Here is a 112,867-nt window from a genome sequence, read left to right as displayed (position 1 = left end):
CGGCGCCCCGGCAGACCGGATCGCCGCGTCCAACAGCATGGCAAGGCCGAGTGAGGCCCGTTGGTGCTTCGTGCCCGGTGCCGGCGACATGAAAAGCGTGTCCCCCATCAGTTCCCGCCGCTGTCCGCGATCTTCCTCCAGCGCCAGCACTTCCTCCACGGTCCATGGTCCGTAGTGGTCTTCGTGCGCGACACTCATATCGCCACCTCCTCCTCGGAAGTCGTCACGGACAGTGTGGCATGGCCCACTGACACGACGGGACAGCTCCGCTCACAGACCCCCGGCTCAGTCCTGGGGCTTCTGCCCGTAACCGAACCGGTGCCACCAGTGGGCGCGGCGGGGGTGGAGGGCGAGGCCGAGGCGGCGGCCGAGGAGGGCGTAGCCGATCAGGGCGCCGGTGGTGTTGAGGATGACGTCGTCGATGTCGAAGGCGCGGCCCTCGACGATGGCGCCCTGGGTGGCTTCGACCATCAGCATGACGACGGCGGTGATCACGATGACGCGGAAGAGGCCGCGGGCTCGCGGGAAGAGCATCGGGAGCAGGATGCCGAAGGGCACACCGAGCAGGACATTGCCGCCGATCTGCTTCACGGTGTCGCGCAGCGCCGGCTGGTCGAGGTAGGCGCGGATGGAGGCGCCGGGGCGGAAGTTGCTGTGGACGAGCTTGACGGAGGCCGGGGAGGGCACCAGCGTCACCTTGGCGAGGGCGACCGCGAAGGCGAGCATGAAGAGGATCGCCAGGGCCAGGACGGCGGCCCGGGCCAGCGAGGACCCGAAGGAGCGCCGCTGGAGCACCGGGCGGCGCGGCGCGGGGGGCGGCGGTGGGGCTGGCGCGGCGGGCGGCGGCTCGGGGGTGGTGCGGGGCTTGGTCGTACGGAATCTGGGTGTCCGCGTCTTGGCGGCGGGCCCCTTGGGGAGCGGAGCCTTCGCCGCGTCGTCCTTCGCCCCGCGCGGCTTCGGCTCCGGCTCCGGCCTTTTCGACGTCACGCGGAACAGCGTGTCTCGGACGGCCATGAACCGCATCCCCCTCGATAGGCACCCGATGTGCTGGGAGGGCGCTTACCCCCGACCCGCCGCCTTACGCCCGCCCGGCCACTCGGGTCATGCCCGCTTCAGTCCGGACGGGTCCGCGCGGTTCCCTCAGACGTCCTCGCCGGCGCCCGTGAGCAGATCGTCCGCGTCCACGATCCGGTACGCGTATCCCTGCTCGGCCAGGAACCGCTGCCGGTGCGCGGCGAAGTCCTGGTCGATGGTGTCGCGGGCGACCACCGAGTAGAAGCGGGCCTCGTGGCCGTCGGCCTTCGGGCGCAGCACGCGGCCGAGGCGCTGGGCCTCCTCCTGGCGGGAGCCGAAGGTGCCGGAGACCTGGATGGCCACGGTCGCCTCGGGCAGGTCGATGGAGAAGTTGGCCACCTTGGAGACGACCAGCACCGAGATCTCCCCCTGGCGGAAGGCCTCGAAGAGCTTCTCGCGCTGCGCGTTGGACGTCTCACCCTTGATCACCGGCACCCCGAGGTGCTCGCCCAGCTCGTCCAGCTGGTCGATGTACTGCCCGATGACCAGTGTCTGCTCCCCGGCGTGCTTGGCGACCAGCGCTTCGGTGACCTTCCGCTTGGTCGCGGTGGTGGCGCAGTAGCGGTACTTGTCCTCGGCCTCGGCGGTCGCGTACGCCAGCCGCTCGGACTCGGTCAGATTGACCCGGACCTCGACGCAGTCGGCGGGCGCGATGTAGCCCTGCGCCTCGATCTCCTTCCAGGGAGCGTCGAAGCGCTTGGGCCCGATCAGCGAGAAGACGTCCGACTCGCGGCCGTCCTCCCGGACCAGCGTCGCGGTCAGCCCGAGCCGGCGCCGGGCCTGAAGGTCGGCGGTGAATTTGAACACCGGGGCGGGCAGCAGGTGCACCTCGTCGTAGACGATCAGGCCCCAGTCCCGGGAGTCGAACAGCTCCAGGTGCGGATAGACGCCCTTCCGCTTGGTCGTCAGCACCTGGTAGGTGGCGATGGTGACCGGCCGGATCTCCTTGCGCGTGCCGCTGTACTCGCCGATCTCCTCCTCGGTCAGCGAGGTGCGCTTGACCAGCTCGTGCTTCCACTGCCGGGCCGAGACGGTGTTCGTCACCAGGATCAGCGTGGTCGCCTTCGCCTGGGCCATCGCGCCCGCGCCGACCAGCGTCTTGCCGGCGCCGCAGGGCAGCACCACCACGCCCGAGCCGCCGTGCCAGAAGTTCTCCACCGCCTGCTTCTGGTACGGCCGCAGGCTCCAGCCGTCCTCGGCCAGGTCGATCGCGTGCGCCTCGCCGTCCACATAGCCGGCGAAGTCCTCGGCTGGCCAGCCCAGCTTGAGCAGCGCCTGCTTGATCTGGCCGCGCTCGGAGGGGTGCACCAGCACGGTGTCCGGGTCGATCCGGGCGCCCACCAGCGGCTGGATCCGCTTGGACCGCAGGATCTCCTCCAGCACCGGCCGGTCGGTGGTGGTCAGCACCAGACCGTGCGCCGGGTCCTTGCTGAGCCGCAGCCGCCCGTAGCGGTCCATGGTCTCGGCGACGTCGACCAGCAGGGCGTGCGGCACCGGGTAGCGGGAGAACTCCACCAGCGCGTCCACCACCTGCTCGGCGTCGTGCCCGGCGGCGCGGGCGTTCCACAGGCCGAGCGGGGTGAGCCGGTAGGTGTGGATGTGCTCGGGGGCGCGCTCCAGCTCGGCGAAGGGGGCGATGGCCCGCCTGCAGGCGTCGGCCTGTTCGTGGTCGACCTCCAGCAGGAGGGTCTTGTCGCTCTGGACGATCAGACAGGACACGCAGGACCTCCGCGGTCGGGAAGCGCGTTGGACCCGGACGTTCCGGGGAGCGCGGTACGGGACCGGTCCGGGGAGTGCGTTCGGGGGGAACAGAAAATTGTACGTCGGATGCCGCACCCACCCGGGCGGCCGCGTTCCTCGCCCCGGCAGGGGCGCGAGGAACTGCGCGAGCAACCCACCACCGGCGGACGGTCTGGGCACGACCGCGGCCCACCCCCTGGAGCGGACTCCCCCGGGAGTCACCCCGCGCTCACCCGGTTGGCGGCCACGCCCGCCAGAAGGTGTGGCCATCCGTGCGAATCTGCCCGGCCGCCCTCCGTGGCATACAAGCTGATGAGTCATATGTGATGTTTTCTGCCCCCATGGATCACCAGCAGACGCATCCTCCCGCCCGGCCGCGCGAGCGGAGGACGCTCCGTGCTGTCGCGGCGTCCACGGCAGTCGTCGGCGCGGCGGTCATCGCCGCGGCCGGCCTGCTGCTCCCCGGCTCCGCGTTCGGCCTCACCCCGTCCGACGACGGCGGGCCGGACAGCGCGTACACACAGAGCGACTCGGACTCCGACGGCTACGGAATCGGCTACGGAATCGGGCACGGCCCCGGTGCCGGCCACGGGTACGGCTACGTCCGGCCGTCGCAGAGCTCCGGCTACGGCAGCCCGCAGCCCTCGGACCCCTCGCCGAGCCAGGAACCCTCCCGGCCCGCGTACGGCTACGGCTACGGCAGCCCCCAGCCCTCCGACTCCGGGCCCGGGCACGAGACCACTCAGCCCGGCTACGGGTACGGCTACGGCCACCCCCAGCCGTCCGACTCCTGGCCGGGGCACGAAACCACCCGGCCGGCCCCCGTGCACCACCCCCGGCCGACGCACACCCGGCCGGTGCCCGTGCACCACCCCCGGCCGACGCACTCCGTGCCGGGACACGAAACCACCAGTTGCCCGCCCCACAAGCCGCCGCACAAGCCACCCCACAAGCCCCCGCACAAGCCCCCGCACAAGCCGCCGCACACCCCACCGACCAAGCCGCCCCACACTCCGCCGACCCACCCGCCGCACACACCGCCGACGAAGCCTCCGCACACACCGCCGACCCACCCGCCGCACACACCGCCGACGAAGCCTCCGCACACACCGCCGACCCACCCGCCGCACACCCCACCCACGACGGCACCCCACACCCCGCCGACCCACCCCCCGCACACGCCTCCCACCAAGCCCCCGCACCTGCCGCACACCGGCACGGACGGCGTGGAGTGGATGGCGCTGGGCGCGGTGGGCGTACTCGGAACGGGCGCCGCGCTCGTGGTCTTCACCCGCCGCCGCGGACGGCACGGCTAGCAGCCCGTAGCCAATAGCAAGTAGCCAGTAGCAAGAAGCCGGCGACCACTTCGCCGCTACGACCGAAGCCGGCCGCTGTCCGGGACACCCCGGACGGCGGCCGGCTTCGGCATGCGCCCTCGGACCGCCACCGCACACCTCCGACCGGCCCCCACCGTCCGCACATTTACCCAAAGTGACATAAACATCACCCTTTGGAGTGGATCATCACGGTCATTCGGCATACGCGACGCGTGGCGGTGGGCATGATCGGCTCGTCTTGTCCCGGTGTCACACCACTTGGAGGATTTGTGACCACGAATACGACGCGTATGACGACGGCCGCGACGACGACGGCGCGCACGTCGCGTGTGAAGCGTCGGGCCGCCGGCGCGGGCGCGGCGGCGATCGGCGCCGGGCTGCTGCTGGGCGCGCTCGCGCTGGCGCCGACGGCGGACGCCGCCGCGCAGGTGAACACCCTGACCCTGCGACTGGCGAGCGACCCCGGCCAGGTGGCGAACGTCAGCGGTGCTTCCACGCACAATCTGGCGCATGTCATCCAATGGCCCTACTCCCGCGCGTCCAACGAACGATGGGAGCCCGAGGCCACCTCGGGCGGCTGGTTCCGGCTGAGGTCCGAGCACAGCGGCAAGTGCCTCAACGTCGAGGGCGGTGGGAATGAGGAGGCCGCCCAGGTCATCCAGTACACCTGTGGCACCGGGGCGAACGAGCAGTGGAAGTTCGTCCACAAGGGCATCGGCTACCAGATCGAGGTCAAGTCCAGCGGCAAGTGCCTCAACGTCAAGGGAGGCGTCGGACAGGGCCGCGACCTGATCCAGTACACCTGTACGACCCACGGCGTGGACAACGACGTCTGGCTGCCGGTCTGGGAGAACGCCTCCAACTGACCGGTCGGCGGCCCCGGGCGGGTAGCCCTGATCCGCTCAGTCGGGCCTGGCGAGACAGGCGAGGAGAAGGGCGATGTCGTCCTCCCTGCCCTGTCGTTTCTCGATGGTGGCGACGATGTGCTCCGCCAGCTCGTCGAGATCGCCGGGGCCCTCGTCCAGCAGCGCCCGGATCCGGCGTTCGCCCGCGTCGAGGTCCGAGCGGTGCGACTCCAGCAGTCCGTCGGTGCACAGCAGCAGGGTGTCATCGGCGGTCAGCCGGATCCGGGTGACGGGGTACGGCTCGTTGTTGTACTGCGGCAGCCCGAGCGGCACCCCGCCCGCGACCTCGATGGGGCCGCTGCGGCGATCGGCGCCCCGGAGCAGCGGATAGGGGTGCCCGGCCCGGACGAACTCGGCGTCGCCGGTCGCGGGGTCCAGATGGACACAGACGCAGGTGGCGATGAGTTCGGTGTCCATGTCCTGCAGAAAGGCGGAGGTGCGGGCCGCGATGACGGCCGGCGGGTGCCCTTCCGAGGAGAAGGCCCGGATCGCCGCCCGCACCTGTCCCATCACCGCCGTGGCGTCGACGTCGTGGCCCTGCACATCGCCCACCACCAGCCCGATGCTCCCGTCGGGGAGCGGCATGGCGTCGTACCAGTCGCCGCCCGCCTGATGACCGGCGGTGGCGGGCTGATAGCGGACCGCCAGGCACAGCCCCGGCAGCCGCGGAATGCTCCTCGGCAGCATGCCCTGCTGGAGGGCGACGGCCATGGAGTGCTCCCGGTCGTACGCCTGGGCGCGCTGGAGGGACTGCGAGAAGGTGCCCGCCAGGGCGAGCAGCAGATTGCGTTCCTCGGGGCTGAACTCCCGTTTGTCCTTGTACAGGATCGACAGTGCGCCGGTCGGCCGGGCTTCGGCGGCCAGCGGCAGGATGGCCGAGGAGGTCAGCTCCGTCAGCTCGATGTACGGCCACAGCAGCGGGTAGTTGTCCCGTACGTCCTCCCGGGTGACGAAGGAGGGCGTCTGGGTGCGGATGGACTCGGCGACGGGCAGCGCCGAGTCCATCCGGGTGACCCCGAGATCGCGCTGGAGGGCGGGCGGCAGCCCCCTGGTCGCGAGCAGCCGCCGGCGGTCCTGTTCGACCACGCTGAGGGCGACCCCTGACGCGCCGAGCAGTTCCAGGAACGGCCGGCCGGTGACAAACGCGAGGATGTCCTCGACGGTCAGGGCCCGGGCTAGCGCGGCCGTGGTCTCCTGGACCGCGTCCCGCTGCCGCAGTCGCTCGCGGGTCAGGGTGCTCTGGTGGGCCGCGTGCCCGATCTCCGCCTCGGCGCTGCGGACGACACCGACAGCGTGGAGTGCGGTTCCGTCGTCGTCGCGCTTGATGACAGCCCGCAGATGCGTCCAGGCCAGACTCCCGTCGCGGGCGCGGACCCGGAAGTAGGCGCCGTATTCGTCCGCGCCGGCCAGCGCGGTCTCCGCCAGTCCGGGTGTGTCCTCCAGGATCATGCGCTCGCGCAATGCGTCGGCCCGGCCGTCGAACTCGCCGGGCGCGAATCCGAAGGCCGCCAGGGCACCGTCCCGAAGGAATACCTGATCCGAGGGGAAGTCCCAGATGAGGCCGCCGACGCCATTCGTGACCAGATAGTCGGGGAGTTCCACCTCGAGGATCGACTCAAGGCTTTCCTGAGTGGCGTCCGGCCGCGGGGGCCGGGGTGCGCTTCCGTGTTCCATATGACCTCCGGACCGATCCGGCCTGCCGGATTCACCCTACAGGCCGAGGCGGAGTTCGTATTGAGCAACGTCCCTGATCAGCGGCACAGGCCCGCCCCTGTCGGCGGTCGGCGGCTGCCTCGCCAGGGCCTCAGGAGTTCGGATAGCGCGATGTGCCGAGCGCCTGGCCGTCATTGCCGAGGACGACCACCTCGACAATCGCCGAGACGTAGACCCGCACCGCTCGCAGCGCATTCCCGAGGCGGTGACCGGGGGGATCGGGGTGGGCGCCTATCGCGGTGCCACCGGTCGTGGTGGGAACGGGATAAAGTGTGCTCGAAGCCATATCTCAACGGTACGATTTCCGCATCCGGAGTGGATCGGACCGGGGGCTCGAATCTCACCTTCTGTCTCAGCCTCCGGGCTGACCCGGAACCCTGAGCCGTCCCCGGGCCCGCATCAGGCCCGCCCAGGGGCCGCCTCGGGGTCGACCCCCTTGGGCGCCGCCCCCGCAGGCCGCCCGCAGGCCATCGGCGACGCTCCGGAAAACCATTTCGTACCGGTCCACCCGGGCGCGTAGGATCGTCCGTCTTGCCGCCTCCCCTCGGGAGTGCCGCCGCCCGGACGGAAACCGGCCGGCTCTTCGTGACACCGCCTCGCGTGCGTCCGCGGACGCCTTCGCGCGCCGCACCGCGCGTACGCACCGGGCCCACCGTCGCGAGCCGTAGCGAACCGATCGAACCGCACCAGCCGGAGGCGAAGCCTTGCCCTCGCACGCCCACACCCAGGACCAGCCCCAGCCCCGACCGCGGCCGCGGTCGGAGGCCGATCACCCAGAGGCATCACCGCGGGACCCGCTGGGCCGCGAACGCGACCACCTCGCCGCCTCCCGGGCGGCGCTGCGCTCCATGCGCCAGGACGTCGAAGCGCTCGACATCGCCGATGTCGCCGCCAACTGGGTGAACGCCCAGGTGCTGACCGCCCAGATCGACACCCGGATCAAGGCGCTCGCCGACCTCGCCCACACCCCGCTGTTCTTCGGCCGTCTCGACTACCGGCACGCCCCCGGCGTGGAGCTGGCCGAGGGCGCCGAAGGAGAGAGCTTCTACATCGGGCGGCGGCACGTCCATGACGGCGACGGCGACCCGATGGTCATCGACTGGCGCGCACCTGTCTCGCAGCCGTTCTACCGCGCTTCCCGCACCGAGCCGATGGATGTCGCGCTGCGCCGCCGCTTCGGTTACACGGGCGGGGAGTTGACCGCCTACGAGGACGAGCATCTCTCCGATCCCGAGGAGTCGGACACCTCCAGCCGGCTGCTCCAGGCCGAGATCGAGCGGCCCCGTGTCGGTCCGATGCGGGACATCGTGGCCACCATCCAGCCCGAGCAGGACGAGATCGTCCGCGCGGGCGTCACCGGCACGGTCTGCGTCCAGGGCGCGCCCGGCACCGGCAAGACCGCAGTGGGCCTGCACCGGGTGGCGTACCTGCTGTACGCGCACCGGGACCGGCTGGCCCGTACCGGCACGCTCGTCATCGGGCCGAACGCCTCCTTCCTCCAGTACATCGAGCAGGTGCTGCCGGCGCTGGGCGAACTCCAGGTCAAGCAGGCGACGGTGGACGACCTGGTGGCCCATGTCGAGGTGCGCGGCGCGGACTCGCCGGCCGCGGCCCGGATCAAGGGCGACGCGCGGATGGCGGAAGTGCTGCGCCGGGCGGTACGGTCCGGCATCCGGATGCCCACCGAGCCGGTGATGGTGGTACGCGGGTCGCGGCGCTGGCGGGTACCCGCCTACGAACTGGAAGAGATCGTCCGGGAGTTGGCGGACCGCGACATCCGCTACGGCGCCGCGCACGACGCGTTGCCGCAGCGGATCGCGCACGCCGTCCTGGTCCAGATGGAACGCGCCGGGGAGGCCCCCGACGACCGCGTACAGGACGCGGTGGCGCGGACTCCCGCGGTGAAGGCGGCGGTCAAGGCGTGCTGGCCCTCGGTGGACCCGGCGAAGACGGTGCTGCGGCTGCTGTCGGACCCGGAGTTCCTGGCGTCCTGCGCCGACGGGCTGCTCGGCGAGGAGGAGCAGCGGGAGATCCGGTGGGCCCGCCCGGCGCGCGGGCTGAAGGCGGCGCGCTGGTCGGCGGCGGACGCGGTGCTGGTGGACGAGGCGTACGACCTGGTGCAGCGCACGTCCTCGCTGGGGCATGTGGTGCTGGACGAGGCGCAGGATCTGTCCCCCATGCAGTACCGGGCGGTGGGCCGCCGCTGCTCCACCGGCTCGGCGACCGTCCTCGGCGACCTGGCCCAGGGCACCACCCCGTGGGCCACCGCCTCCTGGGCCGAGGCCTTGTCGCACCTGGGCAAGCCGGAAGCCCGCGTCGAGGAGCTGACCCAGGGCTTCCGCGTGCCCCGCGAGGTGATCGCGTACGCGTCCCGGCTGCTGCCGTCGATCGCCCCGGGGCTGGCGCCGGCCACCTCGGTCCGGGAGGCGGCGGGGGCGCTGTCGATCCGCCCGGTGCCGGCCGAGGGGCTGGACGCGGCGGTGGTGGCCGCCTGCCGGGAGTCGCTCGGCCACGAGGGCTCGATCGGCCTGATCGCGGCCGACCCCCGGATCCCGGCGCTGTCCTCGGCGCTGGCGGCGGCCGGCCTGCCCCATCTCTCCCCGGGCGAGGAGACCTCGGCGTCCGCCCGCCTCACCCTCGTCCCGGCCTCGCTGGCGAAGGGCCTGGAGTACGACTACGTGGTCCTGGACGATCCCGCCGCCCTCGTGGCCGCCGAACCGGACGGCCGCACCGGGCTGCGCCGGCTGTACGTGGCGCTGACCCGTGCGGTGTCCGGTCTGACGGTGCTGCACAGCGATCCGCTGCCGGAGGCGCTGGTGGACTAGCCGCTCGGTCCGGGGAAGCCGGTCCGGGGAGGTCCTGCCGCCGGGCTACGGGCGGGCGGAGGCCGGTTCGGCTTCCGGCTCGGCCGCCGCGACCGGTGCGTCCAGGGCGGCGCGCCAGGTGCGTACCGCGGTGACGTCCACCGAGCCCGCCCAGCCGTCGCGCCGCACCGCGCCGCCCACATGGAAGGCATCGAGCCCGGCGGCCCGCAGCTCCGGCACATGGTCGAGCAGCAGGCCGCCACCGACCAGCAGCCGCGGCTCGTAACCCGGTTCGCCGACCCGGGCCGCCTCGGCGCACAGCACGTCGATGCCGGTGGCGACGCCGTGCGGCGAGCCCGCGGTGAGATACGTGTCCAGTCCGGGCAGTCCGGCCAGCTGCAATCTCAGCGCGTCCCGGTCGGCGGCCCGGTCGATGGCCCGGTGGAAGGTCCACCGGCACCCGTCGAGCACGTCCACCAGCGCGTGCACGGCCTCCAGATCGGCCCGCCCGCGGTCGTCGAGAAACCCGAGCACGAATTCGTCCGCGCCCTCCGCCCGCAGCCCCTGCGCCGCCTCGCACAGCGCGTCCAGCCCGCGCTCGTCGCCCGCGCTGAAGCCGTCGGACAGCCGCAGCATGACGCGCAGCGGAAGGTCGACGGCGGCCCGGATCGCGCCAAAAGTGGCCCGACTGGGTGTCAGCCCGTCCGCTGCCATGTCGGTGACCAGTTCGAGGCGGTCGGCCCCGCCGTCCTGGGCCGCTACGGCATCGTCTGCGCCGAGCGCGATCACCTCGAAGATTGGTCTAGACATATGAGAAGGGTGCCACACCCGTAACTCCCGCGCGAGAGGCGGCCCCACCTCCGCGCGGCGGTCAGTCGGCACCCATAGCCCTCCGTACCCGGGCGGCGGGCCGCCCAAGGGGGCCGACCAGGCCGCGGCCCGCGCGCAAATCCGCTGGCGACGGCCGCGCGGGCCCGCCCGACACATGCGCGGCGAACCGCTGACCGATGAATCGGGGCCGGCATGGCCCGACGGGTACGCAGCCGGAACCGTGCACCACCTTCGGAGGCCCGCCCCTCCAGGGCACCCGCGCCCGGGTCGTCCCGCAGGGCGCCGTAACCCCAGTGGCAACAGTGCCGCACAATAGCCCGCATGCCCACCTCGACCGCTGCCGCGCACCCCCGCTACGCCGCTCTGCTCGCCGAGTGGTGCGAGCTGGTGCGCCGCTGCCGGAAAGACCCGGACTCCGCGCCCGATCCCGCGCCGTACGGGCGGGAGCTGCTGGAACGGTGGGCCGAGCCGCAGCGGCGCTATCACACGCTGGACCACCTGCTCGCGGTGCTGACCCGGGCCACCGAGCTGACCGCGCACGCGGACGACCCGGACGCGGTGGCGCTGGCCGCCTGGTTCCATGACGTCGTCTACCGGCCCGACCGCAGCGAGAACGAGGAGAGCAGCGCCCGGCTGGCCGAGCGCGCCCTGCCCGAGATCGGCCTGGACCCGGGCCGTACGCGGGAGGTCGCCCGGCTGGTGCGCCTCACCGTGACCCACGACCCCGCCGAGGGCGACCGCAATGGCGAGGTGCTCTGCGACGCCGACCTCGCCGTGCTGGCCGGCGACCCCGCCGACTACGCCGCGTACGCCGCCGCCGTCCGCGAGGAGTACGCCTTCGTCCCCGACGACGCCTTCCGCACCGGCCGCGCCGACATCCTGCGCCGTCTGCTCGACCTCCCCCACCTCTTCCGCACCGGCTACGGCCAGGCCCAGTGGGAACCGGTCGCCCGCCGCAACATCGGCACCGAGCTGGAACTTCTCGGCTGAGCGGTGACGGTCCGAAGAGGCGGACGAGGCGGCTGCGGCAGCCGCCACCCGCCGGACCCGGGGCGCCGCGCCCTCACGGCTCCGGGTCGATGTCGAAATCGGGGAGGGGGACGTCGTGGACCAGGCGGAGGCCCTTGGGGGGCTTGCGGCGGCGGAGGCCGGCGGCGGTGAGGCGGCGGAGGAGGTCCTTGCTGGTGACCTCGATCGCGCCGAGGCGGACGGCGTCGGCGTAACGGGGGGAGGGGACGTCGTAGTGGTCGCGGTCGAAGGCGCGGGGCGGGGCGCCGAGCAGGTCGGCGAAGGCGTGCAGCTCGGCGTAGGAGGTGTCGCTGATCAGGTGGGACCAGAGGCGGCCGTGCCCGGGCCAGCTGGGGGGATCGATGTAGACGGCCATGGAGGCGTCACCTGCCCAGGGCGCCGACGGGGGCGATCGGGAGGCCGCGGGACTCGCAGACCCACTGCGGGTCCGGGCCGAGTTCCGGTTCGACCGCCAGGGCGTGCGGCTCCTCGCAGTCCGGGCACAGCGGCCAGCGGCCCTGCGTCTCCAACAGGGCGTCCTGGATGTCCTGAGCGAGCAGCCCGGCGACGTACGCGGCGCCGTCCGGCCACTGCTGGACCCACCACCGGCGCTTGCTGAGCGCCTCCTCCAGCAGGGACACGACCTCGGCCTCCGCCACCGCGCGGGCGGTGAGATCGGCGAGGACGCGCGCGCGGGCGTCATGCAGCGCCACTTCGATCGTACGGTTGTCAGCTTGGCCTTCCATGCTTCCATTGTCGCAAGCCCGCGCGGTTACGGACCGGGACGGGAGCGGACGGCCGGATCCGGCCGGTCCCGGGGCGGCCCGGACCGCCGTGAGGCCGCCCGGGCGCCGGCGAGAGCGCCCGCCCCATGGCTTCATGGGCGCGGCCCCGCCCCCTCTCCCCCGAGCGGACCCTTGACGCCGCCACGCCCTGAAAATACCTTTCAGAGCGTGACCTACAGCGTGAAGGAAACTTTCTCCCCGAGCGTCCGCGCCCCCTCCGGCGCGCCCGGCACACCCGGCGCCCCCGTCACGACCCCCGACCCGGGGGCCCTCGCCGCCAAGGTCCGCACCGTCGCGCCGTCCATGACCCGCTCCATGCAGCGGGTGGCCGACGCGGTCGCGGGCGACCCGGCCGGCTGCGCCCGGCTGACCGTCACCGCGCTCGCCGTCCGCACCGGGACGAGCGAGGCCACCGTGGTCCGTACCGCCCGGCTGCTCGGCTATCCCGGCTACCGGGACCTGCGGCTCGCCCTGGCCGCGCTCGCCGCCCAGCAGGCCACCGGCGCGGCGCCGGCCGTCACCGCCGACATCGCCGTGGACGACCCACTCGCCGATGTGGTCACCAAGCTCGCGATGGAGGAGCAGCACACCCTCGCCGACACCGCCGCCCAGCTGGACATGACGCAACTGGAGGCCGCGGTGGCCGCGTTGGCGGCGGCCCGGCGGATCGATGTCTACGGCGTGGGCGCCTCCAGCCTGGTCGGCCAGGACCTGGCGCAGAAGCTGCTGCGGATCGGGCTGATAGCGCACGCCCACGCGGACCCGCACCTGGCGGTCACCAACGCCGTACAACTGCGTCCCGGCGACGTGGCGTTGGCGATCACCCACTCCGGCAGCACACACGACGTGGTGGACCCGCTGCGGGCCGCCTTCGACGTCGGCGCCACCACCGTCGCCATCACCGGACGGGCCGACGGCACGGTCACCCAGTACGCGGACGTGGTGCTCACCACCGCGACCTCCCGGGAGAGCGAACTGCGGCCCGCCGCGATGTCCAGCCGGACCGGGCAACTCCTCGTGGTGGACTGCCTGTTCATCGGTGTCGCCCAGCGCACCTACGAGGCGGCCGCACCGGCGCTGTCGGCGTCGTACGAGGCGCTGGCGCACCGGCACACCCCGCGGGCCGGCCGCGCGTAACGCCGTAACTCCGTAACGCCCCACCGCACGAAGGATGAACGAACCGCTGATGACCCAGTACACCGAGCTGCGCCGCGAGTTGGAGACGCTGACCACCGAGGCGTTCCGGCCCGAGCTCGCCGAGATCGACCGGCTCTCCACCCTGGAGATCGCCCGGACCATGAACGCGGAGGACGCCACCGTGCCGGCGGCGGTGGCCGGCCGGCTCCCCGAGATCGCCGCGGCCATCGACGCGATCGCCGACCGGATGGCGCGCGGCGGCCGGCTGATCTACGCGGGCGCCGGCACCGCCGGGCGGCTCGGCGTGCTCGACGCGAGCGAGTGCCCGCCGACCTTCAACACCACACCGGGGCGCGAGGTGGTGGGGCTGATCGCGGGCGGTCCCGAGGCGATGGTCATCTCGGTCGAAGGGGCCGAGGACAGCAGGGAGTTCGCCGCAGCCGACCTCAAGGCGCTGGATCTCACGCCGGAGGACTCCGTGGTGGGCGTCTCGGCCTCCGGCCGCACCCCGTACGCGCTGGGCGCGGTGGAGTACGCGCGGTCCGTGGGCGCGCTGACGGTCGGGCTGTCCTGCAACGCGGACTCCCCGCTGGCCGCCGCCGCCGACCACGGCATCGAGGTCGTGGTGGGGCCCGAACTGGTCGTCGGCTCGACCCGGTTGAAGTCCGGCACCGCGCAGAAGCTCGTGCTCAACATGCTGTCGACCATCACCATGATCCGGCTCGGCAAGACCTACGGCAGTCTGATGGTCGACGTCCGCGCCTCCAACGAGAAGCTGCGGGCCCGCTCGCGCCGGATCGTGGCCCTCGCGACGGGAGCGGGGGACGCCGCGATCGAAGCGGCGCTCACCGCCACCGACGGCGAGGTCAAACCGGCGATTCTGACCTTGCTCGCCCACGTCGACGCCGCCACCGCCAGCCGCCTGCTGACCGCCTCGGCCGGCCACCTCCGCCAGGCGCTGGAGTCGGCCGCCCGGCCGTAGGGCAGACTCGGCGGGACCACACGTGACCGGAGCGGACGGTTTTCCCTCCGAGTTCGATCGAGCTCGACCGGACACGAACGGACTCGACGGGGTTCGACCGGACACGACCTGCGGCGACCGGACCGGGGCCGTCCCGAAGCGACCGGCGCCGTCCGGGCCGGCCCCGACCCGCCCCCGCTGACCGAAAGGCCGCCGTCATGCCCGAGCTTCTGGATGCCGCGCGGCTGGACGACCTCTGCGTCGAGGCGCTGGCCGCCCACCGCTGCCCTTCCGTCTCGGTCGCCCTCGCCGCCGACGGCGAGGTCGTCTTCGCCCGCGCCTGGGGGCAGGCCGACCTCGCGACCGGGCGGGCGGCGACACCCGCCACCGCTTACGCCCTCGGCTCCATCACCAAGCCGATCACCGCGACCGCCGTCTGCCGGGCCGCCGACGAGGGCCTGCTGGATCTGGACATCCCGGTCCCCGGCGAGCTGCTGCCCTCCTTCGGATCGCGTCACCGCCGCCCCACCCCCCGCCAACTCCTCCAGCACCAGGGCGGATTGGGCGCCTTCTACACCTTCGACTACGGTGACGGCGCCCCGCTCGTCGACGCCGACCGTTACGCCGTGGCCCACCGCGAGCCCGGCTCCGGCTTCGAGTACGCCAATCTCGGTTACCGGGTGCTCGGACGGCTGCTGGCGGACGCCACCGGGCAGCCGCTGGGCGAGGCCGTACGGGACCGGGTGTTCGGCCCGCTCGGGCTCGACGGCTGCCATCTCGGTCCGCACTACCCCGGCCCGGCGCCCACGGCGGTCCGGCACACGATCGACGGCCGCCCGTACCCGGACTACGACTGCCCGCATCCCGGCGCCACCCTCGGCTGGGCCACCGCCGCCGAACTCGCCCTCTTCGCCCAGCACTTCGAGCGGCTGCTGAAGCCGGGCACGGCCGCCGCCGTCCGCGACGCGCTGCCGGTGAACGAACACCTGGGCTACGGTCTCGGCTGGAGCGTGACCGGCCCCGCTGGCGGCCCGCGGCTGCTCCATCACAGCGGCGGCGGTGGCGGGGTCGCCGTCATGGTGGTCGCGGTACCCGAACAGCGGTTGTCGGTGGCCGTATTGACCAACTCGACCAGCAAGGCGGCCCGGGACGCGATCCTGCGCGGGCTGCTCGGCGAGCTGGTCCCGGGCTTCCGGGAGGAGTGGATCGTGTCGGTGGTCACGGACCCGGCCCGCCCGCTGGAGCTGCCGGCCGGCAGTTGGACGGGCCGGATCGGCGCGCCCGAGCGGGAGTTGGCGGTCGAGCTGCGGATCGGGGAGGCCGGCCGGATCGAACTGCGGGTGGACGGCGACCAGGCGGAGGGCACGGCCACGGCCTCCCGCGCCTGGGACCTGCGGGCCGACCTGCCGCTCCAGCTCCCCACCGCCGACGCCCGGATCAGCAGCCCGCTGCTGACACTGGCCCTGCGCCTCGCCCCCGCCTCGGCCGGCCCGACGCTGACCGGAGTGGCCCACGCGTACAAATCCGGTGACGCCGAGGGCTTCCTCGGCAACTACCTCGCCCACCGCTGCGCGCTGCGCCCGCGCTGAGCGCCGGGGCGCGCCGAGGCCGACGCGCCCGGGACAACGCGGAGGCGGCGCCTCCTCCCCGCGAAGGGAGAAGGCGCCGCCTTCCGTGCGCGTGCTGGACGGTGATCCCGGAGGATCAGAAGTCCATGTCACCGCCGGGCATGCCACCCGGAGCGGCCGGAGCGGCCTTCTCCGGCTTGTCCGCGATGACGGCCTCGGTGGTGAGGAAGAGCGCGGCGATGGAGGCCGCGTTCTGCAGGGCGGAGCGGGTGACCTTGGCCGGGTCGATGATGCCCTCGGCGATCAGGTCGACGTACTCGCCGGTGGCGGCGTTCAGGCCGTGGCCCGGGGTCAGGTTGCGCACCTTCTCGACCACGACACCGCCTTCGAGGCCGGCGTTGATGGCGATCTGCTTCAGCGGGGCTTCGAGCGCCAGCTTGACGATGGAGGCGCCAGTGGCCTCGTCGCCTTCCAGCTCCAGCTTGTCGAAGACGGCGGTCGCCTGGAGCAGCGCGACGCCACCACCGGCGACGATGCCCTCCTCGACGGCGGCCTTGGCGTTGCGCACCGCGTCCTCGATGCGGTGCTTGCGCTCCTTCAGCTCGACCTCGGTCGCCGCGCCGGCCTTGATGACGGCCACGCCGCCGGCCAGCTTGGCGAGACGCTCCTGGAGCTTCTCGCGGTCGTAGTCGGAGTCGCTGTTGTCGATCTCGGCGCGGATCTGGTTGACCCGGCCGGCGACCTGGTCGGTGTCACCGGAGCCGTCCACGATCGTGGTCTCGTCCTTGGTGATGACGACCTTGCGGGCGCGGCCGAGCAGGTCCAGGCCCGCGTTCTCCAGCTTGAGGCCGACCTCTTCGGAGATGACCGTGCCGCCGGTGAGGATCGCGATGTCGCCCAGCATCGCCTTGCGGCGGTCGCCGAAGCCCGGGGCCTTGACGGCGACGGACTTGAAGGTGCCACGGATCTTGTTGACCACCAGGGTGGACAGGGCCTCGCCCTCGACGTCCTCGGCGATGATCAGCAGCGGCTTGCCGGACTGCATGACCTTCTCCAGCAGCGGGAGCAGGTCCTTCACCGCGGAGATCTTGGAGTTGACGATCAGGATGTACGGGTCGTCGAGCGACGCCTCCATACGCTCCAGGTCGGTGGCGAAGTAGGCGGAGATGAAGCCCTTGTCGAAGCGCATGCCTTCGGTGAGCTCGAGCTCCAGGCCGAAGGTCTGCGACTCCTCGACCGTGATGACGCCTTCCTTGCCGACCTTGTCCATCGCCTCGGCGATCAGCTCGCCGATCTGGGTGTCAGCGGCGGAGATGGAGGCGGTCGAAGCGATCTGCTCCTTGGTCTCCACGTCCTTGGCCTGCTCCAGCAGGGCGGCGGAGACGGCCTCGACGGCCTTCTCGATGCCGCGCTTGAGGGCCATCGGGTTGGCGCCGGCGGCTACGTTGCGCAGCCCTTCCTTGACCAGGGCCTGGGCCAGTACGGTCGCGGTCGTCGTGCCGTCTCCGGCGACGTCGTCGGTCTTCTTCGCGACTTCCTTGACCAGCTCGGCGCCGATCTTCTCGTACGGGTCCTCGAGCTCGATCTCCTTGGCGATGGAAACACCATCGTTGGTGATCGTGGGGGCGCCCCACTTCTTCTCGAGGACGACGTTGCGGCCCTTCGGGCCGAGGGTGACCTTGACGGCGTCGGCGAGCTGGTTCATCCCGCGCTCGAGTCCGCGCCGCGCCTCCTCGTCGAACGCGATGATCTTAGCCATGGTGAAGTGTCCTCCGCGGACTGGGGGTTCCCCCACCGAGGCGGGGGGCGGTGGATCGGACCGTGTGGCGCCCGCGACGGACGGCCAGCCGGCCGCCGGTTCCTTCCCGACGCCCGGGCGGGCCTCACCGACCCGGTCCAAGTTGTCACTCTCACAAGGAGAGTGCCAATGCCAATGATTAGCACTCTACCCCTGCGAGTGCAAGCGCCGAGGGCGGCGCCGCGCGTTGAACCCCGCGCGGCGCCCAGGATCCGCTCCGGGAGCCGCCCGGCCCGGCCCGGCCCCGCGGGCCCGGACAGCGGCACCGGCACCGGGCCGCCCCGCCCAGCCCCCCGTGGCCGTCCCGCGACCACCGGCCGGTGGTCCGCTGGCCGCGCAGTTCCCCGCGCCCCTTCGGCGCCCGGCGGGTGCCGAACCCTCGGCAGCCGTAAGTCCAGGCTCCGGTCGGCCTGGGCCTGGGCCCCGTAGGGGCGCGGGGAACTGCGCGGCCAGCCAAGTACCGGCCGGTGGTCGCGGGACGCCGGGAGGGGCTGGGCGGAGCGGCCCGGGAGCCGGGCCCGGAGGGCGGGACGCACGAAGAGCCCGCACCCCCCTTAGCCGGGTGCGAGCCCTTCGTGCGTGAGAAAACGTGAGAACGCCGCGTCGATGGTCGAACGCGCCGGGATGTCAGCCTGCCAGCCGGACCATGTCCGCCTGCGGCCCCTTCTGACCCTGCGAGATCTCGAACTCGACTCGCTGGCCTTCTTCGAGGGTGCGGTAACCGTCCATCTGGATCGCGCTGTAGTGGACGAAAACATCCGCACCACCGTCGACCGCGATGAAGCCGTAGCCCTTCTCCGCGTTGAACCACTTGACGGTGCCCTGAGCCATTCCTAACTCCCCTATTACTGGCCCTATCGCAGCCCCGCACTCCGCGGGCCCGGGTCAGACCTCACCCTCCGGAGCGACCCTTACCGTGGACGGGTGGGAGCCCTGGGAGGTGTGCGCCGGAACGCGTCGACCGCGGCTGAATGTATCTGCACGGATGCCCAGTGCAACAGGTCAATCGGACGAGAATTCTGGGGCTGACTCATCGGAAATAACCCAGGAAAAAACGATAAGACGGGGCATCTCGGGCCGGACAAACCCGACCAATCAGAAAATTCGCATGTGAATTTGGCGATAAATCGCCGCACCTGGCCGCGCCGGCCCCAACTCACTTGCCCCCGGCAACTGTACAACATTTCAACTATCTCCCCGCGCCACCCCGGCACGGCGACGCCCCGCCCACCACAGCGGGTGAGCGGGGCGCAAGATCGGACAACGTCCGCCAAAGATCCGCGTCAGAGCTTCATACAGAAACGCGGCGGTTCCGTTTCAGCCGCCCGCGACCGCGGGAATGATCGAGACACTGGCGCCGTCCGGCACCGCGGTGTCCAGCCCTTCGGAAAAACGCACATCGTCGTCGTTGACATAAACGTTCACGAAACGGCGGAGCTTTCCGCTGTCGTCGAGAACACGCGCCGAAATACCGGAGTGATTGCTCTCCAGCGAGGTGATGACCTCGGCCAGCGTCGCGCCCTCGGCCGGCACTTCCGCCTGGCCGCCGGTGTAGGTACGGAGAATGGTCGGGATTCGAACGGATGCGGTCATGCGAGGCCAGCCTCTCGGAACGCGGCAACGGTGGGGCGGATGACGGCGGTGGGTCCGGTGGTCGGAGCCACCGCGTCCAGGGTCTTCAGTCCGTCGCCGGTGTTCAGCACGACGGTCTCGGCGGCCGGGTCCAGCTGCCCGGTCTCGATCAGCTTCCTCAGCACGCCCACGGTCACCCCGCCGGCCGTCTCGCCGAAGATGCCCTCGGTCCGGGCCAGCAGCTTGATCGCGTCCACGATCTGCGCGTCGTCGACATCCTCGATCGCGCCGCCGGTGCGCCGGGTGATGTCCAGGACGTACGGCCCGTCGGCCGGGTTGCCGATCGCCAGCGACTTGGCGATGGTGTCCGGCTTCACCGGCCGGACCACGTCCCGGCCGGCCTTGAAGGCCGCCGACACCGGTGAGCAGCCCTCGGCCTGGGCGCCGTAGATCTTGTAGGGCTTGTCCTCGACCAGGCCGAGCTTGATCAGCTCCTGCAGGCCCTTGTCGATCTTGGTGAGCTGGGAGCCGGAGGCGATCGGGATGACCAGGTTGTCCGGCAGCCGCCAGCCGAGCTGCTCGGCGATCTCGTAGGCCAGGGTCTTGGAGCCCTCGCCGTAGTACGGGCGGAGGTTGACGTTGACGAAGCCCCAGCCCTCGCCGATCGGGTCGCCGATCAGCTCCGAGCAGAAGCGGTTCACATCGTCGTACGAGCCCTCGATGCCGACCAGTTGGCCGCCGTAGACCGCGGCCATGACGACCTTGCCGGCCTCCAGGTCGTGCGGGATGAACACGCACGAGCGCAGCCCCGCGCGGGCCGCCGCGGCGCCCACCGCGCCGGCCAGATTGCCGGTGGAGGAGCAGGACAGCGTGGTCAGGCCGAAGGTGCGGGCGGCCTCCAGGGCGATCGCGACGACCCGGTCCTTGAAGGAGTGCGTCGGGTTGCCGGAGTCGTCCTTGACGTACAGGCCGCCGGTGATGCCCAGTTCGCGGGCGAGATTGTCGGCCTTGACGAGTTTGGTCCAGCCCGGGTTGAGATTGGGCCGGTCGGCGAGGTCGGCGGGCACCGGGAGCAGTGGCGCGTACCGCCAGATGCTGGTAGGGCCGGCCTCGATCCGGCGGCGCAGGCCCTCGGGGTCGCCCAGCGGCAGGTCGTAGGCCACTTCGAGCGGGCCGAAACATTCCTGGCAGGCGAAGATCGGGCTGAGCGGGAAGCGGGTGCCGCATTCCCGGCAGGACAGCGCCGCGGCCGGCCCGAAGGGGCGCGGGGTGGAGGGGGTGTCGTAGGTGCTGGCGACGGTTTGCACAGCCATGTCGGCGAGGCCCTTTCTCCTCATCTTCCCCGTGGCGTACGTCGCCACGAGACGGAATTGGCACCTTCCCCACCGTGTGACCTCGCGGTCGGCGGGAGGGTTGCCGGGGCTTCAACGGGCCGTTCCCTCTGCCCCTCTGGATGAGCGGTATGGCACCGGACGCGGTGATCCGGGCATTTGTCGTTCTTGTACGGCGGCCCCGGGATGCGAGGACCGTACGTGTTGCTCAAGACTGTAACTGAGAAGTGTCGTGTCCGAGCGTCGCGTCCGTACCGCGAGATGGGTCGGACGGAGTCGCACCGGGCACCGCAACCGGGCATCACAACCGGGTTTCACTCCGGCAGGGAGAAGCGCACGTGCTCGATGAAGTGGAGCGCTGGCTGGCGCACCGGTCGTGGTCGGCGGACGACCGGCCTCTTGATCTGCTGCTGGCCGCCAAACGCGCGGCGGGTCAGTGGGGCACGATCAGCGTGGTGCTGCCCGCGCTGAACGAGGAGGCGACGGTCGGCGCGATCGTCGCCGCGATCCGGCGCGACCTGATGACGCCGGAGGTCCCGCTGGTGGACGAGCTGGTGGTGGTCGACTCCGCCTCCGACGACCGTACGGCCCAGGTGGCCGCGCAGGCCGGCGCGCGGGTGGTGCGGCGGGACGCGATCCTGCCGCGGCTGCCGGCCGTGGCCGGCAAGGGTGAGGTGCTGTGGCGGTCACTGCTGGTCACCAGCGGTGAGATCGTCTGCTTCATCGACGCGGACCTGCGGGAGTTCGACACCCGGTTCGTGTCGGGCATCGTCGGGCCGCTGCTCACCGATCCCGCGATCGGCCTGGTCAAGGCGATGTACGACCGGCCGCTGGAGACCGGCGGCGAGGTGGTGGCGGCCGGGGGCGGCCGGGTCACCGAGCTGGTCGCGCGCCCGCTGCTGAATCTGCACTGGCCGCGGCTGGCCGGCTTCGTCCAGCCGCTGGGCGGGGAGTACGCGGCCCGCCGCTCGCTGCTGGAGCAGCTGCCCTTCCCGGTCGGCTACGGCGTGGAGCTGGGCATGCTGGTGGACGCGCTGGATCTGGTCGGCCTGGACGCGATGGCCCAGGTCGACGTGGGAGAGCGGCACCACCGCCACCAGGACGGCCAGGCGCTGGGCCGGATGGCCGCGACGATCTACCACACCGCCCAGCACCGCCTCTCCCGCGGCCACCTGGTCCGCCCCCGGCTGACGCAGTTCGACCGGGTGAGCGAGGAGGGGTTCGTGCCGCGCACCCATTCGGTGGATACGCAGGAGCGGCCGCCGATGCTGGAGATCGGCGAGTACGTGGCACGGCGTGCGGCTTGACCGGGCCCGGCGCCGGCCCTTCCGGCCGTTCTACGGGTGCGGGCCCCTCGTGGCCGCTCGCGCAGTTCCCCGCGCCCCTGACGGGGCCGTTCCCCCGCCCGGGAGCAGCCCGCGCCCCCGCGCCGGGGCACTGACCGTCGTTGTGCCCGTGCCGGCACGTCGTGGCCGCTCGCGCAGTTCCCCGCGCCCCTGACGGGGCGCGTTGTCCCTCCCCCCTGCCCCCGAGGGCGACGAGGCCACCGCGGACCCGCGGCCGGGGCTCCGGGCCGGCCCCCGGTGCCAGGGGCTGGCCCGGGGGCCGGGTAGGGGGCGACCAGGCAGGACGGAAGCGCAGCCCCGGGGGAAGAAAGGCGCGGACATGCCAGGGGGGTTGGTTTGAGGCACGGCGTGCCTGGCTAGGCTCGCCGCATGGTCGGAACGCAGCACGCTGCCCGGATTCTGGTCGCCTCCAACCGCGGCCCGGTCTCGTACACCCTCCGTGAGGACGGCACGCTGAGCAGCCGGCGCGGTGGCGGGGGCCTGGTGTCGGGGCTGAGTGCCATCGGGCCGGACGCCGACGCAGTGTGGGTGTGCGCGGCGCTGTCCGACGGCGACCGGGAGGCCGTACGGGAGGGGGTCGGCGAGGACGGCTCGCGGATGATCGCGGTCGACCCGCTGACATTCGAGGCGGCGTACAACGGGATCGCGAACTCGGTGCTGTGGTTCGTCCACCACATGCTCTACCAGACCCCGGTGGAGCCGGTCTTCGATGAGGACTTCCGCGGCCAGTGGGCCTCCTTCGAGGCCTACAACGCGGCCTTCGCGGACGCGCTGGCGCAGGAGGCGGCCGAGGGCGCCGCCGTGCTGGTACAGGACTACCACCTGTCGCTGGTCCCGGCGATGCTCCGTGAGCGCCGCCCGGACCTGCGGATCGGGCACTTCAGCCACACCCCGTGGGCGCCGCCGGACTACTTCCGGCTGCTGCCGGACGACGTGGCGGAAGAGCTGCTGGCCGGCATCCTGGGCGCCGACCGGGCCGCCTTCCTGACCCGCCGGTGGGCGGACGCCTTCGCCGCGTGCTGCGTCTCGGTGCTGGGAGCCACTCTTTCGGCGGATGGGCTGGAGGTTTCCTGGCGGGGCCGCACCACCCGGCTGGGGGTGCACGGACTCGGCGCGGACGGCGACTTCCTGCGGGAGCGGGCCCACCGGCCGGACGTGGCCGACTGGATGGAGACGCTGCGCGCCGAGACCGGGCCGGGCCGCAAGCTGATCGTGCGGGTGGACCGTACCGAGCTGTCCAAGAACATCGTCCGGGGTCTGCTCGCCTACCGCCAGTTGCTGGACGACCACCCCGATTGGCGCGGCCGCGTCGTCCACATCGCCTTCGCCTACCCGTCCCGGCAGGATCTCGCGCTGTACCGCGAGTACACCGCCGAGGTCTCCCGCGTCGCCGAGGCCATCAACACCGACTACGGCACGCTCGACTGGACCCCGGTGCTGCTGCGGGTCGACGACGACTTCGCCCGCTCGCTGGCCGCCTACCGCCTCGCCGACGTGGCCCTGGTCAACCCGATCAGGGACGGGATGAATCTGGTGGCCAAGGAAGTCCCGGTGGTCTCGGACAACGGGGTGGCCCTGGTGCTGTCCCGCGAGGCCGGCGCCTACGAGGAGATGGGCCGGCACGCGATCACCGTCAATCCGTACGACATCCGGGCCACCGCCGCCGCGCTGCACACCGGTCTGACGCTGCCCGACGCGGACCGCGCAGACCGCACCAAGCGCCTCGCCGACGCGGCCACCGCCCTGCCGCCGTCCCGCTGGTTCCTGGACCAGCTGCACGCGCTCGGCGACTAGCCGGAACAGCCGGCGGGCTATTCCAGCGCGTCCGCCAGCGCGTCCAGCAGGGCGACCAGGCCCTCGGGGCCGGGGACGGTGAGGTCGGAGCGGTCGATCAGCTCCTGGGGGGACTCCGAGGTGGCCACGCTGGCGACCAGCAGGCCGGGCAGACCGTGGCCGCGCAGGCTGGTGACGGCGGCGAAGGCGGCCAGGTCGCCGAGGTCGTCGCCGGCGTAGAGGACGCTGGCCGCGTCGGTCTCGCCCAGGTAGGCCGCGAGCGCGACGCCCTTGTCCATGCCGGGCGGGCGCAGCTCCAGGACGTAGCGGCCGGGTTCGACCATGAGGCCGTGGGACGCGGCGAGTTCGGCCAGCGGCGCCCGCAGCGCCTCGAAGGCGGCGTCGGGGTCTTCGGTGCGGCGGGTGTGGACGGCGACCGCCCGGCCGCCCTTGTCCTCGATCCAGGTGCCGCGCCAGGCGCCGTTGCGGTCCAGGAAGCCCGGGAGTTCGGCCCGGACGGCGGTGACCGCCGGGTGGGCGCCGGGGGCTCGGACATCGCCGGTGTGGGCGTCCCAGCGCTCGGCGCCGTAGTGGCCGAGGACCACCAGGTGGTCCAGGCCGGGGACGCCGGCGAAACCGCCGTAGCGAACCGCGACACCCGCCGGGCGGCCGGTGACGACGGCGATCGCGGCCACCCGCGGGGCCAGCCGGACCAGCGCGGGGACCACGCCCGGGTGGGCCCTGGCCTGCTCGGGGTCGGGCACGATGGGCGCGAGGGTGCCGTCGAAGTCGAGGGCGATCACGGCTCGTTCGGGTCGCGCGAGCAGCGCGGCGAGCCCTTCCTTCCCCTCGGGCGTACGGGGCGTGGGGATGTCGGCGGAGGCCATGGATCCGACCCTACCCGCGCGGGGCGGGCGCACGCCCGGCGTACGGTCATATGCCCGCGCCAACCCGGAGAAAGCGCGGGCCGGCGCCGGGACAGGGCACCGGGAAGGGCTCAGCGCTCGTCCCGCAGCCGCTCCCGCTCCCTGCGCAGCCGGTTGACGAGCCCGGGGGCGTATTCCAGGGCCCGCGGGTCGTCCAGCAGCGCGTTCAGCAGCTGGAAGTAGGCGGTGGGCGACAGGCCGAGCCGCTCGCGCACCGCCCGCTCCCGGGGGCCGGGGCCGGTGAAGGCGCGGCCGGCGATGTCCAGCACCGCGCGGTCGCGTTCGGAGAGCTCCGCGCGTTCCACCGGCCCCACCCGCCCCGCCCGACGATCCATCACTTGCGCCGTCACTCCCGCCGTCGATCCCGCCGTCGATCCCGCCGTCGGTCGCGCCGTCCGTCCCGGTGCACCTGACGACGTGACAACGTCCTAGGAGGGCGTCTTGTTGCTGGCCGCGTCCAGCGATGTCGCGCTGTTCTGCAGCTTCGACAGCACCGTCTTCGGGTCCGCGTGCATCGCCTGGCCGATGCCCGTCTTGACCTCGGCGCTGAGCGGTCCCCACGAGGTCTTGTTGACCGGGTAGAAGATGGCGTCGGGCAGCAGGTCGAGGAACTTGACCAGCTGCTTGTCCTTGGGAGACACCCGCATGGCCTGCGAGGCGCTGGTGGTCACCGGCAGCAGACCGTACTCGTCCAGGAACTTGACCGAGTTCTGCTCCTGGAAGACGTACTGCAGGAACTTGCCGTCGGCCGCCTTCTTGCCGTTCTGCTTGAAGGCCATCATCCAGTCGGCGACGCCCAGCGTGTTGGTGCTGGGACCGGTCTCGCCGGGCAGCGGCACGACGCCGACGTCCATGTGGGCGGCCTGCGCCTGGGTGAGCAGCGTCGGGTGGCCCATGACCATGCCGGCCTTGCCGGCCAGGAAGTCGGTGAAGATGTCGGCGCGGTTGGTCTTGGCCGGGTCGCCGGACTGGACCAGGCCCTTGTCGACGAGGTGCTGCTTGACCCAGGTGAGCGCGGTGACGTTCTCCGGGGAGTCCAGGGTGTAGCCGCCGGCCTGGCTGGTGTAGCCGCCGTTGGCGCCGAGCATCCACATCAGCGCCTCGGCCTGGGCCTCTTCGGGCCCCAGCGGCAGTCCGTACGGGACCGGTACGCCGTTCGCCTTGAGCTTCTCGGCGTCCTTCTCGATGTCCGCCCAGTCCTTCGGGGCATTCTTGATGCCGGCGCTCTTGAAGAGCTTCTTGTTGTAGAAGAACATCCGTGAGTTGGACACCCACGGTATGCCGTACTGCACACGGTCCACCGAACCGGCGGTCACCAGCGAGGGGATGAAGTCCGCCTGCTCGCTGACGGTGAACAGTTCGTCGGCGGTGTAGAGCTGGTCCTGGGCGGCGTAGGCCGCGTACGAGCCGATCTGCGCGATGTCGGGCGCCTTGCCGGCCTTGACCATCTTGGCCACCGTGTCGTCCACGACGTCCCAACTCAGCACATCCACCTGCACCTTGATGTGCGGGTTCTTCTGTTCGAAGGCGCTCACCAGGTCGTTCCAGTAGGTCTGGGAGCTGTTGCCGGTCTTGGGGTCGCCGTAGTCGGCGGCCACGAGGTGCAAAGTGACGTCCCCGCTCAGCGGATTGCTGTTGCCGCACGCGCTGAGCGTGCTCATTGCCATGACGGACGTGACGCCGACCGCCGCCAGTCCGAGAAGTCGCCGCTGCACCGTTCTACCGCCTTTTGAAGTACTGGCGTACTGCGTTGTGTACCGCCTACTTGGAAGCGCCGAGTCTTCCCCACATCTTTAGCCAAGGTCTACACCATGCGTGATATCGCTTCGGCATCGGGTTCCGCCCTGGTGGGCCGCCAGTTCCGAATTCCACCGGATGATCGATCTTTGCGGCGGAGTGGACTAGACCTTTACCGGGGTTAACCGCGAGACTGTCCCCCGTGAGACATGTCATCGCCCTCGATGTGGGCGGCACCGGGATGAAGGCCGCCCTGGTCGCCGCGGACGGCACCCTGCTCCATGAGGCACGCCGCCCCACCGGCCGGGAACGCGGACCCGACGCGGTGGTCACCACCATCCTCGACTTCGCCGCCGAGTTGCGCGAGCACGGGATCGCCGCGTTCGGCGAGACCGCGGCGGCCGCCGGACTCGCCGTCCCCGGCATCGTCGACGAGGCGAACGGCATCGCCGTCTACGCCGCCAACCTGCACTGGAAGGACGTTCCGCTGCGGGCGCTGCTCTCCGAGCGGCTCGGCGGCGTACCGGTCGCCCTGGGGCACGACGTACGGGCCGGCGGGCTCGCCGAGGGCCGGATCGGCGCGGGGAACGGCGCCGACCGCTTCCTGTTCATGCCGCTGGGCACCGGCATCGCCGGCGCCATCGGCATCGACGGCCGGATCGAGGCGGGCGCGCACGGCTACGCGGGCGAGATCGGCCACATCGTGGTCCGGCCCGGCGGCCGGGAGTGCGGCTGCGGGCAGTCCGGCTGCCTGGAGGCCTACGCCTCCGCCGCGGCGGTCTCCCGCACCTGGGCGGCGGCCTGCGGCGACCCGGCGGCGGACGCGGCCGACTGCGCGCGGGCCGTCGAGGCCGGCGACCCGCGGGCGGCGGCGGTCTGGGGCGAGGCGGTCGACGCGCTCGCCGACGGACTGGTCACCGGTCTCACCCTGCTGGACCCCCGGGTGCTCATCATCGGCGGCGGTCTCGCCGAGGCGGGCGACACGCTCTTCGGCCCGCTGCGGGCGGCCGTGGAGGCCCGGATCACCTTTCAGAAGCTTCCTCTCCTCGTCCCCGCCGCGCTCGGGGACACCGCTGGATGCCTGGGCGCCGGCCTGCTCGCCTGGGATCTGATCTCCCTGGAGGTAACCGCCTGATGGCCCCGGTAACGACAACGCAGCGCACGGTGCTGGCGGGTGCCCGTGTGGTCCTGCCGTCAGGTGTGGCCGAGGACCGCCCGCTGACGGTCGAGGGCGCCTCGATCGCCGCCCACGAGCCGGCCGGACCGGCGCACACCACGCTCGACCTGTCCGGGCGGGGCTGGACGATCGTCCCCGGCTTCGTGGACCTGCACAACCACGGCGGCGGCGGCGCGTCTTTCACCTCCGGCACCGCCGAGGAGATCCTCACCGGGGTGCGCACCCACCGCGAGCACGGCACCACGACACTGGTGGCCTCCACGGTCACCAACGACCTGGGCGTCCTGGCCCGGCAGGCGGCCCTGCTGTCCGAACTCGTCGAGCAGGGCGACCTCGCCGGCATCCACTACGAGGGCCCCTTCATCTCGCCCTGCCGCAAGGGCGCGCACGACGAGGGCCTGCTGCGCCACCCCGACCCGGCGGAGGTCCGCGCGCTGGTCGAAGCGGGGCGCGGCGCCGTGAAGATGGTCACGCTGGCCACCGAACTGCCCGGCGGCATCGCGTCGGTGCGGCTGCTGGCCGACCTCGGCGTGATCGCCGCCGTCGGGCACACCGACGCCTCGTACGAGCAGACCCGCGAGGCGATCGACGCGGGGGCCACGGTGGCCACCCATCTGTTCAACGCGATGCCGCCGCTCCAGCACCGCCTGCCCGGACCGATCGTGGCGCTGCTGGAGGACGAGCGGGTCACCGTCGAGCTGATCAACGACGGCACGCATCTGCACCCCTCGGTGCTGCGGCTCGCCTTCGGCAGCGCGGGCGCCGGCCGGGTCGCCTTCATCACCGACGCGATGGACGCGGCCGGCTTCGGTGACGGCATGTACGACCTGGGACCGATGAAGGTCGAGGTGCTGCGCGGGGTGGCCCGGCTGGTCGAGGGCGGCTCGATCGCCGGCTCGACCCTCACCCTGGACACCGCGTTCAAGCGGGCGGTGACGCTGGACGGCCTGTCGCTGACCGACACCGTCCGGGCCATCTCCACCAACCCGGCCCGGCTGCTGGGCCTTTCGGACCGGGTCGGCACGCTGGAGCCGGGCAAGGACGCGGACCTGGTGGTGCTGGACGAGGCGTACGACCTGGTGGGCGTGATGCGCAAGGGCGAGTGGGTGATACGGCCGTCCTGACGGCCCTACGGGTGTCCTACGGCCGTCCCCGGGCGGTCCTGCGGCTCGTACGGCGGCGCGGTGTGCGGCGTTCGGCCCCTTTCCCGGTCCCCGGGGCTGGGCCGGGCGCCGCCGGTTTGCCATCATCGACGGGTGATCATCACCGTCACGCTGAACACCGCGCTCGATGTCACCTACCGGGTCGGCTCGCTGCGCCCGCACACCACCCACCGCGTGCTCGACACCGCCGAGCGGCCCGGCGGCAAGGGCCTCAATGTGGCCAGGGTGCTGGCGGCGCTCGGGCACCGCGCGGTCGTCACCGGCTTCGCCGGCGGCCCGGCTGGCGACGAACTGCGCCGTCTGCTGGCCGCCACCGGACCGGCCGGCCTGATCACCGACGCGCTGGTGCCGACCGCCGGGACGACCCGGCGCACGGTCGGCGTGGTGGACGGGGCGACCGGCGACACCACGATGTTCAACGAGCCGGGCCCGGTGGTCTCCCCGGCCGAGTGGGCGGCCCTGACCGGTGTCTACCGCGAGCTGCTGGCCGCGCCGGACACCACCGCCGTCGCGCTGTGCGGCAGCCTGCCGCCGGGGCTGCCGGTCGGCGCCTACGCCGAGTTGGTGCGCGAGGCGCGGGCGGCGGGCGTGTTCGTCCTGCTGGACACCGGCGGGGAGCCGCTGCGGCGCGGCCTGGCCGCCCGGCCCGATCTGATCAAGCCGAACGCCGACGAGCTGGCCGGCCTCACCGGCTTCACCGAGCCCGCCAGGGCGGCCGGGGACGCCCGGCGGCGCGGAGCGCGCGCGGTGGCGGCCTCGCTGGGCGCCGACGGCATGCTCGCGGTCACCGATGAGGGCAGCTGGCGGGCGCTGCCGCCGGACCGGCTCAGGGGCAACCCCACGGGCGCCGGGGACTCCGCGGTGGCCGGGCTGCTCTCCGGACTGGCCGAAGGGCTGTCCTGGCCCGAACGGCTGGGCCGCGCCGTCGCCCTGTCGGCGGCGACGGTGCTGGCGCCGGCCGCCGGGGAGTTCGACCGGACCGCCTACCGGGACGCGCTGGCCCGGGTGGAGGTCGTCCCGGCGGCGGGCTGAGCCGCCCGCCGGGGAGCGGGACGGTCGGCCGGGCCGGCCGCGGGGCTGCGGGCTACTGCTTGACCTGGCCCTGCTTGAGCCAGACCTGGTCCAGATTGACCCCGCAGTTGGTGTTCGGCATGCAGGTCAGCGTCAGGACGTTGGCGCCCTTCTTGAGGTCCACCCACTGGTAGGTGTGGTTGCTCCACGCCTTCGCCCACTCGGTGTAGTTCCCGTAGTTCGGCATGTTCACCGGGGAGCTGCGGGGCTTGCCGTTGATGCCCAGGGTGAGGTCGGCGGTCTGGCCCGCGTTGCCGTAGCTGATGAAGAACGTGTAGGAATCGTCCTTCGGCACCGTGACCGTCCAGGACACCGTGGCCCCGGGCTGGGTCATGTGGTCCACATAGGTGCCGCTGTCGGAACCCGGCCACTGCGTGCTCTGCGCGGCGCCGCCGGCCAGGGCCAGCGACGACGCGTCGACCTTCGGCGAGGCGAAGGGGGTCGCCGACGCGGAGGGGGTCGGCTGGGTGCTGGGCGCGGCGGAGGTGACCGGCGCGCTGGGCGGGGTGGTGGCCGCCTGCTTCTTGCCGTCGTCGCCCGAGCCGTTGGTCATCGCGAAGGCGATGCCTATCGCGACGGCGGCGACCACGGCGACCGCCCCGATCAGCAGGCCCTTGCGGCTGGGCGTGTCCTGGCCGCCCCCGCCGCGGTGGCCGCCGGGAGGCGGGGAGTCGTACGACTGCTGCTGCGGCACGCCGTACTGCTGCTGGCCAGGCCCCTGGCCCTGTCCTTGGCCCGGTGCCTGCCCGTACTGCTGCTGGCCCTGCTGCGGCTGCGGATATCCGTAGCCGCCGGGCTGCTGCTGGCCCTGCTGGGGATAGCCGTAGCCACCCTGCTGGGGCGGCTGCGGCTGCGGGGCGCGCCGCTCGCCGACCCGCTGCACCGAGTTGTACGAGGTACGGGGCTGGCGCGGCTGGGGGGCTTCGGGCTCCGGCTGCTCCATGCCCTCGGACCGGTAGAGATACCCGAACGGGTCGTCGTTCTCCGGTGTGCCGTCATGTCCGGCCGTCATGAGCTGTCCACTCCCTACGTACTTCCGATGCCGAAACCCTACCGGCCCCGGGAGACACACTGCCCGACCCTTGGACGCTTCAGCAGGTCAGGAAGGTTCCCTGTGACCGTTACCACCTCACCCGTCACGTACGGTTCAGCCTGTGGACAACGAGTGGCTGCCCTGGCGTCCCGCGATGGAGCGCGCCCTCTACGGTCCCGGCGGGTTCTTCCTGACCCGGTCCCCGGCCGACCACTTCCGTACCTCCGTGCACGTCTCCGGCCGGTTCGCCGAGGCGGTCGCGGCGCTGCTGCTCCGGGTGGACACCGCCCTCGGCCACCCTTCCGACCTGGCCTTCGTCGACATGGCGGCCGGCCGGGCGGAACTCGCGCTGGCCGTGCTCCGCCAGGTCCCGGCCCCGGTCGCGGCCCGGCTGCGCCTCTACGCGGTCGAGCGCGCGGCCCGGCCCGAGGGACTGGACCCGCGGATCGGCTGGACCGCGTGCCCGCCGGCCGGGGTCCGCGGGCTGCTGTTCGCCAATGAGTGGCTGGACAATGTGCCGCTGCCGGTCGCCGAGGCGGACGAGCGGGGGATCGCGCGCTATGTGGAGGTCCGGGTCCCGGACGGCGCCGAGCGGCTGGGGGCGCCGGTGGCGGGCGAGGATCTGCGGTGGCTGCGGACGTGGTGGCCGCTGGAGGCGGGCGGCGCGCGGGCCGAGATAGGGCTGACCCGGGACCGGGCCTGGGCGGACGCCGTCGGTTCGCTCGCCGAGGGCCTGGCCGTGGCGGTCGACTACGGGCACACCCGGGCGGCCCGGCCGCCGTACGGCACCCTCACCGGCTACCGGGCCGGCCGTCAGGTGCCCCCGGTCCCGGACGGCGGCCGCGATCTGACCGCCCATGTCGCCATGGACGCGCTGGGCGGCACGATGACGACCCAGCGGGAGGCCCTGCGGGCGCTCGGGGTCGACGGCGGACGCCCGCCGCTGGCCCTGGCGTCCACCGATCCCGCCGCCTACGTCAGGGCGCTCGCCGCCGCCGGGGAAGCCGCCGAGCTGACCGCGACCGGCGGCCTCGGCGACTTCCTGTGGGTGACGGCGCCGGTCGGCCCGCGGTGCGCGGATCTGGCGGCCGGTCCCGATGCGCCGGGGCCCGCGCTCAGTCGGTGAGCCCGGCCAGCACCCTGCGCTCCACCTCGGGGTCGAGGCCCGGCGCCGGCCGGTCGGCCCGCCGCGGCGCCCGGCCGCCGATCGACCGCAGCCACTCCCAGGTGTCCGCGACCGTCTCCCCCACCGGCCTGCACCGCAGGCCCGCGCCGAGCGCCTTGCGCACATCGACGCCGTGCATCGCGTCGTGGTCCTCCCCCGGCGGCAGCCACACCGGCAGCTGCGTCCACGGCTCGATGCCGGCCGCCGCGATCACCTCCGGGTCGGCCCAGCGCAGCCGCGCCGAGGAGCCGGTGACGCTCACACACTTCTCCAGCAGTTCCCCCATCGTGGTGTGCCCGCGCTCGCTGATCAGGTTGTACGGCCCGCCGAGCCCGGCGGCCAGCGCGTCCAGCGTCCACTCGGCGAGGTCCCGCGCGTCCACGTACTGCAACGGGAGGTCGCGCGGCCCGGGCGCGAGCACGTCGCCGCCGCGGGCGATCCGGTTCAGCCACCAGGGCAGTCGGCCGACGTTCTCGTACGGCCCCAGGATCAGCCCGGCCCGCACCAGCAGCGCCCGGTCGCCGTAGGTCCCGAGCGCGGCGAGCTCCCCGCCCCGCTTGACCGCCGCGTAGTCGTCGCCGCCGCCCGCGACGACCGGCGCGTCCTCGTTCGCCCCGAGCGGCGCCGGATACACGTACACCGACCCGCTGGACACATACGCGTACGCCCCCACCCGCCCCTCCAACGCCCGCGCCGACGCCCGCACCGCCCCCGGCTTCGCCGACCAGGTGTCGACCACGGCGTCCCACCGCCCCGCCGCCAGCTGCGCCAAGTCCCCCTCCCGGTCACCGATCAGCTCGGCCGCCCCAGCGGGCGCGGGATGCCGCCCGCGATGAAACACGGTCACCCCCCACCCCCGCCCGACCGCGGCCTCGACCACGGCCCGCCCCACGAATTCCGTCCCACCCAGCACCAGCAGTTCCATCCCCCCACCCTCCCCGCCCGCCTCCGCCGGCGTAACCCCGGATCGCTCCGAGCGGATTCCGCCGAACGCGTAGCGGAGCAGGCGGCCGGGGTGCTGGTCACGGTGTTGCGACGGGCCCGGCGGGGGCGGTGGGGGACCTGAGAGGATGGGGGGCATGACGGAGACCACGATCGGGGTCGGCGGGGCGGCCGAGAGCACGGACATGGTGCTCAACATCGGGCCGCAGCATCCTTCGACGCATGGGGTGCTGAGGTTGCGGCTCGTGCTGGACGGGGAGCGGATCGTGCGTGCCGAGCCGATCGTCGGCTATATGCACCGCGGCGCGGAGAAGCTGTTCGAGGCGCGGGACTACCGGCAGATCGTGATGCTGGCCAACCGGCACGACTGGCTGTCCGCGTTCTCCAACGAGCTGGGCGTGGTGCTGGCCGTCGAGCGGATGCTCGGCATGGAGGTGCCCGAGCGGGCGGTGTGGACGCGGACGCTGCTGGCCGAGCTGAACCGGGTGCTGAACCATCTGATGTTCCTCGGCTCGTATCCGCTGGAGCTGGGCGGGATCACGCCGATCTTCTACGCGTTCACCGAACGCGAGGAACTGCAGCGGGTGATGGAGGAGATCTCCGGCGGCCGGATGCACTACATGTTCAACCGGGTCGGCGGGCTGAAGGAGGACCTGCCGGCCGGCTGGACGGACCGGGTGCGGGCGGTGGTGGCCGGGGTGCGGTCGCGGATGGGCCGCTTCGACGACCTGGTGCTCGGCAATGAGATCTTTCGCGGCCGGACGCGCGGGGTGGGGGTGCTGAGCCGCGCTGACGTGCACGCCTACGGGGTCAGCGGCCCGATCGCCCGCGCCTCCGGGGTGGACTTCGATCTGCGGCGCGACGAACCGTATCTCGCCTACGGGGAGTTGGCGGACACCCTGAAGGTGGTCACCAGGACCGAGGGCGACTGCCTGGCCCGCTTCGAGGTGCTGCTCGGCCAGACCCACAACGCGCTGGACCTCGCGGACGCCTGCCTGGACCGGCTGGCCGGGCTGCCGCCCGGCCCGATCAACCAGCGGCTGCCGAAGGTGCTCAAGGCCCCGGAGGGCCACACCTACGCCTGGACCGAGAACCCGCTGGGCCTCAACGGCTACTACCTGGTCTCCAAGGGCGAGAAGACGCCCTACCGGCTCAAACTGCGCTCGGCGTCGTACAACAACGTCCAGGCGCTGGCGGTGCTGCTGCCGGGCCAGCTGGTCGCCGACATGGTGGCGATCCTCGGCTCGATGTTCTTCGTGGTCGGGGACGTCGACAAGTAACGGCAAGTAGCGGCGAGCGGGGGAACGCGTTACGCCTGCGCCCGCAGCCCGGACATGTCGAGCTGCTCGGTGTCGTCGTGCGCGGTGAGGTCGATGACCTCGGAGGAGGGCTCGTCGGCCTGGGCGTGCTCGGCGGGTGCGGCGTCCGCCGCGTCCACCTCGGCCTCCGCGCCCGCCTCCCCGTCGTCGTCGCCCGGCAGGCCGGGCGCCCGCTGGGTGCCGAAGAAGTCGAAGCCGCCGATCGCCCGGTGCGCCGAGGTGCCGGGGGCGGCGGAGCGCTGCGGCTGGGCGTAGGGCAGGACGGCCGCGGCCACGGCCGGCACCAGGCGGTGCTCGCGGACCGGAAGCCCGGCGGGCGAGGTGGCCGGCACGCCGTCCTCCGCCGCCGCGTGCTTGCCCTGCGGCTCGTCGGGCGCGGCCACGTCACGCCGCCGCGCCTCCTCGACGGTGCGCTGGGCCTGCTGCCGGGCCGCGTTGCGGGGCAGCTCCCGGAGCGCCTGCTCGGCCTTGAGGAAGGCCGCGGGGCCGACCGCGGCGGGGACGGCGGCGAGGGCCAGCCCCTGCTGCGCCCCGGCGCCCTCCAGCTGGAGCCGGCGGCGGGCCTCCAGCGCCCTGGCCCGCTCACTTTCGGCCGTGGCGTAGCGCCGCAGCAGATCGGCGTGCTCGGTGCGCAAACGAGCCAACTCGGCCCGCTTGCCGCGCAGCTTCTTCTCCAGCCTGTCCCGCAGCTCGCGGGACTCCTCCAGGTCCGTCTCCAGCTCGGCGACCCGCTCGTCGGTGCGCCACTCGTCGCGCTCGCGCAGCGTCTCCAGCTCGGCGACCCGGCGGCCGGCGGACCGGTCCCAGCTGCGGGCGAGGGTGGCGCCGGCGCCCGCGGTGAGCGCGGTGGCCACCGTGATCACCCGCAGCGCGCCCTGATCGCCGGCGAACAGCGAGGCGGCGGCGAGGGCGGCGGCGCTGCTCGCCACGGTGAGCGGCGGCAGCATCCGGTGCAGCGGCTGCATATGGCGGTGACGTCCACGGGGCATGGCCAGAAATTTAGCGTGCGCGGCGCGTTCATGGGGCGGCGGGGGTCTTAAATTTCGGATGGTTTGAGCCACCGATTCGCTCCGGGTGCACGCAGGGCGTCCAGCGCTGCACAATGCGTTGATCCCCGTGCGCCGGAATGCCCGCGGGCGCGCCCGCGAACAGCCGCGACCATCCGTACGTGCTAAGCGGGTTGAACCAGTTGACGCCGGTTGACACGGGACCGCCCGGCGGCGGACCGCCGCTACTCGCTCAGGCCTTTCGACTTCAGATAGTCCGCCGCGACATCGGCCGGCTTCAGCCGCTCACGGTCCACCTGCGCGTTCAGCGCGGTGAGATCGGCGGTGGTCAGCACCGCGGTCAGCCGGTTGAGCGCCGCGGCCACGGCCGGGTCGCCGGCGTGCGCGGTATTGACCACCGGCAGCAGGTTGTCCGCGTTCTGCAGGTGTTTGTCGTCGGTGAGCAGCACCAGGTCGTACTGGTCCAAGGTGGCGTCCGTGGTGGTGGTCAGTACGAGTTGGTCGGTGCCGTCCTTGACCGCTTGCTTGGACTGCGCGGTTCCGACGCCCTTGGGGTCGATTCCGGTGATGTCGATGCCGTAGGCCGTCTTCAGGCCGGGCGAGCAGAAGGGGCGGTCGGGGCATTCGTCGCCGGCCGCCAAGGTGATCTTGAGCTTGGACGCGCCGAGATCGGACAGCGTTTTCAGGTGGTGCGCGGCGGCGAAGTCCTTGGTGACCGCGAAAGCGTTCTGGTCCACGGCCCGGCCGGCCGGCAGCACCGTCAGTCCGCGCGGTGCGGCCAGCGCGGTCAGCGCGGCCACGGTGGCCTTCGCGTCACCGGAGGCGACCGGCTTCTCGGCGGCCGCCGAGGCGCCGTTGACCTTCACGTTGAGGAACTCGGCGAGGGTGGCGGCGTATTCGGGCACCACGTCGACCTGGCCCTTCTCCAGCGCGCGTTCGTAGAGCTCACGGTCCGCCACCGTCCGCACCGAGGTGTGGTAGCCGGCGCCGGAGAGCAGCTTGGCGTAGAGCTCGGCCAGCACCACGCTCTCGGTGAAGCCGGCCGAGCCGACGACCAGGCTCCCCTTGCCGCCGCCCGCCCCGGACGGCGTGTCGTTGGCCTTCTTCTCCAGGCTCTTGCCTCCGCAGCCGGCCACGCCCGTGAGCAGCAGGGCGGCGACCAGGGCCGTACCGGCGGCGCGTACGCGTCCGTTCATGGGCTCAGCACTCCAGACAGTGAGGTCGCGCCGGGCCGATCGCGCCGGCGCATGGGGTCCAGCAGCCGCTCCAGGACGAGGAAGACCGCTTCCACCAGCAGGGCGAGGACGGCCACCAGCACCGCGCCCGCCACCACCTCGGCGGTGATCTGGCGTTTGAAGCCGGCCGTGATGATGCGGCCCAGGCCGCCGAAGCCCGCCATGGCGGCCAGCGTGGCGGTGGCCACCACCTGGACGGCGGCGGACCGTACTCCGGTCCAGATCAGCGGGAAGGCCAGCGGCAGTTCGATCCGCAGCAGCAGCTGGCGGTCGGTCATCCCCATGCCCCGGGCGGCCTCGACCACCGCCCGGTCGGCCTCGCGCACCCCGACATAGGCGTTGGTGACCAGCGGCGGCACCGCGAACAGCACCAGCGAGACGATCACCGGCCAGTCGCTGCCGGAGCCGAACGCCACCAGCAGCAGGGTCAGTACGGCGAAGGTCGGGACGGCCCGGCCGATGTTGGAGATGTTGACGGCGACCGCGCCGCCCTTGCCGTAGTGGCCAAGCACGACGGCGGCCGGCAGCGAGAGCACCAGGGCGATGCCCAGCGAGACCCCGCTGAAGTAGAGATGCTCGGACAGCCGGTGCGGCACCCCCTCGGCACCCGACCAGTTGGTGCCGGTGGTGAGCCAGTCCCAGGCTCCGCCGATCGCGCTCATGCCGCCGCCACCTTCTCCGTCGTCTCCGCCTCGTCCGTCCCGGCCCCGGCGCCGACCGGGGCGACCGGCCCGGCCGGCTGACCGGCCCTCCCCCGGCGGCGGTGCGTCCAGGGGGTGATCACCCACTGCACCCCGAGCAGCAGCATGTCGGCGACCAGCGCGATCACCACGCACAGCACGGACGCGGCGAGCACCGGGGCCTTGAAGTCGCGCTGGATGCCGTCGAGCAGCAGATTGCCCAGCCCGCCGTAGCCGATGATCGCGCCGACCGTGGTCAGCGCGACCGTGGAGACGGTGGCGATCCGCAGACCCGCCATCACCGCGGGCAGCGCCAGCGGCAGTTCGACGGCGAACAGCTGCCGGGTCGGCCCGTATCCCATCGCGCGCGCCGCCTCCCGTACGTCCTCGGGCACGCCGGCCAGGCCCGCCAGGATGTTGCGGACCAGGATGGTCAGCGAATAGAGCACCAGGCCGGTGACCACCAGTGACGGCGAGAGGCCGAACACCGGGAGCAGCAGCGAGAACATCGCCAGCGACGGCACCGTGTACAAGATGGTGGTGATCGCCAGCACCGGGCCGGCCAGCAGCCGCCAGCGGCGGGCGATCAGCGCCAGCGGAAAAGCGACCAGCAGGCCGATGGCCACCGAAGCGGCGGTGATCCAGATGTGCTGGACGCAGGCATCGGTGAGTTCCTGACGGTAAGTGCGAAGATATTCCCCGCATATCCAGTCGTTCGCCACCATGCAGTTCTCGGATGCCATGGGTGTCCCCCTCCCCCGCTGAGTCATGGTTATGCCTCAACCCACCCAGGATGACCCTATCGTTGGAGGGTGACATTCGGGACACCCTCCATATGGTCGCACCATTGCCGCCGCACCATTGCCTCCTCCCGAGGTCGCCGGAATTGCGCGGGCCGGACGAGTACGGTGAGGACAGAGATCCGCCGGACAGTTGAGGACTCATGATCCGATTCGAGAACGTCAGTAAGCGCTACCCCGACGGCACCACTGCGGTGGACGACCTGTCGTTCGAGGTCAAGGCGGGTGAACTCGTCACGCTGGTCGGCCCGTCGGGCTGCGGTAAGACCACCACCATGAAGATGGTCAACCGGCTGATCGAACCCACTTCCGGACGCATATATCTGGACGGCGAGGATGTGGCCGGAATCGAACCCGTCAAATTGCGCCGCCGGATCGGCTATGTCATCCAGCAGGTCGGCCTGTTCCCGCACAAGACCATCCTGGAGAACACCGCGACGGTCCCGGCGCTGCTCGGCTGGAAGAAGGCCGCGGCAAGGGAACGCGCCGCGGAACTCCTGGTCCTGGTCGGTCTCGACCCCGTGACCTTCGGTTCCCGTTATCCGCATCAGCTGTCCGGAGGCCAGCAGCAGCGGGTCGGCGTGGCCAGGGCGCTGGCCGCCGATCCGCCGGTGCTGCTGATGGACGAGCCGTTCGGGGCGGTGGACCCGGTGGTGCGGCAGCGGTTGCAGACGGAGTTCCTCAACCTCCAGGAGCGGGTGCGCAAGACGGTCCTCTTCGTCACGCACGACATCGAGGAGGCCGTACGCCTGGGTGACCGGATGGCGGTCTACGGCACCGGCCGTATCGAGCAGTTCGACACCCCGGCGACCGTGCTCGGCGCTCCCGCGACGCCGTACGTAGCCGAATTCGTCGGCTCCGACCGGGGGTTGAAGCGGCTGTCGGTCACCGCGATCGAGCCGACCGACCTGGAGCAGCCGCCGACGGTTCGGCTGGACGACACGGTGGCCGCGGCGGCGGCCCGGATGCGGGAGGAGGACGCCCGCTGGGCGGTCGTGCTGGACCCGGAGGGCGTGCTGCACGGCTGGGTCCCGGCCGAGACACTGGCGCGGGCGAAGAACGGCACCGTGCGCGCGCACGCCCGGCGGATGGACGCGTGGGTGCCGGTCGGCGCCAGTCTGAAGCAGGCCTTCGCGACGATGCTGCAGTACGACGCGGGGTGGATCGCGGTGCTGGACGGCGCCCGGTTCGTCGGCGTGCTGACCCCCGCCCTGCTGCACGAGGCGCTGCGGCGCTCGATCGACGCGGAGTCCTCCGGGGTGGAGCGGGCCGCGGTGACCATCGAGTCGGTGGGCTGAGGCGGGGCTGAGACGGGCTCGGGCCGGGCCGGTGCGCCGGCCCGGCCCCGACCTGAGCGGCAGCTAGGAGCCTTCGGGCCGGCCGATGTGCGGCGTCGGCACCGTGGGCGTGCCGTCCGGCGGGGTGACCGGCAGGCCCGCCTCGCGCCAGGCCTGGAAGCCGCCGGTCAGGTCGGTGGCCCGGCGCAGGCCGAGGGCCTGGAGGGAGACGGCGGCCAGCGAGGAGGCGTAGCCCTCGTTGCAGATCACGACCACCGGCAGGTCGTGGCCGACCGCCTGCGGGACGCGGTGCGGGCTTCGCGGGTCGAGGCGCCATTCGAGTTCGTTGCGCTCGACGATGACGGCGCCCGGGATCGTGCCGTCACGGTCGCGCAGGGCGCCGTAGCGGATGTCCACCAGCAGGGCGCCGCCACGAGCGGCCTCGGCGGCCTGGGCGGGGCTGAGACGGCTCAGCCCCTCGCGTATGGCGGCCAGGTGCTCGTCGATGGACGGCATTCACCACTCCTCGGGACGTTCCACCATTTCGAGCCGCAGCGTGCTGCCCTTACGGCTGTAGCGGCGGATCAGCGGCAGCGGCGGGTAGTAGGCGTGCACGGAGACCGCGTGGCCGGTGGGCGAGCGGTTCTCGACCTGGTGGACGTGTTCGCGGCCGAAGGCGCGGCCCACTCCCTCGGGGAGGATCCGCTGGCGGTCGAGGCCCTCGGCGAGTTCCAGCGAGCGCCAGCCCTCGGTGGGCAGCGGTACGGACAGCGACCGCTCGGTGAGTTCGCCCGCCGCGGTGACGAAGACGCCGTACGAGCCGCCGTGGTCGTGCCAGCCGGTCTCGGCGCCGGGCGGCCAGCCGATCAGCCACGCCTCGGCGCCGCCGGGGCCCTCCAGGCGGACCCAGGTGCGGCCCTCGGGGTCGAGCGGGAGTTCACCGACCAGCGCGTGGTCGGCGGCCACCTTGCGGGCGAAGTCCAGCAGGTCGGCCGCGGTGGGCGCGGTCGGGGACTGGCTGGGGGAAGTGCTGGGGGAAGCGGTCACCGGAGCGGCGGCTGAAGCGCCGGCGGCGGTGGGAGTCGTGGTGGAGGAAGCGGCGGTCGGCGTCGTCATGGGAACACCCCGGGGAGAGATCGCGTCGACACACGGCTCAGCGGGCGGGCGGACGCGAAGTGAACAACGGGCCGGAGGCGCGCGTCAGCGCGCGGCCGTACACACGCAGCCCGCGTACCGGAGCAGGTCCAGATGGACCCTCCGGTGCAGACGCAAGCCGATGCCCTTCACGCTACGGACTGAATCACGCCACGGGCCCGCCGGTCAAGCCGGAACACCCCGCCGGAACACTCCTTGCCCCAGGTCACCGGTTGTGCTGGTGAGGCCGGTGCACCCGCGGCTGCGGGGTGTCGTCGTCCTCGGGGAGCTTGCAGACCCGTTCCAGGAAGATCGCCGCCGCGATGACGCCGACCGCGGCGAGCACCGTGAAGCCCGCGTAGACCGCCTGCTCGCGGCGCGGGTCCATGTCCAGCTTGTACATCGCCAGATAGACGCCCGCGCCTCCGTACAGCCCGGCCACCAGGGCCGCGACCAGGGCGCTGGACTGGCCGAAGACCACCGAACGGGCGGCGGCCAGCGGGTCGACGCCCTTGGCGCCGGGCCGCCGCTCCCGCTGGGCCCGCAGCCGGGACCGCAGCGACAGAGCGGTGGCGTACAGCGAGACGGCGATCAGCGCCAGCACGATCGGCGCGGCCACCGGCACTCCGGGCAGCGTCCCGAAGGTGTCCCACAGATGGGCCACCGACCACGAGAGCACCAACGCGACGGCGAATACCCCCGCCAGCGTCCTGATCCGCAGCGTCCTCACCGAGTGCCCGCCTCCACCTTCTGGTGCCCGTCCCCGCCCAGTGCGGCCACGCGCCGACGTTCTGTGTCGCTAGCAGTGTGAACGTTTACTCGGGCAGCCGGAGTTCCACATCGGTGCGGCGGCGTACGCCCGAGTCGTCCACGGCGGCGAGCAGCTCGGCCACCGGGCCGTGCGGGGGCAGGTCGGCGGCCGGCTCCACATCGAGCCAGGGTACGAGCACGAAGGCCCGCTCATGGGCGCGCGGGTGCGGCAGGGTGAGGACCGGGTCCTGCGAGCGGACCCCCTGGTACGCCACGATGTCGACGTCGATGGTGCGCGGGCCCCAGCGCTCGGCGCGCACCCGGTGATACGCCTCCTCGATGGCGTGGCCGCGTTCCAGCAGCGCCTCGGGCGGCAGTGTGGTGCGGACCAGCAGGACCGCGTTGAAGTAGCTCGGCTGGCTGCCGGCCGGCACGCCCCACGGCTCGGTCTCGTAGACCGGGGAGACCGCGCGCACCCGGACGCCCGGGGTGTCCTCCAGGGCGTCGATGGCGCCCTGGAGGGTCTCCAGGCGGTTGCCGACATTGCTGCCGAGGGCGACCACCGCGGTCTTGGGGTTGCTCAAGGTGGTGTCGGCGGCATCGACCCGGGCCACCACCGAGTCCGGTACGGGCTGGACGGTGGGGTCCCCGGTGGGGGGTTCGCCGTCGATCCGGCCGTTCCAGCCGGGGTACGCGGGCTTGTCCGCGGTCACGGGCGTCTCCGGATGATGGTCACGGTCACGTCGTCGAAGGGCACGGTGATGGGGGCGTCCGGTTTGTGCACGGTCACCTCCACCTCCTCGACCACTTCGTGCGCCAGGCAGGTGTCGGCGATGCGCTGGGCCAGGGTCTCGATCAGATCGACCGGCTCGCCCGCGACGACCGCGGCCACCTGTTCGGCCAGCACACCGTAATGCACCGTCCTGGTGAGGTCGTCACCGGCCGCCGCCGGGGCGGTGTCGAGGCCGAGCGAGACGTCCACCACGAAGGTCTGGCCGTCCTCCCGCTCGTGCTGGAACACCCCGTGGTGGCCGAGGATCCGCAGTCCGCGCAGTACGACGCGGTCCATCCGGTTCACTCCTCCGTGTCCGTGGCGGGGCCGCCGCCGAGTCCGTCGAGGCCGCCCGGGGCGTCCTCGGGGCCCTCCGGCTCCTCGCCGTCCTCCTCGTCGGCGAGCACCGGCGAGCCGTGGTGGACCCACAGCCGCCAGCCGTCGGGGGTGCGGCGGAAGACATTGGTGGCCACCACCAGGCCGCCGACCAGCGAGCCGGCCGAGCCGTCCTCCTCGGCCGGGCCGCCGGTCAGGATGTTCTCCGTACAGGTCACCAGCGCGGTCTCGCCGTCGACGGCGACCTCGACATCGGTGAGGAAGAACTGGATGTACTCGGTGTTGGCCATGATCAGCGCGTAGGAGCGCATCACCTCGCGGCGCCCGCGCAGCACCGGCCAGCCGGGGTGCACCACGGTGACCGACTCGGCCAGCGGCCCGGTCAGCACCACGGCTTCCAGCGCGTCCAGGTCGGAATTCTCCACCGCGTCGTAGAAGGCCTGGTTGGCGCGCTCGGCGGCGCGGCCCTCGGCGGTGCGCGCGCTCACGCGGCGGCCTCGATGGCACGGGCGACCCGTACCGCGTCGGAGCTGGCGTGCACCTCGTGCACCCGGACCGCCCAGGCGCCCTCGCGGGCGGCGATGGCGGTGACGGCGGCGGTGGCCGCGTCGCGTTCCCTGGCCGGCGGCGGGTCGCCGGCCTCCCCGGCGAGGACCCGGCCGAGGAAGCGCTTGCGGGAGGCGGCGACCAGCAGCGGCCGGCCCAGCTCGCGCAGTTCGGCCAGATGGGCGAGCAGGGTCAGGTCGTGGCCGGCCGTCTTGGCGAAGCCCAGGCCGGGGTCGAGCACGATCCGCCCGGGGGCGATCCCGCCGTCCACCGCCCGGTCCAGGCCGGCGCGCAGTTCGGCGCGGACCTCGGCGAGCACGTCGTCGTAGACCGCCCGGTTGTTCATGTCGATGCTCTGGCCCCGCCAGTGCATGAGCACGAACGGCACGTCGGCGGCGGCGACCACCGGGATCATCGCCGGGTCGGCCAGGCCGCCGCTGACGTCGTTGACCAGCCGGGCGCCGACGCCGACCGCCTGCTCGGCCACCGACGCCCGCATGGTGTCCACACTGACCAGCACACCGGACGCGGCCAGCTCGCGGACCACCGGGACCACCCGGCGCAGCTCCTCGGCCTCGTCCACCCGTTTCGCGCCGGGGCGGGTGGACTCGCCGCCCACGTCGACCAGGTCGGCGCCCTGCGCCACCAGGTCCAGGCCGTGCTTGACGGCCAGCTCGGCGTCGAACCAGCGGCCGCCGTCGGAGAACGAATCGGGCGTGACGTTCACCACGCCCATGACCGCGCAGCGGTCCCACTCCGGCAGTCCGAGCGGACCGGTGCGGCCCTGTGACGTACTCGTGGACGTAACCATGGGCCCAGCGTACGGGTCAGGCGACCACGCTTTTCGTGCGCGGGTCCGGGGTGGCGGGCGCCGAAGGGGTTTCGGCCGCGTAACCGCACGGCTTGTGGTGCGCGAGCCGTCCGGCGCGTCCCGGCAGGAAGCGCTGGAGGGCCTCGGGCAGCGGCAGGGACAGCGTCACGAAGCCCTCGGCCTGCATGATCGCGAAGCCGATCCGGGGCAGGTCGCGGGAGTTCGGGAAGATCAAGAAGCGCGGCACCCATTCGGGCTGGAATTTGGCGTTGAACTTGTAGAGCGACTCGATCTGGAACCACCGGGACATGAAGACCAGCAGGCCGCGCCAGCCGCGCAGCACCGGTCCGGCGCCGATCCGCTCCCCGCGGGCCAGCGCCGAGCGGAACATCGCGAAGTTCAGCGACACCCGGACCACGCCCAGGCCGGGCGCCTGCTGGAGGGCGGCGACGATCAGCAGCTCGTTCAGACCGGGGTCGGCGGCGCGGTCGCGGCGCATCAGCTCCAGCGACATGCCGTCGGCGCCCCAGGGCACGAAGTGCAGCACGGCCCGCAGATCGCCCAGCTCGGGGTGCGGGGCGCCCTCCTCGCGCTCCTTGTGGGCGGTGACGACCACGCAGTCGCCGTCGGCCTCCTCGCCGAACCGGCCGAGCGCCATGGAGAAGCCGCGCTCGGTGTCGGTGCCGCGCCAGGCGTCGGCGGCCAGCCGGACCCGCTGCTTCTCGGCCTCGGACAGCTCCCGCACCCGCCGCACCCGGCACACGTAGCCGGACCGCTCGATCCGCTTGACCATCTGGCGGACGTTGCGCATGGCGCGGCCCTCCAGGGTGAAGCGGGCGGTGTCCACGATGGCCTCGTCGCCCAGCTCCAGGGCGTCCAGGTCGGTCTCCCGGGTCCACACCTCGCCGCCGGTCTCGCTGCACCCGACGACGGCGGGCAGCCAGGCGTGGGCGCGGGCCAGCTCGGTGAAGCGCTCGATGGCGCCGGGCCAGGCCTCCACATCGCCGATCGGGTCGCCGCTGGCCAGGGCCACACCGGACACCACCCGGTAGCAGATGGCGGCCTTGCCGCTGGCGGAGAAGACCACCGATTTGTCGCGGCGCAGCGCGAAGTGGCCGAGCGAGTCGCGGGCGCCGTGCCGGGCCAGCAGGGCCCGCAGCCGGTTCTCGTCGCCGGCGCTGAGTTCGGCGACCGGGCGGGCCGGGCGCAGCAGCAGGAAGGCGGTGGAGCAGGCGATCAGCAGGCCGAGGCCGCCCAGCGAGTAGCCGACGACGTCGCCGACCCGTTCGCTGGTGTAGTGGACCGGCCCCTCGAAGCCGAACAGCCCGTACAGGACGTGCCAGCAGCGGTCGGTGAAGCCCGGGTTCCCGCGTTCGGAGGCCGGGTGCGCGCTGGTGATGACCAGGCCGAGGACGAAGGCGAAGCTGCTCAGCCCGGCGAAGTTCGCCGCGGCCCGCCAGCGGGTGCGCGGGTCGGACAACGCGGTGAACTGGCGGCGGTGGTGGACGAGCACGCCCATCAGGGCGAGCGAGACCACGGCGCCGAAGATCGAGTGCCGGTAGATCAGCTGCGAGGCGGCGGCCACCGGCAGCAGCGACACCGTCGCCCACCAGGCACGCTGCTTGCCGCGCTTGAGGGCGTGGGCCAGCATCAGCAGCAGGATCCCGCTCACCACCGAGGTGGCGGCGGCCAGCGAGCTGACGGCGCCGGGAAAGACCTCGGCCAGCGCGTGCATCCGGGCGTGGCGGAAGGCCGGGAAGACCGCCGAGACCACGTCGAGCAGGCCGATCACCGCGGCGGCGCCGCCGATGATCTTCGGCACGGACGCGGACCGGGGCAGCCGGCGTCGCCGGACCGGCCCGCCCGGTCGCGGAACCCGGCTCCGGCTCTCGTCCTCTACCTGTGCAGACATGGGTCACCAAGCCCCGACATGACCGGGAACCACGGGAGGCACCCGCGATCTGCTCCGGTACGAATATGTGCGCCCTGTAGGACGAGAACCCGCCTCTGAGGGTTCCCTTCCGGTCGGACCGTGGTCCTGGCACGGCCGCCGCTCGCCACGACGGCGTGCCTCAGGAAACGAGTCCTGGGGTCGTGGTGGACGATGCCATGGGTGGAGCGGCGCGGCAACTGCGGGCGGCGGACCGGGTGATGACGGTTAGGGTCTGTCGTTTGGATCTCCGTGGATGGAGGAGCGGTGTCCGGTGCGTGCAGCTGCGAGGCGGAGGAGGGAGGCGACGCGGAGCGTCGTCGACCGACGAGAACGCGGCAGATGTGCGTGCCGGGCGCCGCGACGCCGCGGAGATCCGAACGACAGACCCTAAGTGACGGCGGCCGGGTGATCAGCCGCGTCCGATGATCAGGCTCATCGCCTCGGCGCGGGTGGTCGGGTCGAGCAGCTGGCCGCGGACCGCGGAGGTGATGGTCTTGGCGCCGGGCTTGCGGACCCCGCGCATCGTCATGCACATGTGCTCGCACTCGACCACCACGATGACGCCGCGCGGTTCCAGGATGCGCATCAGCGCGTCGGCCACCTGGGTGGTCAGCCGCTCCTGCACCTGGGGGCGCCGGGCGTAGACGTCCACCAGCCGGGCCAGCTTGGACAGGCCGGTGATCTTGCCGCTGCTGGACGGGATGTAGCCGACATGGGCGACGCCCACGAAGGGCACCAGGTGGTGCTCGCAGGAGGACATCACCTCGATGTCCTTGACCAGCACCATCTCGTCGTGACCGATGTCGAAGGTGGTGGTCAGCACATCCTCGGGCTGCTGGCGCAGGCCGGAGAATATCTCGCGGTAGGCGCGGGCCACCCGCGCCGGGGTCTCGCGCAGCCCGTCGCGTTCGGGATCCTCGCCGACGGCGATGAGCAGTTCCCGGATCGCGGCCTCGGCCCGCTTCTCGTCGAACTCCCCGATGGTGCTCTCACCGTCGAGTGTCACGGGATCGATCATGAGTGCCTCGTTCCTTTCGCGGACATCCGGACATCACTGCGGCCCCAGAGGCGTAAACCCTGGGGCCGCAGTACGCATTCCGGACCTACCCGGGCATGCGGTGGATCGGTGCTGCTCAGCTCTCCGGGCGGTCCTCCGGCGGCAGGTCCACCGGTTCGGTGGGCTGCTTGGTGGTGGAGACCGGACCGTTGCCGTTGGCGGGCTGGGCGCCGTTGGTCAGCGCCAGCTCGCGCGGCGAGAGCACCGGCGGCCGGGTGGACGGCGAGCGCCGGGCGGAGCCGGTCCAGGCCGGACGCGGCGGACGCTTGACGATCGGGGCGAAGACCTCGGCGATCTCCTCCTTGTTGAGCGTCTCCCGGTCCAGCAGAGCCAGCACCAGGTTGTCCAGCACGTCGCGGTTCTCGACCAGGATCTCCCAGGCCTCGTTGTGCGCCGTCTCGATGAGCTTCTTGACCTCTTCGTCGACCAGCCCGGCGACCTCTTCCGAGTAGTCGCGCTGGTGACCCATCTCACGGCCCAGGAAGGGCTCCGCGTTCTCGGAGCCGAACTTGATCGCGCCGAGCCGCTCGGTCATGCCGTACTGCGTGACCATGGCGCGGGCGGTGGCGGTGGCCTTCTCGATGTCGTTCGAGGCGCCGGTGGTCGGGTCGTGGAAGACGAGTTCCTCCGCGGCCCGGCCGCCCATCATGTAGGCGAGCTGGTCCAGCATCTCGTTGCGCGTGGTGGAGTACTTGTCCTCGTCGGGCAGCACCATGGTGTAACCCAGGGCGCGGCCCCGGGACAGGATCGTCACCTTGTGCACCGGGTCGGAGTTGGGGGAAGCCGCCGCGACCAGGGCGTGTCCGCCCTCGTGGTACGCGGTGATCTTCTTCTCCTTGTCCGACATGATCCGGGTGCGCTTCTGCGGACCGGCCACCACGCGGTCGATGGCCTCGTCCAGCGTGCCGTTGTCGATGATCTTCTTGTCGCTCCGGGCGGTCAGCAGCGCCGCCTCGTTGAGCACGTTGGCCAGGTCGGCGCCGGTGAACCCGGGGGTCCGGCGGGCGACGGCCATCATGTCGACGTCCGGTGCGACCGGCTTGCCCTTCAGGTGCACCTTGAGGATCTCCAGGCGACCGTGCAGGTCCGGCGGGTCCACCGCGATCTGGCGGTCGAAGCGGCCCGGGCGCAGCAGCGCCGGGTCGAGGATGTCCGGCCGGTTGGTGGCGGCGATCAGGATCACGCCGCCCTTCACGTCGAAGCCGTCCATCTCGACGAGCAGCTGGTTCAGCGTCTGCTCGCGCTCGTCGTGACCGCCGCCGAGGCCCGCGCCGCGGTGCCGGCCGACGGCGTCGATCTCGTCGACGAAGACGATCGCCGGGGCGTTCGCCTTCGCCTGCTCGAACAGGTCGCGGACCCGGGAGGCGCCGACGCCGACGAACATCTCGACGAAGTCGGAACCGGAGATCGAGTAGAACGGCACGCCCGCCTCACCCGCGACCGCGCGGGCGAGCAGGGTCTTGCCGGTGCCGGGGCGGCCGTACAGCAGCACGCCCTTGGGGATCTTGGCCCCGACGGCCTGGAACTTGGCGGGTTCCTGCAGGAACTCCTTGATCTCCTGGAGCTCCTCCACCGCCTCGTCGCAGCCGGCCACGTCGGCGAACGTGGTCTTGGGGGTGTCCTTGGTGATCAGTTTGGCCTTGGACTTCCCGAACTGCATGACGCGGGAACCGCCGCCTTGCATCTGGTTCATCAGGAAGAGGAAGACCACCACGATCAGCACGAACGGCAGCAGTGACAGCAGGATGCCGAGGAAGGCGTTCTGCTTGGACTGCGAGACGGTGTACTTGTCCGGCAGCGTGACGCCGCGGACCTTGCCGTCCACGATGTTCTGCAGGTTCCGGGCGATGTCCGAGCCCTGGTTGCCGATGTAGCTGGCCCTGATCTTGCTGCTGCCGTCGATCTTGATGCCGTTCCTCAGCTGGACCTTGATGGAGTTGTCGTCTCCGGTCGTCAGCTGGGCGGATTTGGCCTGGTTGGTGTCGATCGCATGCAGTACCGCGCCGGTGTCCACCGTTTTGAAGCCGCCGCCGGACCCGACGACCTGCATCAGCACGACCACGGCGAGGACAGCCAGCACGATCCACATAACTGGCCCACGGAAATAGCGCTTCACGTCCATCCATGCGGGGCGAAGTCGCCCCGTCCCTCCTGCCACAGTGAGGCACCGGCGTTTGATGGCGCCGCGTGCATCCGGTGTTGTATTGACCCGACCTTCGGACGGTACCCCAGCATTGTGGCCCGAGGTTGCCGCCGACCGTTAACAATCCCGCTTTCCCCTGCTCCAACGGCGGGAAACCGGTCGGGGTTCCCGCCCCGCCCGGCGCCGGGCGCCATCCGGCCCTCAGCCGCCGTACACATGGGGGGCCAGGGTGCCGACGAACGGCAGGTTGCGGTACTTCTCGGCGTAGTCCAGGCCGTACCCCACCACGAATTCGTTGGGGATGACGAAACCGGTGTATTTGACATCGATGCGGACCTTGGCCGCCTCCGGCTTGCGCAGCAGCGTGCAGACCTCCAGGGAGGCCGGGCCGCGCGAGCCCAGATTGCTGATGAGCCAGGACAGGGTGAGCCCGGAGTCGATGATGTCCTCGACGATCAGCACGTGCCGCCCGGCGATGTCGGTGTCCAGATCCTTGAGGATGCGGACCACACCGGAGGACTTGGTGCCGGCGCCGTACGACGACACCGCCATCCAGTCCATCGTCACCTCGCTGGACAGGGCGCGGGCCAGGTCCGCCATCACCATGACGGCTCCCTTGAGCACCCCGACGATCAGCAGGTCCCTGCCCGCGTAGTCCCGGTCGATCTCGGCGGCCAGCTCGGTCAGCTTCGCGTCGATCTCTGCCTTGGAGATGAGCACCTTTTCCAGATCGGCGCCCATGTCGTTCTCGTTCACACGCGGTACATCCTCAGGTCTACGACGGCGAGAAGAACAGTCTGCCATTCGCCCTGAGGACGGTGACGCCGCCCGGTAGGTTGAGCGCCTTCTGCCCCCGCCAGGCCGTGACCAGGCGGTCCACCTCCTCGATGTGCCGGGCGAAGAGGAAGCCCGGCGGGGAGCCGGCCGCGATGGCGCAGCGCCGCAGCACCCGGCGGCGGACCGCGGGAGGCAGCGCGCGGAGCCGTGAGACGTCCAGGCTGCCGTCCTCACCGGCCGCCTCGCCCTGGGCGTCGGCCGCCCACTGGTCGAGGGCGTCCGCGTCGTCCCTGGACAGCTGGGCGGTACGGGCCAGCGCCTCGACGACGCCCTTGCCGAGGGACTTCTCCAGCACGGGCAGCGCTTCGTGCCGGACCCGGGAGCGGGTGTAGGCGGGATCGTGGTTGTGCGGGTCCTCCCACACCGCGATGCCCTGGGCCAGGCAGCCCTGGCGCACGGTGTCGCGGTCCAGCAGCAGGAAGGGCCGGCGATAGCGGCCGTTCTCACCCGAGATGGCGGCCATCCCGGACAGCGAGCGGGTGCCGGAGCCGCGGGCCAGGCCCAGCAGCACCGTTTCGGCTTGGTCGTCGCGGGTGTGGCCGAGCAGGACCGCCGCGGCGCCGCGGCGCTCGGCGGTGGTGTCCAGCGCGGCGTAGCGGGCGTCCCGGGCGGCGGCTTCCGGCCCGCCCTGACGGCCCACGGTGACGCCTACCGCGTCCACCGGGTCCAGGCCGAGGCCGCGGAGCCGGTCGGCGACCTCGACGGCCCGGCCGGCCGAGCCGTCCTGCAGGCCGTGGTCGACGGTGACGGCGCCCGCGCGCACGCCGAGCCGCGGCGCCTCGAAGGCCAGGGAGGCGGCCAGCGCCATGGAATCGGCTCCGCCGCTGCACGCGGCGAGCACGAGGGGTTGCGGGTCGGGGCACGCGGTGAGCACGTCGTGCAGGACGCGGCGGACCGCCAGGCGTATCGCCGCGACCGTGGGGTGGGGTCCCATGTCCGGTTCCCTCCAGGGGAGGTGGTGAGGGGGTTCGGTGAGCGGGGGAAGCAAGGTGGGTGACGCAGGGTATTCAGATGGTGACAGAAGACCGGGCATTACCCGAGCATCGCACGCGGCACCCCACGCCTACGGTCCCTCGGACGGGTGAACCGGTCGTCAAACGGTCGCTTTCGGTGGTGACTTTGGGTGGCCGGGCGCGGGCTCTGGCCATGGCTCCGGGGGGCAGGTGACGGTGGGTGGCCGCCGGGTCGTTCCGGCGGCCACCTCCGGGAGTCACGGCTCCCGAGCGGGCTCCTGAGCGGGCTTCCGAAGAGTCAGCAGCCCGGCGCGGCTCACTCGCCCCGGCTGTGCACCCTCGTCACCCATTCGGCCGGTTTGGCGATCTCCGCCTTGGTGGGCAGCGTGTTGGGCGAGGTCCACACCCGGTTGAAGCCGTCCATGCCGACCTCGTCCACCACCGCGCGGACGAAGCGCTCGCCGTCGCGGTACTGGCGCAGCTTCGCGTCCAGGCCCAGCAGCTTGCGCAGCGCCTGGTCGAGGCGGCCGGCGCCGCTGGCCCGGCGCTGGCTGAACTTCTCCCGGATCTCGGCGACGGTGGCCACCACCTGCGGCCCCACCCCGTCCATCACATAGTCCGCGTGGCCTTCCAGCAGCGACATCACGGCCGTCATCCGGCCGAGGATCTCCCGCTGGGTCGGGGTCTGCACCAGGTCCACCAGGCTGCGGCCCTCGTCGGCCTCGTCCTCACCGCCGAGATTGGCGTTGCCGCCGCCCGCGAAGGACTGCACGGCCTGCCGTACCCGCTCGATCACCGTGGACGGGTCCAGCTCGGTCTCGCCGAGGAAGGACTGGATCTCGCCCTCGATGTGGTCGCGCAGCCACGGCACGGCGGAGAACTGGGTGCGGTGCGTCTCCTCGTGCAGGCACACCCACAGCCGGAAGTCGTGCGGGTCCACGTCGAGTTCCCGCTCCACATGGACGATGTTGGGGGCCACCAGCAGCAGCCGGCCCGCCTTGGCCTCACCCGGTCCGAGCTTGACCGGACCGGCCGGCAGCTCCCTGGTCGGCGGGGCGAAGGTCTCGTACTGGCCGAGGACCCGTGAGGACAGGAAGCTCAGCAGCATCCCGACCTCGACGCCGGTCACCTTCCCGCCGACCGTGCCCAGCACCACACCGCCGGCGCCGCCGGGCCGTCGCGCCTGCATCTTCCCGAGGAGCGGTTTCATCACCTCGCGGAAGCCGGCCACATTCGCCTTCACCCACCCGGGCCGGTCCACGATCAGCACAGGTGTCCCGTGCGGGCTGGGTTCCGCGTCCCCGAACATCCGGGTGAACGCCCTGACGTGACGCTCGGACGCCTGCGCGTGTTCGCGCAGCTCAGCCACGATCGCCCGCGCCTCGTCCCGGCTCACCTCAGGCCCCGGCCGTGTCAGCCGCTGTGCGGTCGCCACGGCGAGGTTCCAGTCGACCATCTCGCTTCCACCGATGCTCGTCATGTATTCACGGTACGTTGCCGCTCCGCCTTTGGGGGTCCACCCACGTCATCGGGCCGTCCGGGCCCCGTGATTCGCGCTATTCGGTGAGGGCCGACGCCAGGTTGTCCAGCGCGCCCTGGGCGGCCGCGGGGTCGCCGGCGCCCTGCGTCATGAAGGAGAAGGCGAGCAGCCGCCCGGCCCGGCTGACGGTGGTGCCCGCGATCGTGTTGGTGCCCGTCAGCGTGCCCGTCTTGGCGTGGACGACGCCGGCCCCCGGGGAGGCGTGGAAACGGGCGCTGAGGGTGCCCGTGAAGGCGGCGACGGGCAGGCCGGTCAGGATGGGACGCAGCTCGGGGTGCGCCGGGGAGGCGGCCAGCGCGAGGATACGGGCCAGGGTGAGGGGGGCCAGGCTGTCGGCGTGGTCGAGGCCGCTGCCGTCGGTGAAGACGGCGCCGCCGAGGGGGACGGCGTCGTGGGCCAGCACGGCACGGATCGCCTTCGCCCCGCCGGCGAAGTTCGCGGGCAGCCCGGCCGCCCGGGCGGTCTGCCGGGCCAGCGCCTCCGCCAGGTCGTTGTCGCTGTCGGTCAGCATCCGCTCCACCAGGTCGGACAGCGGCGCCGACCGGTGCACGGCCAGCGGCGTACCCCCGGCGCCGCTGCCGGCCCGCGGGGCGCCCTTGACGGTGATGCCGCGCTCGGCCAGCAGCGCCGCGAAGCCGGCCGCCGCCGCGCCCGCCGGGTCGGCCGCCCGCGGCGCCGGGCCGCTGCCGCTCTTGTCGAGCCGGCCTTCGTCGGCCATCAGCGCGGTGACCGGGGCGAGGTTCTCGTTGGGCCCGATCGGGTGCAGCGCGGGGCCGGCGAAGAAGGACGTGTCGTACGCGAGGACGACCGCGGTCGTACCCCCGGCCTTCAGGGCCCTGGCGGTGTCGTCGGCGAGGCCGTCCAGGACGAGGGTGGGGTCGCCGCCGCCGACCAGCACGATACGGCCGGGGTCGGCGGCGTCGCTCACCACGCTCGTGGTGAGGCGGTGGCCCGGCCCGAGGGTGGTGAGCGCGGCCACGGCGGTGGCGAGCTTGGTGGTGGACGCCGGGGTGGACACGGTGGTGGCGTGGTGGCCGTAGAGCAGCTGCCCGCTGGCGACGTCCACGACGGCCCCGGTCCGTACCGTGCCCAGACCCGGCGCGGCGATCAGCCGGTCCAGCCGGGCGGTGAGGGGGGCGGCGCCCGGCGCGGAGGCGGCCCCCGCCACGACCGGGACCGGGAGCAGTACGGGTGCGGCGGCCGGGGGCGGGGCCGGGGCCGGCTTCGGCACCGGACGGGCGGCCACTTCCAGTTGCCGGTCCCGGGCGACGGCGAAGGAACGCTCCGCCGTACGCTGGCCGGACTCCCACGGCCCGGCCGCGGCGATCGTCCCACCAGCCACTGCCAGCCCGATCGCGGCCGAGCCGGCCACGACCTGCCATGTCCTGCCGAGCGGCACCGACGACCAGCCCCTTTCGCGACCACCCCTAAGCGTGGGAGACACTTAACCACCCGCACTGAGCGCTGATTCATGGAGGAGTAGGGCCTTGGAGTTCGACGTCACGATCGAGATCCCGAAGGGTTCGCGGAACAAGTACGAGGTGGACCACGAGACCGGTCGTATCCGCCTGGACCGGAGGCTCTTCACCTCGACCAGCTACCCGGCGGACTACGGCTTCGTCGAGAACACCCTCGGCGAGGACGGTGACCCGCTGGACGCGCTGGTCATCCTGGACGAGCCGACGTTCCCCGGCTGCCTCATCACCTGCCGCGCGATCGGCATGTTCCGCATGACCGACGAGGCCGGCGGCGACGACAAGGTCCTGTGCGTCCCCGCCTCCGACCCCCGCGTCGAGCACCTTCGCGACATCCACCACGTCAGCGAGTTCGACCGCCTGGAGATCCAGCACTTCTTCGAGGTCTACAAGGACCTGGAGCCCGGCAAGTCCGTCGAGGGCGCCGACTGGGTCGGCCGCGCCGAGGCCGAGGCCGAGATCGAGGAGTCCTTCCGCCGCCTGAAGGACCACGGCCCTTCCCACTGACCCTCCCGGACCGAACCGCACGCGAAAGGGCGACCGGACAGCCCCGGTCGCCCTTTGGCATGTCGGCGGGTCCCCGCGGTCAGGCGTCGAAGTCGTATTCCAGCACGTAGGCGGCGGCGTCCAGGGTCATCTCGTTGAGCTCGACGGCGCGGCCGTCGGCCGTGAATGCGGTCCGGTGGATCAGGATCACCGGGGTCCCCGGCGAGAGCCCGAGCCGCTCGGCCTCGTCCTGCGAGGGCATCCGGGAGCGGACCTCCTCCCGGAAGTGCGCCGGCCGGTGCCCGATCTCGGCGAGCCGAGCGTAGACCCCACCGGGGCCGGTGTCCTCCCGCGTGATGGCCGTACCGGCGAGCAGCTCGGCGGACAGGTACGAGGTGGCCAGCACCGGCTTGCCGTCGAGGACGTAGCGACGGCTGCGGACGCAGACCTCGGCCGCCGCCGGAAGCTCAAGGACGCGCGCGACGCTTTCGGGCGAGGTGGTGTGACCGACACTCAGTCGGTCGACGTCCAGATCCCGCTCGACCGCGTCGGCCTCCCAGATGGAGCCGCCCGCTCCCCAGCGCCGCGCGGACAGCCGATCGATGCCGCGCCGCCGCACCGGCCGGAACTCCCGTACGAAGACCCCCGCACCCTTGCGGGACTCCGCGACGCCTTCCTGCTGCAACACCCCCAGCGCCTCCCAGGTGTGCGGCGGGCCGGCGGACCGTACGGCGGACGGCGTGCTGTGGGTTCTCGGGGAGCCGGCGGACGAGGGAGAGGTGACGACGCACCCGCCGCTGTGCCTGCCCTGCGCCGAGAAGTCCGTGCAGGCCTGCCCCACTTGCGTCGCCAGTACGTGGCCCTTCGGGTGCGTTCCTTCGCGGTCGCCGGTGTTCGCGGCGCGCTGTACGGCCCTGGGTATCCCGCCCCGGTCGCGGTCGACGCGGTGGGCCTCGGCTTCGGCGACCCGCGCATCCCCCGGGTCAAGGCCGGCCAGCTCATCATGAGGCTGGGCGACTTCACGAGGGTGGAACCCGATGCGGGCTGACCGCTAACCCGCCCCCGCCAAGGAGAGTTTGGCCGCGAAGGCCAGGAAGACCGCGCCGGTGGTCGCGGAGAGGGTGGCGGCGAGGCGGTGGCGGCGGCGGAAGGTGGTGGCGAGGTAGTTGCCGGTGAAGATGAGGAGGGAGAGGTAGGTGATGCTGAAGAGTTGGACCCAGGCGCCCAGGAAGAGGAAGGAGAGGGCGGGGTGGGGGTAGTGGGGGTCGACGAACTGGACGAAGAAGGCGACGAAGAACAGCAGGGACTTGGGGTTGAAGAGGCTGACGATCAGGGCCCGGCGGAAGGGGCGCTCCTCGGGTTCGGGGCGGGGGTCGGCGGCCGGGTCGGCCAGGTCGGGGGTGGCGGCGGTGGCCGCGGCCGTGCGGTTGTGCCAGAGGCGGCGGGCGCCGCGCAGCATGGCGACGGCGAGCCAGGTGAGGTAGCCGGCGCCGGCGAACTTGACGATGTCGAAGGCGATCGGGCTGGCCTTGAGCAGGGAGGCGGCGCCGCCGGCCGACAGGGTCATCAAGGTGAGGTCGCCGCAGAACACGCCGGCGGCCCCGCGATAGGCGATCCGCGGGCCGCGGCGGGCCGCGACCGAGACGACGTAGAGCGAGTTGGGGCCGGGCAGCAGCACTATCAGGGTCAGCCCGGCCAGGTACGTCGGAAGGTCCGTGGTCCCCAGCATGGCGTCAGTGTGGCAGCCGTCCGCCGCCGCGGCGCCCGGTTTTCGCCGTCCTGCCGGACGGCCCGCGAGCGCCCGTTCCAGGCCCCCCGAAGAGGCGGCTGGCAGGATGCTCGCAGAGCCCTACCGAAAGGTGCCCGCGACATGGCCGTCATCCACAACACCACTTTGACCCCGAGCAAACTGGAGCTGATCGCCGCCTGGCTTCCCACCCGCCCCTGGTATCTCGGCACGGCCGAACCGGAGTTGGACAAGGCCGGCGGCTTCCGGCTGGACGACCCGGAGGGCGCGGTCGGGATCGAGTTCATGGCCGTCCGCGACACCTCGGGGACCGAGCCGGTCACCTACCTTGTGCCGCTCACCTACCGGGACGCGCCGCTGGACGGCACCGAGCACGCGCTCCTCGGCACCACCACGCACGGCGTGCTCGGACAGCGCTGGGTCTACGACGGCGCCAACGACCCGGTGCTGGCCGCCCAGTTGCTCGCCCTCGTCGTCGGCGAGGCCGAGCCCCAGGCCCAGGGCGTCAGTGACACCCCCGATCCCTCGGTGGTCGGCTGGTCCGCCGACCCGGGCCACGCGGCGGCCGGCGCCGGGCTCAGCGCGGTGACCGACGGGCCGCACGGCAGCGACCTGCTCGTACAGACCCCCACCGGCAGGCTGGCCCTCCGCATCCCCCGCGTGCTCCGGCCGGAGGACCCCGAGCACCCCGAGAACTCCGAGAGCTCCGGGAGCTCCGGGAGCTCCGGGAGTTCCGAGGAAGCCCTGGGCCACGTCACGGCGAACTGGCGCCTGCCCGACGGCGCGCAGGCCCGCGGCCGCTTCGCCGTCGTCCGCGGCGCGGTGGAGTGAGCGCGCGGTGAGCGCGGCCGGGTCATCACGGCAGCGCCCCGGCACTGAACCCCTATCGGGTCTTTTCCGCCTTCGGTGGTGAATGGGGCATCCCGGAATTGCCGCGCCCCAAACATTGATGTCCCGGCAGAATACCCCTGGCGCATACAAGCGGCCGACCTTACGATAGGGGCGCGGTCGGCGCCAGGGGGCGGAAAGAGCGCCGCATATCCTTGCACGGCGTCATGACGATCACGCCGGAAAACGGAATGGCCGCTTTCCGTTTTCCACCGCGCCGGCCCGTGGGGGGCCGGCGGCCGAGTCGTGGGACGGGCTCACCGCGGTCCAGGTGAGGAGCTCACGACGACCACGGAGGGGGAACAACGTGTCCGATGTGTCGAGGCGTTCGCTTTTGGGCTACACGGGTACGGCAGTGGCCGGCACAGTGCTGGCGGGGGCCGGCACCGCCCAGGCCGCTCCGGCGAATACGACCACGCCGCACACGACCGCCACCACGCCGAGCGTTGTATTCGCGGGCGACACCAAATTCAGTGGCTACGCGACAGTCCCCACTGATTTCGGCGGGACCGGGGAAATCGACCTCAGCTTCACTGTCGGCATCTCCGAAGCGGGTGGATCATTCACCGTCACCCCGCTGGAGATAGCGAATGCCCTGAACGCGCTTCTGGCGTCCCACGGCTGGCCGCCGGTCACCTTCTACGGCAGCCCGGCCCCCGTAGCGCTGAACTGACCACCGGCCCCGGGTCCCGGGAGCCCGCGCCGCTCCCGGGACCTGCCCCGCCGAGAGCTACTCCAGCCGCGGCTGCCGCACCGGCGCCGGGCAGATGCGGTTGCCGTCCTGGTCGAAGACGTACAGGTAGGCGAGATCGACCAGCAGCGGTACGCGGTCGCCGCGCCGTACCCGGATGTCCGGGCCGGTGCGGACCACCAGGTCGCCGGTCTGGGTCTCCGGCGGGCCCAGCGGGCGGTCGGTGACGGGGATCGAGTTCTGGCCGGGGCTGTAGGCGGGCTTGGGCGGGGCGTCGCCGTTGCCGGTGCCGCCGGCGTGGTCGCGTTCCATCACCGAGGCCTGGATGCGGCGGGCCGCCTTCTGGGCCAGCTTGCCGATGCCGTTGGAGCCGTTGGCGGCCCGCCGGGCGGCGGACCGCGAGCCGGGGCCGCCGGTCGGGCGCGGCGCTTCGAGCTCGGGCACCACGGCCGGCCGGGAGCCGGTGTTGAGGTGCACCAGCGACTCGTGGCCCTGGTATTCGATGTGCTCGACGATGCCGCTGAGCACCACCTCGCCGGCGTGCGCCTGGCTGGGCTGGGCGATCCGGACCGCCTCCGAGCGCAGGCCGACGATGATCCGCCGGCCCTGCTGGATCCGCAGCATCTGGTGGTCGTAGTTGAGCGGCTCGGGCAGTCCGAGGCGCTGGCGCCCGAAGTCGATCCACATCCCGCCGGTCAGCGGGGCGATCACCATGGCCTGGAGCAGATTGATCCGCGGCGTGCCGACGAAGGCGGCCACGAACACGTTCTCCGGCAGGTGGTACGCCTCGCGCGGGGTGCTGATCTGCTGGAGCACGCCGCTGCGCATGATCGCCACCCGGTCGCCGAGCGACATCGCCTCGGCCTGGTCGTGGGTGACGTAGACGGTGGTGACACCCATGCCGTGGGTGAGGCGGGCGATCTCGGCGCGCAGATGCGCGCGCAGCTTCGCGTCCAGGTTGGACAGCGGCTCGTCCATCAGGAAGACCGAGGGGTGGCGGGAGATCGCGCGGCCCATCGCGACCCGCTGCCGCTCGCCGCCGGACAGCTGCCCGGGGTAGCGGTGCAGGATCTCCTCGATACCGAGGATGCGGGCGGTCTCGTCGACCCGCGGTCCGTGCTCCTCGCCGGGCATCTCGAAGCGCAGCGGAAAGCCGATGTTCTCCCGGCTGGTCATGCTCGGGTACAGGGCGAAGTTCTGGAAGACCATCGCCATCTTGCGGTCGCTGGGCGCGAGGTCGTTGGAGTATTCGCCGTCCAGCAGCAACTCGCCGGTGGTGATGTCCTCCAGGCCGGCGATCATCCGCAGCACGGTCGATTTGCCGCAGCCCGAGGGGCCGAGCAGGACGAGGAACTCTCCAGGAGCGATGTCGAGCGAAAACCGGTCCACGGCCGGCGACGGCTGTTTCGGGTAGTACTTGGACACTTCGTGCAGGGTGATGGCGCGTGTCATAACGGGAGCCGCCAGGGTGGTCGGACATGGTGACGGGGCACGTGGGGGGTGGCGAACGGGTACTGCGAGACGTGCTGGTCCTGCCAGCGGTGTCCGGGTCGTTGTCGATGTCGCTGATGCCGGTGTGGCCGAATTGGTGTGACGTGCATGACGTGCCTGACTTGCTGTACTTGCCGTGTTGTGACGGCAGTTGCGAAACTTCGGATGGTGCGCGGATGACGCTGCGGAGAAGGTAGTCCACGTACCACTGCTTGCGGAACGTTTGTATCAACACAGGATTGATACTTTTGGACCGTGACGAACATCGCGCTCGGCCCGAGCTGGCTCGACCCGGACCACTTGATCAACACCTACGGCCTGTGGGGCGTGCTGCTGATCGTGTTCGCGGAGTCCGGCCTGCTGATCGGTTTCTTCCTGCCGGGCGACTCCCTGCTGTTCACCACCGGGCTGCTGGTGGCGTCCGGCACCATGCACCAGCCGCTGGCGCTGGTGGCCGCCTCGATCGCGTTCGCGGCGGTGGCCGGCGAGCAGGTGGGCTATCTGTTCGGGCGCAAGGTGGGGCCGTCGCTGTTCGGCCGGCCCGATTCCCGGCTGTTCAAGATGGAGAACATCGAGAAGGCGCACGCGTTCTTCGACCATCATGGCCCCAAGGCGATCGTGATGGCGTGCTTCGTACCGGTGGTGCGTACGTTCACACCGATCGTGGCGGGCGTCAGCCGGATGAACTACCGCACCTTCCTCACCTTCAACGTCCTCGGCGGCACGATGTGGGGGGCCGGTGTCACGCTGCTCGGCTACTGGCTGGGGCAGATCGCCTTCGTCCGCGACAACATCGAGCCGATGCTGGTCCTGGTGGTGCTGGTCTCCGTGGTGCCGCTCGGCATCGAGTACCTGCGCTCGCGGGGCAAGGCCAAGAAGGCGGGTCCGCAGGCGGCGGCCGAGGCGCCGGGCGGTTACGCCCCGGCAGCCGAGCCCACCGCGGCCGACGGTTCCGAGCCGCTGATCCCCGTCTCGCGCGGCGGGCGCCACCGGGCGCAGAAGCGCTGACGCGGTGAAAGGGACGGGTACGGGACCGGGCACGGGTACGGATTCCGGTGCGGCGGCGGGCGGCGGCCGGGACACCGATCGGGGTCCGGCGACCGGCTCCGGCCCGCCGGCCGGCTCCACCGGCTCCGCCGGCCTGCCCGGCGCCCCCGGGCCGGGCAGCGCCTTCACGCCGCCCGACGGCATCCCGGTGGTGCTGCTGCCGCCGGACGACGCCCGCTGGCAGGACCGGATGCGGGCCATCGTCCGGCTGCCCGCCACCGAACGCCCGGTGCCCGAGCTGCCGCTGGCCCGCGCGGAATCCGGGCACACCGTCGCCGTCCCCCGGGTGCTGGACCTGACGCTGCGGATCGGCGAGCTGCTGCTGGCCGGCGGTGAGGGCGCCGAGGACGTGGAGGCGGCGATGTTCGGCGTCGCTTACGCGTACGGGCTGGCCCGGGTGGAGCCCGCCGTCACCTTCACCCTGCTCGGCATCTCGTACCAGCCCTCGCTGACCGACCCGCCGCTGACCATGAGCCGCACGGTCCGGCGGCGCGGCACCGACTACACCCGGCTGGCCGCGGTCTTCGCGCTGGTCGGCGCGATCACCGAGCACGAGGTGACGCTGGAGGACGCCTACCGGCGGCTGACGGTCATCCGGCGGAACCGGCACCCGTACGACAGCTGGGCGCTGACCTGCGCGGCCGGGCTGCTCGCCGGGGCGGCCAGCATGCTGGTCGGCGGCGGTCCGATCGTCTTCGCGGCGGCGGCGCTGGCCGCGATGCTCGGCGACCGGCTGGCCTGGCTGCTGGCCGGGCGGGGGCTGCCGGAGTTCTACCAGTTCGCGGCGGCGGCGATGCCCGCCGCCGCGACGGGCGTGGTGGTGGACCGCTACGGGCACTGGATACCGGGGGCGACCGGCCTGCAGTCCTCCGCGGTGATCACCGGCGGCCTCTTCGCGCTGCTGCCCGGCCGGGCGCTGGTGGCCGCCGTGCAGGACGGCCTGACCGGCTTCTACATCACCGCCTCGGCCCGGCTGCTGGAGGTGGTCTATCTGGTCGTGGGCATCGTCTTCGGCGTCACGGTGGTCCTCTACGCCGGGGTGTCGCTCGGCGCCGACCTCGACCCGGACCAAGCGCTGCGGGCCTTCGACCACCACCCGTGGGTGCAGCTGATCGCGGCGATGGTGGTGACGCTGGCCTTCGCGGTGCTGCTCCAGTGCGAGCGTGGCGTCCTGCCGCTGGCCACCCTCAACGGCGGCGTGGGCTGGACGGTCTTCGGCGCGCTGCACCAGCGGGCGGGCGGCAATCAGGTGGCGGCCACCGCCGCCGCGGCCGGTCTGGTGGGCCTGTTCGGGCAGCTGATGGCGCGCTACCGCTACAAGTCGGTGCTGCCGTACGTCACCCCCGCCATCGGTCCGCTGCTGCCGGGTTCGGCGACGTACTTCGGGCTGCTGGCCATCACCCAGCACCACACCGACCAGGGGTTCACCCAGCTCACCAAGGCCGCCGCGCTGGCACTGGCGATAGCGGTGGGCGTCAACCTCGGCGGGGAGATCGCCCGGCTGGCGCTGAAGCGTCCCGGCGCCGCCCCGCCGCGCAAGGCGGCCAAGCGCACCCGGGGATTCTGAGCGGGCCGCACCCCCGGGGCCGGTGGGACCGCGCCGGTAGGGAAGGCTGTTGAGCGACGGGCCGCCGGCCGGGCGCGACAAGCTGCAATGGGTGAGATATGCCCGTAATGTCGCGTACGGCGCACGGCTCGTCACGCTGGTCACCCACGGCGTGCAGCCCGCGCCCACCGTCCCCGCCGAGAGGCCCCCCGCATGTCCCTGCACAAAGGCTCCGGCAACGCCCGCGAGATCTCCGTCAACCCGTTCTTCGGAGCCGCCGACCCGGTGGGCGGCATGACCACCGCCCCGCCCAAGCACCGGCTGCCGGACGGCCCGATGACGCCGTCGGCCGCATATCAGCTGGTGCACGACGAGCTGATGCTCGACGGCAGCGCCCGGCTCAACCTCGCCACCTTCGTCACCACCTGGATGGAGCCGCAGGCCGGCGTCCTGATGGCGGAGTGCACCGAGAAGAACATGATCGACAAGGACGAGTACCCGCAGACCGCCGAGATGGAGCGGCGCTGCGTGGCGATCCTGTCCGACCTGTGGAACGCGCCCGATCCCGGCGCGACCGTCGGCTGCTCCACCACCGGCTCGTCCGAGGCCTGCATGCTGGCCGGCATGGCGCTCAAGCGCCGCTGGGCCAAGCGCACCCCGGGCTATCCGGCGACCGCCCGGCCGAATCTCGTCATGGGCGCGAATGTGCAGGTGTGCTGGGAGAAGTTCTGCGCGTTCTGGGAGGTCGAGCCCCGGCTGGCGCCGGTGACCGGCGACCGGCTGCACCTGGACGCGGAGTCGGCGCTGGCGCTCTGCGACGAGAACACCATCGGGGTCGTCGCCGTCCTCGGCTCCACCTTCGACGGGTCCTACGAGCCGGTCGCCGAGATCTGCGCCGCGCTGGACGCGTACGAGGAGCGGACCGGCACGCACATCCCGGTGCATGTCGACGGTGCCTCCGGCGCGATGATCGCGCCCTTCCTGGACCCGGACCTGGTGTGGGACTTCCGGCTGCCGCGGGTCGCCTCGATCAACACCTCGGGGCACAAGTACGGGCTGGTCTACCCGGGCGTCGGCTGGGCGCTGTGGCGGGACGCGGAGGCGCTGCCGGAGGAGCTGGTCTTCCGGGTCAACTACCTCGGCGGCGAGATGCCGACCTTCGCGCTCAACTTCTCCCGGCCGGGCGCCCAAGTCGTCGCGCAGTACTACACGTTCCTGCGGCTGGGCCGGGACGGCTACCGGGCGGTGCAGCAGACCAGCCGGGACGTGGCCCAGTCGCTCGCCGCGCGGATCGAGGAACTGGACGACTTCCGGCTGGTCACCCGGGGGGACGAGTTGCCGGTCTTCGCGTTCACCACGGCGCCGGAGGTGACGGCGTTCGACGTCTTCGACGTGTCCCGGCGGCTGCGCGAGCACGGCTGGCTGGTGCCGGCCTACACCTTCCCGGCCAACCGGCAGGACCTGGCGGTGCTGCGGGTGGTCTGCCGCAACGGCTTCTCCGAGGACCTGGCCGATCTGCTGATGGACGACCTGAACCGGCTGCTGCCCGAACTGCGCGCCCAGACGCACCCGTTGAACCGGCCGGAGAGCAAGGCGACCGCGTTCCACCACTGAGGTCCGCCGGCCGGGGCAGACGGAGAAGGCGACCCGAACGGACCGAACCGACCGAACCGATCAACCGACCCGGTTGACCCAGCTGACCCAGAGGGAGAGCGTCATGGCCGATCACACCTACCGCGTCACCGAGATCGTCGGCACCTCGCACGAGGGCATCGACGCCGCCGTGCGCAACGGCGTCCGGCGGGCCGCGCAGACGCTGCGCGGACTGGACTGGTTCGAGGTCACCCAGGTCCGCGGGCACATCGTGGACGGCGAGGTGGAGCACTACCAGGTGGGGCTGAAGGTCGGTTTCCGCCTGGAGGACACCGAGTAGGAGCCCCGTGGCGGCCCCGCCCGGGCGCGGGTCCCCGGCATCCGGCGAGCGCCGTGACAGAGTGAGCGTCACGTCAGATTTGTCTGCTTTGCCAGTCTTTGTCACGTCTGGCAGCTTCGGCGGGTCTGGCGCGTTCGCAAGGCTTGTCACGTCCGTCGCGCTCGCTCCGGGAGACCCGCCGTGGCCCGTACCACCCATGCCGCCGCACACGTCCATGTGATCCTCAACCAGAAGGGCGGCGTCGGGAAGTCGACGCTCACCGTCAATCTCGCCGCGGTCACCGCCGATGTGCTGGGCCGCGGCGAGAACCCTGCCGGCGGCCCCGGCGCCGCCGGCGCGGGCCCGAGCGTGGTGGCCGTCTCCATCGACCCGCAGGGCTCCGCGGTCTGGTGGTCCCAGCGGGTCGGCGAGGAGCTGCCGTTCGACTTCGTCCAGGCCCATGACGACCTGGCCGGACTGGCCGCGCTGCGCGATCTGCCCGGCGTACGGCATGTGTTCGTGGACACCCCCGGCTGGCTGGGGGTGCCGGCCGCGGAGGGCGATCCGCTGGGTACGGGACCGGCCGCGGACGCGCTGCGGGCCGTGCTGGACAGCGCGGACGACGTGATCGTGCCGATCGAGCCCGAGCCGCTGGGCTTCGAGCCGACCCAGCGCACCGTCGAGCGGGTGATCGTGCCGCGCGGGCTGCCGTACCGGGTGGTGGTCAACAACTGGGACCCGCGCGACGGCCGGGCCGACCTCGAACAGACCCAGGCGTTCATCGCGGCCCAGGGCTGGCCGGCCGCCCGGACCGTGGTCCGGCACTACAAGCTGCACACCCGGGCCAGCGCGGACGGCCTGGTCGTCACGCAGTACGGAGCGAACCGGACCGCGCTCCAGGCCCGCGAGGACTTCTTCCGGCTGGCGCTGGAGGTCGGCCTCGGCGCACCGCCGGTGCCGCGCGCCCGGGCCGCCCGGCAGCGGGCCGGAGCCGTCCGGTGATGGGCCGGCGGACGGATCTGGCGACGCTGCTCGGCCCGGGCGGCGCCCGGGGCAGCCTGGTCGGGGCGGCGGCCGACGCGATGGCCGGCGCGATGGCCGGCGCGGCCCCGCCGCCGCGCACGGCCCGCCCGGCTCCGCCGGCCCACCCGGTGACCGTCCCGGTGGGCGCGCTCGCCCCCAATCCCGGCAACCCGCGCGCCGAACTGCGCGACCTGGCCGGGCTGGCGGACACCCTGCGCGAGCGCGGCGTGCTGCAACCGCTCGGCGTCGTCCCCCGGGACGATTTCCTGGCCGCGCACCCGGAGCACCGGGAGGCGGTCGGGGCGGCCGCGTACGTGGTGCTGCACGGCCACCGCAGACTGGCCGCCGCCCGCCTGGCCGGACTGACCGAACTGCCCGTGCACGTAAGGACGGACGCGTCCCGGACGGACGAGGACGCGCTGATCGAGAACGTCCAGCGCGACGACCTCACCGAACTGGAGCAGGCCCGGGCGCTCCAGGGCCTGATCGGCGCCTACGGCTACTCGCAGCGGGAGGTCGCGGCCCGGATCGGCAAGACGCAGGGCTTCGTCTCCCAGCGCCTCGCCCTGCTGAAGCTGAGCGGCGAACTGCGGGACGCGCTGGCCGCCGGCCGGCTGACCGTGGAGGACGCCCGGCGGCTGGCCCGCCTGCCGCGCGAGGCCCAGACCATGCCGGCCCCCCGGACCGGCGGGGCGGCGCCCCGGTCGGCGGCCCGGTCGGCGGCCCCCTCCTCCGCGCCGGACCGGCAGGAGCCGGCCGCTCCGGCGACCGTGATCACCCTCGACACCCGCTCCACCCCGGAAGCCCTCGCGGACACCCTGCGCCGCCACCTGTCCCCCACCACGCTGGACCGGCTGGCCGCGCTGCTGGGCGCCGGGTAGCTCCCGGCCGGGCGGCAGGACCCCGGGGCCCGCTGCGCCGACCGGGTGTGGGCCGTACGGGGGTGATTTCGGCGGTCGGGTGGCCCGGACGGGTCATGTGTGGTCGCGCGGACCGACAATGCGTCAAATCCTTTTGTCATAAAGCGGGTCAAAAGCGCCGGACTCCTCTCCCAGCCGTTCGGCTCCCCGCGCCGTGGACGCCGACGCATTCCCGGGAGCCCGTCATGAGCCACCAACCGCCCACCGCGCCGCCGCCACCGGGGGCGAAACCGCCGGGCCCGACCGGGCCGACCCCCTCGGGCCCCACTCCCTCGCACACCCCGCCCGGCGGCCGCCACCCGCACGCGCACCCCGGCGGCGGTGACCACAACGCGTGGGCGGCCAGCGGCATCCTCTTCGCGGGCACCCTGCTGGTGCTGGCCGGCGTCCTGGCGGTGCTGGAGGGCGCGGTCGGCATCGCCCGTGACTCGGTCTTCACCGCCACGCACAACTACTCGTACCGCTTCGGCGTCCGCGCCTGGGGCTTCGTCCACCTGGTCATCGGCGCCATCGCGGTCGTCGTCGGCCTCGGGGTGCTGCGCGGCCTGGTGTGGGCCCGCTGGACCGGCATCCTGATCGCCGGGGTGAGCCTGGTCGCCAACTTCATGTTCCTGCCGTTCCAACCCGTCTGGTCGGTCGTCCAGATCGCGATCGACGTCTTCGTCATCTGGGCGCTGGCCACATACCGCCCCACGCACACCCGAGGTGGTCTGCTGTGATGCCCTACTCGGCGTACGTTCCGCTGACCCCGACCCTGACGCAGCTGCGCCGCTGCACCCTCGCGGTGGACATCGGCGCCGCCCGGACCCGGGTCTTCCTGCGCGGCAAGGGCCTGGTGGTCGACGAGCCGAGCGTCGCGGCGGTCGACGTACGCACCGGCGCGCTGGTCGCGGTCGGCAACCGCGCCGAGAGCATGGCCGGGCGCACCCCCGCCCACATCCGGGTGGTCCGCCCGGTGGCGGGCGGCGCGGTGGTCGACATCTCGATGGCCCAGCGGATGCTGCGGCATGTGCTGGGCGACCGGCTCGGCCGCCGCTGGCTGCGGATGTCGGTGCTCCGCGGCATGCCGGTGATGCGGGCGGCGGTCTGCATGCCGCACGGCAGCGAGCCGATCGCCCGCCGCGCCGCCGTCGAGACGCTCTACGGGATCGGCGCCCGCCGGGTCGAGCTGGTGGACACGCTGATCGCGGCGGCGGTCGGCTGCGGGCTGCCGGTGGAGCACCCCGAGGCGACCATGATCGTGATCTGCGGCGCGGGTACGACCCAGATCGCCGTGCTGTCGATGGGCTCGATCGTGTCCGCCGAGACGGTGCCGGTGGGCGGCGACGCCATCGACCGGGCGGTGGTGGAGCACCTGCGCAACCGGCACGAGCTGCTGCTGCCGAGCCAGTCCGTCCGCCCGCTGCACCAGGTGCTCGGCGGTCCCGGCGCCGGCGGCATGGAGACCACGGAGGTGCACGGCCGGGACGTCCTCAGCGGGCTGGCGCGTTCCGCGCTGGTGGACACCGAAGGCGTACGGCAGGCCATGCGGGCCCCGATGACCGCCGTGCTGGACGCCATCACCACCGTGCTGCGCCAGTGCCCGCCCGACCTGGTGGCCGACCTCGCCGACCGCGGCATCATGACGGCCGGCGGCGGTGCGAGGATGCCGGGCCTCGATCTGATGCTGCGCCAGGCCACCGGTATGCCGGTGCACATCGCCCCCAACCCCGACACGGTCACCGTGCGGGGGCTGGGGGCGATGATCGAGGGCAAGGTGCGGCCGATGCCGCTGGACCGGGCGGGGGCGTGAGGTAGGCGGTCAGGGCCGGAAGCTCGCCGTGTCGGCGGCGGAGTGGCCGTGCCGCCAGCCCTCGGCGTCCCGGCCCCTGAGACGGGACGTGGTGGTCGAGGGGAACAGCCGACGCGTCTCGGACTCGACCGCGAGGTCCCGCGAGGCCAGCACCGGCAGGAGGTCCGGCGCGGTGGTGGTGGCGGTCTCCTCGGCGGCGGCGCCGGCCAGCCGCTCGCGGATGCGGGAGGCGTAGGCGATCAGGAAGGACTCGCGGAAGTCGCGGGAGCGCGAGGCGCCGCGCTGGAGGGCGCGGTCGGCCTGGACCAGCAGCGAGGTGTAGAGGAGTTCGACGGCGTCGAGGTCGGTGGCGTGGCCGACGACGGTGGAGAAGCCGAAGTCGGCGGACCATACGGCCTGGCAGCGGTTCGCGGCGGCGACCGCGTCCAGCAGCAGGGCCCTGGCGCCTTCGTAGGGCCGGTCCACGCCGATCCGGCGGGCGCCGGGGCCCGCGTCGGAGCCGGCCGCGACCAGCGCCTCGTCGATGCTGTGCCGGGCCATCAGGTGCTGCGCCTTGGCCGACAGGGCCTCGGCCTCCTCCGGGAAGCCGGTGGACTCCGCCTTGGCCAGCAGCGCCCTGATCCGGGCCAGCGTTTTGCTCTCGCCGGCGGCGGGGGCGGCGTGCCTGGGCGCCACGAGCGCGGTGATGCGGGGCAGCCGCCCGTACAGGCACAGCACCTCGACGGCGAGCCCGGCCGCCGAGAACCGGTCCAGCCGCTCCCGCGCGGCGAGGGCGGCGAGCCCTTCCCCGCCCTTCCCCAGCGCGACGGCCACCCGGTGATGCCGTGCGGTCAGCTCCCGCCCCACCATCCGCAGCAGATCCGCCGCCTCCCAGCCCCGCGCCGCGCACTCCCGCCCCACCCTCCGGGCCACCCCTTCCGCCGCCCCGGCCCACCCTTCCCCCCCGGCGGCCAGCACGGACGCGGCGGCATCCACCTCGACGTCCCCGCCTCCGGCGGCCAGCGCCCGCCCGTACGCTTCCTCGAATTCCTCCACGCCCCCATTCTCCCCGGCACCCGCACCGACCGCGCTGCCCTGCCCGGTCCCCGGGGGCACCGGCTGGCGCCCTGCGGGGCCCGGACCCGCCGCGACACATCGACCGGCTCCGGGACCGCGCGCCGGCGGTGGGTCGCTCGCGCAGTTCCCCGCGCCCCCTGCGGGGGCCGACCGCCCGGTTCCTCCGCGCGGCGGGGACCCATCCCGGCGGAGGAAGCACGGCCGCGCCCCGACAGGGGCGCGGGGAACTGCGCGCTCAGCAAGTCACCGGGCGACGGTCCCCGAGCCAACTCAGGTCTCGCGGCGGGTCCGGGTCCCGCAGGGGGCGCTGGGGAACCTCGCGGGGAACCGGCCGCCAAGCGAAGGCCCGGCGAGACCGGCGGAGGAAGACCCACAGGGCCGCGCCCCGACAGGGGCGCGGGGAACTGCGCGCTCAGCAGGTCACCGGGCGACGGTCCCGGAGCCGGCTCAGGTCTCGCGGCGGGTCCGGGTCCCGCAGGGGCGCGGGGAACCGGCCGCCAAGCGAAGGCCCGGCGAGACCGACGGAGGAAGACCCGCGGGGAACTGCGCGAGCGAGTCGGCACCGGCGGACGGTCCGGGGGCGGGTCCCGGAAGCGCGGCGGGGCGGACCCGGTCACTCGCCCTGGGCGACCTCGATCGAGCCGTGGAGGTCGGTGGCCGCCTGCAAGGCGCACCCCGCGGAGAGGGCGAGGCAGGTGAGGAGGACGGCGGCCACCGCGTGGGACGCGCGGGAGCGGGGTTGGGCCGGGTCCGGGGGTGTGAGCAGGGCGGCGACGCGGCGGGGGACGGGGCCGGTGGTGGCGGAGAGGGCCGAAGGGGCGGGGGCGGGGCGGGGGGCCAGGGAGGCCAGGGCGGCGCGGCCGATCGCGCGAGCGGCCAGGCGGCGGTCGCCCACAACGGCGGCGGCGTACTCGTCGGCCCAGCGTTCGAGCGCGTAGGACAGCGGCGAGCGCAGCAACCGCAGCGCTGGATGGCACGCGCAGGCCAGCGCGACCGCCGTGAGGAAGAGGTGGTGGCGCCCACTGAGATGGGCGCGCTCATGGGCCAGCAGGGCTTCCCGTTCCGCCGGGTCCAGCGCCCGCAGCATCCCGCTGGTGACCACGATCCGCCCGGGCCGCCCGCGCCGCCCCGGCAGGGCATACGCGTCGGGTCCCGGATCGGGCAGCACCGTCAGATCGCCGGCCGTCGTCCCCGCCTCGGCGGCGAGCCGGCGGGCGCGCGCGGGCTGGACGACATGACGCCGCAGGGTGCGCAGCAGGGCCACGACCACGACCGTGAGCAGTCCGGCGGCGGCGCACGCGGCCGGCACCGTCACCTGGTCGCCGACCACCGGCAGCCGGAGGTGGCCGAGCGCGGCGACCGGCGGCAGCATCAGCGCGCCCGCGCCGGCCAGCAGCGCCAGCGCCGCGCTGCTGCACACGGCCAGCGCGCCGGCCGACAGCGCGAGCAGCCAGGCCGCGGCCCGGGGCGGCAACGACTCGGCGAGGCGCCGGGCGGCGGGCGCGGCCGGCAGCGGGAGCAGCAACGGCACCCATACGGCGAGGTTCATGCGCGCTCCCCCTCAGGACCGGCTGCCGGTCCGCCCGCGCCGCCCACCCCGCCGGACCCGAGCTCCGCATCCCCGCCGGACCCCGCACCGGATTCACCCGCCCCGGCCGCCCGCCCGAGCCCCGGGTCCGACCCGGAAGGCGCAACGCCGTCCAGCAAAGACCGCAGCAGCGCCTCGTCCGAGGGATCGAGCCCGGAGACGAAGCGGGCCAGCACCGTACCCCGGTCGTCGGAGCCGGACTTGTCCAGTTCCGTCCGCATGCGGCGGGCCGTGAGGCCCGGGGAGTCCTGGACCGGGATGTAGGCGTAGCCGCGGCCGACCCGGCTGCGGCTCACCGAGCCCTTTTCGAGCAGCCGGGCGAGGATGGTGGTGACCGTGGTGCGCGCGAGGTCGGTGCCGAGGTCGCGCTGGACCTCCGCGGCGGTGAGCGCGCGGCCTTCCGCGGCCCACAGGGCCGCCAGCACGCTGGCCTCGAGCTCGCCCGAAGGGCGGCGGGCCGCGGCGCCTTCCGACCCCGACAGGTCCGGCATGGATCGCCCCTTCCCGCTCGCTCGCCTACAGTGCTGTGGAACGACTACATCACTGTAGTCGGCAGGGCGCCTCACCGCGCCCCCGGACCATGGGCCCGTCAGCCCATCAGCCCCGGACCCATTATGAGAGGGCCCCACCACTATGCCGCTGCCCACGCTCGACCAGGCCGTGAACGTACTCGACGCCACCTCGCTGCTGTCCTCCTTCGGAGCGCTGGGCATCGCGATCGTGATGTTCGCCGAAACCGGCCTGCTGATCGGCTTCTTCCTGCCCGGCGACTCGCTTCTCTTCACCGCCGGACTGCTCTGTGTGCCCGGCGCGTCCGGTGTGGTGCATCTCTCGCTGTGGCAGGTGCTCGTCGCCTCGCTGGCCGGCGCGCTGCTCGGCGCCCAGGCGGGTTACGTGATCGGGCGCCGCGGCGGCCCGGCGCTGCTGGCCAGGAGCCGGAACCGCAAACTCCACCAGGGGGCGGAGCGGGCCGCCGAGCTGCTGGGGACGTACGGGCACGCCAAGGCGGTGGTGCTGGCCCGCTTCATCCCGGTGGTCCGTACCGTGCTCAACCCGCTGGCCGGCGCGCTCGGCGTGTCCGCCCGGACGTTCGCGCTCTGGCAGACCGTGGGCGGCACGGTGTGGACGGTGGGCCTGGTGCTCGGCGGATACGGCCTCGGCTCGTCGATCCCGCATGTGGACACCTATCTGCTGCCGATCGTCGGGGTGATCGTCATCGTCTCGCTGACACCGCTGGTGGTGGAGATGCGGCGCGGCCGCAAGAAGGCGGCCCCGGAGACCCCGGAGCGGGCGCCGGAACGCCTCTGAGCGCCCTCGGGCCGGAAGGCGGCGCGGCGCGCCGACGATCGGAGCAATCGGGCAGCGGCCTGGTCACACAGTGCGATCGTCGGATCTCCGCACTTCTTCGTGCTCGCGATAGGAGCGATATGCGTATCCGTACCGCCCTGGCCGCCTGCGGCCTCGCCGCCGCGGTCGTGGCCGGCACCGCAGGCAGCGCCGCCGCCGTCGGCAACGACGACGGCACCACTTCCGTCAACGGCAACGGCTCCACGCAGGCCTTCGGCAACACCGTGACCGGGGGCAGTCTCAGCCCGCAGATCGGCCTCGTCCAGGGGTCGCTGAACAAGCCCTGCATCGGTCTGCCGCTCAAGGCGAACGTCGGCTCGCTGATCGGCCTCATCCCGATCACCGTCCAGGACGTCAATGTGCTGGCCAACCCGCAGAACCAGCAGTGCGCCGAGAACTCCACCCAGGCCAAGGGCGACGAGCCGCTGTCCCACATCCTCAGCAACATCCCGGTCCTGTCCGGCAACGGCACGGCCAACCGCTGACCCCTGGCGGCTGATTCCTGGCCGCTGATCGACCCGCGGGTCGTACGACCGCACCGCCGCTCCGCCACCGCCGCCCTTCCCCTGCGGCGGTGGCGGCCGGCGGTGCGGTCGTTCCGCGCGCCCGGCCGGCGCACAGCGCGACGGCCGCCGTCCACGCGCGGGGGCGCGGACGGCGGCCGTCGGAGCAAGGCCGGTGAGGGCCGGGGCGGGCCGGAGGCCCGGGCGGAGGTCAGGCCTTGGCCTGGGCGGCCTCAATCTCCAGCGCGATCTTGATCTTGTCGCTCACCGCGGCACCCGCGGCGCCACCGGTGACGCCGAACTCGCTGCGGCTGATCTCCGTCGCGGCCGAGAAGCCGGCGATGGGGTGGCCCTCGTAGTGCGTGCCGAAGCCGTTCAGCTCCAGCTGGAGGGTGACGGTCTTGGTGACACCGCGCAGCGTGAGCTCGCCGTCGACCTCGAACAGCTCGGAGGTCTTGGGGCGGACAGCGGTGGAGGTGAAGGTCATCTCCGGGAAGTTCTCGACGTCCAGGAAGTCGTCGCCGCGGACGTGGTTGTCCCGCATCTCGTTGTTGGTGCTCACCGAGCTGGTCTTGATGACGGCCTCGACCTTGGAGTCGAGCGGGTTCTCCGCGGTGGTGATGGTGCCTTCGAAGGTGGCGAAGGAGCCGCGGACCTTGGACACACCCAGGTGACGGACAAAGAAGGAGACGTCGGAGTGCACCGCGTCGATGGTCCAGGTACCGGCGACGTAGCCGTCGATGACATCGGTCTGCGTGGTCATTTTCGTGGAGCTCCTAGAACCGGGAAGGACGGAACGTGGGGTCAAGATATTTGAGCTTTCACGCAAACCCTAGCGGGTAGGTGTTGAGAGTTCAACCACCCTTATGCTGGAACCATGAGTGATGTGCCTGATGTGCGGTGGCTCACCGAGTCCGAGCAGGAGATCTGGCGGGCCTACATGACCGCGAGCGTGGAGTTCGCGGCCCATGTCGACCGCCAGCTGCGCCGCGACTCCGGCCTGCCCATGGCGTACTACGAGATCCTGGTCCGGCTGTCCGAGGCGCCCGACCGGTGCCTGCGGATGAGCGAACTGGCCGAGGCCTCGTTGTCCTCCCGCAGCCGCCTCTCGCACGCCGTCTCGGCGCTGGAGAAGAACGGCTGGGTGGAGCGCCGCCCGGCCGACGCGGACCGCCGCGGCTGGATCTGCCGGCTCACCGAGGCCGGCTTCGCCGCCCTGGCCGCCGCCGCGCCCGGCCATGTCACCACGGTCCGCGAGAAGCTGTTCGACGTTCTCACCCCGGCGCAGCTCGACAGCCTGCGTGAGATCGGTCACGCCATCAGCGCGGGCCTGCGGGCGGAATGCGCCGAGGCCCGCGCGGAGGACGAGGACGCCTGCCCCGACCCGGCCGCCGAGGCCCCCTGCTGACCTGCCCCCGGTCCCCGGTCGCCCCGTCGCCAGGCCGATCGGGCGGGTCTCACAGCGGTCTGGCCGGCCAGTCCAGCAGGCGGGCGCCCAGCGCCGCGGTCTCCAGCGTGTAGCGCTGCAGCGCGTCGTCGGGGTCGAAACCGGTGAGCGCGGTGATCCGCTCCAGCCGGTACGACAGCGCCCGGACGCTGAGGTCCAGATGGCGGGCGGCCTCGGCGTTCACATAACCGACGGCGGCGTAGGCGCGGATGGTCTCCAGCAAGGGCTCGGCGCCGCCGCGTGCCCGCTCCAGCGGGCCGAGCACGCTGCGGATCAGGTCGGCCATGGCGGCGCGGTCGCGGAGCAGCACCGGGAAGACCACCAGGTCGGCGGCGTTCAGCACCGGAGCTGTCAGACCGAGGCGCGCGGCCAGGTCCAGCGCGCTGAGCGCTTCCTCGTAGGAGCGGACCACGCCCGGCGCCCCGCTGTGCGGCCGGCTGACCGCGACCCGCTGGGCCGAGACGGGCGCGCTGCCGGAGGAGGGCGCGGGAAGCTCGGGTGTCTCGGGGCGCGAGGTGAGCTTGACGAAGGCGTCCAGCACGGCCCGCTGCGAGGTGGGCGTGATGCACACCAGACGGCCGTCCTTGGGGGTGATCAGGGCGTCGTGGTCGCCGAATCGGCCCGCCAGCTCCCGCTCCACCCGCCGCAGCAGCGGATGCCGGGTGTCGTAGGCCTCGCCCTCCGGGGCGGTGGAGACGGCGACGAGGTGGCGGTCGGCGAGCCGCAGTCCGTACCGCTCGGCCTGCTCGGCGATCCGGCCGGGGTCGCTGCGGCCGTAGAGCAGGTCGTCGACGAAGGCCCGGCGCTCGGCCTCGGCCCGGTGCACGGCGTGGCGCTGGGCGCGGTCATGGCCCTCGGCGAGCGCGGCGATCCCGGATTCCAGCGCGCCGAGCACGGCGCTGCCGACCTGGCGGAGTTCGGCCGCGTCACGGGCGCCGACCACTCCGGGGAGCTGCGGCCAGGCGCGGCGGGCCGCGGCCAGATGCGCCGCGGTCAGCTCGCGCAGCCCGAGTCCGGAGGCGGCGGCCTGCTCCCCCAGCACCCGCCGGCTCTCCCGCTCGGCGCGGGTGAGCGTACGACAGCTGCTGGACACGTCCGCGAGCGCCTCCGGGAATCCGGCGACGAATTCCGGCGCCACGGCATGCGCTGCCGCCCCCGCCACCGACACCACCACAGGCCCCCTGCTGTTTCCTACGGTTGCTTGCCCCGCCCAGGCCTTGTCCAGGCGTCGGAGCGCCTCGAACATACCGAGGCCGCCCAGGTCGGGGAGCGGGGGCCCGTGGGGGTGGAGCCCTGGCGGCTACTTGACGGTGGAAGTGGCGGCGGTCGGCTGCGGGGTGGTCGCCTCGTTGGCGGTGACCACGTCGCTCGGGGTGATCGCCTCGGGCGCCGGAACGGTGGAAGTGGTCGGCGCGCCGCCGGCGGGCACGTCGTCGGTCTTCATCGCCTTGGCCTCGGACTTGAGAATGCGCATCGACTTACCGAGGCCGCGGGCGGCCTCCGGCAGCTTCTTGGAACCGAAGAGCACGATGACGACGATCGCCACCACGATCAGGTGCCACGGCTCCAGCCCGTTTCGCAACATGGGATCCTCGCTTCGTTAAGGGCCGATCACTCACACTTCGACCTTCGCATTGTCACCCGGAACCGGTTGGAGACGGCACCCGGGTACCCAAAGCATGCGCAAAAAGCTCGTGAACGGGAAGCCCCCGCCGACGATCCATCCGGTCGAATCCCTGTCCCTCGCCTCCCCCCACCCTGCCGCGGAGCCGCGCTGACCAGCCACTTCACCGGTGGTGCGACTGCCGGGAAGGTGAGCGGAGGGCGAACGAGAAAGGCGGGGCGGGAGCATGCGTCCCAGGGGTGACGGACCCGGCCGCGGCGGTCAACGCCCCCGTTCACGAGGGGAGGTACCCCGCTCGCGCCGCCGGGCCGGATCCGATGGAGCAAGGATGGGGAATGGCACCAACCGGCGGCTAACATATGGCTAACGGATCTTTGCCACCGACCCCGTCCCGGCGGCCGACGCGACCGCGTCCCCCGGACGGATCAGCGCACACCGCCGACGCCGCCGCACCCCTCGGCCAGCTCCGCGGCGGGCACCCGAACGTACCCGACGTGACCGGCCGAGGAGGCCCATCAGATGCGGTTCGGCCTGCTCGGCGCGGTGATGGTCCGCGAGGGTGACGGCTCCGTGTCCGGGGTGGCCGGCGGACCGCCCCCGGCCGGCTCGTCCGGAGCGCCCGCTGTCGGCGCCCGGCCCGCGCCCGCCGCCCTGACCCGCCCCTTCGGCTCGGCCAAGACCCGCGCCCTGCTCGCCGCGCTGCTGGCCACCCCGGGGCGGACGGTGTCCCCCGGCGCCCTCAAGTCGGCGCTGTGGGGCGACCGTCCGCCGCCCACCGCGAGCGCGTCGCTGCACAACCATGTGGCCCGGCTGCGCAAACTGCTGGCCCAGGAGGGCCGGGGTGACGCCCGGCTGCGGGCGGTGCCGCCGGGCTATCTGCTGGACGTCGCGGACGGCGAGCTGGACGCCCAGCTCTTCGCCGGGCACCACGCGGCGGCCCGGGCCGCGCACCGCGACCGGGACTGGGCGGCGGTGCTGCGCGAGTGCGGCGCCGCGATGGCGCTGTGGCGGGGGGAGCCGCTGGCGGACGTGCCGCTGCTGTCCGACGGGCTGCGGGCGTACGCCGCGCATCTGGCCGAGGCGCGGCTGCTCACCCTGGAGTGGCGCTTCGACGCCGAACTCGCGCTCGGCCGGCACCAGGGGTTGACCGCCGAGCTGGCCGCGCTGACCGGGGCGCACCCGCTGCGGGAGTCCTTCCACCGGCAGTTGATGCTGGCGCTGCACCGCACCCACCGGCAGGCCGAGGCGCTGGCCGCCTTCCACAAGCTGCGCGGCACCCTGGTGGACGAACTGGGTGTGGAGCCGGGCCCCTCGGTCCAGGCCGCCTATCGGGAGATCCTCACCACTCCCTCCTCGGCCGCCCCGCCCACGACACCGCCGCCGGCCGCCGAGGAGCCCGCCGCCGGCCGGCCCGCGCCGGCCCAACTCCCGGCCGAAGTGCCCGACTTCACCGGCCGCGTGGACGCGCTGGCGGCCCTGCTGCGGGTGATACGCCCCTGTCCTGCGGCCGGCGGCGAGCCCCCCGCGGCCGCCTCCACCACCCCGGGCACCGGGTCCGGGTCCCCTACGCCGCGCATCGTCGTCATCTCCGGCATGGGCGGGGTCGGCAAGACCGCGCTGGCTGTGCGGGCCGCCCACCTGGCGCAACCCGCCTTCCCCGACGGGCAGTTGTACGCCGACCTGCGCGGCTTCGGCGCCGGGGGCGCCCGCCGGCCCGGCGATCTGCTCGCCCGCTTCCTCGGCGCCCTCGGCCAGGAGTGCCAGCCGCTGCCCGAACACCCGGACGACCGCGCGGTGTTGCTGCGGGAAGCGCTGCACGGCCGCCGGGTGCTGCTGGTGCTGGACAACGCGGCCGACGCCGCCCAGGTCGTCCCGCTGCTGCCCGGCTGCGGCGACAGCGCGGTGATCGTGACCAGCCGCCGCACGCTGGCCGATCTGCCGGGCGCGGTACGGCTGCCGCTGGAGCCGCTGAACGACGACGAGCAGCGGGAGTTACTGGCCTCGGTGTGCGGCGCGCACCGCGTCGCCGCCGAACCGGCCGCGGCGGCCGGGGTATTGGCCGCGTGCGGCGGGCTGCCGCTGGCGCTGCGGATCGCCGGTGCCCGGCTGGCGGCCCGGCCCAACTGGCCGCTCACCGCGCTCGCCGACCGGCTGGAGCCCACCGGGGACCGGCTGCGCGCGCTGTCGGCCGGCGGCCTGGCCGTGGAGGACACCTTCGCGATGAGCTATGTGGCCATGCGCGACAGCCCGCGGCCCGCCGAACGGGAAGCGGCCCGCGCCTTCCGGCTGCTCGGCCTGTGGCCCGGTTACCCGCTGGACCCCTCCCCGGCCGCCGTGCTGCTCGACCGGGCACCGGCCACGGCCGCCGAGGACGTACTCGAAGCGCTGGTGGACGCCCACCTGCTCCAGACGCCCCAGCCGGGCCGCTACACCTTCCACGATCTGCTCGGCGAGTACGCCGCCACCCGGGCCGGCCACGAGATCGCACCGGCTGAGCGGCTGCGGGCGCTGCGCCGGCTGGTCGTCTGGTACGAGGCCAGCGTCGCCGCCACCGCGGACGTCCTCACCCCGGAGGGCCATCCGATCCCGCCGCTGGACGAGCGACCGGCGGTGCCGGCGGCGCGCTTCGACGGCGACGAGAGCGCGATGCGCTGGCTGGTGCGTGAACTGCCCGCGGTGAAGGAGGCGATCCGGGTGGCCCGGACGCACCGCTGGCCGGATGTGGCGTGGCGGCTGGCCGCCGGGCTGTTCGGCTACGCCCAGGCCTTCTGGTGGACCGGCGAGTGGCAGCGCTGCCTGGAGGAGGCGATGGCCTGCGCCCAGGAGAACGAGGACGTGCTGGGCCAGGCGTGGATGCACAGCCGGCTGGGCGTCGCGCACGGCATGGTCGACCGCTACGACGACTGCGCGCACCATCTGCTCATCGCCCAGCGGTACTTCGAGGAGGCCGGGGACCTGCGCGGCCAGGCCGCGATGCTCACCAACCTGGGCGGGCTGCACCGGGGCCTCGGCGACTACGAGCGGGCGCTCGAATACGGCCGCCGGTCCGTCGCGCTGCATCTGGCGCTCGGCGACGTCCACCGGGTGGCCACCGTGCTGGGCAATCTCGGTGACGCGTACCTGGGCGCGGGCGATCTGGCGGCGGCGGAGGGCTCCTACCGCCAGGCGCTGGCGGCCTGGCGGGAGCGCGGCAGCGTGGTGCACATCGCCCGCATCCTGACCAGCCTCGGCGAGACCCTGCACGGTCTCGGCCGCCACCAGGAGGCGGTGGCCGCCCTGGAGGAGACCCTGGTGCTGCTGGACCGCCTCGGCGACCGCGCCACCACCGCCGACGTACTGGACATCCTCGGCCGCACCCACTTCGCCTACGGCGACCCCGCCGTCGCCCGCGCCTGCTGGGAGGAGGCCCTGATCCGCGCCCGCGAACACCGGTTGCCCGCGGTCGCGGAATCGGTGGAGCGGGGCCTGGCCCGCATGAACCCGTAGCCCTGGCCGGGCGGGCCTCGCGGGTGGGGCGGCGGCCCCTGACGCCTCTTCCCCGAGCCTTCGGCGCGGGGGGTGCCCCCGCCGCAGGCCCTCGCCCGGTCCTTCGGGTGGGAGGTGCTCCCACCCGGCCCCCCTCTGGGGGGATGACCGCCTGAGCCGGGGCGCCAGGGCCGACCCGCCCCCGCGGAGATGAGCCCCGGGCCACACCGAGGACACCCGGGCAAGGGGGCCTCGCTCCCCCACCTGGCGAGGTGCCCCTCACCCCGCGAGGCGGCGGGGCCAGCGGTAGCTGGGGAGTCGTTCTCGTGCCGGGCGGGCTCGGGCGGGGCCGGCGATGCGGCGGGGTGTCCCCGCCACCCGTGGGAGGGCCCCGCTCTCGCCGCCGTGGCGGGGAGAGCGGGGCCGGGACACGCCGGTCAGGCGGTCTGCATCTCCAGCGGGGCCGCGTCCAGCGCTTCCTGGATCGCGGCGATCAGCCGCCGCGCCGAGTCGGCGGTGAGCTCGACGGCGACGCGCGCCGAGGGGCCCTTGGACGGGTCGGTGAAGTCGATGTTCAGGGTGTGCCCGGCCATCGCGTGCACGGGGTGGTCGAAGTAGACCGTGACGTCGCTGACATGGAACCAGGAGCCGTTCGGGCCCTTGGCGCTGCCGTTGATCTCGTCCTTGACGGTGAGGTAAGTGCACATGGTCAGCTCCCGAGGTGGTGGCCGAAGAACGCCTCGATCCGCTCCCAGCCGTCGTTCGCGGCGGGCACGTTGTAGCTGGGGCGGTCGGTGGCGAAGAAGGCGTGGCCCGCGCCTTCGTAGCTGTGGAACTCGAACTCCTTGCCGAGGTCGGTCAGCCGCTGGTCCAGCTCGGCGACCTGCTCCGGGCTCGGGTAGCCGTCGTCGGCGCCGAACAGGCCGAGCAGCGGGGCGCCGAGGTCGGGCAGCTTGTCGACCAGGTTGGTGATCTTCAGCGGGAAGCCCTCCGGGACCGTACCGGTCACGAAGGCGCCGTAGCAGTCCACGGCCGCGTCCAGCGGGGTGCCGCAGGCGGCGAGTACGGACTGCCGGCCGCCGGAGCAGTAACCGATCACGCCGACCTTGCCGTTGGAGGTGGGCAGCGCGCGCAGGTGGGCGGCGGCGCCGGCCACGTCGCCGACCAGCCGTTCGTCCGGCACGCCGCCGTTGGCACGGGCGAGCGCGGCCGCGTCGTCGGGCGAGGCGCCGGGCGCCTCCCGCGAGTAGAGGTTGGGGCAGATCGCGTCGTAGCCGAGTTCGGCGAAGCGCCGCACGATCTCCTTGGTGGCCCGGTCGTATCCGGGCAGGTGGTGGATCACCACGACGCCGCCGCGGGTGGTGCCGCCCTCGGGGCGGGCCAGGTAGGCCTCGATCTGGTCGTCGCCGTGCCCGGCGACGGTGATCGTGGTCGCGGTCAGGGAGCCGGTGGCGGTAGCAGAGATGTCGCTCATACCGCCAGCTATATCATAAGGCTGGACTGTTCAGTTTATGCTGAAGACCATGACACCCAGCAGCGCCCGAACCGCCGACCCGGTCGGCAGCCGCAGCGGCGGCCCGGCCGACAGCACGGCCGAGCCGGAAAGCAGCCTGGAGAACCACCGGGAGAACGGCCCGGCAAGCCGCCCCGACAGCACCCCCGAGAGCGCGGCGGCCGGCCCGGCAGAGGACACGCCGGGGGACACGCCGGGGGCGACCGCGGGCGCCGCCCCGGCGGGCGATCCCGGCCGCGCCGCGGCCGGCGCCCCCGCCGACCCCCCTGCCGACCCGCCGGAAGGCAATCTCGCCGAACGGACGGCCACCGAACTGCGGGCCGCCCTCGGACCGCTGGTCCGCCGGCTGCGCCAATTCCGCCCCGACGGCGAACTCACCCTCTCCCAGACCTCGGCGCTGGTCCGGCTGGACCGCGAGGGCCCGGCCACCGCCTCCGAACTGGCCACCGGCGAGGGCATCAGGCCGCAGTCGATGTGCACGATCGTCAACGCGCTCCAGGAACGCGGTCTGGTCGCCCGCGCCCACGACCCGCACGACGGCCGCCGGATGGTCGTCTCGCTCACCCGGGCCGGCCTGGACGGTCTGCACGGCGCCCGGCGCGAGCGGGCCCGCCGCCTGACCGCGGCGATCACCGAGGAACTGACCCCGGCCGAGCAGGAGCAACTGGCCGCCGCCGTCCCGCTGCTGGAAAGGATCACCCGCCGTGTCTGACACCGCCGATTCCGCTCGCCCCGATCGCTCCCGCGGCTCCACCGGGTCGGGGTCCGAGGACGGCTCCGAGCGCGCCGACCGCTACAAGTGGATAGCACTGTCGAACACCAGCCTCGGGATGTTCATGGCGACGGTGGACTCCTCCATCGTGATCATCTCGATGCCGGCCATCTTCCGCGGCATCCACCTGGACCCCTTCGCGGCCGGGAACATCAGTTATCTGCTGTGGATGATCATGGGATATCTGCTGGTCACAGCGGTGCTGGTGGTCACCCTGGGGCGGCTGGGCGACATCGTGGGCCGGGTGCGGATATACAACCTCGGCTTTGTCGTCTTCACCCTCGCGTCGGTGGCGCTGTCCTTCGACCCGGCGCACGGCGGCAAGGGCGCGATGTGGCTGATCGCCTGGCGGGTGGTGCAGGCGCTGGGCGGCGCGATGCTGATGGCCAACTCGGCGGCGATCCTCACCGACGCCTTCCCGGCCCGCCAGCGCGGCATGGCGCTGGGCATCAACCAGATCCTGGCACTGTCCGGTACGTTCATCGGCCTGGTGCTGGGCGGGGTGCTGTCCGCGTGGGACTGGCGGGCGGTGTTCTGGGTCAATGTGCCGGTCGGCATCTTCGGCACCATCTGGGCCTACCGCTCGCTGCGCGAGATCTCCGCCCGCCAGCCGGCCCGGATCGACTGGTGGGGCAACCTCACTTTCGCCCTCGGCTGCGGGCTGATCCTGGTCTCCATCACCTACGGCATCCAGCCCTACGGCCACGACACCATGGGCTGGACCAGCCCCAAGGTGCTGACCGGGCTGATCGGCGGGGTGGCGCTGCTGATCGCCTTCGCGGTGATCGAGACCCGGGTCCCCCAGCCGATGTTCCATCTGGCCCTGTTCCGCAACCGGCACTTCGCGGCGGGCAACGCGGCCGCGCTGCTGGCGTCGATAGCCCGCGGCGGGCTCCAGTTCATGCTGATCATCTGGCTGCAGGGCATCTGGCTGCCGCTGCACGGCTACGACTTCGCCGACGCGCCGCTGTGGGCGGGCATCTTCCTGCTGCCGCTGACCGCCGGATTCCTGCTGGCCGGACCGGTGTGCGGCATCCTGTCCGACCGCTTCGGGGTGCGGTACTTCACCACCGGCGGGCTGCTGCTGTTCGGCCTGAGCTTCATCGGCCTGCTCCTGCTGCCGATCAACTTCTCCTACTGGGCGTTCGCGCTGCTGATCCTGCTCAACGGCATCGGGTCCGGGATGTTCTCCGCCCCCAACACCTCGGCGATCATGAGCAGTGTCCCGGCGACCCATCGCGGGGCCGCCTCGGGCATGCGCTCCACCTTCCAGAACTCCGGTACGTCGCTGTCCATCGGTGTGTTCTTCTCGCTGCTCATCATCGGTCTGGCCAACCGGCTGCCCAGCGCGCTGGACTCGGGCCTGCGGGCCCAGGGCGTACCGGCGGGCGTCGCGCATCAGGCGGCGTCGCTGCCGCCGGTGTCCACGGTCTTCTCCGCGTTCCTCGGCATCAACCCGATCGAGACGCTGCTCAAGCCGTCGGGCACGCTGGCGAAGCTGCCCGCGCACAACCGGGACGTGCTGACCGGCAAGGAGTTCTTCCCGCATCTCATCTCCTCGCCCTTCCACCACGGCCTGGTGATCGTCTTCGCCACGGCGGCCGGGATGTCGCTGCTGGCGGCCGTCGCCTCGGCGCTGCGGGGCACCCCCAAGGCGACCGTGCTGGAACCGGCCGCCGCGCGGACACCGGCGCGGCCGGTGGCGAAGACCGAGAAGTAGCCGGGCCGCTCGCCCGGGAGAACAAGAGGACCCCGGGACAACCCGGGGGACATGGGTGCGGGCGGCCTCCCGGAGGAGACCGCCCGCGGGTCCGGCGGTTCGAGCTGCCGTCGGTGCGTCAGTGGAGGCGCACCTCAGTTACGGCGGCTGAGTCGCCGAGTCGCCATCAGGCCGAGGCCCATGGTGGCGACCCCAACGAGGCACGCAACACCACCTGTGAACGCGTTGTTCCAGATGGTCTTGTGGAAGGCCCCGGGGCCTGCCACCACCCACGGCGCGATGATCGTGAACACGCCGATCGCCGCGGCGACCCAGCCGAGGCCGTGGGTCCGCTCCAGGACCGAGCCGAAGCTGAAGCCGAGCGCAGCCAGGGCGATGCCCAGGATCAGGTTGGTCACCCTCAGGCTCGGGCTGAAGTTCTGGAAACCGACAACCCAGGGCGAGATCGCCAGGTACAGGCCGGTGATGATGGTCAGACCTTCCAGCAAACCGCTCACTGGCTTGTGGGACAACGCCGTGTACCTGTCCCGGAGGGATACCAGGTCGGGGTGAGTGTCCATATGGGATGTGTCGGTCGAATGGGTGGCCATTCAAGCCACCTCCTTCGTTCCATGTAGGAAGTGCAGTTGATTTTCGGCTGCTTGCCAGCCGTTCAAGGCCACCGGACTTCCGCCGGGCCCCCGGATGCGCCCCGGGTCCATGCCCCGGAACTGCCGCATCCATCAATTCAGCGTAGGACCCATATGAGCAATGCGGCCACTGGAGGAGAAATCGCATCTCGTCCGGCATCCCGGATTCTCACCACTATGTCCTCATCCATGCCGACCTACACGGATTTTTCGGTCTCCCTGGCCGTCGCGGCCTGCTCCGCCGCGTCCAGCAGGACCGCAGCCGCGGCGCGGGCGGTGGTGGCCGCCGACGGGTCGCGGTCCATCCGGCCGCAGAGCACCGCGCCGTCGTAGAGCAAGTGGAGCTGCCGGGCGAGCGTTTCGGGGTCGGCGACACCCGCCTCCGCCGCCAGTTCGACGAGCAGGCCACGCATCCAGCGGCGGTGCTCGTCGGCGGCCAGCTCGATGGCGCTGCCGCGCGGGGCCTCGGCGGTGGCCGCGACGAAGGCGCAGCCGTTGAAGCCGGGGGCGGTGACCGTCTCGCCCGCCGCGTCGAACACGCCCAGCAGCCGCTCGCGCGGGGTCCGGAAGCGGGTCAGGGTGCGGGTGATGCGCTCCCGGACGATGACGTGCCGGGCCTCCAGATAGGCGCGGACCAGGCCTTCCTTGTTGCCGAAGGTGTTGTAGAGGGAGGCCTTGGCGACGCCGGCCTGATCGATGATCCGGTCGATGCCGACGGACTGCACACCTTCGCGGTAGAACAGCTCGGTGGCGTCGAGCAGGCGCTCGCGTGCCGACGGCTTGGCCGTGTTCATGGGGTTCGTCCTGGTCACCATCTCGTCACCATGTCCTTCCTCATCCCGATCCCCTGGTCCCGACACCCAGTCAGACAGGTCTGTCTATGCTAGCGGTCGCCGGCCGGGCGGGGCTGCGCCTCGGCGGCTCCCATCGCCCGGTGCGCGGCGGCCGTCACGGGCTCGCGCACCTCGACCGGGCCGGACGCGGCGGCCGGGCCGGACCCGGCGACGACCAGTCCCGGCCGGACCCGTACGGCGCGCCGGCCGCTGAGCAGCAGCCCGGCCAGCGCCGCCGCGGCCAGCACGATCACCGCGGCGCCGTACTCCCGGGCGGTGTCGAGCAACCCGCCGCCGTGCACGACCAGTACGCCGCCGATCACGGCCGGCACGCCCATGCCCAGGTACGACACCACATAGAGCAGCGACAGCACGCCGGCCCGCTCGTGCGCCTCGACCACCGGGACCACCAGCCGGATACCGCCCTGGAAGCCGCCGCCGAAACCGAAGCCGGCCAGCGCGGTGCCGATGAAGAAGCCGACGACCGAGGCCGTACCGCCGCCGCCGGAGCCGACCGAGAGCAGGGTGACGGCGACGCCCACGATCAGCGCGACCACGCCGAGCACCATGGCCGTACGGGTCGAGGTGCCCCGCAGCAGCAGGACGGACAGCGCGCCCGCGCCGGCCAGCGCGAACAGGCCGAGGCCGCCGTAGACCACCGCGTGCGAGTGGAGCAGGACACCGGTGAGGCTGGGGGCGAGGGCGCCGTAGAACCCGGCCAGCGCCCAGATCGCGAACAGCACCGGGACCGCGATGGCGACCGGCCGGCGGGCGGCGCGCGGCAGCCTGATGTCCGGCTTCATGCTGGCCAGTGCCCCGGGCTTGCGGGTCACCGATTCACGCAGCAGCGTCACACCGAGCACCTGGAGCACGAACACCGCCAGCAGCAGCAGATAGACCAGGTGCGTGGGCGACGGCAGGAACTGCACGATCAGCCCGGAGACCAGCGCGCCGCTGGCGGTGCCGCTCATCGGCGCGAAGGAGTTGGCGACGGCGCCGCGCACCCGGTCGATGTCCAGCAGTCCGGCGCCGATCGCGCCGAGCGCCGCACCGGTGGACACGCCCTGGACGACACGGGCGATCAGCAGCGCGTCGACACTGCCGGCCCCGGCGAACACCACCATCGCGACGATCTGCCCGGCCAGCGCGGCGAAGAGCACCGGGCGGCGGCCTATGTGGTCGGAGATCCGGCCGAAGACCAGCAGCGCGGCCAGCACGGCGAGCGCGTACACCCCGAAGATCACCGTGGTGGTGATCGGCGAGAAGCCCCACTCGCGCTGGTAGACCGCGTAGAGCGGGGTCGGCGCGCTGGAGGCGGCGAGCAGCGAGACGACGATCGACGCGAGCAGGACGAGGGAGGCGGTGGGACCGAGACGGAGACGGCTGGACATGGGTGCTCCTGATCACCGGGGCGATGCCGAGCGGAACGGCGTTGACGCAGACATTAGACAGACCTGTCTGGTCATGTCAAGTTGAGCCAAGAAAGACCAGATAGGACGGTATCCACTGGGGTCCAACAGCCGACTCGGTGGACCGGTCTGTCTGACCGGTCCACTGCCAAGCCCGCCCGATATGCCGGGTTTATCGGGGTGGCGCGCCGGAGAGACGCACAGAGGATCGTGCGTACGAACGTCCGTGCACGCGGAAGGAGGCGACGGTGGCCGCCAAGGATTCGCTGACCGACTACCAGCGCAAGCGCGACTTCTCGAAGACCGCGGAGCCGGGCCCCCGGTCCGCCGACCGGTCGCGGGACGGGGCCGGCGGCGAGCCGGGGCCCGCGCTCGGCTTCGTCGTGCAGATCCACGACGCGAGCAGCATGCACTTCGACTTCCGGCTGGAGGTCGACGGCGCCTTGAAGTCCTGGGCGGTGCCCAAGGGCCCCTCCCCCGACCCGCACGAGAAGCGGCTCGCCATGCCCACCGAGGACCACCCGCTGGAATACCGGGAGTTCGAGGGGGTCATCGCACAGGGCGAGTACGGCGGCGGCACGGTGATCGTCTGGGACCAGGGCGTCTACCGCAATCTCAGCAAGGACCGTTCCGGCGCGGAGATCCCCTTCGCCGAGGCCCTGCGGCGCGGCCACGCCTCCTTCCGGCTCGACGGCGCCAAGCTGCACGGCGGCTACGCGCTGACCCGTATCCGCAACAACCGCGGCTCGGGCGAGGCATGGCTGCTGGTCAAGGAAGCAGACCGGCGGGCCACCCCGGGCCGCGGCACCCCCGACCCGGAGCGGGCGCGCTCGGTCCGCAGCGGGCGGACGCTGCGGCAGGTGGCGGCGGCCGAGTCCGGAACCGGGTCCGGAACCGGCGCCGAAACCGGGTCCGGCGCGAAATCCGGCGGGGGTACGGGCGGGCGTTCCGGCGGGGGTACGAGCAAGCGTTCCCGCCCGGCGGCTCACGGGCGCAGGGCCGGCCGGCGGAAGGCCGAGCGGTGAGCCCCCTCAGGGCCCGGCCGGCCATCAGCCATGTCCCGGGGAGCGGGGAACTGCCCCCCGCGCTGGCCCGGCTGCCCGAGCGGGAGCGGGCCCGGCTGCGGCCCTCCCCCGAGGACCGCTCCCTGCTGGTCGACCGGCCGATGCTGGCCAGCCTCAGCGACCGCCGGACCTTCGACGACCGCTGGATCTTCGAGCGGAAGCTGGACGGCGTCCGCGCGCTGGGCGTCCGGGAGAGCGACGGCGCCCGGCTGCTGTCCCGTACCGGCCGGGTGATGGACCCGACGTATCCCGAACTGGTCGACGCGCTGGGCACCCAGGACTGCGGCGACTTCGTGGTGGACGGCGAGATCGTCGCCCTGCGGGACGGCCGCACCGACTTCTCGCTGCTTCAGCAGCGGATGGGCCTGACCGACCGGCGGGCGGTGGCCGCCAGCCCCGTCGAGGTCGTCTACTACCTCTTCGACCTGCTCAGCCTGGGCGGCTGGTCCACCGCCGGTCTGCCGCAGCGCGTCCGCAAGACGCTGCTGCGGGACGCGCTGAGTTTCCACGGCCCGCTGCGCTACACCCCGCACCGCAACAACGGCGAGCTGGGCGGCGGCGGACTCCTCGGCGAGGCCTGCGCCAAGGGGTGGGAGGGGCTGATCGCCAAACGCGCCGACGCCCCCTACCAGGAGCGGCGGTCGACCGACTGGCTGAAGCTGAAGTGCCAGGCCGGGCAGGAGTTCGTGATCGGCGGCTTCACCGAACCGGCCGGCAGCCGGATCGGCTTCGGCGCGCTGCTGATCGGCTACTACGAGGACGTCGGCCGGGGCGGCGGCGACCGTCCGCTGCGGTACGCGGGCAAGGTCGGCACCGGCTACAACGACCGGACGCTGCGGGCGCTGCGGGCCCGGATGGAGGAGCTGGAGCAGCCGCGCTCCCCCTTCGCCGACCCGGTCAGGGAGCGTTCCGCGCACTGGGTGGGCCCCGAGCTGGTCGCCCAGGTCGGCTTCAGCGAGTGGACCCGGGACGGCATGCTGCGCCACCCGCGTTTCCTGGGCCTGCGCGACGACAAGCGGCCGGCCGAGGTCGTGCGGGAGCTGGCCCGGCCGCATTGAGAACGGCCGCCGGGCCGGCTCGGTGGGTCAGGCCTTGCGGACCGCCGGCGGTTGCCAACGCCCGCTCAGGGCCGCGTTCTTGGGCGCGTACAGGCGCAGGGTGATGCCGAGCGGCCCGGTCGGCGCCGGCAGCCAGTTCGCGGTGCGCTCGCCGCCCGGGTTCCGGTGCGAGATGAGGATGTCCAGCGAGCCGTCGGGGTCGCGCAGCAGCGGGTCGCGGTCGCCGATCGAGAAGCGGTCGAGTTCGTTCGCGGTCTGGAAGCCCTGCGCGTCGTACATCGTGACCGACCAGAAGGCGTGCACCGGCGGCAGCTTGTCCGCGTCGAAGTGCAGGACGTAGTCGCGCTCGCCGGACAGCGGTTCCCCGTCGGCGTCGGCGACGAGCAGCGGATAGGTGGCGTCCTCGGGGGCGTTGGCGCCCAGCCCGACGGCGGTGACGACGGCCCGCCGGAAGTAGTCGTTGCCGTAGACGCCCATCGTGTCGGTGAAGGTCGTCCAGCCGTTGACCGGCGTGCCCACGGTCGGCAGCCCGGCCTGGATCGCCTCGCGCGCCGCGCCCGCCCCGGCCTCGATCTCGGCCCGTTCGTCGGCGTCGAAGCGGGAGGCGTCGAAGATCGTGCCGGGCACGATGCCCAGCCGCCCGATCCGGGCCACGGTGGAGAAGTCGGTGACATGCGGCGGGTTGACGGCCAGCGCCCGCGAGGCGCGGGTGAAGAAGTCGGTCCCGCTCATCGCGTCGACGAGCTTGCGCGGCTCGGTCGAGATGTCCAGGTCCTGGCGCGGGCCGGGATGCGGGTCGAACGTGTACGCGGGCGCGGCGTCCAGCGGGGTGATGCGGTAGCCGTCCTGCACCACGCGTACCGCCTCGTAGTCCTGCGTCCCGTCGGTCTGGGTGCGGCCGATGATCCATACGTAGGGGGTCGGCGCCTTGATGACGGGCAGTCCTTCGGGGAGGTCGCCCACGTGGCCCGGCCCGGTCACGACGAACTCGCGGGCGCCGGTGCCGGTGGTGCGCTTGCCGGGGTTGGCGAAGACGTCGGTCCACATGTCGAGCAGCGGCAGCATGTAGTAGCGCTCGTGCGTGTCGGGCGTGTGCAGGACCATCGGGCCGGCCGTCAGGTCCAGCCACGCGGTCGAGTACAGCGTGTCGAAATTCGGCCGGACCACCACGCGGAAGTCCGCCGACGGGAAGGTCCGCAGGTGGTGGAACTGGTTGGCGGGACCGTAGCCCGGGCGGGTGCCCGCCTCGGCGCTGAGTCCCTGGAGCCGGGTGATGTCCATCGTGACCAGCGGATACAGATAGACGTACGCCTCGTGGGCGAGGGTGCGCAGTTCGCCCGACAGCATGCTCACAGGGCCTCCCGGTTCGAACACCGGCACCGTCCAGCTGCCCGCGCCGCCCGGTCACCGCGCTCTTCGGCGTTGACCGCCACGCTGCCGCGCCGCCCCCGGAGCGGCAACCCGGCGGGTGCCGGGCTGCGCCGTCCGGGTGATGGGTGCCCGGGTCCGCCGAACCTGTTGCACCGCCACCGCGCCGGTGCCATCCTCACGGTTGCCCTCATCCACCCGCCGTCCCGCCGCCCGCCGTCCCGCCGACAGCCGCCAAGGGAGCCCCGTGACCGAACCCGCCGATCGCACCTCAGCCGCCTCGGGGCCCACCGCGTCCTCCCCCGGGCACCCGCATGTGGACGTACTGATCGTCGGAGCCGGCCTGTCCGGTATCGGCGCCGCCTGCCACCTGCGGCGTGAGGCGCCCGGCAGTTCGTACGCGATCGTGGAGGCGCGCGGTGCGAGCGGCGGGACATGGGACCTGTTCCGCTACCCCGGTGTGCGGTCGGACTCCGACATGTACACCCTCGGCTATTCCTTCCGCCCCTGGCGCCACCCCGAGTCGATCGCCGACGGCGACCAGATCCTGCGCTATGTCCGGGAGACGGCGGCGGCGTACGGAGTGGACGACCACATCACGTACAACTCCCGTGTGCTGCGGGCCGACTGGTCCGGCCAGGACGCCCGCTGGACGGTCACCGCCGAGGACACCCGGTCGGGCGAACGCACCACGCGCACCTGCGGTTTCCTCTACATCTGCTCGGGCTACTACCGCTACGACCAGCCCTACACGCCTGCCTGGCAGGGGCGTTCGGACTTCGCGGGCACCGTGGTGCATCCGCAGGCCTGGCCGCCGGAGCTGGACGTCGGCGGGAAGCGGGTGGTCGTCATCGGCAGCGGTGCGACAGCCGTCACCCTCGTACCGGCGCTGGCGGCGGCGGGCGCGCGGGTCACCATGCTCCAGCGCTCGCCGTCGTTCGTGATGGCGCTGCCGACGCGCGATGTGGTGGCGACCGCCCTGCACCGGGTGCTGCCGGCCCGCCGGGCGTACGCGGTGGTGCGCTGGAAGAACGTGCGGCTGGCGAGCGCGCTCTACCGGCTGTGCCGCAAGTACCCGGCCCGGATGCGGGCGTTGTTCCGCAAGGGCGCGGTCAGACTGCTGCCGGACGGCTACGACGTGGACACCCACTTCAACCCGGCCTACGACCCCTGGGACCAGCGGCTGTGCGTGGTGCCGGACGGCGACTTCTTCGCCGCGATCCGGTCCGGGGCGGCGGACGTCGTGACCGACCGGATCGAGGCGTTCACCGCGACCGGCTTACGGCTGCGGTCCGGCGGCCGCCTCGACGCGGATGTGATCGTCACCGCCACCGGGCTGAACCTGCTCCCGCTGGGCGGCATCGAGTTGAGCCTCGACGGGCAGCTGACCGAACTCCCGGAGCATGTCGCCTTCAAGGCGATGATGCTCGACGGAATCCCCAACCTCGCCTTCGCCCTCGGCTACACCAACGCCTCCTGGACGCTGAAGGCCGACCTGGTCTCCTCCTACGTGGCCCGGCTGCTCGCCTCCATGCGGCGCCGGGGCCACACGGTCGTCACCCCCCGGCTCCCGGCGGAGCCGATGGACACCGGGCCGTACGTCGACATGAGCTCCGGTTACCTCCAACGCTCCCTGGCCACGCTGCCGTTGCAGGGTGACCGGGAGCCCTGGCGGCTGCGCCAGCACTATGTGAAGGACGCGCGGCTGTTCCAGGACCCGCTCGCGGACGAGGAGTTGGAGTTCCGGGCCTGACCGGTTCCTAGCTCCTCGGCTCCGGGTCCGCTCCGCTCACCGCCAGATAGACGGTGTTGGTGGCCGTCCCGCCCTGCAGCGGATTGTCGAAGCCGACCACGTGGGCTTCCGGCCGCGCGAAGACCTCGGCGAGGACCGCGGTGAACTCCTCGTCCGGCGGATCGTTCGACCACAGCGCGAAGACCCCGCCGGGACGCAGCCGTTGGGCCAGGGTCCGCAGTCCCTCGGGCCGGTAGAGGGCGGCGTGGCGCGGGTGCAGCACATGGCGCGGCGAGTGGTCGATGTCCAGCAGGATCGCGTCGAAGCGGCGGCCCGGCGCCTCCGGGTCCAGACCGGTCCCGTCCCCGACCATCGCGAAGAAGTCGCCCTGGACGAAGCGGCAGCGGGTGTCCGACGCCAGCCCGGCCCCCAGCGGCACCAGCCCCCGCTGGTGCCAGTCGATGACCTCCCCCAGCGCGTCCACCACGATCAGCGACCGCACCCGGGGATCGTCCAGCGCGGCCCTGGCGGTGTATCCGAGGCCCAGGCCGCCGACGGCGACCTCCAGTTCCGCGTCGGCGGGCAGCTCGGCCAGCCCGAGCCGGGTCAGCGCGATCTCCCCGGCCGTGAAGAGGCTGGACATCAAGAACTCCTCGCCCAGCTTCACTTCGTAGACGTCCTCCCCCGACGCCGGGTCCCGCCGGCGCCGCAGGCTGATGTCACCCATGGGTGTCGGCTGCCAGTCGATCTCCTCGAAACGCGCGCTCATCCGCTCACCCTTCCGCCGCAAGTGGTGCCGACGAGTTCTACGCCCGCCCGGCCCTTCCCGGCAAACCGGGCGCCGGGCGCGTCCGGACGGAGCGCGGCTCCACTCGGGCGGCACCCGGGCCCCGGCTACCCAGGGGTGCGCTGGATCGGCGTGAGTATCCGTACTCATGTGCTGATTCGCCCCGGCCTCCAGACTCACTCCCATGGACGCCCCATACCCGCGCTGCCCCGACTGCGGTACGCCCCTGACGGTCGCGGGACATGCCTTCTGCCCGCGCTGCCGGCTGCCGCTCACCGGCCCCGAAGCCGCCGAACTCCGGGACGTGCACCACGCCCTCACCGACCTCGGCCTGCGGCGGGCGGCGCTGCTCCGGCGGCGCGGTGACCTGCTCGTCCGGCTCCGCGCCCAACGCCCGGGCGCCGCCGCGTGGCAGACCGCCGCACCCTGGCACCCGGCGACGCTGTACGGGCCGCCGCGCAAGGACGCGAAGGCACTGTCGGCGCAGACCGTGCTGCTGGTGCTCGGCGGATCGCTGATCGTCGTGGCCGGGCTGGTCTTCACGCTGGTCAGCTGGGGCCGCCTCGGCCTCGGGGGCCGCGCCGCCGTCCTCGCGCTGCTCACCGCGCTCGCGCTGACCGCGTACCTCCCGCTGCGCCGCCGGTCCCTCAAGGCCACCGCCGAGACCTCGTCGGCGGTGGGCCTCGCGCTGGTGCTGCTCGACTGCTACGCCGCCCGGGGCAGCGGACTGGCCGGACTCCAGCACATCGGCGGCGCCGCCTACTGGGCGGTGGTCACCGGACTGGTCGCGGCGGGAGCGGCGGTCTACGGCCGGGCGATCCGGTCGGCCGTCGTGCCCTTCGCCGCGCTGCTGCTCGTCCAGTGCACCGCGCCGCTGGCCGCCCTGGCCGCCTCGGCGGGCCCGGCCGGCTGGGCCACCGCGCTGGCGGCCGCCGCCGGCTTCGACCTGGCTGCGGCGATCGCCCTGCGGCACCGGGCCGGCGCCCTCGCCCTGGCCGGCCGGACGGCCGCGAGTGCCTGGGCCGTCCTCGGGGGCGCGGTGGCGGCCACCGCCGCCTTCCAGGCCACCGGCTACGGCGAGGCCCTGCGCCCGTGCGGGCCGCTCCTGCTGCTGGTCCTGCTCGGCCTCGCCGCCACCCTGCGCCGCGAGCTGCCCTACGGGAACCGTCTCGGCGGCGCCGTCCTGGCCGGGCTCGCGCTGACCACCGCGACCGCCGCCGCACCACGCGTCGCGCTGCCCGGCTCCTGGTCCGTACTCGCCGCCGCGCTGCCCGCCACCGCGCTGACCGTCGCCGCCCTCACCTGCCTCTCGGCGGGCGTCCGGGACCGGGTGCTGTGGACCGGACTCGCCGCCTCGGGCGGCGCGGTGCTGGCCCTGGCGGCGCTGACCGTGCTCGCCGATCTGCTGCGGGCGCTGGCGGAACCGGTGCTGCGCGCCGCCGGCGTGTCCTTCACCGGCGGCTGGCAGGTCGCCCCCGCGATACCCGGCGTGGCCGCCCTGGTCGCGGCGGCCCTGGGCGCGGCCGCCCCGCTGCTCGGCCGGGTCATGGAGGCGGGGACCACCGAGCCGGGCGGTACTCCCACGACCGGGGTGACCGCCGGGCCGGGGCCGGCTCCCCGGCCCGAGGGGACCGCCGACCCGGGCCCGGCTCCGCAGCCCGGGGCGACCCGCCCAGGGGGGATCCGGCCGGGGACTCCCCGCCCCGCCCTCATCCGGACCCTGTTGCGCTGCGGCGCGCTGACCGCCGCCCTGATCGCCCTCGCGCTGGCTCCGGTGGCGGCCGGGCTCCCGTACGCCGTCGCGCTGGCCGCGGCCTGGCTGCCGGCGTGCGGCGCGGCGGTCCACATCGTGCGGCGCCCCGCCGCGGCGCGCGCCCCGGGGTTGTGCGTCCTGGTCGGGAGCACCGCGCTCGCCCTGCTGTGGTCGCTGCCTGAGGACGCGGCGGCGCTCAGCGTATGGGGAGCCTCGGCCCTGCTGGCGGCGGGTCTCGCCACCGCGCTGCGGCGGTCCGGGTCCGAACCGGTGATCGCGGCGGTCGCGGCCGGGTTCACCGTGGCCGCGCTGGGCATCGAGGCGGCCAGGGCCGAGATCGCCGCCGGCCTGCCCGCGCACGTGGCGGCGTTCGCGGTGCTCGGCGTCGCGCTGCTCACGGTGCCGACCGCCGCCGCGCTGCGCAGCCTCACCGTCGAGCTGGCCGGTTACGACGTGGCCGCCGTCGCGCTGCTGATGACCGTCGACCACCCGGACGCGCTCAGTGTGACCCTGGCGGTCGCGGGAGTGGGCGCGCTGGGGGTGGCGCTGCGCGCCGACCGGCGCCGGGCCGCCGCTCTCACCGCCACCGCCCTGCTCACCGCGGCGTCCTGGGTGCGGCTGGCGCTGGCCGGGGTGGCGGCCCCGGAGCCGTACACCCTCACGGTCAGCGCCGCCGTACTGCTCCTCGGCCATCTGCGCCGCCGCCGGGTGCCGGCGACCGGTTCATGGGCGGCCTACGGCGCGGGGCTCGCCTTCAGCCTGCTGCCGGGCCTGATCGCCGCCTGGAACGACACCCACTGGCCGCGGCCGCTGCTGCTCGGCCTCACCGCCCTCGCGGTGACCCTGGTGGGCGCCCGCCACCGCCTCCAGGCCCCGCTGCTGACCGGCGGCGCCGTACTGCTGGCCGACGCCCTGCACGAACTGGCCCCGGCCATCGCCCAGTCGCTGGGCGCGCTGCCGCGCTGGGCCCCGCTGGCCGCCGCCGGACTCCTGCTGGTCTTCGTCGGCGCCACCTACGAACGGCGGCTGGCCGACGGCCGGCGCCTGCGCGAGGGGCTGCGCCGGATGCGGTGAACGCGGTCCGGGCGCCGTTCACCGGGCGAGCGGTTCAGCGCGGTGGAGATGTGTACGGTGAGCCGACACCGCCGGGTCGCCTCCTCGGTGACGAGGCTGTCTGGCGTGGCCCGGGCGAAATTGCCCGCCGGGCCCGGGAAGACCTCGATTCGGCCCTCCCGCATGGGACGGAGTCCACTGGGGGTACGCCATTCGGACGCTTTCCGCCCGCTCCGGCTGCACCAAGAATGACGTCGAGTGGAGCTGTCCGAACCGCCGCACCGAGGCACCGCCGTCGATCGATCCACAGGGTGCGGGGCGTCGTCCTACCCGCCCGTCGCCGCTCGCGCCCGCCCGGGGCGACCCTCGGCAGGTGGGGACCATTACCGGGCCCCGCGCTGTCCCCGCAGGAAGGCGGCGTATTCGGCGGTGCGCGCCCCCGTGGAACAATTGTCTTGCCGCAGGTGACTGGTTCGCCGAACCTGAGGGAGAGCACGCCCTCAAGCCTTGGAGACAGCCCATGAACGCCGGTCCCGCAGGTCTTGAGGCCCAGCCCACGGCCACGACGTACGAGCTCGGAGACCTGATCCCCCTCGCCTGGGGCGGGCGGATCCGCGTGCCCCATTTCCAGCGCGATTTCCGCTGGCAGAGCCAGGATGTCCTGCGGCTGTTCGACAGCATCGTCAAGGGCTACCCCATCGGCAACCTCCTCCTGTGGGTGCGCGCGCAGCAGGCCGAGGAGTTCATGCTGGGCCGCCTCCGGCTGACCGCGCCCACGCACAACGAGTCGCTGTGGGTGGTGGACGGACAGCAGCGTCTGACCAGTCTGGCCAACGCCCTGAGCGCCGAAGGACACCCGTACCGGCCCTTCACCGTTTACTACGACCTCGCGGCGAAGGAGTTCGTGGAGAATCCGAAGTCCCCCGAGCCGCACCATATCGCTCTCCCCATCCTCTTCGATCTGAAGAAACTGCTCACCTGGTTCCGCACCGACGGCCTGGCCGCTTCCGAGCACTTCGACGAGGCCGAGCGGGTGGCCACCGCGCTGCGGCAGTACAAGGTCCCCGCCTACCTCGTACGACAGGACGACAGAGACGTCCTGACCGACATCTTCGACCGCATGAACAATTACGGTCGGCGGCTGAATCGCGCTGAGATCTTCTCCGCCCTCTACTCGGGCGAGGAGCGGGCGGCCGACGACCGGCTGACGCTGGCCAAGATCTCGGACAACGTGGCGGCCCGTACCGGCTTCGGAAGTATCGACACGGGTACGGTCCTCGCATCGGTCCTGGCCCGGCGGGGACCTGACCCCATGCGGGACATCCGGGTGGAATTCTCACTTTCGGGCCGGCGCACACTGCCGGAATTCCCCGACGAGGATCAGCTCACCGCATACTCCCAGGGTGAAGAGGCGTTGGTCCGCGCCGTGAACTTCCTCGTCCGGGAAGCCGGCGTACCCCACATCTCCCTACTCCCCTACCGGGCCCTACTGGTAACTCTCACCCGGTTCTTCGCACACTTTCCATATCCGCAGCCCAACAATCTTCGGTTGCTGCGCAGGCTCTTCTGGCGGCTCTCCCTGGTCGGCCCGATGGTCTTCAAGGGAAGCTTCACCCTGTTCAGCCGAACGCTCGGGTCGAAAATCCACCCCGCGGACGAGGAAGGTTCGCTCCGCGCCATGCTGGACACCCTCTCCGAAGCGAGTCCGGTGCTGCCCGGCGCGGACCGCTTCCGTACCAACGAGGCGACCACGAAGATCATCCTCAGCGCCTGGTGGTCGCTGCGCCCCCGCTCGCTGACCTCGGGTGACGTCCTCGACGCGCAGAATCTCGACGCCCTCCTGGGATCGGACCGGACTGCGGCCAATGCCGCCCCTATGGTCTTTCCGCGCCTCCGTGACAGTCGCATGAAGCTGTTGCCCGCCAACCGGTTGTTCCTGCCCACCACATCCGATCCCGTGTCCGAGATTCCGGCGCTCCTGGCCGGTCAGCCGCTAGACATCGACGAGAGCACCTGGGACGCCGTCCTCGCGTCGCACCTGCTCGACCGCGATGTGGCGGCGCTGGCGGACCGTGACCGTGATGTCTTCCTGGCTCTGCGCCAGCAGCGCGTCCTCGGCCACCTGGCCGGCTTCCTCGGTCGAATGGCCGAGTGGGACTACGAGGACACCCCCTCGTTGGACTCACTGGATCTGGACCGAGAATTCGATGAGTTCGACGAGTTCGAAGAGACAGACCTTCCCGCACCCCCCGAGGTGGACTGACCTCCGCGTCGAAAATCGTCCATGAACGAACGGACCACGCATACGATGGGCGCCCTTCCCGAGACCTACTACGCGGTTCTGCTCCACGGCCGCCGTATTGGAACGCTGTGTCAGAAGGGTGACTACACGCGTTTCGTGATGAACGACCACTACGTGGAGGACCCCTCACGGTCCGTCCTCGGCCTGAGGTTCGAGGAGAATCTCAGAGCTCCTTACGCATCCGCGCTACGGCTGCCCAAGTGGTTCTCCAATCTGCTGCCCGAGGGCCCACTGCGCGAATGGATCGCCGACGACCGCGGGGTTTCCCTGGACCGGGAGATGGAGTTGCTGGCGCAGGTCGGCCATGATCTGCCCGGAGCGGCCCAAGTGGTGCCCGCGGAAGGGCCGGACGACAACTGGGAGTGGCAGGAGTCCGAGGCGACCCGATCCGGCTCCGCGCAGATGTCCGGTCGTGGCGCCGTCTCCCCCTGGCGATTCTCGCTTGCGGGGGTCGCCCTGAAGTTCTCGATGCTCGCCCACGGCGACCGGCTGACGGTGCCGGCCGCCGGAGAACTGGGCGACTGGCTGGTCAAGTTCCCCGACTACCGCCACGCAGACGTGCCGCGAAACGAATTCGCGATCATGTCCCTGGCCAAATCGGTCGGACTGGATGTCCCGGACATCCGGTTGCTGCACCGCGAGGAGCTCGGGGGGCTGCCGGACCGCATGTGGCCGAACTCCGAGAAGTGGGCCTACGCGGTGCGGCGTTTCGATCGGGCGCCGGACGGCGTGAAGTCGCGGGTTCATATCGAGGATTTCGCGCAAGTACGGGACAAATACCCGCGGGACAAGTATCAGTCCACCTTCGAGACGGTGGCAGCCGTCGCCTACCGGGGCCGGGATCTGGACTCGCTCCGGGAGGCGGTGCGTCGTATCGCGTTCTCGGTCGCGGTCGGGAACGGTGACGCCCATCTGAAGAACTGGTCGCTCATCTACCGCGATCGTCGTACTCCTACCCTCTCCCCGGCGTACGACCTGGTCTCCACCATCCCCTACGCACCGGGCGACGAGCCGGAGGACCTGGGCCTCAAGTTCGGCGGCAGCAAGCGCTTCGAGAATGTGCGGCTCACCGGTTTCGACCGGCTCGAACACATGCTGGACCACAGGTTCGGTACGTCCGGTGCCCACCTCGCAGCCGTCGCCGAGGAGACGGTACGAGGCGTTCGCGAGCAGTGGCCCGCCCACGAAGAGGCGCTGGCAGCGAATCCCGGACTGTGCTCGCAGGTCGGCAACTGGATCGCCGGGGCGACAGCCCGTCTGCTCAAAGGCTGACGGGCTGACCTTCGGTGTGCCGGGCCTCCAAGGACTCGATGCGGGCCGCCTGCTCGGCGGTGATGAGGTCGCAGACCCAGTCCCAGTGGAGGGAGACCAGGTCGCCCGGGGACGGGGAAGGGATCAGGGAGCGGCCGCCGGTGGACCAGCGGACGGTTTCGGTGCGGGGTGGGCCGGGGTGGAGGGTGGGGGCGGTCCAGGTGAGGGGGCGGGAGGTGACGGTCGCCGATTCGCCGTCGACGGAGAGGACGCGGCCGGTGCGGATGCGGCAGCGGTCGAGGACGGACAGGGCGGTCGGGTGGCCGGTGGTGCGCAGCAGTTGGGCCCAGGGGTAGACGTCGAAGACCTGGAAGCTGTGGTGGGGCAGGGCGCGGTGGGCCGCTTGGCGCCAGGTGCCGGCGAGTTGGCCGCGGAAGCGGTCCAGCAGCCGGTCGAACAGGGCCGCCGGGTCGGCCCGGTCCAGCAGGTCGTTGCCGATCCAGTAGGCCTCGACCACCCGGGAGTCGAGCGGATCGGGGAGGCCGGCCGCCTCGGCGAGGAATTCGAGATAGCACCAGGCGCCCTCGAACTGCCGGGCCTGCCGCTCGATGCCGGCCGTCGCCCCGGGGCGGAGCAGGGCCGAGGCGTCCGGCGGGCCGCAGTAACCGAGTTCGTTGGGCGGGTAGGCGTATCGCGCGAACAACAACGCGCCCTGCGTGCTCATTTCAGCAGATCCTCGGCAGTTGCTCGCCGATCGGGAGGCCGACGACACGGGTGCCGCCGATCGCGGTCCTGGCCACCACCATGCCGGGGTGGTCGGCCACGCAGGTGCCGATCCTGGCCGCCGACCGCCCGAGCGGGTGGGCGCGCAGGGCGGCGAGCACCTCGTCGGCGGACTCGGGCGGGACGAAGGCGATCAGCTTGCCCTCGTTGGCCACTTGGAGCGGGTCGAGGCCGAGCAGGCTGCACGCGTCGCGGACGTTCTGCGGGACCGGCAGGTCGCGCTCCACCAGCTCGACGCCGACATCCGAGGCGCGGGCGATCTCGTTCAGCGAGGCGGAGACGCCGCCGCGAGTCGGGTCCCGCAGGACGTGCAGGTCGGCCCCGGTGGCGAGCATCGCGGCGACCAGACCGTGCAGGGCGGCGGTGTCGCTCTCCACCGCCGTGCCGAATTCCAGGCCCTCCCGGCAGCTCATCACCGCCACGCCGTGCACCCCGATGTCGCCGCTGACCAGCACGGCGTCGCCGGGGCGGGCGCGGCGCGGATGGATGTCGACGCCGTCGGGGATCACCCCGATGCCCGAGGTGTTGATGTAGACGCCGTCGCCGCTGGCGCTGTCCACGACCTTGGTGTCGCCGGTGACCAGCCGTACGCCCGCGGTCTGCGCGGCCGTGCCCATCGCCTGGGCGATCCTGCCGAGTTCGGCCAGTCCGGTGCCCTCCTGGAGGATGAAGGCGGTGGACAGGAAGAGCGGTGTCGCGCCGGACATCGCCAGGTCGTTGACCGTGCCGTTCACCGCGAGGTCGCCGATCGACCCGCCGGGGAAGAACATCGGCTTGACCACGAACGAGTCGGTGGAGAAGGCCAGTCGGGTGCCCGCCCCGGCGACGCCGTCGGTCGCGGCGCCGGTACCGATCGACAGCACCGCCGAATCGCCCAGTTCGGCGGCGGCCGCCGTGCCGAAGGCGGGCAGGAAGAGATGCTCGACCAACTCGCCCGACATCGCCCCGCCGCCGCCGTGGCCCATCACGACGGACGGGGTGTCGCGCAGCGGCACCGGGCAGACCCAGCTCTCGAAGTCGAGGTCGGCCACCTCTGTGTGGTGCATCGCGTCAGTCACTTCGCATCGACCAGTTCCAGGCGGCGGTAGGTGTAGTAGGCGGCGCAGGCACCCTCGGAGGAGACCATCGTGGCGCCGAGCGGATTCCTCGGGGTGCACTCCTTGCCGAAGGCGGCGCACTCGTGCGGCTTGATCAGGCCCTGGAGCACCTCACCGGACCGGCACAGTCCCGACTCGGCGGTACGGATACCGGTGACGTCGAAGCGCTCCTCGGCGTCGAACTCCCGGTATTTCGCGGCCAGTTTCCAGCCGCTGAGCGGAATCGTGCCGATGCCGCGCCAGGTGCGGTCGGTCACCGCGAAGACGTCCCGCAGCATCTCCATGGCGGGCACATTGCCCTCGTCGCGTACGGCACGCGGGTAGGCGTTCTCCATCTCATGCCGCCCCGCTTCGAGTTGGACGACGGTACGGCGGATGCCCTCAAGGATGTCCAGCGGCTCGAAGCCGGTGACGACGATGGGGACCTTGTACTTCCGGGCCAGCGGCGGGTATTCCGCGGTGCCCATCACGCTGCACACATGCCCGGCCGCCAGGAACGCCTGGACCCGGCAGGTGGAGGACTCCATGATGGCGGCGATGGCCGGCGGCACCAGCACATGGGACACCAGCAGCGAGAAGTTGTGTACGCCCAGGCGCTCGGCCTGGTAGACGGTCATCGCGTTGGCCGGCGCCGTGGTCTCGAAGCCGATCCCGAAGAAGACGACTTCCTTGTCCGGGTTCTCCCGGGCCAGTCTCAGCGCGTCGAGCGGCGAGTACACCACCCGGACGTCGCCGCCCGCGCTCTTGACCGCGAACAGGTCCTGGCTGCTGCCCGGCACCCGCAGCATGTCGCCGAAGGAGCAGAAGATGACCCCGGGGCGGGCGGCGATGGCCAGCGCCCGGTCGATGACCTCCAGCGGGGTCACACAGACCGGGCAGCCCGGACCATGGATCAACTCCAACTCCGGCGGGAGCAGTTGGTCGATGGCGTGCCGGATGATCGAGTGCGTCTGGCCGCCGCACACCTCCATCATCGCCCACTTCTGAGTGGTGGCGGCATGGATCTGGTCCAGCAGTTTCCTCGCCAGATCGGGGTCGCTGAACTCGTCGAGATATTTCACCTGGCGGCTCCTTCGATGAACTGCTGCTGCTTGCGGGCCAGTTCGGATCCGTCGTGAGGTCCGTCGCCGGGTGCGTCGCCGAACTCCTCGGCGAGGATTCCGAGCCGGTCGAAATTGGCCAGCGTCTGCTGGGCGGAGCGCTCGTCGAGGCGCTGGATGGCGAATCCGACGTGCACGATGACGTATTCACCGACCGCCGCGTCGGGGATGTACTGGAGGCACACCTCTTTGCGCACGCCGCCGAAGTCGACCTCGGCCATCAAGGTGCCGTCGACCTCGGCGGTGCTGAGGACGCGCCCCGGAACTGCCAGACACATGGTCCCTCTTCTCTGTGGATCGGTCGGAGCCTTCGCGGCCCGCGTGGCCGCCCGCGCGTCAGCCGGAGGCGGCGACCAGCAGCTGGCCGAAGGCGATGCCGCCGTCGTTGGGGGGCAGCAGCCGAGGCCGCAGCACGGTGAAGCCCCGCTCGTGCAGGGACTGTCGCGCCTGGGTGAGCAGTACGGCGTTCTGGAAGACACCGCCGCCGAGCGCCACCACGTCCAGGCCGGTCCGGGTCCGGCAGATGTCCGCGAGATCGGCGACCAGAGCCGCGACGGCGGCATGGAAGCGGGCGGCGATCAGGTCCGCGCCGACCCCCGCCCGTACGTCGGACACCACGGCGCGGATCACCGGCGCCGGATCGGCGATCGCGAACACCCCGGCTTCCGGGCCCGGTCCGGGGTCCGCCGCCCCGGGCCACGGAGCCTCTCCCGTCGCCGGGCCCTTCCCGGCGTCGCCGCCCTGGCCGGCGCGGACGCCGAACGCGTAGCCTGACCTTCCGGCCGGGTCGGCCGCGGCGGACCGGGCCAGCCCTTCCAGCGCCACGGCCGCCTCCGCCTCGTAGTCCACCCGGTGGCGGACCCCGGCCAGCGAGGCCACCGCGTCGAAGAGCCGGCCCATGCCCGACGTGGGCACGCAGCCGAAACCGGTCCTGAACTGGTGGTCCAGCACGGCCCGTTCCCGTACCGGGCAGGTACTCACGGCTGGCAGCGCCTCGTCCCACTCGATCCCGGCCGCGTACAGGTGCGCGAGCGCCATCCGGTACGGGCGCAGCACACTCGCGTCGCCACCGGCCAGGGGTACATAACCCACGTGGGCGGCCCGGTGGAAGGACTTGTAGCCCGCGATGAGCACCTCGCCGCCCCAGGCCGCGCCGTCGGTGCCGTAGCCGGTGCCGTCGAAGGCGACGCCGATCACGGTGTCCCCGGGGCCGAGTCCGTGCTCGCCCATCACGGCGGCGATATGGGCGTGGTGGTGCTGGACGGTACGGACCGGCCGGCCGGCCGCGTGCGCGCGGGCCCAGCGGCCGGAGCCGTAGTCGGGGTGCGCGTCGGCCACCAGCTGCCGGGGCTGGACTCCGGTGATGTGCTCCAGGTGCCGCTCGGTACGGGTCAGCGCCTCCACCGTGGCCAGGTCGTCCATGTCGCCGAGATGCTGGCTGACCCAGGCGTAGCGGCCCTCGGCCAGCGCGCAGGTGTTCTTCAGGTCCGCGCCGACCGCGAGCATCGGCGGTACGTCGAAGGGCAGCGCGAGCGGCAGCGGTGCGTAGCCGCGCGACCTGCGGACGGGCACCTCCGCGCCGGCCGCGAACCGGCTGACCGAGTCGTCGCACGGCACCTGGATGCCGCGGTCGTGGCGCAGCCAGGCGTCGGCGAGCGGGGCCAGCTCGGCCAGGGCGAGCGCGTCGTCCGTGACGATCGGCCGGCCGGCCGGATTGCCGGAGGTCATCACCAGCGCGTCCGGCCCCGGCCGGTCGTCGCCGATCCCGAAGAGCAGGACGTGCAGCGGGGTGTAGGGCAGCATCAGCCCCAGATCCGGACTGCCCGGCGCCACGGACTCGGGCAGGACGGCTTCGGGCCGGTCCCCGGGATCGCGGCGCCGCGGGAGGATGACGATCGGCCGCCGGACACCGCTGAGCAGTTCTTCCTCGTCCCCGGTCAACGTCACCAGCCCGGCGGCGACTTCGAGATCGCGGACCATCACCGCGAAGGGCTTGCCGCCCCGCCGCTTGCGGCGCCGCAGTTCGGCCACCGCCGCTTCGTTTCGGGCGTCGCAGGCGAGGTGGTAGCCGCCGAGCCCCTTGACCGCGACGATCCGGCCGGCGGCGAGCAACTCCCGTGCTCCGCGCAGCGCGTCCGCACCGGTCACCGGCGGTCGGGCGTGGGCGGCGGAGACGGCCGTCCCGGCGGGAGCCGCCCCCAGCTCCTCCTTGCGGATCAGTTCGAGCCGCGGGCCGCATTCATGGCAGGCGATCGGCTGTGCGTGGAAGCGGCGGTCGTCGGGATCCTCGTACTCCGCCCGGCAGGCGGCGCACATCGGGTGCGCGGCCATAGTGGTGGCGGCGCGGTCGTAGGGCGTTCCGGTGACGATGGTGAAGCGGGGGCCGCAATGCGTGCAGGTGATGAAGGGGTGGCGGTAGCGGCGGTTCGCCGGGTCGGCCAGCTCGTCCAGGCAGTCCCGGCAGGTGGCGATGTCGGGCGAGACCAGGGTGCGGGCCCGGCCCGGCCCATGGGATTCCTCGATGGTGAACTCGGTGCCGCCGAGCAGCGGTTGCTCGCTCTCCCGCACGGACTCCACCACGGCCAGCGGCGGCGGGTCCGCCCGCAGCCGGCGGCCGAACTCGCGCACCGCCTCGGCGTCGCCTTCGACTTCGGCGACGACACCGGTGGCGGTGTTCGCCACCGAGCCGGCCAGGGCGAGCCGGGAGGCGGTGACGTAGACGAAGGGCCGGAAGCCCACGCCCTGGACGACGCCGCGCACCTCGAACCGCCGCCGGACCTTCTCCGGACGTCCGCGTCCCATCATCTCCAGCCCCGCCAGAGCCTCTTGGGCCTTGGCCCGGTCGATGAGCTCGACCGCGAAGCCCATATGGAGGAGCACCCACTCACCGGCCGCCGGGGGCCGGTCCAGCATGCCGATGTTGACGCGCCGCCGCGCCCCCTCGACGTCGACGAGCGCGAGCTGGCCGGCGTATCCGTCCACGATCTCCACGACACGACCGGGAATGCCGAGGCACATGATCAAGGACTCCTGAACTCTGCGGGCGCTGCTGGCTCTGCTGGCTCGGTGAGGTCGGCCGGGGCTACGGGTCCGGCGGGCACGGGAAGTTCCGGCGGCGCTACGGGCGCTCCCGGTGATACCGGCGCCAGGATGTCGGCCGGCACCAGCCGCCGGATCAAGGCGCGGACCGCCTCCACCGCTTCGGGTACCGCGGCGGCGACCGCCTCGCTGAGGCCGATCCCCTCCTCGACCCCGGCGGGAGTGCAGCCCACGAGGTAGGTGGCCGGAAGCGCACCACCCAATCGGTGCAGATTCGCCAGCACCGACACCGGGTTCATCCCGTGCGCGTCGAACTCACCGGTTCCGAGGTGCTCCGGGCCGATGTCGAGCAGGGTGAGCCGTCCCGGCGGGCCGTCCCCGGGGCAGGCGTCGATCAGGATCAGCGCGTCGTAGCCGTCCAGCAGGTCGTAGGCGAGGTGCATACCGCGGGTGCCGTAGTCGACCACCCGGACGTGCGGCGGCAGGCCGCCGGCACCGATCAGCCGCCGCACCACCTCGGGGCCGAAGCCGTCGTCGCCGAGGAACAGATTGCCGACGCCGGCCACCAGCACATTGGCGCGGACCGGATCGGCGTGAACGGGATCGGCTCGGACAGGATCGGCGCTGGCGGAATCGGCTCGGACGGGATCGGGCCTGCGGTCCGGCACGCCGCCGGGCACGCCGTCAACCACCGGTCAGCCTCCGCCCGACTGCAGGTCGGGCGCGTCCGGGTCGGAGGACTTGCCCGGCTTGACGGACGTGTCGGCGCGCTCGCCGGCCGTGTCCTCGGGCCGGTCCGCGGGGCCGGCGCCCGGCCGGTCCGAACCCGTGTCGCGTGATCCCTTCGGGCCGCGCTCCTCCTGCGGTTCCTCGCTGAGGTCCCCGCCGGGTGTGTGCTTCATCGGTCGAACTTCCTCACCTGGTAGTGCTCTTGCCCGGCGCGCGCGGCGCCGGTCCGGTCAGCGGCGGTGATGCCGCGGCACTCACATCGAGCGCATCCGCAGATAGCGGCGGATGTCGGGGATCGACACCACGCCGACGGCCAGGGCGGTGGCGACCGCGGCGGCGGCCACGCCGGTGGTGATGAGGCCCACAACCTTCATGATCGGCTCTCCTCTCGGTGTTCCGGCGGGCTGTCGACGCCCAGCGGTTCCAACTCGTCGGGTGCGAAGTAGAAGTAGCGGCCGTACCAGTCGTGCAGGTCGGCCGCCGGATCGTCGACGAGGACGAGGGCCACGTGCACCCCGCCGTCGACATCCGACAGCACGCCGGTCACCCGCGCCACCTGGCCGGCGAAGAAGAGGTCCTGCGCGTCCGCGCGGCGCGAGGGGTGCACCCGGACCAGGCTGCCCTTGGACACGCTGACGCCCGCGATCACCACCGCGTCGGAGCCGGGGTCCACCTGGCTGTCGGCCGCCGGGTCCCACCAGGGCGCGCCGCCGGTGTCGAAGTCGGGGGGCTCGGCGTCCCGCAGGTCGGGGCGGGCGCCGGGAGCCGGTCGGTTTCCGGGGCCGAGGATGCCGGAGAGGCCGGGCGGCTCGGCGTGCGGGTCGCGCATGTCGGGTGGCTCGGCGTGCGGGTCGCGGAGCAGGCCGTGCAGCCGTCGCAGATCGTCGGCCGACATGGCCTCGCAGCGGTCGATGATCTCCCGGGCCCGGGGATCGGTGGCCCGCGCCTCCGCCTTCTCCTCCTCCGTCATGGTCATGACCCGCAGCGTCAGGATCTCGTCGATCTCGGTGGAGTCGAACAGGGCGCCGGGGCTCTGCTCGGCCACCTCCGGGTGGTCGTACAGGATGATCGGCGCGCCGAGCACGGTGTCGGTCGTCCCCTTCGCCCCGGCCAGCACCGGCCAGCAGCGGCGCTGCCGGCAGCGGGCGGCGGCGCCCGCTGCCTCGTCGGGCGGTTCGAGCAGGGAGACGAAGCGGGCGCCGCGCGCCTGGAGGACGAGGTGCGATCCGATCAGCGAGACACGGATCGCGGCGTCCTTGCCGGTGGCCGTGCCGGAGTGCTCGTTGTCCACCGAGACCGTCAGCCGGAGGAAGCCCTCGTCGGCCGCCGCCTCGATCCTGATCCGGGCCGCCAGCGGTTCGCGGCGCCGGACGATCCGGCCCACCGGGATCCCGCGCGCGTCGGTCAGCGGTTCGATGTCCTCGCCGCCGGGGACGGTGTGCCGCTGGTCGTACGGCAGCGCCAACTCCATTTCGGGCAGATTGATCTCGCACTCCACCGCCTCCTCCCAGCTGAGTACGGAGCCGCCGTCCACGGTGAGCGACTCGACCCGGGTGTGGCCGCCGTCGTCGTCACGCCGCTGCACCTCGCGGACCTGCACCTGGAGGAAGCGCAGCCGGACGGTGACCGAGGGCGGCTGGTCGCCGTCGGGCGCGAGCAGGACTTGCGTCGCCATCCCGGGCTCCTCGGCGAAGCTCCCCGGCGTCGCGGACGGCGGCCCGAGCACGCCGAACTGCCAGCGGGAGCGGTTCTTGCCGGAGCTGGCCCGGTACGGATAGAGCAAGTAGCCCTCGTAGAGCACCGCGTCGGCGATGGCGCGGACCTGGCCGAGGGAGTTCACGAGACCACCTCGCCCATCTCGGTGAGCAGGGTGCTCACCGTCTCGTCCCAGCTGATCAGCCCGCGCCGGGCGCGGAAATCGGCCATCCGGTCGAGCACGTCCTGATCGAGCCTGATCCAGCCGGAGTTGGGGTAGTGGCAGGCGATCATCCGCCGCCATACCGCCACCGGCATCAGATAGCGGGCCTCGCAGTCCCACGGCACCTGGCGGACACCGAAGCCCTTGCTGCCCTTGGTGAAGACCGTGCCGGAGAACAGCAGGGTGAGCGGCACCTCGCCGTCGCGCAGGGCGTGCAGATAGCGGGAGCCGATCACATCGAAGTCGTAGGTGCAGGGCAGCGCGAGATCGGCCTCGGTGGTGCCGGTGAAGCCCTGCACGGTCGTGTCGCACTGCATCCACAGGAAGGGCCTGAGGGTGTCGGTCCACCGGTCCCGCTCGCCGAACAGCCCGCGCAGACCGTCGCGTTCGGTGTCGTCGTAGTGCCGCCGCTGCGGCTCGATGCGCACCTGGCAGCGCAGCACGATCGTGTGCACCCGCTCGCCCGAGTCGTCGTCGATCCGCAGTCGGGCCGTCAACTGCGGTACGACGGTGTACGGATCGGCGAAGACGTCGAGCACGGAGAAGCCGAGTCCGCTCATGGGCGGCCGGCCGGCTCGGCGGCGGGGCGGCTGCGATCGCGCACCCGGGCGAAGAAGGCGTCGATGGCGTCGTGCGCCTCCCGGCCGCCGTCGAAGCCCTTCCAGAGGGTGCGCAGTTGGCCGACGAGTTCGTAGCAGGCGTCGATGGGCACCAAGTAGCAGGAGCTCGGGGCGCCTTGGGCGCGGCGGACCAGCAGCGCCTCCACATCGGGGAGCAGTACGGCGAGGCCGGGGTCGGCCGCCACGACGGTGTCCCAGGCGGCCAGCGGCAGTTCGGACTCGGTGGCGCCGGCCGGGCCCGGGTAGAAGGCGATGGTGCGTTCCTGGAGGGAGTTGCGGAACAGGAAGGCGAGCCCGACCGGGATCTGGAGTTCGTCCCAGCCGCGTTCGTCCAGCGTGAGGGCGCCGAAGTCCAGGTACCGCTCGGGGACGGCCCGGTAGCGCAACCGCGCCTGCTGGTCGCCGAAGAGCAGATAGCAGGGCCGGCAGGCACACATCAGCGCGCGGCTGTCCAGATTCACCACATGCGGATGGCTCGCCCCGATCGGCTCGGCGCACATCTCGCAGCGTTCCCCGGCGGTCGGCTGGGGGCGCTCGCGGCGCACCCGCAGCAGGGAGGCCGCCGGGGAGGACGTACGGCCGCGGATGATCATGTCGCCACCGCGGCGGGTACGGCGACCGAGACGGACGCGCCCTTGGCGAGCAGCGGCAGCGGATCCAGGTGCAGGCCGTCCGCGTCCAGGCAGGCGCCGGCCCGGCGGACGTCGTAGCGCGCCCCGCAGGACGGGCAGCGCAGCACCGCGTCACCGCGGGCGCCGCCCAGCCGCCGGGCCAGCACCGAGCCCTCCATCGGCCGGTCGCATCCGGCGCAGCGGTCCCGGAAGGCGAACAGGTCCGCGCCGATCCGGCAGGCCAGCACGGGCACGCCGGCGGCGCTGAACCGGGTGACGGCACCGGCTTGCAGCCCGGCAAGTTCCGGCACGCTCTGCCACGACGAGCCCGCGTCGGCGGCGGCCGGGGCGCTCTCGTGCAGCCGGGAGAACAGCGCGTCGACCGGGACCACCGGCCCGGCCGGCCCGGACGCCCCGTCGGACGCGGTCTCGACCTCGATCGTGGTCATCTCGGGCGCCGCGGCCTCCACCGCGCTGCGGACGGCGAGTTCGAGGGTCACCGACGAGGACGGGCAGCCGTCGCAGCTGCCCAGCAGCCGCAGCCCGACGACACCATCGGCGCTGACGCCGAGCAGTTCCACATCGCCGCCGTGCGAGCCGAGATAGGGCCGAACGCTGTCCAGCGCCTGCTCGACCCGGGTCTCGACGCTGTACGGGTGCAGACCGTGCACCAGCAGCAGGCTGGCCACCAGCTCGTCGGCGGCCAGCGCGGCCAGCACGTCGTCGGCCAAGTGGCCCCGCTCGTGGACGAGATCGAGCAACCGGGTCAGCCCCGCGCCGTAGAAGTCGGTCACCAGCCGGACGAGTTCCTCGCTGCGCTCGCGGGCGACCGCGCCGCCCGCGGCGCTGGCGGCGATCAGGGTGTCGATCCGCTCGCCGGTCGCGCGCCAGTCGGCGGCCGGCCCGGACGCGGCCGGCTCGGGCTCGGCGGGCTGTTCGGACGCGGCCGGCTCAGGCCCGACGGGCCCTTCGGGCACGGCCGGCTCAAGCAGCGCAGCCGGCTCAAGCAGGACGGCCGGTTCGGGCGGCGCCGCTTCGGGCGCGGTCAGCTGGGCGTGGTCGGCCACGTCACGCGCCCGCGGACTGGGTCGGGGAGTGCAGCAGTTCCAGCTTCTTGCCCTCGCCGAGGTACATGTGGACGCCGCAGGGCAGGCACGGGTCGAAGCTGCGGACCGTGCGCATGATGTCGATGCCCTTGAAGTGCTCCCGGTCGTTCTCCTCGAAGATCGGCTGGCCCTGCACCGCGTCCTCGTAGGGTCCCGGGGTGCCGTAGGTGTCGCGGGGGCTGGCGTTCCACGGAGTCGGCGGGTAGGGGTGGTAGTTGGCGATCTTGCCGTCCCGGATCACCATGTGGTGCGACAGGACGCCGCGCACCGCCTCGGTGAAGCCGCAGCCGACCGCTTCCTCCGGGACCTCGAACGTCTCCCAGGTCTTGGTCCGCCCGGCCCGGATCTCCACCAGCGCCTTCTCCGCGAAGTGCAGGGCGCAGGCCGCCGCGTACGCCTGGAAGTAGGTGCGCGCCCGGTTGCGCTCAAGGGTGTTGCTCCACTGCGGGATCTTCCATTCCAGCTCGACCGGGCCCTTGAGCGCGGTCTTGGGCAGGTTGATCTTCACGCTGCTGCCGGTCGCCTTGATGTAGCCGATGTCGACCAGTCCGGCCAGCGCGGTGGTCCACAGCCGGGCCAGCGGGCCGCCGCCGGTGTCCAGGGCGAGATAGTCCTTGCCGTCGTACCACCGCGGCGACATGACCCAGCTGTACTTGTCGTCCAGGTCGCGCTTCTGCGGCGCGGGGTTGGTGTGCTGGTTCCACGGGTGCCGGCGGTCGACCGGATTGCCGAGCGGGTCGTGGGTCACGAACATCTCCTGGTCGTCCCAGTCGCCGTAGTACGACGAGCCGAGCAGGATGCGGATACCCAGGTTGATCTTCACCAGGTCGGTGGTGACCAGCTTGCCGTCGACGACCACGCCCGGGGTGACGTACATCTTCCGGCCCCAGTCGGTCATGTCCTTGTACTCGAAGTTGCAGTGCTCGGGGTCCTGGAAGGAGCCCCAGCAGCCCAGCAGGATGCGGCGGTTGCCGACCATCTCGTAGCCGGGCAGCGCCTCGTAGAAGAAGTCGAAGAGGTCGTCGTGCATCGGCACGACCTTCTTCATGAACTCGACGTAGCGCTGCAGCCGGGTGATGTAGTCGGTCATCAGCTGGATGGTCGCCACGGTGCCGACGCCGCCCGGGTAGAGCGTGGAGGGGTGGACGTGCCGGCCCTCCATCAGGCAGAACATCTCCCGGGTCAGCCGGCTCACCTGGAGCGCCTCGCGGTAGAACTCGCCGGTGAACGGGTTCAGCGAGCGCATGATGTCGCCGATGGTCTTGTAGCCGTGGGCGTCGGCGTGCGGCGAGGCGGTCCGGTTGGCCTTGTCGAGGACGCCGGGGTTGGTCTCGGCGACCATTTTCTCGCAGTAGTCGACCCCGACCAGATTCTCCTGGAAGATATTGTGGTCGAACATGTACTCGGCGGCCTCGCCGAGATTGACGATCCATTCGGCGATGTGCGGGGGCTTCACCCCGTAGGCCATGTTCTGCGCGTAGCACGAACAGGTGGCGTGGTTGTCACCGCAGATGCCGCAGATCCGGCTGGTGATGAAGTGGGCGTCGCGCGGGTCCTTGCCCTTCATGAAGACCGAGTAGCCGCGGAAGATCGAACTCGTGCTGTGGCATTCGGCGACAACGCGCTGCTTGAAGTCGATCTTCGTGTAGATGCCCAGGCTGCCGACGATACGGGTGATGGGGTCCCACGCCATCTCCACCAGTTCGTCTTTGGCCTGGCGTCCGCTGCCACCCTTTTGCCGCGTCGCGGTCATTGCGCCGCCTCGTCTTTCTGCTGGTTGCGGTCTCTGTTGCGCTGCGGTCTCGGTCGCGCCGGCTTACCAGGTACGGGTGGCACCGGTGGTGAGTCTGTTCCCCGGCTTGCGCCATCTCGGCTCGTGGTCGAGGGTCTGGGTGGTCATCTGCCGCAGCCGCCGCATCGTCGATCCGTAGATTCCGACCGAGTTCGTGGAGAGCTTGCCGCCGGGCGGCTCGTCCATGAAGGGCATGAACTTGTCCGGGAATCCCGGCATCGTGCAGCCGATGCAGATCCCGCCGACATTCGGGCAGCCGCCGATACCGTTCATCCAGCCGCGTTTGGGCACATTGCACTTGACGGTCGGGCCCCAGCAGCCGAGCTTGACGATGCACTTGGGCGAGCCGTACTCGGTCGCGAAGTCGGCCTGCTCGTAATATCCCGCCCGGTCGCAGCCCTCGTGCACCGTCTGGCCGAAAAGCCAGGTCGGCCGGAGCGCGTCGTCGAGCGGGATCATGGGCGCCTGCTCGGTGGCCATGTAGAGCAGATAGGTGAGCGTCTCGGAGAGATTGTCCGGCTGGATCGGGCAGCCCGGGACGCAGACGATCGGAATTCCGGCCTTCGACTTCCACTCCCAGCCGAGATAGTCGGGCACTCCCATGGCACCGGTCGGATTGCCCTGCATGGCGTGGATACCGCCGTATGTCGCGCAGGTGCCGGCCGCGACGATCGCGGTGGCCTTCGGGGCCAGCCGGTCCAGCCACTCGCTGGTGGTGATCGGCTGGCCGGTGGCCGGGTCGTTGCCGAAGCCGGACCAGTAACCCTCGTTGTGCAGCTGCTCGTTGGGGATCGACCCCTCCACGACCAGCACGAACGGCTCCAGCTCGCCCCGGTCCGCCTTGAAGAACCACTCCAGGAAGTCGTCGGCGCCGCCGTTCGGACCGCACTCGAAGTCGATCAGCGGCCAGTGCACGGCGACCTGCGGAAGGCCCGGCAGCGCGCCGAGGGCGATTTCCTCGATGCTGGGCTGGGTGGCGGCGGTGAGCGCGACCGAATCGCCGTCGCAACTGAGGCCGGCATTGATCCACAGCACATGGATCAGGGTGTCTTCTGCAGTGAGTGCTGCCTCTGTCGGCATAGCGGTGCCGCCTTCCGGATTCGACGACCGATCCCTCGTACGACGGAGACCGGATGTCGATCCGCACGAGTGGTGTCGCTCACATTGCTACCATCTAGACTCCGCCGCGGCACGCTGTCAACACGAGGTCAACACGAGAATCCCGGCACGGATCGGTGCCGGCGGAAAGTGAAAGTCCAGCGGAATAGGCCGGACGGGGTAACGACGCGAGGACGCGAGAGCGATGCATGAATTGTCGATCACCCAGAGCGTCGTCGACGCGGTGTGCGAACGGGCGGCCGGCCGGCCGGTGCGTACGGTCAGCGTGCGGGTCGGCGTGCTCACCGCGGTGGTCGCCGATTCGATGCGCTTCTGCTTCGACCTGATCACCGAGGGCACGGTGGCGGAGGGCGCGTCGCTGGAGATCGACCAACCGCCGGGTTCGGGTCGCTGCCGCGACTGCGGTACCGAATTCGCGCTGACCGATCTGGTATTGCTGTGCCCCTGCGGCAGCGCCGACGTGGAGATCACCTCGGGACGGGAGCTTCAGATCATTTCGATGAAAGTGGGCTGACATATGTGCGGTAGCTGCGGTTGCGCCGGAACGGTCGAGGACGGATCCGGCGGCGGCGGAACGCGTATCGCGCTGCCGGGCGCGGACGACGTAACCGCGCAGGATCACCCGGACAGCGGGACACACGCGGGGGCGCACGGCCACGCGCACCACCATTCGCACGACACCGCGCACAGCCTTTCCCTCGACCTGTCCCCCATTCGCTCGAATGGGCGCACCCGGGTGGACGAGCTCATTCCCGCGACGGCGGACGGCGAGACGATCACGCTTGAGCAGAAGGTGCTGGCCAAGAATGAGGATCTGGCGGCCGGTAATCGCGCGTGGCTGGCCGCCCGGGGAATTCTGGCGGTGAATCTGATGAGTTCGCCGGGCGCCGGCAAGACCACCCTGCTCGAACGTACCGTCCTCGATCTGGCCGGCCGGCGGTCCGTGTCGGTGATCGAGGGCGATCAGGAGACCATGCTGGACGCCGACCGGATCAAGCGGGCCGGCTGCCCGGTCGTCCAGGTGAACACCGGCGCCGGCTGCCATCTCGACGCCGGGATGATGCACGGCGCGCTGACCGCCCTGTCCCCCGCCGCCGGCTCGCTCGTCCTGGTCGAGAACGTCGGCAATCTGGTGTGCCCGGCTCTGTTCGACCTCGGCGAACACAGCAAGGTCGTGATCATCTCCGTCACCGAGGGCACCGACAAACCGCTGAAGTACCCCTATATGTTCGCGGCGGCCGATCTCGTCGTCATCAACAAGATCGACCTCCTGCCGTACGTCGACTTCGACATCGCCCGCTGCGAGCGGTACGCCCGCTCGGTCAACCCGAACGTCCGGGTGCTGGCCCTCTCCGCGACCACCGGCGAGGGGATGCCCGGCTGGTACGCCTGGGTGGCGGAGCAGTCCTGATTCCGGCCATCGCCCCTTCGGTCAACGCTACTTGGTGACGAAGGTCTTCCAGTCCGGGGCCTCGCCCGGGTCGAGGTTGCGGAGCTTGGCGACGACCGAGGGGTCCTGGACGTCCAGCCAGTCGCAGAGTTCCTTGAAGGAGACGCAGCGCACGCCCTTGCGGCGGCAGACGTCCTTGACCACGTCCTGCACGGCCTGCATGTATATGCCGCCGTTCCAGGTC

At 72.4% G+C, this 112,867-nt stretch carries 105 protein-coding genes, 2 pseudogenes and 1 riboswitch (2 of these 108 only partly in view); of the genes and pseudogenes, 41 read left to right on the top strand and 66 right to left on the bottom strand.

The window, feature by feature from the left end:
- The 3 genes from ACFO3J_RS19220 to ACFO3J_RS19210 all read right to left on the bottom strand — a co-directional run.
- Positions 1-198: the beginning of a Uma2 family endonuclease gene (locus ACFO3J_RS19220; RefSeq protein ID WP_386430680.1), read on the bottom strand. It extends 381 nt beyond the left edge of the window; the window shows 198 of its 579 coding nt (coding positions 1-198); its start codon is at positions 196-198; its stop codon lies beyond the left edge, outside the window.
- Between the two features lie 87 nt (positions 199-285).
- Positions 286-987, bottom strand: a complete 702-nt coding sequence (locus ACFO3J_RS19215) for a VanZ family protein (protein ID WP_386430679.1) — start codon at positions 985-987, stop codon at positions 286-288.
- A gap of 153 nt (positions 988-1,140) precedes the next feature.
- Complete coding sequence (locus ACFO3J_RS19210) at positions 1,141-2,793, bottom strand: DNA repair helicase XPB (RefSeq protein WP_386430678.1); 1,653 nt, start codon at positions 2,791-2,793, stop codon at positions 1,141-1,143.
- 362 nt (positions 2,794-3,155) lie between these two features.
- On the opposite strand from ACFO3J_RS19210, the gene ACFO3J_RS19205 reads away from it, so the two are divergent.
- Together ACFO3J_RS19205 and ACFO3J_RS19200 are read left to right on the top strand one after the other, a co-directional pair.
- Positions 3,156-4,130: an LPXTG cell wall anchor domain-containing protein gene (locus tag ACFO3J_RS19205; RefSeq protein WP_386430677.1), complete on the top strand. Its 975-nt coding sequence runs from the start codon at positions 3,156-3,158 to the stop codon at positions 4,128-4,130.
- Between the two features lie 311 nt (positions 4,131-4,441).
- Complete coding sequence (locus ACFO3J_RS19200) at positions 4,442-5,017, top strand: RICIN domain-containing protein (protein ID WP_386430676.1); 576 nt, start codon at positions 4,442-4,444, stop codon at positions 5,015-5,017.
- Between the two features lie 36 nt (positions 5,018-5,053).
- Here the strand turns inward: ACFO3J_RS19200 and ACFO3J_RS19195 are convergent, their stop codons facing one another.
- Positions 5,054-6,730 (bottom strand): SpoIIE family protein phosphatase, encoded by a 1,677-nt coding sequence (locus tag ACFO3J_RS19195; RefSeq protein ID WP_386430675.1) that lies wholly within the window; start codon positions 6,728-6,730, stop codon positions 5,054-5,056.
- Between the two features lie 130 nt (positions 6,731-6,860).
- The gene (locus tag ACFO3J_RS19190; protein WP_386430674.1) at positions 6,861-7,055 is read right to left on the bottom strand and encodes a hypothetical protein; all 195 of its coding nucleotides are present in this window, start codon (positions 7,053-7,055) and stop codon (positions 6,861-6,863) included.
- Positions 7,056-7,566: 511 nt separating this feature from the next.
- Between ACFO3J_RS19190 and ACFO3J_RS19185 the strand changes: the two genes are divergently transcribed.
- Positions 7,567-9,594 (top strand): HelD family protein, encoded by a 2,028-nt coding sequence (locus ACFO3J_RS19185; protein ID WP_386431033.1) that lies wholly within the window; start codon positions 7,567-7,569, stop codon positions 9,592-9,594.
- Between the two features lie 45 nt (positions 9,595-9,639).
- On the opposite strand, the gene ACFO3J_RS19180 is transcribed toward ACFO3J_RS19185, so the two are convergent.
- A complete protein-coding gene (locus ACFO3J_RS19180; RefSeq protein ID WP_386430673.1) occupies positions 9,640-10,383 on the bottom strand; it encodes a copper homeostasis protein CutC in 744 nt (247 codons plus the stop codon).
- A 342-nt stretch (positions 10,384-10,725) separates the two neighbouring features.
- Here ACFO3J_RS19180 and ACFO3J_RS19175 point away from each other — a divergent pair, with 342 nt between their 5' ends.
- Positions 10,726-11,394 carry an HD domain-containing protein gene (locus ACFO3J_RS19175; protein WP_386430672.1) on the top strand — a complete coding sequence of 223 codons (669 nt, stop codon included), beginning with the start codon at positions 10,726-10,728 and terminating at the stop codon, positions 11,392-11,394.
- 73 nt (positions 11,395-11,467) lie between these two features.
- Here ACFO3J_RS19175 and ACFO3J_RS19170 read toward each other — a convergent pair whose 3' ends face one another.
- Both ACFO3J_RS19170 and ACFO3J_RS19165 read right to left on the bottom strand, forming a co-directional pair.
- Positions 11,468-11,788, bottom strand: coding sequence for a DUF4031 domain-containing protein (locus tag ACFO3J_RS19170; RefSeq protein WP_386430671.1), 321 nt, complete (start codon positions 11,786-11,788; stop codon positions 11,468-11,470).
- Between the two features lie 7 nt (positions 11,789-11,795).
- A complete protein-coding gene (locus ACFO3J_RS19165) occupies positions 11,796-12,158 on the bottom strand; it encodes a hypothetical protein (RefSeq protein WP_386430670.1) in 363 nt (120 codons plus the stop codon).
- Between the two features lie 207 nt (positions 12,159-12,365).
- Between ACFO3J_RS19165 and ACFO3J_RS19160 the strand changes: the two genes are divergently transcribed.
- The 3 genes from ACFO3J_RS19160 (at position 12,366) to ACFO3J_RS19150 (ending at position 15,884) form a co-directional block, all read left to right on the top strand.
- On the top strand, positions 12,366-13,334 hold the full coding sequence (locus ACFO3J_RS19160) for a MurR/RpiR family transcriptional regulator (RefSeq protein ID WP_386430669.1): 969 nt from the start codon (positions 12,366-12,368) through the stop codon (positions 13,332-13,334).
- 34 nt (positions 13,335-13,368) lie between these two features.
- A complete protein-coding gene (gene murQ, locus ACFO3J_RS19155; protein WP_386430668.1) occupies positions 13,369-14,316 on the top strand; it encodes an N-acetylmuramic acid 6-phosphate etherase in 948 nt (315 codons plus the stop codon).
- 197 nt (positions 14,317-14,513) lie between these two features.
- A complete protein-coding gene (locus ACFO3J_RS19150) occupies positions 14,514-15,884 on the top strand; it encodes a serine hydrolase domain-containing protein (protein WP_386430667.1) in 1,371 nt (456 codons plus the stop codon).
- A gap of 115 nt (positions 15,885-15,999) precedes the next feature.
- Here the strand turns inward: ACFO3J_RS19150 and groL are convergent, their stop codons facing one another.
- The 4 genes from groL to thrC all read right to left on the bottom strand — a co-directional run bounded on the left by groL (position 16,000) and on the right by thrC (position 20,546).
- On the bottom strand, positions 16,000-17,622 hold the full coding sequence (groL, locus tag ACFO3J_RS19145) for a chaperonin GroEL (RefSeq protein WP_386430666.1): 1,623 nt from the start codon (positions 17,620-17,622) through the stop codon (positions 16,000-16,002).
- Positions 17,623-18,288: 666 nt separating this feature from the next.
- Complete coding sequence (locus ACFO3J_RS19140) at positions 18,289-18,492, bottom strand: cold-shock protein (protein WP_009339379.1); 204 nt, start codon at positions 18,490-18,492, stop codon at positions 18,289-18,291.
- Positions 18,493-18,978: 486 nt separating this feature from the next.
- Positions 18,979-19,254 (bottom strand): MoaD/ThiS family protein, encoded by a 276-nt coding sequence (locus ACFO3J_RS19135; protein WP_386430665.1) that lies wholly within the window; start codon positions 19,252-19,254, stop codon positions 18,979-18,981.
- A complete protein-coding gene (gene thrC / locus ACFO3J_RS19130; protein WP_386430664.1) occupies positions 19,251-20,546 on the bottom strand; it encodes a threonine synthase in 1,296 nt (431 codons plus the stop codon). Before thrC ends, ACFO3J_RS19135 begins: the two co-directional genes overlap by 4 nt.
- A gap of 17 nt (positions 20,547-20,563) precedes the next feature.
- A riboswitch (SAM riboswitch) is annotated at positions 20,564-20,693 on the bottom strand.
- Between the two features lie 209 nt (positions 20,694-20,902).
- On the opposite strand from thrC, the gene ACFO3J_RS19125 reads away from it, so the two are divergent.
- Positions 20,903-21,871 carry a glucosyl-3-phosphoglycerate synthase gene (locus ACFO3J_RS19125; protein WP_386430663.1) on the top strand — a complete coding sequence of 323 codons (969 nt, stop codon included), beginning with the start codon at positions 20,903-20,905 and terminating at the stop codon, positions 21,869-21,871.
- A gap of 408 nt (positions 21,872-22,279) precedes the next feature.
- Positions 22,280-23,704, top strand: coding sequence for an alpha,alpha-trehalose-phosphate synthase (UDP-forming) (locus ACFO3J_RS19120; protein WP_386430662.1), 1,425 nt, complete (start codon positions 22,280-22,282; stop codon positions 23,702-23,704).
- A gap of 17 nt (positions 23,705-23,721) precedes the next feature.
- On the opposite strand, the gene otsB is transcribed toward ACFO3J_RS19120, so the two are convergent.
- From otsB to ACFO3J_RS19105, 3 genes are all read right to left on the bottom strand, one after another.
- On the bottom strand, positions 23,722-24,570 hold the full coding sequence (gene otsB / locus ACFO3J_RS19115) for a trehalose-phosphatase (RefSeq protein WP_386430661.1): 849 nt from the start codon (positions 24,568-24,570) through the stop codon (positions 23,722-23,724).
- Positions 24,571-24,680: 110 nt separating this feature from the next.
- Complete coding sequence (locus ACFO3J_RS19110) at positions 24,681-24,914, bottom strand: DUF3263 domain-containing protein (protein WP_386430660.1); 234 nt, start codon at positions 24,912-24,914, stop codon at positions 24,681-24,683.
- A gap of 123 nt (positions 24,915-25,037) precedes the next feature.
- Complete coding sequence (locus ACFO3J_RS19105) at positions 25,038-26,270, bottom strand: extracellular solute-binding protein (RefSeq protein ID WP_386430659.1); 1,233 nt, start codon at positions 26,268-26,270, stop codon at positions 25,038-25,040.
- Positions 26,271-26,548: 278 nt separating this feature from the next.
- Here ACFO3J_RS19105 and ACFO3J_RS19100 point away from each other — a divergent pair, with 278 nt between their 5' ends.
- The 3 genes from ACFO3J_RS19100 to ACFO3J_RS19090 all read left to right on the top strand — a co-directional run bounded on the left by ACFO3J_RS19100 (position 26,549) and on the right by ACFO3J_RS19090 (position 29,718).
- Positions 26,549-27,481 (top strand): ROK family protein, encoded by a 933-nt coding sequence (locus tag ACFO3J_RS19100; protein ID WP_386430658.1) that lies wholly within the window; start codon positions 26,549-26,551, stop codon positions 27,479-27,481.
- The gene (nagA, locus tag ACFO3J_RS19095; protein WP_386430657.1) at positions 27,481-28,647 is read left to right on the top strand and encodes an N-acetylglucosamine-6-phosphate deacetylase; all 1,167 of its coding nucleotides are present in this window, start codon (positions 27,481-27,483) and stop codon (positions 28,645-28,647) included. The genes ACFO3J_RS19100 and nagA overlap by 1 nt, the downstream gene beginning before the upstream one ends.
- 132 nt (positions 28,648-28,779) lie before the next feature.
- Positions 28,780-29,718: a 1-phosphofructokinase family hexose kinase gene (locus ACFO3J_RS19090; protein ID WP_386430656.1), complete on the top strand. Its 939-nt coding sequence runs from the start codon at positions 28,780-28,782 to the stop codon at positions 29,716-29,718.
- A gap of 52 nt (positions 29,719-29,770) precedes the next feature.
- On the opposite strand, the gene ACFO3J_RS19085 is transcribed toward ACFO3J_RS19090, so the two are convergent.
- Entirely contained in the window at positions 29,771-30,769 is a 999-nt protein-coding gene (locus ACFO3J_RS19085; protein ID WP_386430655.1) for a carbohydrate-binding protein, read from the bottom strand.
- Positions 30,770-30,944: 175 nt separating this feature from the next.
- Between ACFO3J_RS19085 and ACFO3J_RS19080 the strand changes: the two genes are divergently transcribed.
- A complete protein-coding gene (locus ACFO3J_RS19080) occupies positions 30,945-31,916 on the top strand; it encodes an SAM-dependent methyltransferase (protein ID WP_386431031.1) in 972 nt (323 codons plus the stop codon).
- Here ACFO3J_RS19080 and ACFO3J_RS19075 read toward each other — a convergent pair.
- Positions 31,906-32,880 (bottom strand): NAD-dependent epimerase/dehydratase family protein, encoded by a 975-nt coding sequence (locus tag ACFO3J_RS19075; RefSeq protein WP_386430654.1) that lies wholly within the window; start codon positions 32,878-32,880, stop codon positions 31,906-31,908. The genes ACFO3J_RS19080 and ACFO3J_RS19075 overlap by 11 nt on opposite strands.
- Positions 32,881-33,034: 154 nt before the next feature.
- Here ACFO3J_RS19075 and ACFO3J_RS19070 point away from each other — a divergent pair, with 154 nt between their 5' ends.
- Positions 33,035-34,177, top strand: a complete 1,143-nt coding sequence (locus ACFO3J_RS19070; protein WP_386430653.1) for an NADH-quinone oxidoreductase subunit D — start codon at positions 33,035-33,037, stop codon at positions 34,175-34,177.
- Between the two features lie 29 nt (positions 34,178-34,206).
- Here ACFO3J_RS19070 and ACFO3J_RS19065 read toward each other — a convergent pair whose 3' ends face one another.
- The 4 genes from ACFO3J_RS19065 to ACFO3J_RS19050 all read right to left on the bottom strand — a co-directional run bounded on the left by ACFO3J_RS19065 (position 34,207) and on the right by ACFO3J_RS19050 (position 37,881).
- The gene (locus ACFO3J_RS19065; protein ID WP_386430652.1) at positions 34,207-35,205 is read right to left on the bottom strand and encodes a hypothetical protein; all 999 of its coding nucleotides are present in this window, start codon (positions 35,203-35,205) and stop codon (positions 34,207-34,209) included.
- A gap of 242 nt (positions 35,206-35,447) precedes the next feature.
- Positions 35,448-36,419, bottom strand: coding sequence for an ABC transporter substrate-binding protein (locus ACFO3J_RS19060; RefSeq protein WP_386430651.1), 972 nt, complete (start codon positions 36,417-36,419; stop codon positions 35,448-35,450).
- Positions 36,416-37,120 carry an ABC transporter permease gene (locus ACFO3J_RS19055; RefSeq protein WP_386430650.1) on the bottom strand — a complete coding sequence of 235 codons (705 nt, stop codon included), beginning with the start codon at positions 37,118-37,120 and terminating at the stop codon, positions 36,416-36,418. Before ACFO3J_RS19055 ends, ACFO3J_RS19060 begins: the two co-directional genes overlap by 4 nt.
- Entirely contained in the window at positions 37,117-37,881 is a 765-nt protein-coding gene (locus ACFO3J_RS19050) for an ABC transporter permease (protein WP_386430649.1), read from the bottom strand. Before ACFO3J_RS19050 ends, ACFO3J_RS19055 begins: the two co-directional genes overlap by 4 nt.
- 200 nt (positions 37,882-38,081) lie before the next feature.
- On the opposite strand from ACFO3J_RS19050, the gene ACFO3J_RS19045 reads away from it, so the two are divergent.
- Complete coding sequence (locus ACFO3J_RS19045) at positions 38,082-39,236, top strand: ABC transporter ATP-binding protein (protein ID WP_386430648.1); 1,155 nt, start codon at positions 38,082-38,084, stop codon at positions 39,234-39,236.
- A 63-nt stretch (positions 39,237-39,299) separates the two neighbouring features.
- Here the strand turns inward: ACFO3J_RS19045 and ACFO3J_RS19040 are convergent, their stop codons facing one another.
- The 14 genes from ACFO3J_RS19040 to dacB form a co-directional block, all read right to left on the bottom strand.
- Positions 39,300-39,731 (bottom strand): rhodanese-like domain-containing protein, encoded by a 432-nt coding sequence (locus tag ACFO3J_RS19040; RefSeq protein ID WP_386430647.1) that lies wholly within the window; start codon positions 39,729-39,731, stop codon positions 39,300-39,302.
- A complete protein-coding gene (locus ACFO3J_RS19035; protein WP_386430646.1) occupies positions 39,732-40,331 on the bottom strand; it encodes a cysteine dioxygenase in 600 nt (199 codons plus the stop codon).
- A 244-nt stretch (positions 40,332-40,575) separates the two neighbouring features.
- Positions 40,576-41,079 (bottom strand): DUF3180 domain-containing protein, encoded by a 504-nt coding sequence (locus ACFO3J_RS19030; RefSeq protein ID WP_386430645.1) that lies wholly within the window; start codon positions 41,077-41,079, stop codon positions 40,576-40,578.
- A gap of 85 nt (positions 41,080-41,164) precedes the next feature.
- A complete protein-coding gene (gene folK / locus ACFO3J_RS19025; protein WP_386431030.1) occupies positions 41,165-41,770 on the bottom strand; it encodes a 2-amino-4-hydroxy-6-hydroxymethyldihydropteridine diphosphokinase in 606 nt (201 codons plus the stop codon).
- A 38-nt stretch (positions 41,771-41,808) separates the two neighbouring features.
- Positions 41,809-42,168: a dihydroneopterin aldolase gene (gene folB, locus ACFO3J_RS19020; RefSeq protein ID WP_386430644.1), complete on the bottom strand. Its 360-nt coding sequence runs from the start codon at positions 42,166-42,168 to the stop codon at positions 41,809-41,811.
- Positions 42,169-42,173: 5 nt separating this feature from the next.
- A complete protein-coding gene (locus ACFO3J_RS19015) occupies positions 42,174-42,695 on the bottom strand; it encodes a nuclear transport factor 2 family protein (RefSeq protein ID WP_386430643.1) in 522 nt (173 codons plus the stop codon).
- Complete coding sequence (gene folP, locus ACFO3J_RS19010) at positions 42,692-43,564, bottom strand: dihydropteroate synthase (protein ID WP_386430642.1); 873 nt, start codon at positions 43,562-43,564, stop codon at positions 42,692-42,694. The genes ACFO3J_RS19015 and folP overlap by 4 nt, the downstream gene beginning before the upstream one ends.
- A 16-nt stretch (positions 43,565-43,580) precedes the next feature.
- A complete protein-coding gene (locus ACFO3J_RS19005) occupies positions 43,581-45,476 on the bottom strand; it encodes a phosphatidylglycerol lysyltransferase domain-containing protein (RefSeq protein WP_386430641.1) in 1,896 nt (631 codons plus the stop codon).
- Between the two features lie 430 nt (positions 45,477-45,906).
- Positions 45,907-46,515: a GTP cyclohydrolase I FolE gene (gene folE / locus ACFO3J_RS19000; protein WP_386430640.1), complete on the bottom strand. Its 609-nt coding sequence runs from the start codon at positions 46,513-46,515 to the stop codon at positions 45,907-45,909.
- Positions 46,516-46,630: 115 nt separating this feature from the next.
- The gene (gene ftsH, locus ACFO3J_RS18995) at positions 46,631-48,676 is read right to left on the bottom strand and encodes an ATP-dependent zinc metalloprotease FtsH (RefSeq protein WP_386430639.1); all 2,046 of its coding nucleotides are present in this window, start codon (positions 48,674-48,676) and stop codon (positions 46,631-46,633) included.
- Between the two features lie 222 nt (positions 48,677-48,898).
- Entirely contained in the window at positions 48,899-49,438 is a 540-nt protein-coding gene (gene hpt, locus ACFO3J_RS18990; protein WP_386431029.1) for a hypoxanthine phosphoribosyltransferase, read from the bottom strand.
- A 34-nt stretch (positions 49,439-49,472) separates the two neighbouring features.
- Positions 49,473-50,468, bottom strand: coding sequence for a tRNA lysidine(34) synthetase TilS (tilS, locus tag ACFO3J_RS18985; RefSeq protein ID WP_386430638.1), 996 nt, complete (start codon positions 50,466-50,468; stop codon positions 49,473-49,475).
- Positions 50,469-50,803: 335 nt separating this feature from the next.
- Complete coding sequence (locus ACFO3J_RS18980) at positions 50,804-51,967, bottom strand: zinc-dependent metalloprotease (RefSeq protein WP_386430637.1); 1,164 nt, start codon at positions 51,965-51,967, stop codon at positions 50,804-50,806.
- Positions 51,968-52,043: 76 nt separating this feature from the next.
- A complete protein-coding gene (dacB, locus tag ACFO3J_RS18975) occupies positions 52,044-53,426 on the bottom strand; it encodes a D-alanyl-D-alanine carboxypeptidase/D-alanyl-D-alanine endopeptidase (RefSeq protein WP_386430636.1) in 1,383 nt (460 codons plus the stop codon).
- 88 nt (positions 53,427-53,514) lie between these two features.
- On the opposite strand from dacB, the gene ACFO3J_RS18970 reads away from it, so the two are divergent.
- A complete protein-coding gene (locus ACFO3J_RS18970) occupies positions 53,515-54,009 on the top strand; it encodes an inorganic diphosphatase (protein WP_386430635.1) in 495 nt (164 codons plus the stop codon).
- Positions 54,010-54,088: 79 nt separating this feature from the next.
- Here ACFO3J_RS18970 and ACFO3J_RS18965 read toward each other — a convergent pair whose 3' ends face one another.
- The gene (locus ACFO3J_RS18965; protein ID WP_386430634.1) at positions 54,089-54,829 is read right to left on the bottom strand and encodes a GntR family transcriptional regulator; all 741 of its coding nucleotides are present in this window, start codon (positions 54,827-54,829) and stop codon (positions 54,089-54,091) included.
- A 27-nt stretch (positions 54,830-54,856) separates the two neighbouring features.
- Between ACFO3J_RS18965 and ACFO3J_RS18960 the strand changes: the two genes are divergently transcribed.
- Complete coding sequence (locus tag ACFO3J_RS18960; RefSeq protein WP_386430633.1) at positions 54,857-55,036, top strand: hypothetical protein; 180 nt, start codon at positions 54,857-54,859, stop codon at positions 55,034-55,036.
- Positions 55,037-55,039: 3 nt separating this feature from the next.
- Here ACFO3J_RS18960 and leuE read toward each other — a convergent pair whose 3' ends face one another.
- Positions 55,040-55,717 (bottom strand): leucine efflux protein LeuE, encoded by a 678-nt coding sequence (leuE, locus tag ACFO3J_RS18955; RefSeq protein ID WP_386430632.1) that lies wholly within the window; start codon positions 55,715-55,717, stop codon positions 55,040-55,042.
- 141 nt (positions 55,718-55,858) lie between these two features.
- Between leuE and ACFO3J_RS18950 the strand changes: the two genes are divergently transcribed.
- Positions 55,859-56,566, top strand: a complete 708-nt coding sequence (locus ACFO3J_RS18950; RefSeq protein WP_386430631.1) for a maltokinase N-terminal cap-like domain-containing protein — start codon at positions 55,859-55,861, stop codon at positions 56,564-56,566.
- 364 nt (positions 56,567-56,930) lie between these two features.
- Positions 56,931-57,296, top strand: coding sequence for a hypothetical protein (locus ACFO3J_RS18945; RefSeq protein WP_386430630.1), 366 nt, complete (start codon positions 56,931-56,933; stop codon positions 57,294-57,296).
- 57 nt (positions 57,297-57,353) lie between these two features.
- On the opposite strand, the gene ACFO3J_RS18940 is transcribed toward ACFO3J_RS18945, so the two are convergent.
- The gene (locus ACFO3J_RS18940; RefSeq protein WP_386430629.1) at positions 57,354-58,766 is read right to left on the bottom strand and encodes an ABC transporter ATP-binding protein; all 1,413 of its coding nucleotides are present in this window, start codon (positions 58,764-58,766) and stop codon (positions 57,354-57,356) included.
- 294 nt (positions 58,767-59,060) lie between these two features.
- Here ACFO3J_RS18940 and ACFO3J_RS18935 point away from each other — a divergent pair, with 294 nt between their 5' ends.
- The 8 genes from ACFO3J_RS18935 to ACFO3J_RS18900 all read left to right on the top strand — a co-directional run bounded on the left by ACFO3J_RS18935 (position 59,061) and on the right by ACFO3J_RS18900 (position 67,045).
- The gene (locus tag ACFO3J_RS18935) at positions 59,061-59,813 is read left to right on the top strand and encodes a DedA family protein (protein WP_386430628.1); all 753 of its coding nucleotides are present in this window, start codon (positions 59,061-59,063) and stop codon (positions 59,811-59,813) included.
- A 4-nt stretch (positions 59,814-59,817) separates the two neighbouring features.
- Positions 59,818-61,419 carry a threonine/serine exporter family protein gene (locus ACFO3J_RS18930; RefSeq protein ID WP_386430627.1) on the top strand — a complete coding sequence of 534 codons (1,602 nt, stop codon included), beginning with the start codon at positions 59,818-59,820 and terminating at the stop codon, positions 61,417-61,419.
- 192 nt (positions 61,420-61,611) lie between these two features.
- On the top strand, positions 61,612-63,012 hold the full coding sequence (locus ACFO3J_RS18925; protein ID WP_386430626.1) for a glutamate decarboxylase: 1,401 nt from the start codon (positions 61,612-61,614) through the stop codon (positions 63,010-63,012).
- Between the two features lie 103 nt (positions 63,013-63,115).
- Positions 63,116-63,331 carry a dodecin gene (locus ACFO3J_RS18920; RefSeq protein WP_386430625.1) on the top strand — a complete coding sequence of 72 codons (216 nt, stop codon included), beginning with the start codon at positions 63,116-63,118 and terminating at the stop codon, positions 63,329-63,331.
- Between the two features lie 180 nt (positions 63,332-63,511).
- The gene (locus tag ACFO3J_RS18915; RefSeq protein WP_386430624.1) at positions 63,512-64,312 is read left to right on the top strand and encodes a ParA family protein; all 801 of its coding nucleotides are present in this window, start codon (positions 63,512-63,514) and stop codon (positions 64,310-64,312) included.
- The gene (locus ACFO3J_RS18910; protein ID WP_386430623.1) at positions 64,312-65,214 is read left to right on the top strand and encodes a ParB/RepB/Spo0J family partition protein; all 903 of its coding nucleotides are present in this window, start codon (positions 64,312-64,314) and stop codon (positions 65,212-65,214) included. The genes ACFO3J_RS18915 and ACFO3J_RS18910 overlap by 1 nt, the downstream gene beginning before the upstream one ends.
- 224 nt (positions 65,215-65,438) lie before the next feature.
- A complete protein-coding gene (locus ACFO3J_RS18905) occupies positions 65,439-65,972 on the top strand; it encodes a DUF7144 family membrane protein (RefSeq protein WP_386430622.1) in 534 nt (177 codons plus the stop codon).
- Between the two features lie 23 nt (positions 65,973-65,995).
- Entirely contained in the window at positions 65,996-67,045 is a 1,050-nt protein-coding gene (locus tag ACFO3J_RS18900; RefSeq protein ID WP_386431027.1) for a rod shape-determining protein, read from the top strand.
- A gap of 9 nt (positions 67,046-67,054) precedes the next feature.
- Here the strand turns inward: ACFO3J_RS18900 and ACFO3J_RS18895 are convergent, their stop codons facing one another.
- From ACFO3J_RS18895 to ACFO3J_RS18885, 3 genes and pseudogenes are all read right to left on the bottom strand, one after another.
- Complete coding sequence (locus tag ACFO3J_RS18895) at positions 67,055-68,080, bottom strand: DUF2786 domain-containing protein (protein ID WP_386430621.1); 1,026 nt, start codon at positions 68,078-68,080, stop codon at positions 67,055-67,057.
- A gap of 634 nt (positions 68,081-68,714) precedes the next feature.
- Positions 68,715-69,650, bottom strand: a complete 936-nt coding sequence (locus ACFO3J_RS18890) for a M56 family metallopeptidase (protein WP_386430620.1) — start codon at positions 69,648-69,650, stop codon at positions 68,715-68,717.
- A gap of 146 nt (positions 69,651-69,796) precedes the next feature.
- Positions 69,797-70,180 (bottom strand): annotated as a pseudogene (locus ACFO3J_RS18885) (BlaI/MecI/CopY family transcriptional regulator); the annotation flags it as partial.
- A gap of 142 nt (positions 70,181-70,322) precedes the next feature.
- Here ACFO3J_RS18885 and ACFO3J_RS18880 point away from each other — a divergent pair.
- Both ACFO3J_RS18880 and ACFO3J_RS18875 read left to right on the top strand, forming a co-directional pair.
- The gene (locus ACFO3J_RS18880; protein WP_386430619.1) at positions 70,323-70,997 is read left to right on the top strand and encodes a DedA family protein; all 675 of its coding nucleotides are present in this window, start codon (positions 70,323-70,325) and stop codon (positions 70,995-70,997) included.
- A gap of 119 nt (positions 70,998-71,116) precedes the next feature.
- The gene (locus tag ACFO3J_RS18875; protein WP_386430618.1) at positions 71,117-71,521 is read left to right on the top strand and encodes a rodlin; all 405 of its coding nucleotides are present in this window, start codon (positions 71,117-71,119) and stop codon (positions 71,519-71,521) included.
- A gap of 229 nt (positions 71,522-71,750) precedes the next feature.
- Here the strand turns inward: ACFO3J_RS18875 and ACFO3J_RS18870 are convergent, their stop codons facing one another.
- Positions 71,751-72,302: a YceI family protein gene (locus ACFO3J_RS18870; RefSeq protein ID WP_386430617.1), complete on the bottom strand. Its 552-nt coding sequence runs from the start codon at positions 72,300-72,302 to the stop codon at positions 71,751-71,753.
- A 114-nt stretch (positions 72,303-72,416) separates the two neighbouring features.
- Here ACFO3J_RS18870 and ACFO3J_RS18865 point away from each other — a divergent pair, with 114 nt between their 5' ends.
- Positions 72,417-72,947, top strand: a complete 531-nt coding sequence (locus ACFO3J_RS18865) for a MarR family winged helix-turn-helix transcriptional regulator (protein WP_386430616.1) — start codon at positions 72,417-72,419, stop codon at positions 72,945-72,947.
- Between the two features lie 49 nt (positions 72,948-72,996).
- Here the strand turns inward: ACFO3J_RS18865 and ACFO3J_RS18860 are convergent, their stop codons facing one another.
- The gene (locus tag ACFO3J_RS18860; RefSeq protein ID WP_386430615.1) at positions 72,997-74,079 is read right to left on the bottom strand and encodes a PucR family transcriptional regulator; all 1,083 of its coding nucleotides are present in this window, start codon (positions 74,077-74,079) and stop codon (positions 72,997-72,999) included.
- A gap of 207 nt (positions 74,080-74,286) precedes the next feature.
- Positions 74,287-74,571 (bottom strand): Sec-independent protein translocase subunit TatA, encoded by a 285-nt coding sequence (tatA, locus tag ACFO3J_RS18855; protein ID WP_386430614.1) that lies wholly within the window; start codon positions 74,569-74,571, stop codon positions 74,287-74,289.
- Between the two features lie 558 nt (positions 74,572-75,129).
- Between tatA and ACFO3J_RS18850 the strand changes: the two genes are divergently transcribed.
- Complete coding sequence (locus ACFO3J_RS18850; RefSeq protein WP_386430613.1) at positions 75,130-78,096, top strand: AfsR/SARP family transcriptional regulator; 2,967 nt, start codon at positions 75,130-75,132, stop codon at positions 78,094-78,096.
- A gap of 416 nt (positions 78,097-78,512) precedes the next feature.
- Here ACFO3J_RS18850 and ACFO3J_RS18845 read toward each other — a convergent pair whose 3' ends face one another.
- Complete coding sequence (locus ACFO3J_RS18845; RefSeq protein WP_386430612.1) at positions 78,513-78,782, bottom strand: DUF6295 family protein; 270 nt, start codon at positions 78,780-78,782, stop codon at positions 78,513-78,515.
- Positions 78,783-78,784: 2 nt separating this feature from the next.
- A complete protein-coding gene (locus tag ACFO3J_RS18840) occupies positions 78,785-79,549 on the bottom strand; it encodes a dienelactone hydrolase family protein (RefSeq protein WP_386430611.1) in 765 nt (254 codons plus the stop codon).
- A 49-nt stretch (positions 79,550-79,598) separates the two neighbouring features.
- On the opposite strand from ACFO3J_RS18840, the gene ACFO3J_RS18835 reads away from it, so the two are divergent.
- Together ACFO3J_RS18835 and ACFO3J_RS18830 are read left to right on the top strand one after the other, a co-directional pair.
- Entirely contained in the window at positions 79,599-80,300 is a 702-nt protein-coding gene (locus ACFO3J_RS18835) for a MarR family winged helix-turn-helix transcriptional regulator (protein ID WP_386430610.1), read from the top strand.
- Positions 80,301-80,418: 118 nt separating this feature from the next.
- A complete protein-coding gene (locus ACFO3J_RS18830; protein ID WP_386431025.1) occupies positions 80,419-82,080 on the top strand; it encodes an MFS transporter in 1,662 nt (553 codons plus the stop codon).
- A 134-nt stretch (positions 82,081-82,214) separates the two neighbouring features.
- Here ACFO3J_RS18830 and ACFO3J_RS18825 read toward each other — a convergent pair whose 3' ends face one another.
- The 3 genes from ACFO3J_RS18825 to ACFO3J_RS18815 all read right to left on the bottom strand — a co-directional run bounded on the left by ACFO3J_RS18825 (position 82,215) and on the right by ACFO3J_RS18815 (position 84,933).
- The gene (locus ACFO3J_RS18825) at positions 82,215-82,670 is read right to left on the bottom strand and encodes an SPW repeat protein (protein ID WP_386430609.1); all 456 of its coding nucleotides are present in this window, start codon (positions 82,668-82,670) and stop codon (positions 82,215-82,217) included.
- Positions 82,671-82,906: 236 nt separating this feature from the next.
- Entirely contained in the window at positions 82,907-83,503 is a 597-nt protein-coding gene (locus tag ACFO3J_RS18820; protein ID WP_386430608.1) for a TetR/AcrR family transcriptional regulator, read from the bottom strand.
- Positions 83,504-83,592: 89 nt separating this feature from the next.
- Positions 83,593-84,933 (bottom strand): MFS transporter, encoded by a 1,341-nt coding sequence (locus ACFO3J_RS18815; RefSeq protein WP_386430607.1) that lies wholly within the window; start codon positions 84,931-84,933, stop codon positions 83,593-83,595.
- 266 nt (positions 84,934-85,199) lie between these two features.
- On the opposite strand from ACFO3J_RS18815, the pseudogene ACFO3J_RS18810 reads away from it, so the two are divergent.
- Positions 85,200-85,829: pseudogene (locus tag ACFO3J_RS18810) on the top strand (DNA polymerase ligase N-terminal domain-containing protein); the annotation flags it as partial.
- Between the two features lie 197 nt (positions 85,830-86,026).
- A complete protein-coding gene (gene ligD / locus ACFO3J_RS18805; protein WP_386431023.1) occupies positions 86,027-87,073 on the top strand; it encodes a non-homologous end-joining DNA ligase in 1,047 nt (348 codons plus the stop codon).
- A gap of 27 nt (positions 87,074-87,100) precedes the next feature.
- Here ligD and ACFO3J_RS18800 read toward each other — a convergent pair whose 3' ends face one another.
- Entirely contained in the window at positions 87,101-88,420 is a 1,320-nt protein-coding gene (locus ACFO3J_RS18800) for a DUF1254 domain-containing protein (RefSeq protein ID WP_386431021.1), read from the bottom strand.
- 268 nt (positions 88,421-88,688) lie between these two features.
- On the opposite strand from ACFO3J_RS18800, the gene ACFO3J_RS18795 reads away from it, so the two are divergent.
- A complete protein-coding gene (locus tag ACFO3J_RS18795; protein WP_386430606.1) occupies positions 88,689-90,194 on the top strand; it encodes a flavin-containing monooxygenase in 1,506 nt (501 codons plus the stop codon).
- 7 nt (positions 90,195-90,201) lie between these two features.
- On the opposite strand, the gene ACFO3J_RS18790 is transcribed toward ACFO3J_RS18795, so the two are convergent.
- Positions 90,202-90,942, bottom strand: a complete 741-nt coding sequence (locus tag ACFO3J_RS18790; protein ID WP_386430605.1) for a spermidine synthase — start codon at positions 90,940-90,942, stop codon at positions 90,202-90,204.
- A 202-nt stretch (positions 90,943-91,144) separates the two neighbouring features.
- Here ACFO3J_RS18790 and ACFO3J_RS18785 point away from each other — a divergent pair, with 202 nt between their 5' ends.
- From ACFO3J_RS18785 to ACFO3J_RS18775, 3 genes are all read left to right on the top strand, one after another.
- Complete coding sequence (locus ACFO3J_RS18785; RefSeq protein WP_386430604.1) at positions 91,145-93,787, top strand: SCO7613 C-terminal domain-containing membrane protein; 2,643 nt, start codon at positions 91,145-91,147, stop codon at positions 93,785-93,787.
- 499 nt (positions 93,788-94,286) lie between these two features.
- Positions 94,287-96,029, top strand: coding sequence for a DUF262 domain-containing protein (locus tag ACFO3J_RS18780; RefSeq protein ID WP_386430603.1), 1,743 nt, complete (start codon positions 94,287-94,289; stop codon positions 96,027-96,029).
- A gap of 21 nt (positions 96,030-96,050) precedes the next feature.
- Positions 96,051-97,340, top strand: coding sequence for a type II toxin-antitoxin system HipA family toxin (locus tag ACFO3J_RS18775; protein ID WP_386430602.1), 1,290 nt, complete (start codon positions 96,051-96,053; stop codon positions 97,338-97,340).
- On the opposite strand, the gene ACFO3J_RS18770 is transcribed toward ACFO3J_RS18775, so the two are convergent.
- The 14 genes from ACFO3J_RS18770 to ACFO3J_RS18705 all read right to left on the bottom strand — a co-directional run bounded on the left by ACFO3J_RS18770 (position 97,330) and on the right by ACFO3J_RS18705 (position 111,194).
- The gene (locus ACFO3J_RS18770) at positions 97,330-98,043 is read right to left on the bottom strand and encodes a DUF6390 family protein (RefSeq protein WP_386430601.1); all 714 of its coding nucleotides are present in this window, start codon (positions 98,041-98,043) and stop codon (positions 97,330-97,332) included. The genes ACFO3J_RS18775 and ACFO3J_RS18770 overlap by 11 nt on opposite strands.
- 1 nt (position 98,044) lies before the next feature.
- A complete protein-coding gene (hypE, locus tag ACFO3J_RS18765) occupies positions 98,045-99,148 on the bottom strand; it encodes a hydrogenase expression/formation protein HypE (protein ID WP_386430600.1) in 1,104 nt (367 codons plus the stop codon).
- Positions 99,149-99,156: 8 nt separating this feature from the next.
- Positions 99,157-100,260 carry a hydrogenase formation protein HypD gene (gene hypD, locus ACFO3J_RS18760; RefSeq protein WP_386430599.1) on the bottom strand — a complete coding sequence of 368 codons (1,104 nt, stop codon included), beginning with the start codon at positions 100,258-100,260 and terminating at the stop codon, positions 99,157-99,159.
- Positions 100,257-100,577, bottom strand: coding sequence for a HypC/HybG/HupF family hydrogenase formation chaperone (locus ACFO3J_RS18755; protein ID WP_386430598.1), 321 nt, complete (start codon positions 100,575-100,577; stop codon positions 100,257-100,259). Before ACFO3J_RS18755 ends, hypD begins: the two co-directional genes overlap by 4 nt.
- Positions 100,578-100,635: 58 nt before the next feature.
- The gene (gene hypF, locus ACFO3J_RS18750; RefSeq protein WP_386430597.1) at positions 100,636-103,317 is read right to left on the bottom strand and encodes a carbamoyltransferase HypF; all 2,682 of its coding nucleotides are present in this window, start codon (positions 103,315-103,317) and stop codon (positions 100,636-100,638) included.
- Positions 103,318-103,319: 2 nt separating this feature from the next.
- Positions 103,320-104,030, bottom strand: a complete 711-nt coding sequence (locus ACFO3J_RS18745; RefSeq protein ID WP_386430596.1) for a hydrogenase maturation protease — start codon at positions 104,028-104,030, stop codon at positions 103,320-103,322.
- Between the two features lie 3 nt (positions 104,031-104,033).
- Positions 104,034-104,240: a hypothetical protein gene (locus ACFO3J_RS18740; RefSeq protein WP_386430595.1), complete on the bottom strand. Its 207-nt coding sequence runs from the start codon at positions 104,238-104,240 to the stop codon at positions 104,034-104,036.
- Between the two features lie 81 nt (positions 104,241-104,321).
- The gene (locus ACFO3J_RS18735) at positions 104,322-104,441 is read right to left on the bottom strand and encodes a DUF6893 family small protein (RefSeq protein WP_386430594.1); all 120 of its coding nucleotides are present in this window, start codon (positions 104,439-104,441) and stop codon (positions 104,322-104,324) included.
- Positions 104,438-105,907, bottom strand: a complete 1,470-nt coding sequence (locus ACFO3J_RS18730; RefSeq protein ID WP_386430593.1) for a hypothetical protein — start codon at positions 105,905-105,907, stop codon at positions 104,438-104,440. Before ACFO3J_RS18730 ends, ACFO3J_RS18735 begins: the two co-directional genes overlap by 4 nt.
- Complete coding sequence (locus tag ACFO3J_RS18725; protein WP_386430592.1) at positions 105,904-106,545, bottom strand: DUF6084 family protein; 642 nt, start codon at positions 106,543-106,545, stop codon at positions 105,904-105,906. The genes ACFO3J_RS18730 and ACFO3J_RS18725 overlap by 4 nt, the downstream gene beginning before the upstream one ends.
- On the bottom strand, positions 106,542-107,198 hold the full coding sequence (locus ACFO3J_RS18720) for a DUF5947 family protein (RefSeq protein WP_386430591.1): 657 nt from the start codon (positions 107,196-107,198) through the stop codon (positions 106,542-106,544). The genes ACFO3J_RS18725 and ACFO3J_RS18720 overlap by 4 nt, the downstream gene beginning before the upstream one ends.
- Positions 107,195-108,283, bottom strand: coding sequence for a NifU family protein (locus ACFO3J_RS18715; RefSeq protein WP_386430590.1), 1,089 nt, complete (start codon positions 108,281-108,283; stop codon positions 107,195-107,197). Before ACFO3J_RS18715 ends, ACFO3J_RS18720 begins: the two co-directional genes overlap by 4 nt.
- A 1-nt stretch (position 108,284) precedes the next feature.
- Positions 108,285-110,075, bottom strand: a complete 1,791-nt coding sequence (locus ACFO3J_RS18710; RefSeq protein WP_386430589.1) for a nickel-dependent hydrogenase large subunit — start codon at positions 110,073-110,075, stop codon at positions 108,285-108,287.
- A gap of 63 nt (positions 110,076-110,138) precedes the next feature.
- Positions 110,139-111,194: an NADH-quinone oxidoreductase subunit B family protein gene (locus tag ACFO3J_RS18705; protein ID WP_386430588.1), complete on the bottom strand. Its 1,056-nt coding sequence runs from the start codon at positions 111,192-111,194 to the stop codon at positions 110,139-110,141.
- A 232-nt stretch (positions 111,195-111,426) separates the two neighbouring features.
- On the opposite strand from ACFO3J_RS18705, the gene ACFO3J_RS18700 reads away from it, so the two are divergent.
- The gene (locus tag ACFO3J_RS18700; RefSeq protein WP_386430587.1) at positions 111,427-111,747 is read left to right on the top strand and encodes a hydrogenase maturation nickel metallochaperone HypA/HybF; all 321 of its coding nucleotides are present in this window, start codon (positions 111,427-111,429) and stop codon (positions 111,745-111,747) included.
- A gap of 222 nt (positions 111,748-111,969) precedes the next feature.
- A complete protein-coding gene (hypB, locus tag ACFO3J_RS18695) occupies positions 111,970-112,644 on the top strand; it encodes a hydrogenase nickel incorporation protein HypB (protein ID WP_386430586.1) in 675 nt (224 codons plus the stop codon).
- A gap of 27 nt (positions 112,645-112,671) precedes the next feature.
- Here the strand turns inward: hypB and ACFO3J_RS18690 are convergent, their stop codons facing one another.
- A protein-coding gene (locus ACFO3J_RS18690) for a hypothetical protein (RefSeq protein ID WP_386430585.1) crosses the window boundary here: on the bottom strand, positions 112,672-112,867 show its 3' portion. 1,106 nt of this gene lie beyond the right edge of the window; 196 of the gene's 1,302 nt are visible here — the last part of the coding sequence; its start codon lies off the right edge, out of view; its stop codon occupies positions 112,672-112,674.

Source organism: Streptomyces polygonati, from assembly GCF_042650325.1.
In the GTDB taxonomy this organism is placed as follows: Bacteria; Actinomycetota; Actinomycetes; order Streptomycetales; family Streptomycetaceae; genus Actinacidiphila; species Actinacidiphila polygonati.
Note: the sequence above shows the minus strand (reverse complement) of the source record. Positions and strands in the feature narration are given on the sequence as shown.

Bases quoted from the DNA above. Each gene is read 5' to 3' on its own strand.
- ACFO3J_RS19205 (WP_386430677.1), top strand. From the start codon at position 3,156: ATGGATCACCAGCAGACGCATCCTCCCGCCCGGCCGCGCGAGCGGAGG.
- ACFO3J_RS19200 (WP_386430676.1), top strand. From the start codon at position 4,442: ATGACGACGGCCGCGACGACGACGGCGCGCACGTCGCGTGTGAAGCGT.
- ACFO3J_RS19195 (WP_386430675.1), bottom strand. From the start codon at position 6,730: ATGGAACACGGAAGCGCACCCCGGCCCCCGCGGCCGGACGCCACTCAG.
- ACFO3J_RS19190 (WP_386430674.1), bottom strand. From the start codon at position 7,055: ATGGCTTCGAGCACACTTTATCCCGTTCCCACCACGACCGGTGGCACC.
- ACFO3J_RS19180 (WP_386430673.1), bottom strand. From the start codon at position 10,383: ATGTCTAGACCAATCTTCGAGGTGATCGCGCTCGGCGCAGACGATGCC.
- ACFO3J_RS19175 (WP_386430672.1), top strand. From the start codon at position 10,726: ATGCCCACCTCGACCGCTGCCGCGCACCCCCGCTACGCCGCTCTGCTC.
- ACFO3J_RS19170 (WP_386430671.1), bottom strand. From the start codon at position 11,788: ATGGCCGTCTACATCGATCCCCCCAGCTGGCCCGGGCACGGCCGCCTC.
- ACFO3J_RS19165 (WP_386430670.1), bottom strand. From the start codon at position 12,158: ATGGAAGGCCAAGCTGACAACCGTACGATCGAAGTGGCGCTGCATGAC.
- murQ (WP_386430668.1), top strand. From the start codon at position 13,369: ATGAACGAACCGCTGATGACCCAGTACACCGAGCTGCGCCGCGAGTTG.
- ACFO3J_RS19150 (WP_386430667.1), top strand. From the start codon at position 14,514: ATGCCCGAGCTTCTGGATGCCGCGCGGCTGGACGACCTCTGCGTCGAG.
- groL (WP_386430666.1), bottom strand. From the start codon at position 17,622: ATGGCTAAGATCATCGCGTTCGACGAGGAGGCGCGGCGCGGACTCGAG.
- ACFO3J_RS19140 (WP_009339379.1), bottom strand. From the start codon at position 18,492: ATGGCTCAGGGCACCGTCAAGTGGTTCAACGCGGAGAAGGGCTACGGC.
- ACFO3J_RS19135 (WP_386430665.1), bottom strand. From the start codon at position 19,254: ATGACCGCATCCGTTCGAATCCCGACCATTCTCCGTACCTACACCGGC.
- thrC (WP_386430664.1), bottom strand. From the start codon at position 20,546: ATGGCTGTGCAAACCGTCGCCAGCACCTACGACACCCCCTCCACCCCG.
- ACFO3J_RS19120 (WP_386430662.1), top strand. From the start codon at position 22,280: ATGGTCGGAACGCAGCACGCTGCCCGGATTCTGGTCGCCTCCAACCGC.
- otsB (WP_386430661.1), bottom strand. From the start codon at position 24,570: ATGGCCTCCGCCGACATCCCCACGCCCCGTACGCCCGAGGGGAAGGAA.
- ACFO3J_RS19105 (WP_386430659.1), bottom strand. From the start codon at position 26,270: ATGAGCACGCTCAGCGCGTGCGGCAACAGCAATCCGCTGAGCGGGGAC.
- nagA (WP_386430657.1), top strand. From the start codon at position 27,481: ATGGCCCCGGTAACGACAACGCAGCGCACGGTGCTGGCGGGTGCCCGT.
- ACFO3J_RS19085 (WP_386430655.1), bottom strand. From the start codon at position 30,769: ATGACGGCCGGACATGACGGCACACCGGAGAACGACGACCCGTTCGGG.
- ACFO3J_RS19080 (WP_386431031.1), top strand. From the start codon at position 30,945: ATGGAGCGCGCCCTCTACGGTCCCGGCGGGTTCTTCCTGACCCGGTCC.
- ACFO3J_RS19075 (WP_386430654.1), bottom strand. From the start codon at position 32,880: ATGGAACTGCTGGTGCTGGGTGGGACGGAATTCGTGGGGCGGGCCGTG.
- ACFO3J_RS19070 (WP_386430653.1), top strand. From the start codon at position 33,035: ATGACGGAGACCACGATCGGGGTCGGCGGGGCGGCCGAGAGCACGGAC.
- ACFO3J_RS19065 (WP_386430652.1), bottom strand. From the start codon at position 35,205: ATGCCCCGTGGACGTCACCGCCATATGCAGCCGCTGCACCGGATGCTG.
- ACFO3J_RS19060 (WP_386430651.1), bottom strand. From the start codon at position 36,419: ATGAACGGACGCGTACGCGCCGCCGGTACGGCCCTGGTCGCCGCCCTG.
- ACFO3J_RS19055 (WP_386430650.1), bottom strand. From the start codon at position 37,120: ATGAGCGCGATCGGCGGAGCCTGGGACTGGCTCACCACCGGCACCAAC.
- ACFO3J_RS19050 (WP_386430649.1), bottom strand. From the start codon at position 37,881: ATGGCATCCGAGAACTGCATGGTGGCGAACGACTGGATATGCGGGGAA.
- ACFO3J_RS19045 (WP_386430648.1), top strand. From the start codon at position 38,082: ATGATCCGATTCGAGAACGTCAGTAAGCGCTACCCCGACGGCACCACT.
- ACFO3J_RS19040 (WP_386430647.1), bottom strand. From the start codon at position 39,731: ATGCCGTCCATCGACGAGCACCTGGCCGCCATACGCGAGGGGCTGAGC.
- ACFO3J_RS19035 (WP_386430646.1), bottom strand. From the start codon at position 40,331: ATGACGACGCCGACCGCCGCTTCCTCCACCACGACTCCCACCGCCGCC.
- folB (WP_386430644.1), bottom strand. From the start codon at position 42,168: ATGGACCGCGTCGTACTGCGCGGACTGCGGATCCTCGGCCACCACGGG.
- folP (WP_386430642.1), bottom strand. From the start codon at position 43,564: ATGGTTACGTCCACGAGTACGTCACAGGGCCGCACCGGTCCGCTCGGA.
- ACFO3J_RS19005 (WP_386430641.1), bottom strand. From the start codon at position 45,476: ATGTCTGCACAGGTAGAGGACGAGAGCCGGAGCCGGGTTCCGCGACCG.
- folE (WP_386430640.1), bottom strand. From the start codon at position 46,515: ATGATCGATCCCGTGACACTCGACGGTGAGAGCACCATCGGGGAGTTC.
- ftsH (WP_386430639.1), bottom strand. From the start codon at position 48,676: ATGGACGTGAAGCGCTATTTCCGTGGGCCAGTTATGTGGATCGTGCTG.
- hpt (WP_386431029.1), bottom strand. From the start codon at position 49,438: ATGGGCGCCGATCTGGAAAAGGTGCTCATCTCCAAGGCAGAGATCGAC.
- tilS (WP_386430638.1), bottom strand. From the start codon at position 50,468: ATGGGACCCCACCCCACGGTCGCGGCGATACGCCTGGCGGTCCGCCGC.
- ACFO3J_RS18980 (WP_386430637.1), bottom strand. From the start codon at position 51,967: ATGACGAGCATCGGTGGAAGCGAGATGGTCGACTGGAACCTCGCCGTG.
- leuE (WP_386430632.1), bottom strand. From the start codon at position 55,717: ATGCTGGGGACCACGGACCTTCCGACGTACCTGGCCGGGCTGACCCTG.
- ACFO3J_RS18950 (WP_386430631.1), top strand. From the start codon at position 55,859: ATGGCCGTCATCCACAACACCACTTTGACCCCGAGCAAACTGGAGCTG.
- ACFO3J_RS18940 (WP_386430629.1), bottom strand. From the start codon at position 58,766: ATGACACGCGCCATCACCCTGCACGAAGTGTCCAAGTACTACCCGAAA.
- ACFO3J_RS18925 (WP_386430626.1), top strand. From the start codon at position 61,612: ATGTCCCTGCACAAAGGCTCCGGCAACGCCCGCGAGATCTCCGTCAAC.
- ACFO3J_RS18920 (WP_386430625.1), top strand. From the start codon at position 63,116: ATGGCCGATCACACCTACCGCGTCACCGAGATCGTCGGCACCTCGCAC.
- ACFO3J_RS18910 (WP_386430623.1), top strand. From the start codon at position 64,312: ATGGGCCGGCGGACGGATCTGGCGACGCTGCTCGGCCCGGGCGGCGCC.
- ACFO3J_RS18905 (WP_386430622.1), top strand. From the start codon at position 65,439: ATGAGCCACCAACCGCCCACCGCGCCGCCGCCACCGGGGGCGAAACCG.
- ACFO3J_RS18890 (WP_386430620.1), bottom strand. From the start codon at position 69,650: ATGAACCTCGCCGTATGGGTGCCGTTGCTGCTCCCGCTGCCGGCCGCG.
- ACFO3J_RS18880 (WP_386430619.1), top strand. From the start codon at position 70,323: ATGCCGCTGCCCACGCTCGACCAGGCCGTGAACGTACTCGACGCCACC.
- ACFO3J_RS18875 (WP_386430618.1), top strand. From the start codon at position 71,117: ATGCGTATCCGTACCGCCCTGGCCGCCTGCGGCCTCGCCGCCGCGGTC.
- ACFO3J_RS18870 (WP_386430617.1), bottom strand. From the start codon at position 72,302: ATGACCACGCAGACCGATGTCATCGACGGCTACGTCGCCGGTACCTGG.
- ACFO3J_RS18865 (WP_386430616.1), top strand. From the start codon at position 72,417: ATGAGTGATGTGCCTGATGTGCGGTGGCTCACCGAGTCCGAGCAGGAG.
- tatA (WP_386430614.1), bottom strand. From the start codon at position 74,571: ATGTTGCGAAACGGGCTGGAGCCGTGGCACCTGATCGTGGTGGCGATC.
- ACFO3J_RS18850 (WP_386430613.1), top strand. From the start codon at position 75,130: ATGCGGTTCGGCCTGCTCGGCGCGGTGATGGTCCGCGAGGGTGACGGC.
- ACFO3J_RS18845 (WP_386430612.1), bottom strand. From the start codon at position 78,782: ATGTGCACTTACCTCACCGTCAAGGACGAGATCAACGGCAGCGCCAAG.
- ACFO3J_RS18840 (WP_386430611.1), bottom strand. From the start codon at position 79,549: ATGAGCGACATCTCTGCTACCGCCACCGGCTCCCTGACCGCGACCACG.
- ACFO3J_RS18835 (WP_386430610.1), top strand. From the start codon at position 79,599: ATGACACCCAGCAGCGCCCGAACCGCCGACCCGGTCGGCAGCCGCAGC.
- ACFO3J_RS18830 (WP_386431025.1), top strand. From the start codon at position 80,419: ATGTTCATGGCGACGGTGGACTCCTCCATCGTGATCATCTCGATGCCG.
- ACFO3J_RS18825 (WP_386430609.1), bottom strand. From the start codon at position 82,670: ATGGCCACCCATTCGACCGACACATCCCATATGGACACTCACCCCGAC.
- ACFO3J_RS18820 (WP_386430608.1), bottom strand. From the start codon at position 83,503: ATGAACACGGCCAAGCCGTCGGCACGCGAGCGCCTGCTCGACGCCACC.
- ACFO3J_RS18815 (WP_386430607.1), bottom strand. From the start codon at position 84,933: ATGTCCAGCCGTCTCCGTCTCGGTCCCACCGCCTCCCTCGTCCTGCTC.
- ACFO3J_RS18800 (WP_386431021.1), bottom strand. From the start codon at position 88,420: ATGCTGTCGGGCGAACTGCGCACCCTCGCCCACGAGGCGTACGTCTAT.
- ACFO3J_RS18790 (WP_386430605.1), bottom strand. From the start codon at position 90,942: ATGAGCGCGCGTTTCGAGGAGATCGACTGGCAGCCGACACCCATGGGT.
- ACFO3J_RS18785 (WP_386430604.1), top strand. From the start codon at position 91,145: ATGGACGCCCCATACCCGCGCTGCCCCGACTGCGGTACGCCCCTGACG.
- ACFO3J_RS18780 (WP_386430603.1), top strand. From the start codon at position 94,287: ATGAACGCCGGTCCCGCAGGTCTTGAGGCCCAGCCCACGGCCACGACG.
- ACFO3J_RS18775 (WP_386430602.1), top strand. From the start codon at position 96,051: ATGAACGAACGGACCACGCATACGATGGGCGCCCTTCCCGAGACCTAC.
- ACFO3J_RS18770 (WP_386430601.1), bottom strand. From the start codon at position 98,043: ATGAGCACGCAGGGCGCGTTGTTGTTCGCGCGATACGCCTACCCGCCC.
- hypE (WP_386430600.1), bottom strand. From the start codon at position 99,148: ATGCACCACACAGAGGTGGCCGACCTCGACTTCGAGAGCTGGGTCTGC.
- ACFO3J_RS18755 (WP_386430598.1), bottom strand. From the start codon at position 100,577: ATGTGTCTGGCAGTTCCGGGGCGCGTCCTCAGCACCGCCGAGGTCGAC.
- hypF (WP_386430597.1), bottom strand. From the start codon at position 103,317: ATGTGCCTCGGCATTCCCGGTCGTGTCGTGGAGATCGTGGACGGATAC.
- ACFO3J_RS18740 (WP_386430595.1), bottom strand. From the start codon at position 104,240: ATGAAGCACACACCCGGCGGGGACCTCAGCGAGGAACCGCAGGAGGAG.
- ACFO3J_RS18735 (WP_386430594.1), bottom strand. From the start codon at position 104,441: ATGAAGGTTGTGGGCCTCATCACCACCGGCGTGGCCGCCGCCGCGGTC.
- ACFO3J_RS18725 (WP_386430592.1), bottom strand. From the start codon at position 106,545: ATGAGCGGACTCGGCTTCTCCGTGCTCGACGTCTTCGCCGATCCGTAC.
- ACFO3J_RS18720 (WP_386430591.1), bottom strand. From the start codon at position 107,198: ATGATCATCCGCGGCCGTACGTCCTCCCCGGCGGCCTCCCTGCTGCGG.
- ACFO3J_RS18710 (WP_386430589.1), bottom strand. From the start codon at position 110,075: ATGACCGCGACGCGGCAAAAGGGTGGCAGCGGACGCCAGGCCAAAGAC.
- ACFO3J_RS18705 (WP_386430588.1), bottom strand. From the start codon at position 111,194: ATGCCGACAGAGGCAGCACTCACTGCAGAAGACACCCTGATCCATGTG.